General features: G+C 62.2%; 96 protein-coding genes, 4 tRNA genes, 2 pseudogenes and 1 riboswitch (2 of these 103 running past the window's edge). Of the genes and pseudogenes, 48 read left to right on the plus strand and 54 right to left on the minus strand.

Annotation, left to right across the window (positions count from 1 at the left end; genetic code table 11):
- The 3 genes from SA190iCDA_RS05605 to SA190iCDA_RS05615 form a co-directional block, all read left to right on the plus strand.
- On the plus strand, positions 1-823 hold the 3' portion of the coding sequence (locus SA190iCDA_RS05605; RefSeq protein ID WP_070884507.1) for a phenylacyl-CoA dehydrogenase. 983 nt of this gene lie to the left of the window's left edge; only the last 823 of its 1806 coding nucleotides appear in the window; the start codon falls outside the window, past its left edge; the stop codon is at positions 821-823.
- A 139-nt stretch (positions 824-962) separates the two neighbouring features.
- Positions 963-2255 carry a sensor domain-containing diguanylate cyclase gene (locus SA190iCDA_RS05610; RefSeq protein WP_070884506.1) on the plus strand — a complete coding sequence of 431 codons (1293 nt, stop codon included), beginning with the start codon at positions 963-965 and terminating at the stop codon, positions 2253-2255.
- A 94-nt stretch (positions 2256-2349) separates the two neighbouring features.
- The gene (locus SA190iCDA_RS05615) at positions 2350-4125 is read left to right on the plus strand and encodes an acyl-CoA dehydrogenase C-terminal domain-containing protein (protein WP_070884505.1); all 1776 of its coding nucleotides are present in this window, start codon (positions 2350-2352) and stop codon (positions 4123-4125) included.
- 278 nt (positions 4126-4403) lie between these two features.
- Here SA190iCDA_RS05615 and SA190iCDA_RS05620 read toward each other — a convergent pair whose 3' ends face one another.
- The gene (locus tag SA190iCDA_RS05620) at positions 4404-4958 is read right to left on the minus strand and encodes an NADPH-dependent FMN reductase (protein WP_070884504.1); all 555 of its coding nucleotides are present in this window, start codon (positions 4956-4958) and stop codon (positions 4404-4406) included.
- 200 nt (positions 4959-5158) lie between these two features.
- On the opposite strand from SA190iCDA_RS05620, the gene SA190iCDA_RS05625 reads away from it, so the two are divergent.
- The 9 genes from SA190iCDA_RS05625 to SA190iCDA_RS05665 all read left to right on the plus strand — a co-directional run bounded on the left by SA190iCDA_RS05625 (position 5159) and on the right by SA190iCDA_RS05665 (position 14910).
- The gene (locus SA190iCDA_RS05625) at positions 5159-5317 is read left to right on the plus strand and encodes a YqaE/Pmp3 family membrane protein (RefSeq protein WP_070884503.1); all 159 of its coding nucleotides are present in this window, start codon (positions 5159-5161) and stop codon (positions 5315-5317) included.
- Positions 5318-5734: 417 nt separating this feature from the next.
- On the plus strand, positions 5735-6889 hold the full coding sequence (locus tag SA190iCDA_RS05630) for a mandelate racemase family protein (protein ID WP_070884502.1): 1155 nt from the start codon (positions 5735-5737) through the stop codon (positions 6887-6889).
- 68 nt (positions 6890-6957) lie between these two features.
- Complete coding sequence (locus tag SA190iCDA_RS05635) at positions 6958-8583, plus strand: ABC transporter substrate-binding protein (RefSeq protein WP_070884501.1); 1626 nt, start codon at positions 6958-6960, stop codon at positions 8581-8583.
- A 63-nt stretch (positions 8584-8646) separates the two neighbouring features.
- Positions 8647-9684, plus strand: a complete 1038-nt coding sequence (locus SA190iCDA_RS05640; protein WP_070884500.1) for an ABC transporter permease — start codon at positions 8647-8649, stop codon at positions 9682-9684.
- Positions 9685-9742: 58 nt separating this feature from the next.
- Positions 9743-11350 (plus strand): ABC transporter substrate-binding protein, encoded by a 1608-nt coding sequence (locus SA190iCDA_RS05645; RefSeq protein ID WP_070884499.1) that lies wholly within the window; start codon positions 9743-9745, stop codon positions 11348-11350.
- Between the two features lie 57 nt (positions 11351-11407).
- Positions 11408-12322 carry an ABC transporter permease gene (locus SA190iCDA_RS05650; protein ID WP_070884498.1) on the plus strand — a complete coding sequence of 305 codons (915 nt, stop codon included), beginning with the start codon at positions 11408-11410 and terminating at the stop codon, positions 12320-12322.
- A gap of 9 nt (positions 12323-12331) precedes the next feature.
- Positions 12332-13171: an ABC transporter ATP-binding protein gene (locus tag SA190iCDA_RS05655; RefSeq protein WP_070884497.1), complete on the plus strand. Its 840-nt coding sequence runs from the start codon at positions 12332-12334 to the stop codon at positions 13169-13171.
- Between the two features lie 10 nt (positions 13172-13181).
- On the plus strand, positions 13182-13946 hold the full coding sequence (locus SA190iCDA_RS05660) for an ABC transporter ATP-binding protein (RefSeq protein ID WP_070884496.1): 765 nt from the start codon (positions 13182-13184) through the stop codon (positions 13944-13946).
- 229 nt (positions 13947-14175) lie between these two features.
- Positions 14176-14910, plus strand: a complete 735-nt coding sequence (locus tag SA190iCDA_RS05665; RefSeq protein WP_070884495.1) for an oligogalacturonate-specific porin KdgM family protein — start codon at positions 14176-14178, stop codon at positions 14908-14910.
- 475 nt (positions 14911-15385) lie between these two features.
- Here SA190iCDA_RS05665 and SA190iCDA_RS05670 read toward each other — a convergent pair whose 3' ends face one another.
- From SA190iCDA_RS05670 to SA190iCDA_RS05715, 9 genes and pseudogenes are all read right to left on the minus strand, one after another.
- Entirely contained in the window at positions 15386-16129 is a 744-nt protein-coding gene (locus SA190iCDA_RS05670; RefSeq protein ID WP_070884494.1) for a FadR/GntR family transcriptional regulator, read from the minus strand.
- Between the two features lie 192 nt (positions 16130-16321).
- Entirely contained in the window at positions 16322-16726 is a 405-nt protein-coding gene (locus SA190iCDA_RS05675) for a type IV pilin protein (RefSeq protein ID WP_070884493.1), read from the minus strand.
- Between the two features lie 45 nt (positions 16727-16771).
- Positions 16772-17257 (minus strand): hypothetical protein, encoded by a 486-nt coding sequence (locus tag SA190iCDA_RS05680; RefSeq protein ID WP_236101026.1) that lies wholly within the window; start codon positions 17255-17257, stop codon positions 16772-16774.
- Positions 17258-17359: 102 nt separating this feature from the next.
- A pseudogene (locus SA190iCDA_RS05685) lies at positions 17360-21936 on the minus strand (PilC/PilY family type IV pilus protein); the annotation flags it as partial.
- Positions 21890-22453, minus strand: coding sequence for a pilus assembly PilX family protein (locus SA190iCDA_RS05690; protein WP_070884491.1), 564 nt, complete (start codon positions 22451-22453; stop codon positions 21890-21892). The gene SA190iCDA_RS05690 and the pseudogene SA190iCDA_RS05685, both read right to left, overlap by 47 nt.
- Positions 22450-23232 carry a PilW family protein gene (locus SA190iCDA_RS05695; RefSeq protein WP_236101031.1) on the minus strand — a complete coding sequence of 261 codons (783 nt, stop codon included), beginning with the start codon at positions 23230-23232 and terminating at the stop codon, positions 22450-22452. The genes SA190iCDA_RS05690 and SA190iCDA_RS05695 overlap by 4 nt, the downstream gene beginning before the upstream one ends.
- Positions 23233-23241: 9 nt before the next feature.
- On the minus strand, positions 23242-23790 hold the full coding sequence (pilV, locus tag SA190iCDA_RS05700) for a type IV pilus modification protein PilV (protein WP_070884489.1): 549 nt from the start codon (positions 23788-23790) through the stop codon (positions 23242-23244).
- Positions 23787-24278 carry a GspH/FimT family pseudopilin gene (locus SA190iCDA_RS23225; protein ID WP_070884488.1) on the minus strand — a complete coding sequence of 164 codons (492 nt, stop codon included), beginning with the start codon at positions 24276-24278 and terminating at the stop codon, positions 23787-23789. The genes pilV and SA190iCDA_RS23225 overlap by 4 nt, the downstream gene beginning before the upstream one ends.
- A 119-nt stretch (positions 24279-24397) precedes the next feature.
- Positions 24398-24904: a GspH/FimT family pseudopilin gene (locus tag SA190iCDA_RS05715; protein ID WP_083329723.1), complete on the minus strand. Its 507-nt coding sequence runs from the start codon at positions 24902-24904 to the stop codon at positions 24398-24400.
- A 95-nt stretch (positions 24905-24999) separates the two neighbouring features.
- On the opposite strand from SA190iCDA_RS05715, the gene thiO reads away from it, so the two are divergent.
- Complete coding sequence (thiO, locus tag SA190iCDA_RS05720) at positions 25000-26109, plus strand: glycine oxidase ThiO (RefSeq protein WP_070884487.1); 1110 nt, start codon at positions 25000-25002, stop codon at positions 26107-26109.
- Between the two features lie 61 nt (positions 26110-26170).
- On the opposite strand, the gene SA190iCDA_RS05725 is transcribed toward thiO, so the two are convergent.
- The 4 genes from SA190iCDA_RS05725 to SA190iCDA_RS05740 form a co-directional block, all read right to left on the minus strand.
- Positions 26171-27508: a sigma-54-dependent transcriptional regulator gene (locus tag SA190iCDA_RS05725; RefSeq protein WP_070884486.1), complete on the minus strand. Its 1338-nt coding sequence runs from the start codon at positions 27506-27508 to the stop codon at positions 26171-26173.
- An 8-nt stretch (positions 27509-27516) separates the two neighbouring features.
- Complete coding sequence (locus SA190iCDA_RS05730) at positions 27517-29109, minus strand: sensor histidine kinase (RefSeq protein WP_070884485.1); 1593 nt, start codon at positions 29107-29109, stop codon at positions 27517-27519.
- A complete protein-coding gene (locus SA190iCDA_RS05735) occupies positions 29099-29344 on the minus strand; it encodes a PP0621 family protein (RefSeq protein WP_070884484.1) in 246 nt (81 codons plus the stop codon). The genes SA190iCDA_RS05730 and SA190iCDA_RS05735 overlap by 11 nt, the downstream gene beginning before the upstream one ends.
- 145 nt (positions 29345-29489) lie before the next feature.
- Positions 29490-30482, minus strand: coding sequence for an outer membrane protein assembly factor BamD (locus SA190iCDA_RS05740; protein WP_070884483.1), 993 nt, complete (start codon positions 30480-30482; stop codon positions 29490-29492).
- 147 nt (positions 30483-30629) lie between these two features.
- On the opposite strand from SA190iCDA_RS05740, the gene rluD reads away from it, so the two are divergent.
- The 3 genes from rluD (at position 30630) to clpB (ending at position 35127) form a co-directional block, all read left to right on the plus strand.
- The gene (gene rluD / locus SA190iCDA_RS05745) at positions 30630-31604 is read left to right on the plus strand and encodes a 23S rRNA pseudouridine(1911/1915/1917) synthase RluD (protein ID WP_070884482.1); all 975 of its coding nucleotides are present in this window, start codon (positions 30630-30632) and stop codon (positions 31602-31604) included.
- Positions 31601-32341: a peptidoglycan editing factor PgeF gene (gene pgeF, locus SA190iCDA_RS05750; RefSeq protein ID WP_070884481.1), complete on the plus strand. Its 741-nt coding sequence runs from the start codon at positions 31601-31603 to the stop codon at positions 32339-32341. The genes rluD and pgeF overlap by 4 nt, the downstream gene beginning before the upstream one ends.
- A 221-nt stretch (positions 32342-32562) precedes the next feature.
- Positions 32563-35127, plus strand: a complete 2565-nt coding sequence (clpB, locus tag SA190iCDA_RS05755) for an ATP-dependent chaperone ClpB (protein ID WP_070884480.1) — start codon at positions 32563-32565, stop codon at positions 35125-35127.
- A gap of 918 nt (positions 35128-36045) precedes the next feature.
- Here the strand turns inward: clpB and SA190iCDA_RS05760 are convergent.
- From SA190iCDA_RS05760 to SA190iCDA_RS05775, 4 genes are read right to left on the minus strand one after another with little or no spacing between them, the layout of a single operon-like run.
- The gene (locus tag SA190iCDA_RS05760; protein WP_070884479.1) at positions 36046-36675 is read right to left on the minus strand and encodes an ABC-type transport auxiliary lipoprotein family protein; all 630 of its coding nucleotides are present in this window, start codon (positions 36673-36675) and stop codon (positions 36046-36048) included.
- A complete protein-coding gene (locus SA190iCDA_RS05765; protein ID WP_070884478.1) occupies positions 36672-37589 on the minus strand; it encodes an MlaD family protein in 918 nt (305 codons plus the stop codon). The genes SA190iCDA_RS05760 and SA190iCDA_RS05765 overlap by 4 nt, the downstream gene beginning before the upstream one ends.
- Positions 37590-38369, minus strand: coding sequence for an ABC transporter ATP-binding protein (locus tag SA190iCDA_RS05770; protein WP_070884477.1), 780 nt, complete (start codon positions 38367-38369; stop codon positions 37590-37592).
- Complete coding sequence (locus SA190iCDA_RS05775; protein WP_070884476.1) at positions 38366-39496, minus strand: ABC transporter permease; 1131 nt, start codon at positions 39494-39496, stop codon at positions 38366-38368. The genes SA190iCDA_RS05770 and SA190iCDA_RS05775 overlap by 4 nt, the downstream gene beginning before the upstream one ends.
- A 243-nt stretch (positions 39497-39739) precedes the next feature.
- On the opposite strand from SA190iCDA_RS05775, the gene SA190iCDA_RS05780 reads away from it, so the two are divergent.
- Both SA190iCDA_RS05780 and SA190iCDA_RS05785 read left to right on the plus strand, forming a co-directional pair.
- Entirely contained in the window at positions 39740-40342 is a 603-nt protein-coding gene (locus SA190iCDA_RS05780; RefSeq protein WP_070884475.1) for a nitroreductase family protein, read from the plus strand.
- 112 nt (positions 40343-40454) lie between these two features.
- Positions 40455-40877 carry an HPF/RaiA family ribosome-associated protein gene (locus tag SA190iCDA_RS05785; RefSeq protein ID WP_070884474.1) on the plus strand — a complete coding sequence of 141 codons (423 nt, stop codon included), beginning with the start codon at positions 40455-40457 and terminating at the stop codon, positions 40875-40877.
- Between the two features lie 123 nt (positions 40878-41000).
- Here SA190iCDA_RS05785 and SA190iCDA_RS05790 read toward each other — a convergent pair whose 3' ends face one another.
- The gene (locus tag SA190iCDA_RS05790; RefSeq protein WP_070884473.1) at positions 41001-41504 is read right to left on the minus strand and encodes a hypothetical protein; all 504 of its coding nucleotides are present in this window, start codon (positions 41502-41504) and stop codon (positions 41001-41003) included.
- Between the two features lie 407 nt (positions 41505-41911).
- Between SA190iCDA_RS05790 and SA190iCDA_RS05795 the strand changes: the two genes are divergently transcribed.
- Together SA190iCDA_RS05795 and SA190iCDA_RS05800 are read left to right on the plus strand one after the other, a co-directional pair.
- Positions 41912-43075, plus strand: a complete 1164-nt coding sequence (locus SA190iCDA_RS05795; RefSeq protein WP_070884472.1) for an iron-containing alcohol dehydrogenase — start codon at positions 41912-41914, stop codon at positions 43073-43075.
- A 71-nt stretch (positions 43076-43146) separates the two neighbouring features.
- On the plus strand, positions 43147-43581 hold the full coding sequence (locus SA190iCDA_RS05800; protein WP_070884471.1) for an acyl-CoA thioesterase: 435 nt from the start codon (positions 43147-43149) through the stop codon (positions 43579-43581).
- 42 nt (positions 43582-43623) lie between these two features.
- On the opposite strand, the gene SA190iCDA_RS05805 is transcribed toward SA190iCDA_RS05800, so the two are convergent.
- From SA190iCDA_RS05805 to SA190iCDA_RS05830, 6 genes are all read right to left on the minus strand, one after another.
- Positions 43624-44058: a glycine zipper domain-containing protein gene (locus SA190iCDA_RS05805; protein ID WP_070884470.1), complete on the minus strand. Its 435-nt coding sequence runs from the start codon at positions 44056-44058 to the stop codon at positions 43624-43626.
- Between the two features lie 201 nt (positions 44059-44259).
- Complete coding sequence (locus SA190iCDA_RS05810) at positions 44260-44979, minus strand: TorF family putative porin (RefSeq protein WP_070884469.1); 720 nt, start codon at positions 44977-44979, stop codon at positions 44260-44262.
- Positions 44980-45291: 312 nt separating this feature from the next.
- Positions 45292-47613 carry an FdhF/YdeP family oxidoreductase gene (locus SA190iCDA_RS05815; protein WP_070884468.1) on the minus strand — a complete coding sequence of 774 codons (2322 nt, stop codon included), beginning with the start codon at positions 47611-47613 and terminating at the stop codon, positions 45292-45294.
- Positions 47610-48461: a formate dehydrogenase accessory sulfurtransferase FdhD gene (fdhD, locus tag SA190iCDA_RS05820; RefSeq protein ID WP_070884467.1), complete on the minus strand. Its 852-nt coding sequence runs from the start codon at positions 48459-48461 to the stop codon at positions 47610-47612. The genes SA190iCDA_RS05815 and fdhD overlap by 4 nt, the downstream gene beginning before the upstream one ends.
- A gap of 94 nt (positions 48462-48555) precedes the next feature.
- Positions 48556-48942 carry a PilZ domain-containing protein gene (locus SA190iCDA_RS05825; protein WP_083329722.1) on the minus strand — a complete coding sequence of 129 codons (387 nt, stop codon included), beginning with the start codon at positions 48940-48942 and terminating at the stop codon, positions 48556-48558.
- A 9-nt stretch (positions 48943-48951) separates the two neighbouring features.
- Positions 48952-51228, minus strand: a complete 2277-nt coding sequence (locus SA190iCDA_RS05830; RefSeq protein WP_070884466.1) for a DUF1631 domain-containing protein — start codon at positions 51226-51228, stop codon at positions 48952-48954.
- Positions 51229-51418: 190 nt separating this feature from the next.
- Between SA190iCDA_RS05830 and SA190iCDA_RS05835 the strand changes: the two genes are divergently transcribed.
- The 3 genes from SA190iCDA_RS05835 (at position 51419) to SA190iCDA_RS05845 (ending at position 51661) form a co-directional block, all read left to right on the plus strand.
- Positions 51419-51494: transfer RNA gene (locus tag SA190iCDA_RS05835), tRNA-Asn, on the plus strand.
- A 9-nt stretch (positions 51495-51503) separates the two neighbouring features.
- Positions 51504-51580 (plus strand) — tRNA-Pro (locus tag SA190iCDA_RS05840).
- Between the two features lie 5 nt (positions 51581-51585).
- Positions 51586-51661, plus strand: a tRNA-Lys gene (locus SA190iCDA_RS05845).
- A gap of 372 nt (positions 51662-52033) precedes the next feature.
- On the opposite strand, the gene SA190iCDA_RS05850 is transcribed toward SA190iCDA_RS05845, so the two are convergent.
- The 7 genes from SA190iCDA_RS05850 to pilB all read right to left on the minus strand — a co-directional run bounded on the left by SA190iCDA_RS05850 (position 52034) and on the right by pilB (position 58860).
- Positions 52034-53332, minus strand: coding sequence for an NAD(P)/FAD-dependent oxidoreductase (locus SA190iCDA_RS05850; RefSeq protein ID WP_070884465.1), 1299 nt, complete (start codon positions 53330-53332; stop codon positions 52034-52036).
- Between the two features lie 241 nt (positions 53333-53573).
- A complete protein-coding gene (locus SA190iCDA_RS05855) occupies positions 53574-54101 on the minus strand; it encodes an MOSC domain-containing protein (protein ID WP_070884464.1) in 528 nt (175 codons plus the stop codon).
- 39 nt (positions 54102-54140) lie between these two features.
- Positions 54141-54341, minus strand: coding sequence for a DNA gyrase inhibitor YacG (yacG, locus tag SA190iCDA_RS05860; protein WP_070884463.1), 201 nt, complete (start codon positions 54339-54341; stop codon positions 54141-54143).
- Complete coding sequence (coaE, locus tag SA190iCDA_RS05865) at positions 54338-54946, minus strand: dephospho-CoA kinase (protein ID WP_070884681.1); 609 nt, start codon at positions 54944-54946, stop codon at positions 54338-54340. Before coaE ends, yacG begins: the two co-directional genes overlap by 4 nt.
- A 108-nt stretch (positions 54947-55054) precedes the next feature.
- A complete protein-coding gene (locus SA190iCDA_RS05870) occupies positions 55055-55927 on the minus strand; it encodes a prepilin peptidase (protein ID WP_139159445.1) in 873 nt (290 codons plus the stop codon).
- 3 nt (positions 55928-55930) lie between these two features.
- Positions 55931-57154 carry a type II secretion system F family protein gene (locus SA190iCDA_RS05875; RefSeq protein WP_070884462.1) on the minus strand — a complete coding sequence of 408 codons (1224 nt, stop codon included), beginning with the start codon at positions 57152-57154 and terminating at the stop codon, positions 55931-55933.
- A 2-nt stretch (positions 57155-57156) separates the two neighbouring features.
- Complete coding sequence (gene pilB, locus SA190iCDA_RS05880) at positions 57157-58860, minus strand: type IV-A pilus assembly ATPase PilB (protein WP_070884461.1); 1704 nt, start codon at positions 58858-58860, stop codon at positions 57157-57159.
- A gap of 243 nt (positions 58861-59103) precedes the next feature.
- Between pilB and SA190iCDA_RS05885 the strand changes: the two genes are divergently transcribed.
- The 6 genes from SA190iCDA_RS05885 to SA190iCDA_RS23340 all read left to right on the plus strand — a co-directional run bounded on the left by SA190iCDA_RS05885 (position 59104) and on the right by SA190iCDA_RS23340 (position 63935).
- Positions 59104-59529 (plus strand): pilin, encoded by a 426-nt coding sequence (locus SA190iCDA_RS05885; RefSeq protein ID WP_083329721.1) that lies wholly within the window; start codon positions 59104-59106, stop codon positions 59527-59529.
- A gap of 61 nt (positions 59530-59590) precedes the next feature.
- A complete protein-coding gene (locus tag SA190iCDA_RS05890) occupies positions 59591-61531 on the plus strand; it encodes a tetratricopeptide repeat protein (protein ID WP_205881589.1) in 1941 nt (646 codons plus the stop codon).
- Positions 61532-61575: 44 nt separating this feature from the next.
- Positions 61576-62427 (plus strand): glycosyltransferase family 2 protein, encoded by an 852-nt coding sequence (locus SA190iCDA_RS05895; RefSeq protein WP_070884460.1) that lies wholly within the window; start codon positions 61576-61578, stop codon positions 62425-62427.
- A gap of 7 nt (positions 62428-62434) precedes the next feature.
- Entirely contained in the window at positions 62435-62668 is a 234-nt protein-coding gene (locus SA190iCDA_RS05900; protein WP_070884459.1) for a helix-turn-helix domain-containing protein, read from the plus strand.
- A gap of 2 nt (positions 62669-62670) precedes the next feature.
- Positions 62671-63654 carry a lipopolysaccharide biosynthesis protein gene (locus SA190iCDA_RS05905; RefSeq protein ID WP_236101044.1) on the plus strand — a complete coding sequence of 328 codons (984 nt, stop codon included), beginning with the start codon at positions 62671-62673 and terminating at the stop codon, positions 63652-63654.
- Positions 63655-63683: 29 nt separating this feature from the next.
- Positions 63684-63935: a polysaccharide biosynthesis C-terminal domain-containing protein gene (locus SA190iCDA_RS23340; RefSeq protein ID WP_419203829.1), complete on the plus strand. Its 252-nt coding sequence runs from the start codon at positions 63684-63686 to the stop codon at positions 63933-63935.
- Here the strand turns inward: SA190iCDA_RS23340 and SA190iCDA_RS05910 are convergent.
- From SA190iCDA_RS05910 to SA190iCDA_RS05935, 6 genes are all read right to left on the minus strand, one after another.
- Positions 63861-64790 carry a glycosyltransferase gene (locus SA190iCDA_RS05910; RefSeq protein WP_070884457.1) on the minus strand — a complete coding sequence of 310 codons (930 nt, stop codon included), beginning with the start codon at positions 64788-64790 and terminating at the stop codon, positions 63861-63863. The two genes, SA190iCDA_RS23340 and SA190iCDA_RS05910, sit on opposite strands and share 75 nt — an antisense overlap.
- Before the next feature lie 4 nt (positions 64791-64794).
- Positions 64795-65838, minus strand: coding sequence for a class I SAM-dependent methyltransferase (locus SA190iCDA_RS05915; protein WP_083329720.1), 1044 nt, complete (start codon positions 65836-65838; stop codon positions 64795-64797).
- Positions 65839-65926: 88 nt separating this feature from the next.
- Complete coding sequence (wecB, locus tag SA190iCDA_RS05920; protein ID WP_070884455.1) at positions 65927-67021, minus strand: non-hydrolyzing UDP-N-acetylglucosamine 2-epimerase; 1095 nt, start codon at positions 67019-67021, stop codon at positions 65927-65929.
- Positions 67008-68096, minus strand: a complete 1089-nt coding sequence (locus SA190iCDA_RS05925) for a glycosyltransferase (protein WP_070884454.1) — start codon at positions 68094-68096, stop codon at positions 67008-67010. The genes wecB and SA190iCDA_RS05925 overlap by 14 nt, the downstream gene beginning before the upstream one ends.
- Positions 68093-69151 (minus strand): glycosyltransferase family 4 protein, encoded by a 1059-nt coding sequence (locus SA190iCDA_RS05930; protein WP_236101054.1) that lies wholly within the window; start codon positions 69149-69151, stop codon positions 68093-68095. The genes SA190iCDA_RS05925 and SA190iCDA_RS05930 overlap by 4 nt, the downstream gene beginning before the upstream one ends.
- A gap of 85 nt (positions 69152-69236) precedes the next feature.
- Complete coding sequence (locus SA190iCDA_RS05935) at positions 69237-70547, minus strand: nucleotide sugar dehydrogenase (protein WP_070884452.1); 1311 nt, start codon at positions 70545-70547, stop codon at positions 69237-69239.
- 337 nt (positions 70548-70884) lie between these two features.
- Between SA190iCDA_RS05935 and SA190iCDA_RS05940 the strand changes: the two genes are divergently transcribed.
- From SA190iCDA_RS05940 to hepT, 3 genes are all read left to right on the plus strand, one after another.
- Positions 70885-73284 carry a membrane-bound PQQ-dependent dehydrogenase, glucose/quinate/shikimate family gene (locus tag SA190iCDA_RS05940; protein WP_070884451.1) on the plus strand — a complete coding sequence of 800 codons (2400 nt, stop codon included), beginning with the start codon at positions 70885-70887 and terminating at the stop codon, positions 73282-73284.
- Positions 73285-73485: 201 nt separating this feature from the next.
- The gene (gene mntA, locus SA190iCDA_RS05945; protein ID WP_070884450.1) at positions 73486-73881 is read left to right on the plus strand and encodes a type VII toxin-antitoxin system MntA family adenylyltransferase antitoxin; all 396 of its coding nucleotides are present in this window, start codon (positions 73486-73488) and stop codon (positions 73879-73881) included.
- The gene (gene hepT / locus SA190iCDA_RS05950) at positions 73871-74290 is read left to right on the plus strand and encodes a type VII toxin-antitoxin system HepT family RNase toxin (protein ID WP_070884449.1); all 420 of its coding nucleotides are present in this window, start codon (positions 73871-73873) and stop codon (positions 74288-74290) included. The genes mntA and hepT overlap by 11 nt, the downstream gene beginning before the upstream one ends.
- A gap of 233 nt (positions 74291-74523) precedes the next feature.
- Here the strand turns inward: hepT and SA190iCDA_RS05955 are convergent, their stop codons facing one another.
- A complete protein-coding gene (locus SA190iCDA_RS05955; RefSeq protein ID WP_070884448.1) occupies positions 74524-76107 on the minus strand; it encodes a peptide chain release factor 3 in 1584 nt (527 codons plus the stop codon).
- Between the two features lie 165 nt (positions 76108-76272).
- On the opposite strand from SA190iCDA_RS05955, the gene SA190iCDA_RS05960 reads away from it, so the two are divergent.
- The 5 genes from SA190iCDA_RS05960 to SA190iCDA_RS05980 all read left to right on the plus strand — a co-directional run bounded on the left by SA190iCDA_RS05960 (position 76273) and on the right by SA190iCDA_RS05980 (position 79746).
- The gene (locus SA190iCDA_RS05960; protein ID WP_070884447.1) at positions 76273-76725 is read left to right on the plus strand and encodes a DUF192 domain-containing protein; all 453 of its coding nucleotides are present in this window, start codon (positions 76273-76275) and stop codon (positions 76723-76725) included.
- 90 nt (positions 76726-76815) lie between these two features.
- Positions 76816-77433, plus strand: a complete 618-nt coding sequence (ribA, locus tag SA190iCDA_RS05965) for a GTP cyclohydrolase II (RefSeq protein ID WP_070884446.1) — start codon at positions 76816-76818, stop codon at positions 77431-77433.
- Positions 77430-77843, plus strand: coding sequence for an MFS transporter (locus tag SA190iCDA_RS05970; RefSeq protein ID WP_070884445.1), 414 nt, complete (start codon positions 77430-77432; stop codon positions 77841-77843). Before ribA ends, SA190iCDA_RS05970 begins: the two co-directional genes overlap by 4 nt.
- Positions 77843-78640 carry a helical backbone metal receptor gene (locus SA190iCDA_RS05975; RefSeq protein ID WP_070884444.1) on the plus strand — a complete coding sequence of 266 codons (798 nt, stop codon included), beginning with the start codon at positions 77843-77845 and terminating at the stop codon, positions 78638-78640. Before SA190iCDA_RS05970 ends, SA190iCDA_RS05975 begins: the two co-directional genes overlap by 1 nt.
- Positions 78641-78735: 95 nt before the next feature.
- Positions 78736-79746 (plus strand): AI-2E family transporter, encoded by a 1011-nt coding sequence (locus SA190iCDA_RS05980; protein WP_070884443.1) that lies wholly within the window; start codon positions 78736-78738, stop codon positions 79744-79746.
- 319 nt (positions 79747-80065) lie between these two features.
- Here the strand turns inward: SA190iCDA_RS05980 and SA190iCDA_RS05985 are convergent, their stop codons facing one another.
- The 4 genes from SA190iCDA_RS05985 to SA190iCDA_RS06000 form a co-directional block, all read right to left on the minus strand.
- The gene (locus SA190iCDA_RS05985) at positions 80066-81919 is read right to left on the minus strand and encodes a TonB-dependent receptor domain-containing protein (protein WP_070884442.1); all 1854 of its coding nucleotides are present in this window, start codon (positions 81917-81919) and stop codon (positions 80066-80068) included.
- Positions 81920-82022: 103 nt separating this feature from the next.
- Positions 82023-82241, minus strand: a riboswitch (cobalamin riboswitch).
- Positions 82242-82283: 42 nt separating this feature from the next.
- Complete coding sequence (gene dxs / locus SA190iCDA_RS05990) at positions 82284-84185, minus strand: 1-deoxy-D-xylulose-5-phosphate synthase (protein WP_070884441.1); 1902 nt, start codon at positions 84183-84185, stop codon at positions 82284-82286.
- A gap of 118 nt (positions 84186-84303) precedes the next feature.
- A complete protein-coding gene (gene ispA / locus SA190iCDA_RS05995; RefSeq protein WP_070884440.1) occupies positions 84304-85191 on the minus strand; it encodes a (2E,6E)-farnesyl diphosphate synthase in 888 nt (295 codons plus the stop codon).
- On the minus strand, positions 85188-85430 hold the full coding sequence (locus SA190iCDA_RS06000) for an exodeoxyribonuclease VII small subunit (RefSeq protein WP_027903060.1): 243 nt from the start codon (positions 85428-85430) through the stop codon (positions 85188-85190). Before SA190iCDA_RS06000 ends, ispA begins: the two co-directional genes overlap by 4 nt.
- A 137-nt stretch (positions 85431-85567) precedes the next feature.
- On the opposite strand from SA190iCDA_RS06000, the gene SA190iCDA_RS06005 reads away from it, so the two are divergent.
- Entirely contained in the window at positions 85568-87514 is a 1947-nt protein-coding gene (locus SA190iCDA_RS06005; protein ID WP_070884439.1) for a DNA topoisomerase III, read from the plus strand.
- A gap of 445 nt (positions 87515-87959) precedes the next feature.
- Here the strand turns inward: SA190iCDA_RS06005 and SA190iCDA_RS06010 are convergent, their stop codons facing one another.
- Positions 87960-88214, minus strand: a complete 255-nt coding sequence (locus tag SA190iCDA_RS06010; protein WP_139159444.1) for a hypothetical protein — start codon at positions 88212-88214, stop codon at positions 87960-87962.
- A 90-nt stretch (positions 88215-88304) separates the two neighbouring features.
- On the opposite strand from SA190iCDA_RS06010, the gene SA190iCDA_RS06015 reads away from it, so the two are divergent.
- The gene (locus SA190iCDA_RS06015; RefSeq protein WP_070884438.1) at positions 88305-89717 is read left to right on the plus strand and encodes an amino acid permease; all 1413 of its coding nucleotides are present in this window, start codon (positions 88305-88307) and stop codon (positions 89715-89717) included.
- Between the two features lie 469 nt (positions 89718-90186).
- On the opposite strand, the gene SA190iCDA_RS06020 is transcribed toward SA190iCDA_RS06015, so the two are convergent.
- Together SA190iCDA_RS06020 and SA190iCDA_RS06025 are read right to left on the minus strand one after the other, a co-directional pair.
- Positions 90187-91971: an IlvD/Edd family dehydratase gene (locus SA190iCDA_RS06020; RefSeq protein WP_070884437.1), complete on the minus strand. Its 1785-nt coding sequence runs from the start codon at positions 91969-91971 to the stop codon at positions 90187-90189.
- 53 nt (positions 91972-92024) lie between these two features.
- Positions 92025-93203, minus strand: a complete 1179-nt coding sequence (locus SA190iCDA_RS06025) for a fumarylacetoacetate hydrolase family protein (RefSeq protein ID WP_070884436.1) — start codon at positions 93201-93203, stop codon at positions 92025-92027.
- A gap of 115 nt (positions 93204-93318) precedes the next feature.
- On the opposite strand from SA190iCDA_RS06025, the gene SA190iCDA_RS06030 reads away from it, so the two are divergent.
- The 6 genes from SA190iCDA_RS06030 (at position 93319) to SA190iCDA_RS06055 (ending at position 101869) form a co-directional block, all read left to right on the plus strand.
- Positions 93319-94260 (plus strand): LysR family transcriptional regulator, encoded by a 942-nt coding sequence (locus SA190iCDA_RS06030; protein ID WP_070884435.1) that lies wholly within the window; start codon positions 93319-93321, stop codon positions 94258-94260.
- 256 nt (positions 94261-94516) lie between these two features.
- Positions 94517-95911, plus strand: a complete 1395-nt coding sequence (locus tag SA190iCDA_RS06035) for an MFS transporter (RefSeq protein ID WP_070884434.1) — start codon at positions 94517-94519, stop codon at positions 95909-95911.
- Positions 95908-96651: an SDR family oxidoreductase gene (locus tag SA190iCDA_RS06040; RefSeq protein ID WP_070884433.1), complete on the plus strand. Its 744-nt coding sequence runs from the start codon at positions 95908-95910 to the stop codon at positions 96649-96651. Before SA190iCDA_RS06035 ends, SA190iCDA_RS06040 begins: the two co-directional genes overlap by 4 nt.
- A gap of 31 nt (positions 96652-96682) precedes the next feature.
- Positions 96683-97531 (plus strand): ureidoglycolate lyase, encoded by an 849-nt coding sequence (locus tag SA190iCDA_RS06045; protein WP_070884432.1) that lies wholly within the window; start codon positions 96683-96685, stop codon positions 97529-97531.
- A gap of 707 nt (positions 97532-98238) precedes the next feature.
- A complete protein-coding gene (locus SA190iCDA_RS06050) occupies positions 98239-99210 on the plus strand; it encodes a TAXI family TRAP transporter solute-binding subunit (RefSeq protein WP_070884431.1) in 972 nt (323 codons plus the stop codon).
- Positions 99211-99304: 94 nt separating this feature from the next.
- Positions 99305-101869, plus strand: a complete 2565-nt coding sequence (locus SA190iCDA_RS06055; RefSeq protein WP_070884430.1) for a TRAP transporter permease — start codon at positions 99305-99307, stop codon at positions 101867-101869.
- Positions 101870-101956: 87 nt separating this feature from the next.
- On the opposite strand, the gene SA190iCDA_RS06060 is transcribed toward SA190iCDA_RS06055, so the two are convergent.
- Positions 101957-103009, minus strand: a complete 1053-nt coding sequence (locus tag SA190iCDA_RS06060; RefSeq protein ID WP_070884429.1) for an ABC transporter substrate-binding protein — start codon at positions 103007-103009, stop codon at positions 101957-101959.
- 289 nt (positions 103010-103298) lie between these two features.
- On the opposite strand from SA190iCDA_RS06060, the gene SA190iCDA_RS06065 reads away from it, so the two are divergent.
- A complete protein-coding gene (locus SA190iCDA_RS06065) occupies positions 103299-104201 on the plus strand; it encodes a LysR family transcriptional regulator (protein WP_236101064.1) in 903 nt (300 codons plus the stop codon).
- Between the two features lie 455 nt (positions 104202-104656).
- Here SA190iCDA_RS06065 and argE read toward each other — a convergent pair whose 3' ends face one another.
- The 5 genes and pseudogenes from argE to SA190iCDA_RS06090 all read right to left on the minus strand — a co-directional run bounded on the left by argE (position 104657) and on the right by SA190iCDA_RS06090 (position 109882).
- Positions 104657-105820 carry an acetylornithine deacetylase gene (gene argE / locus SA190iCDA_RS06070; RefSeq protein ID WP_070884427.1) on the minus strand — a complete coding sequence of 388 codons (1164 nt, stop codon included), beginning with the start codon at positions 105818-105820 and terminating at the stop codon, positions 104657-104659.
- Positions 105813-106489, minus strand: a pseudogene (locus tag SA190iCDA_RS06075) (DUF1028 domain-containing protein). The gene argE and the pseudogene SA190iCDA_RS06075 overlap by 8 nt, the downstream one beginning before the upstream one ends.
- A 10-nt stretch (positions 106490-106499) precedes the next feature.
- Complete coding sequence (locus SA190iCDA_RS06080) at positions 106500-106925, minus strand: RidA family protein (protein WP_070884426.1); 426 nt, start codon at positions 106923-106925, stop codon at positions 106500-106502.
- Positions 106925-108226: a flavin-containing monooxygenase gene (locus SA190iCDA_RS06085; protein WP_070884425.1), complete on the minus strand. Its 1302-nt coding sequence runs from the start codon at positions 108224-108226 to the stop codon at positions 106925-106927. Before SA190iCDA_RS06085 ends, SA190iCDA_RS06080 begins: the two co-directional genes overlap by 1 nt.
- 168 nt (positions 108227-108394) lie before the next feature.
- Positions 108395-109882 (minus strand): sensor domain-containing diguanylate cyclase, encoded by a 1488-nt coding sequence (locus SA190iCDA_RS06090; RefSeq protein ID WP_070884424.1) that lies wholly within the window; start codon positions 109880-109882, stop codon positions 108395-108397.
- A 285-nt stretch (positions 109883-110167) separates the two neighbouring features.
- Here SA190iCDA_RS06090 and SA190iCDA_RS06095 point away from each other — a divergent pair.
- Positions 110168-110244, plus strand: a tRNA-Ile gene (locus tag SA190iCDA_RS06095).
- Between the two features lie 66 nt (positions 110245-110310).
- On the opposite strand, the gene gspD is transcribed toward SA190iCDA_RS06095, so the two are convergent.
- Entirely contained in the window at positions 110311-112221 is a 1911-nt protein-coding gene (gene gspD / locus SA190iCDA_RS06100; protein WP_070884423.1) for a type II secretion system secretin GspD, read from the minus strand.
- 14 nt (positions 112222-112235) lie between these two features.
- Positions 112236-112934, minus strand: coding sequence for a type II secretion system protein N (locus SA190iCDA_RS06105; RefSeq protein ID WP_170833909.1), 699 nt, complete (start codon positions 112932-112934; stop codon positions 112236-112238).
- Positions 112935-113239: 305 nt separating this feature from the next.
- Between SA190iCDA_RS06105 and SA190iCDA_RS06110 the strand changes: the two genes are divergently transcribed.
- A protein-coding gene (locus SA190iCDA_RS06110; RefSeq protein WP_070884421.1) for an Ig-like domain-containing protein crosses the window boundary here: on the plus strand, positions 113240-113809 show its 5' end (the start). The gene runs 42144 nt beyond the window's last position; 570 of the gene's 42714 nt are visible here — the first part of the coding sequence; its start codon is at positions 113240-113242; its stop codon lies beyond the right edge, outside the window.

Here is a 113809-nt window from a genome sequence, read left to right on the forward strand (position 1 = left end):
CGGCCCGAAAGCACCGGACAAGGCCGCCGACCCGATCATCGTGCACCCGGACGTGCGCCGCATGCTGCTGACCATGAAGGCCTTCGCCGAGGGCAACCGGGCGATGGTCTACTTCACCGCCAAGCAGGTGGACATCGTCAAGTACGCCCAGGACGAGGAGCAGAAGAAAGCGGCCGATGGCCTGCTGGCCTTCCTGACCCCGATCGCCAAGGCGTTCATGACCGAAGTGGGCTTCGAATCCGCTTCCCACGGCATGCAGGTGTACGGTGGTCACGGCTTCATCAGCGAGTGGGGCATGGAGCAGAACCTGCGCGACTGCCGCATCGCCATGATGTACGAAGGCACCACCGGGGTTCAGGCCCTCGACCTGCTGGGCCGCAAGGTGCTGATGACCCAGGGCGAAGCGCTCAAGGGCTTCACCAAGATCGTCCACAAGTTCTGCCAGGCCAACGAAGGTAACGAGGCGCTCAAGGCGTTCGTCGGGCCGCTGGCCGCGCTCAACAAGGAGTGGGGCGAAGTCACCATGAAGATCGGTATGGCCGCCATGAAGGATCGTGAGGAAGTCGGTGCCGCCTCGGTCGACTACCTGATGTATTCCGGTTATGCCTGCCTGGCCTACTTCTGGGCCGACATGGCACGCGTGGCGGCCGAGAAGATCGCCGCCGGTGAAGGTGACCAGGCGTTCTACAAGGCCAAGCTGCAGACCGCGCAGTTCTACTACGCACGCATCCTGCCGCGCACCCGTACCCACGTGGCGGCCATGCTGTCCGGTGCCAGCAACCTGATGGACATGAGCGAAGAGGACTTCGCCCTCAGCTACTGATCGGGCGAGTGGCAATCGAACCGCGGCCTGGTGCCGCGGTTTTTTGTGCCCCTGGGTATACCGGACAGGCGCGGCGTGCGTCGGCAGCCAATTACAGGCAAAATGCCAGTCTCTTTTTTCGGTCACTGCGGAGCTCGCCTTGCCGCGTCTCGTCGCGTTGCGCTTGGGACATTTTCTGCCGGCATTGCTGCTGCTCGGCGGCGGTTTGCTGGCCGCGACCCTGCCGACCCTGACCGAATTCTTCACCTCGCTGTTCAACGTGTTGCCCACCTCGTTGCTGCTGCTCGGCGGCACCTTCTGCATGGTCTACGGCCGTCAGCGCGAGCTGTTCATGTTGCTGGTGCTGTACCTGGGCTACTTCCTGCTCGACGAGCAGGCCGACTACTACCGTGAGTTCGGCCGGGTGCGCGATGACGCGGCGCTGGTGTTTCACCTCAGCAGCCTGTTGCTGCCGGCGCTCTATGGCCTGTTCGCGCTGTGGCGCGAGCGTACCCACCTGATCCAGGACCTGGTCGCCCGGGCGGCCGTCCTGCTGGCGGTCGGCGGTGTGGCAGCGGCGTTGGCGCGGCGTTATCCCCAGGGCCTGGAACAGTGGCTTTCGGTGATCCGCTGGCCGTCCCTGCATGCCGAGTGGATGAGCCTGGTGCAGCTGGCCTACCCGGTGTTCCTGCTGGTGATCATCGCGCTGCTGATCCAGTACCTGCGTACGCCGCGGCCGGTGCATGCCGTGCAGTTGGTCGGTGCGCTGGCACTGTTCTGGATGCTGCCCAATACCTTCATCCAGCCCCATGCGCTGCAGGTGATGTCCAGCGTGGTAATGCTGATGATCGTGGTCGGCGTGGCTCACGAGGCCTATCAGATGGCCTTTCGCGACGAGTTGACCGGGCTGCCCGGGCGCCGTGCGTTGAACGAGCGCCTGCAGCGCCTGGGGCGCAATTACGTGATCGCCATGGCCGACGTCGATCACTTCAAGCGATTCAACGACACCCATGGCCATGACGTCGGCGATCAGGTGCTGCGTGTGGTTGCCGGCCAGCTGCGCAAGGTGGGTGGTGGTGGCAAGGTGTATCGCTACGGCGGCGAGGAATTCACCCTGGTATTCGCCGGCAAGGACATCGAACAGTGCATGCCGCATCTGGAGGCGATACGCCAGGCGGTCGAGGGTTATCAGATCCAGCTACGCGATCGTCAGCAACGCCCGGCCGACGACAAGGTTGGGCGCCAGCGCCGGGCGGGCTCTGGAGCGTCCCAGGTGTCGGTGACGGTGAGCATCGGCGTGGCCCAGCCCAGCGACGCGCATCGCAGCGTGGAGGAGGTGCTCAAGGCCGCCGACAAGGCGCTCTATGGCGCCAAGAGTGCGGGGCGCAACTGCGTGAGCAGCCAGGTGCAGCGCCGCCGCGGGGCGGTCAAGCTGAAGGCCGATCCAGGCTGACCAATCAGTGGCTGATCGGTCACGACACGACCCTATGTGTCTGAAAAGTTGTTGGGCTAGACTCGGCTTCTGACCGTGCTTCCGAGGATTTCCCATGGCCGACTACAAAGCTCCCTTGCGTGATATGCGCTTCGTGCTCAACGAGGTTTTCCAGGTTTCCAGACTCTGGGCGCAGTTGCCTGCCCTGGCCGAAGTGGTCGACGAGGAAACCGCCAACGCGATCCTCGAGGAAGCGGGCAAGATCACTGCCGGCATGATCGCGCCGTTGAACCGCGCCAGCGATGAAGAGGGCTGCACCTGGGCCGATACCGAGGTGCGCACGCCCGCTGGTTTCATCGAAGCCTACAAGGCCTACGCCGAGGGCGGCTGGGTCGGCGTGGGCGGCGACCCGCAGTTCGGCGGCATGGGCATGCCCAAGGTGATTTCCGCCCAGGTCGAGGAGATGGTCAACTCGTCCAGCCTGTCGTTCGGCCTCTATCCGATGCTCACCGCCGGCGCTTGCCTGTCGATCAACGCCCACGCCAGCGAAGAACTCAAGCAGGCCTACCTGCCGAACATGTACGCCGGCACCTGGGCAGGCTCGATGTGCCTGACCGAGCCCCATGCTGGTACTGACCTGGGCATCATTCGCACCAAGGCCGAGCCCCAGGCCGACGGCAGCTACAAGGTCAGCGGCACCAAGATCTTCATCACCGGCGGCGAGCACGACCTGACCGAGAACATCATCCACCTGGTGCTGGCCAAGCTGCCGGACGCACCGGCCGGGCCCAAGGGCATTTCGCTGTTTCTGGTGCCCAAGTTCATGGTCAATGCCGACGGCTCGCTGGGCGAGCGCAACGCGGTGTCCTGCGGCTCGATCGAGCACAAGATGGGCATCAAGGCGTCGAGCACCTGCGTGATGAACTTCGACGGTGCCACCGGCTACATCATCGATGCGCCGAACCGCGGCCTGGCGGCGATGTTCACCATGATGAACTACGAGCGCCTGGGCGTTGGCATTCAGGGCCTGTCCACCGGCGAGCGCTCCTACCAGAGCGCCATCGAGTACGCCCGCGAGCGCATCCAGAGTCGTGCACCGACCGGTGCGGTGGCCAAGGACAAGGCGGCCGACCCGATCATCGTGCACCCGGACGTGCGCCGCATGCTGCTGACCATGAAGGCGCTCAACGAAGGTGGCCGCGCCTTCTCCAGTTACGTGGCCCTGCAGCTCGACACCGCCAAGTTCAGCGAGGAGCCTGCTACCCGCAAGCGCGCCGAAGAGCTGGTGGCGCTGCTGACCCCGGTGGCCAAGGCGTTTCTCACCGACCTCGGGTTGGAAACCACCATCCACGGCCAGCAGGTATTCGGTGGCCACGGCTACGTGCGCGAATGGGGTCAGGAGCAGCTGGTGCGCGACTGCCGCATCACGCAGATCTACGAGGGCACCAACGGCATCCAGGCGCTGGATCTGGTCGGCCGCAAGATCGTCGGCAGCGGTGGCGCGTTCTGCCGGCATTTCACCGAGGAGGTGCGGGCCTTCGCCAGCGATGCCGCGTTGGCCGAGGAATTCCGGGCGCCGCTGCTGGAAGCCGTGGAGATTCTGGAGACCCAGACCGAGGCGTTGCTCGAACGAGCACGGCTCAACCCGAATGAAATCGGCGCCGCCTCCGTGGAGTACCTGCACCTGTTCGGCTACACCGCCTACGCCTACATGTGGGCGATGATGGCCAAGACTGCCCAGGGCAAGGAGGGGCAGGATGATTTCTATGCCGGCAAGCTGGGCACCGCGCGTTTCTACTTCGCCCGCCTGTTGCCGCGCATCCATTCGCTCAACGCGTCGGTGAGCGCGGGCAGCGACAGCCTCTACCTGCTTGCGGCCGAGCAATTCTAGGGTGCGAGGCGCGTGTAGGCGATTGCTTACACGCGGTTCTGCCTTTGCCCACTATTGGCCTTTGAGCGTCAGGCGTAATCTTCACTTCAAGGACTTAGCGCAGGAAGCGCGCTGAAGCAGACAGGGATATGTGGGAAGGTGCCAGGATGGCGCTCTGATCAAGGATGTCAGAATAGAGTCTGTAAACCCCGCCTCGGCGGGGTTTTCTTTTTGCGCGCCGAAAATGCGCGTGCGTCGCGGCGGCAAGAGCCCGGTTGGGCCCTTGCGATGGTCCGGCGTTATGCGGTCTTTTCCACCCAGGCGGCAAAGGTGTCGATGTACTTCTGCAGGAAGGGCCTGATGCTGTCGCTGAGCTGGCCGCTTTCGTCGAAGAAGTTGCCCGCACCGCCCAGGTAGGCTTCCGGCTGCTGCAGCAGCGGCATGTCGAGGAACACCAGCGCCTGGCGCAGCTGGTGGTTGGCGCCGAAGCCACCGATGGCGCCAGGCGAGGCGCTGACCACACCGGCCGGTTTGCCGCTCAGGGCGCTCTGCCCGTAAGGGCGCGAGGCGACGTCCACGGCATTCTTCATCGGCGCGGGAATCGAGCGGTTGTATTCAGGGGTCACGAACAGCACGGCGTCCGCGGCTTTGAGCGCGTTGCGAAAGGTGGTGTAGGCGGCCGGAGCCGGATCGACGTCGATGTCTTCGTTGTAAAGCGGCAGCTCGCCGATTTCGACGATCTGCAGTTTCAGGTTCTGCGGGGCCAGGTCGGCCAGGGCTAGAGCCAGCTTGCGGTTGATCGACGCCTTGCGCAGGCTGCCGACCAGTACGGCCACATTGTAGGTTTTGCTCATCGAAGCTCTCCTGAAAGGGGTGGAGCAGTTATAGACAGGGCCAGCACACTATAGACGCCGCACGGCGATGCGAAAGTAGCCGGGGCCATCTAGCTGGCGTCATGGCGGCGCCGGTCGGGCGATTTTTCTTGAACCGGATGTCGCCAGCGCCAGTCGATTGTGGGGTATCGCCCAGCTGGGCCCACTATAGGACTACCATCATGGATCTGATCCGCATTCTGATCGCCATTCTTCTCCCGCCGCTGGGGGTTTTCCTGCAGGTCGGCTTCGCTGGCGCCTTCTGGTTGAACATCCTGCTGACGTTGCTCGGTTATTTTCCGGGCATCATTCACGCGGTGTATATCATCGCCAAACGCTGAGTTCCCGCTTCCTTGAAACCGCGCTTCGGCGCGGTTTTTTGTTGCCTGAAATTCGCAGGTCTCTTCGCATGCTGTACGACAACTTGCTCGAGTCGTCTTTTTCTGCCGCGCGTTTTGAAGGCTATCTAAGCGGGTAACAGGCTATTTTGTGGCGGATCGATGTGCTGCCCGATGGTCGGCGGTGGAGGGTATCCATCGTTCCGTATTCAAATTAAGGTGATGTTTTATATCGATTTATTTGTGATTTTCGTCCGGCTATGGATGCATCGTAATGGCATTTGCACATGTCATATGGAGGAAATTTTCTTCGTTACCGCTTCTTGACAGCGTTTTGGATTGGCGCAATTATCCGTCCATTCGCTGTATGACAACATACATCGAGCCACTCAAAATAATCACAAGATCCAAGGCGCGTTCATGAAGATCACCCAGGTCAACGTCGAGGTTTTCACCTATCCCACCCGCCGCAGCGTCGATGCGGCCGGCCATGCCCACCCGGGCGAAGAGTCCCTGGCCAGGATGGCCATGCTGCGCATCGCCACCGAAGACGGCGTTGAAGGCTATGCCTTTGGCGCGCCCGAGCTGATTCGCCCGCACGTCATCGACAGCTTCGTGCGCAAGGTGCTGGTCGGCCAGAACGCCCTGGATCGCGAGAAGATCTGGCAGGATCTCGCCCACTGGCAGCGCGGCAGCGCCAGTCAGTTGACCGACCGCGCCCTGGCGCTGGTCGAGCAGGCGCTATGGGATTGGGCAGGGCGCAGGTTCAAGCAGCCGGTGCACAAGCTGATTGGCGGCTACCGCGACAAGGTGCTCGCCTACGGCTCCACCATGTGCGGCGACGACCTGCCAGGCGGCCTGTCGACGCCGGAAGAATACGGCCGCTTCGCCGAGCAACTGGTCGCCCGTGGTTACAAGGCGATCAAGCTGCACACCTGGATGCCGCCGATCTCCTTCGCGCCGGATCCGAAGATGGACGTGCGCGCCTGCGCCGCGGTGCGCGAGGCGGTTGGCCCGGATATCGCCCTGATGCTCGATGGCTACCACTGGTACAGCCGCACCGACGCCCTGTACATCGGGCGTGAGCTGGAGAAACTGGATTTCGCCTGGTTCGAGGAGCCGATGATGGAAGAGTCCGCCGAGTCCTACGCCTGGCTGGCGGCCAACCTCGACATCCCGGTGCTGGGCCCTGAGTCGCTCGGCGGTAAGTACATGAGCCGTGCCAGCTGGGTCGGGCAGGGCGCCTGCGACATCCTGCGCGCCGGCGTGGCCGGGGTCGGTGGTATCGCGCCGTGCCTGAAGGTCGCTCACCTGGCCGAAGCCTATGGCATGCATTGCGAGATCCATGGCAACGGCGCCGCCAATCTGGCGGTGGTCGGGGCGATCAAGAATTGCGACTGGTACGAGCGCGGCCTGCTGCACCCCTTCCTCGAGTACGACGACGTGCCGGCCTACCTGAACAGCATCGTCGACCCGATGGACCGCGACGGCTACGTGCAGCTGCCGGATCGCCCGGGCCTGGGCGAGGACATCAACTTCGCCTACATCGAGACCAACACCGTCGACCGCTACTGATACATCGCTGCGCAGCCGAACGCGGCTGCGCTGTTCTGAGAGTCGAATAACTATAAGAAGGCTATCTCATGATCAAACCACTTCCCCATCTGCTGGCGGGCCTGCTGGCGGGCCTGCTGGCCGCTACCCTGGCTCTGGGCTCCGTGACCACGGCGCAGGCCAAGACACCCGCCGATCAGCTCATCGTCGGCATGAGCATGATCAACCTGTTGTCCCTCGACCCGGCGGCCGCCACCGGCCTGGACGTGTCCGAGGTCAACGCCAACCTGTACGACATGCTGCTGGTGCAGGACGCCGCCGCGCCGGACAACCTGGTGCCGGCCCTGGCCGAACGCTGGGAAATCAGCGATGACCACAAGACCCTGACCTTTCACCTGCGCAGCGGCGTCAAGTTCCATTCCGGCAACGAGCTGACCGCCAGGGACGTGATCTGGTCGCTGCAGCGCGTGCTCAAGCTCAACCTGGCCCTCGCCTCGACCTGGAAGGCCTATGGCTTCACCGCCGATAACGTCGAGCAGCAGATCCGCGCCCCCGATGACCACACCGTGGTGATCGAGCTGGCGCGCCCGACCGACCCCATGCTGCTGCTCAACACCCTGGCCACCTCGCCCAGTGCCTTCATTCTCGACAAGAAAGAAGTGCTCAAGCATGCCAAGAATGGCGACATGGGCGGTGCCTGGCTGACCACCAACGCGGCGGGCAGCGGGCCCTTCGTGCTCAACGCCTGGCGCGCCAACGACGTGATCCTGATGACCCGCTTCGAGGACTACTGGGATGGCCCGGCCAAGCTCAAGCGCGTGGTGATGCGCAACATGACCGAGTCGCAGTCCCTGCGCCTGATGGTCGAGCGCGGTGACCTGGACATCGCCCGCGGCATGTCCGCCCCGGACATCACCGCCCTGAGCAGCTCGGAAAAGGTCAAGACCCAGACCGTGCAGCGCGGTACGCTCTATTACGTGGCGCTGAGCACCAAGCAGCCGATGTTCGCCGACGCCCGCGTGCGCAAGGCGGTTCGCTCGCTGATCGACTACCAGGGCATCAACGATGTGGTGATGCCGCACTACGGCACCCTCAACCAACGCCCGATGCCGCTCGGCCTACCGGCGCGCCTGGATGATCCGGGCTACCGCCTGAACGTCGAGGAGGCCAGGAAGCTGCTCGCCGAAGCCGGTTACCCGGACGGTTTCCAGACCACCATTCGCGTGCTCGCCGAGCCGCCGTTCATCAATATCGCTTCCAGCCTGCAGTCGACCCTGGCCCAGGCCGGGATCAAGGCGCGCATCGTCACCGGGACCGGCACCCAGGTCTATGGCTCCATGCGCGAGCGTACCTTCGGAATCATCGTTGGGCGCGGTGGCGGTGGCGCCGAGCGGCACCCCCATTCCAGCCTGCGCACCCTGGTCTACAACCCGGACAACCGTGACGAAGCCAAGCTGAGCAACTTCCAGGGCTGGCGTACCTCGTTCTACAGCCCCGAGCTGAACGCGTTGATCGAGCAGGCCGAGGTGGAGCCGGACAAGCAGAGGCAGATGGAGCTGTACCACCGGTTCCAGAACCTCTACGACGAGCAGGTCGGCGCCATCATGCCGATCTCGCAAATGACCGACACCGTGGTGATCTACCACGACGTGGTCGGCTACGTCGGCCACAGCGCGGCGACCACGCGCTACAAGGATGTGCACAAGGATCGTTAAGCGGCGGGCGGCCCCGGCCGCCTTTGCTGACACGAACTCGCTGCGATCAATCGGGAGCTCCATATGTTTGCTTCGACTGCGTCTTTCTTCGGCACGCGGATGGGCGGCACCTCACGCCGTTTCGGGGCGGTGCTGATGACCCTGCTGGGCCTCCTGGCCATGACCTTCTTCATCGGCCGGGTGATGCCCCTCGACCCGGTGCTGGCGGTGGTCGGCCCGGATGCCGACAGCTCCACCTACGACCAGGTCTATCAGGCCATGGGCCTCGACCGGCCGCTGCTGGTGCAGTTCGGCTACTACCTGCGCGACCTGGCCCAGGGCAATTTCGGCAATGCGTTGCTCACCGGCCATCCGGTGATCGAGGACATCGCCCGGGTATTCCCGGCGACCATCGAACTGGCCACCCTGGCGATCATCTTCGGTGTGGTGCTCGGCCTGCCGCTGGGTGTTTTCGCTGCCGCCAACCAGGGCCGCATGGGCGATCACCTGGCCCGCGTGGTCACCCTGTTCGGTTACTCCACGCCGATCTTCTGGCTGGGCATGATGGGCCTGCTGGTGTTCTACGCCTGGCTCGGCTGGGCCGGCGGGGCAGGGCGCATCGATCTGGCCTACGACGGCATGGTGCCCTCGGTGACCGGCATGCTGCTGATCGACAGCGCCCTTGCTGGCGACTGGGAGGCCTTCTCCAGCGCGCTCAAGCACATCCTCCTGCCGGCGCTGATCCTGGGCCTCAACTCGGTGGCCTACATCAGCCGCATGACCCGCAGCTTCATGCTCGAGCAGCTGTCCCAGGAGTACATCCTCACCGCCCGGGTCAAGGGCCTGCCGCGGCGCAAGGTGATCTGGGGCCATGCCTTTCGCAACATCCTGGTGCAGCTGCTCACCGTGGTGGCGCTGGCCTACGGCTCGCTGCTCGAAGGTGCGGTGCTGATCGAGACGGTGTTCGCCTGGCCCGGTTTCGGCCAGTACCTGACCAGCAGCCTGCTGCTCGGTGACATGAATGCGGTGATGGGCTGCGTGCTGGTGATCGGCTTCATCTTCGTCGGCCTCAACCTGCTCAGCGATGCGCTGTACAAGGTGTTCGATCCGCGCACCCGTTGACCTGATACCCAATTAATCGATTGCAGCCCTTCAATAATTACAAAATAGGGATATCCGCATGAAATCGTTTCGCTCCACCGTGCTGGGCACGGTGCTCGGTGCGCTGCTGTGCGCCGCTCCACTGCTGGGCCAGGCCAAGACACCAGACGATCAGCTGATCGTCGGCATGAGCATGGCCAACCTGTTTTCCATCGACCCGGCCAACGCCCCGGGGCTGGATGCCTCGGGCATCAACGCCAACCTCTACGACACCCTGATCCTGCGCAAGGACGGCAGCCCGGACGAGCACGTGCCACAACTGGCCGAGCGCTGGGAAGTCAGCGAGGACGGCCGCCAGCTGACGTTCCACCTGCGCGGCGACGCGCGCTTTCATTCCGGCAACCCGGTGACCGCCGAAGACGTGGCCTGGTCGCTGTACCGCGTGCTCAAGCTCAACTACGGCCTGGCCACCACCTGGAAAGCCTACGGCTACACCCTGGACAATATTGGGCAACTGATCCGCGCCGAGAACGATTCGACGCTGATCATCGACCTGCCGCAGCCCACCGACCCGCTGCTGCTGATCGACACCCTGGCCACTTCGCCAAGCGCCGTGGTGCTGGATCGCAAGACCGTGCTCGAGCACGAGAAGAATGGCGACCTGGGCGCGGCCTGGCTGGTGACCAACGAAGCCGGCAGCGGCCCTTTCACGCTCAGTTCCTGGCGTGCCAACGACACCCTGGTGATGAGCGCCTTCGCCGATTACTGGGGTGGCGCCAGCAAGCTCAAGCGCGTGCTGATCCGCCATATCACCGAGTCGCAGTCGCTGCGCCTGATGCTCGAGCGCGGTGATCTGGACATGGGCTACGGCATGGCCGCCTCCGACCTCCAGGCGCTGGCCGCCAAGGGCCAGATGCAGATCCAGACCCTGCCGCGCGGCACCATGTACTACGTGGCGATGAGCATGAAGTCGGCGCCGTTCGAGGACATCCGCGTGCGCAAGGCCGTGCGCTCGCTGATCGACTACCAGGGCCTCGACAAGGTGGTGATGCCCTATTACGGCACGCTCAACCAGCAGCCGATGCAGCTGGGCCTGGAGGCGCGCCTGCCGGACCCGGGCTACCAGCTGGACGTCGAGGCCGCCAAGCGGCTGCTGGCCGAGGCCGGCCACCCGCAGGGCTTCAAGACCACCATCCGCACCCTGGCCGAGCCGCCTTTCGTGAATATCGCCGCCAGCCTGCAATCGACCCTGGCCCAGGCCGGCATCCAGGCGAGCATCATCACCGGTACCGGCAACCAGGTGTACGGCGCCATGCGTGCACGCAACTTCGAGATCATCGTGGCCCGCGGCGCCGAGCGCTATCCGCACCCTTACTTCAGCCTGCGCACCTTCGTCTACAACCCGGACAACCGCGATGACGCCGGTATCGCCAACTTCCAGGGCTGGCGCGCGGCCTTCCAGGACGCCGAGCTCAACGGCCTGATCGACAGGCTCGGCGTGGAGCGTGACGAGGCCGCCAAGCTGAGCATGTACCACCGCGTGCAGCAGCGTTACGACCAGCTGGCGGGGCCGATCATGATGATCTCGCAGATGACCGATCCGGTGGTCAGCGCGGCTGACGTCAAGGGATTCCAGGGGGCCGACGCCGAGGCGACGCGTTACCTGGGTGTGTACAAGCAGCGTTGAACGATCAGGCGCCGCCCGGCGCCCGCTACCGAGCGAACCGAGTCACGGAGGCATACGATGATTGCCAACATCTCTTCATCTTCATCCATCAAGCGGGCGAACGGCCAGGTGCCGGTTTCCGCGTTCCAGGCGTTCTGCCTGAGCAGCGTACGGGTGATGCAGCACCTGCTGCGCAACCCCATGACGCTGATGGGCTCCACGGTGGTCATGCTGCTGATTCTGGTGGCGGCCTTCGCACCGTGGATCGCCACCCACGACCCGATCGTGCAGAACCTCGGCAACGCCCTGCAGGCGCCGAGCGCGGCGCACTGGTTCGGCACCGACGAGTTCGGCCGCGACGTGTTCAGCCGACTGGTGTACGGCTCGCGTATCACCCTGTACATCATTGCCCTGGTGACCATCATCGTCGGCCCGATCGGCCTGCTGGTCGGCACCGTCTCCGGTTACTTCGGCGGCTTCGTCGACGCGCTGTTCATGCGTATCACCGACATCTTCATCTCGTTTCCCAGCCTGGTCCTGGCGCTGGCCTTCATCGCCGCTCTCGGCCCGGGCCTGGAGCATGCGGTGATCGCCATCGCGCTGACCTCCTGGCCGCCCATCGCACGCCTGGCCCGGGCGGAAACCCTGTCGCTGCGCAACGCCGACTTCGTGGTCGCCGTGCAGCTGCAGGGCGCCTCGTCGCCGCGCATCATCCTGCGCCACATCATGCCCATGTGCCTGTCGTCGGTGATCATCCGCCTGACCATGAACATGGCCAGCATCATCCTCACCGCCGCCGCCCTGGGCTTTCTCGGCCTCGGTGCCCAGGCGCCGCTGCCGGAGTGGGGCGCGATGATCTCCACCGGGCGCCGCTACATGCTCGAGTGCTGGTGGCTGGTAGCCGTTCCGGGGGCGACCATCATGCTGGTCAGTCTGGCGTTCAATCTGTTGGGTGACGGTCTGCGCGACGTCCTCGACCCGCGCAGCAATTAAGGAGGCAGCATGTCTGCGATCAAACTCGACGTGCAGGATCTCTGCGTGCGCTTCACCAGTGGCCGCAAGGAGGTCGACGCGGTGCGCAACGTCTCCTTCAGCCTGGGCCGCGAAAAGCTGGCCATCGTCGGCGAGTCCGGCTCGGGCAAGTCCACCGTGGGCCGCAGCCTGCTGCGCCTGCACCCGGCCAGCGCGCGAATCACCGCCAAGGCCATGACCCTGGGCGACGTCGACCTGCTGACCGCCAGCGAGAAACAGGTGCAGGCGGTTCGCGGCAAGCGCATCTCGATGATCATGCAGGACCCCAAGTACTCGCTGAACCCGGTGGTGCGGGTCGGCGAGCAGATCGCCGAGGCCTACCTGGCGCACCACCGCGCCAGCAAGGCCGAGGCCCGCGAGCGGGTGCTGGACATGCTCGACAAGGTGCATATCCGTGATCCGCAACGGGTGTACGGCCTGTATCCGCACGAAGTCTCGGGCGGCATGGCGCAGCGCATCATGATCGCCATGATGGTGATCACCGACCCCGACATCATCGTAGCCGACGAGCCGACTTCGGCGCTCGACGTCTCGGTGCGCCGCCAGGTGCTCAGCGTGCTCGACGAGCTGGTCAGCCAGCGCGACCTGGGGCTGATCCTGATCAGCCACGACCTCAACATGGTGCGCAGCTTCTGCGACCGCGTGCTGGTGATGTACGCCGGCCGTGTGGTCGAGGCGCTGGACGCCGCTGACCTGGACAACGCCAGGCATCCCTACACCCAGGGCCTGCTGGCTGCATTGCCAAGCATCGACCGCCCCCGTCCGCGCCTGCCCAATCTGCAGCGCGATCCCCTCTGGCTGACCCACTGAGGAGCATCCCATGGCCATGATCGAAGTGGATTCACTCAACCTCAGTTTCGGTGACAGCGCCGCGCGCAGTCAGGTGCTCTACGACGTCGCCCTGCGCGTCGAGGAGGGCGAGTCGTTCGGCCTGGTCGGCGAGTCCGGCTCGGGCAAGACCACGGTGCTGCGCTGCCTGGCCGGGCAGTACCGGCACTGGGAAGGGCAACTGCGCATCGCCGGGCGCGGTTTGCGCCACAAGCTGGACCTGGCGCATTTCCGTCAGGTGCAGATGGTCTTCCAGGACCCCTACGGCTCGCTGCACCCGCGGCACACCATCGACTCGGCGCTCAGCGAACCGCTGGCCGTGCATGGCATCGGCAACCGCGCGGATCGGGTCACCACGATTCTCAACAAGGTCGGCCTCAACGACAGCTTCCGCTATCGCTATCCCCATCAGTTGTCCGGTGGCCAGCGCCAGCGCGTGGCCATCGCCCGTGCCTTGATTCTCGAGCCGCGTGTGCTGCTGCTCGACGAGCCGACTTCGGCGCTGGACGTGTCCGTGCAGGCGGAGATCCTCAACCTGCTCTCCGATCTGCGCGAGCAGGAAGGCCTGACCTACCTGATGGTTACCCATGACCTGGGCGTGGTCGCCCACCTCTGCGATCGCGTGGCGGTGATGCAGCACGGGCGCATCGTCGAAACCCTCGACACCGCGCTGCTGGGGCAGAACCGTGCCGAGCACGCCTACACCCAGTTGCTGGTCGATGCCAGCCGCGACATCGGCGCCGTCGCACCGCCCTGATGGGGCAATACCCGAGCGCTCAGGCGAAGGCCTGACGCGCCCCACCGCGTCTTAGCGCGTTTGCTGCAAGACCTCTGAAACGGGCCCTCGGGCTCGCGGCACGGGCTCGCCTGCGCGGTGGTTTTACCTGGAATCCGAACATGCGGGCATGGCGCTGCAGGGCGGCGCTTTGCCAGAAAACCGGGCAACACAAACTCAACCCATAGAAAACAATAAGAAGGTCACCACGATGAACAAGAACACACTCACGCTGCGTCTGCTCGCCTGCCTGCTGTCCACTGCCGCCGCCGGCAGTGCATGGGCCGACAGCGCCTCGATCAACTACCGCCACCAGTACCTGGACGACGACCGCATGCATGCCGACCGGGTCAAGCTGTCATACCGCATGGACAACGGTTGGGGGTTCGAAGGGGAGCTCAAGTACCGCACCGCCGGTGATCGCAAGGACGTCGCCTTCGACAACATGGTGTCGAGCGGCCACGAGCTGACCACCAGCTACCAGTACAAGCCCAACGCGGTATCGACCTGGCAGCCGGCCATCCAGCTGGAAAGCACCGAGAACGGCACCACCTACAAATTCGGCGTGCGCTACACCCACAGGCTCAACGACCAGTTCTACGTCGCCGCCCGCTATCGCTTCGACGCCCTGAAGCTGAACCGCGACCGCATCGACGAAGACGTGCCGGACCGCGGCTCCGACAACCGCAACACCCAGCGATACGAGGGCTGGTTGGGCTACACCCCGGCCGGCAGGCTGTCGTACGAATACCAGTACATCCACTTCAAGACCGACTATATCCGCTACGACAACAAGAAGAGCGACTACGAACAGAACCTGGTGGTGAAGTACAAGTGGGACAAGTCCTGGGCACCGTTCTTCGAGATCGGCGATATCCGCGTCAGCCCCACCGAGGATGACCGTCAGATGCGCTGGCGTGTCGGGGTGCAGTACAACTTCATGTAAACCTGTTCAAGGTCTTAAGCTCAGGTTCGTCGATTTTGGCAGCTGAGTGGCGGGAGCAGCCGCGAGGCGCTCCCACAATGAATCAGGCGTAGGGTGGACGACGCTTCTCCCGTCCACCGCCCTGCGATCCCATGGTGGACAAAAAGAGCGTTGTCCACCCTACATAGGGAACGGCTGCTTTTGCCTTGTAGCAGCTTCTTTCATGTCGTCTAAAAAGATCGTGGACAGGCTCCAAGAAGAAACTGACCACCGCAAACCAACGCCGGGGCTTGGCCATAGCCCCGGCGTTGGTATTTTTGGGATATGCCAGGTGGTCATGGGGGCATGATCGGCGCCGGGTCGGGGCTCCTGTCTGATTGCATGCGCCCCACCCGTAGGCGCGCCGCCCCGGCGCGAAGCAATGGCGGCCATTCAGCGTTACCGGCGTTTGCGGCGCGATTCATTCTGCCGCGAGGGCGACTCGCCCCGCGCCTGCTCAGGCGCGGCGCTGGGCCTTGAGCAGGCGCTCGCGGCTGTTGATCAGGTGCAACTGCATGGCCGCCCGGGCGCAGTCGACGTCGCCGCGGGCAATGGACTCGTAGATCATCTCGTGCTCGAGGCTGAGGTTTTCCTTGTAGGCCTCGCCGTCCTCATGGGCCTTGTAGGCCGAGTTGAACTTGTTGCGCGGGATCTGCTTGGCGCCCAGGTGCTTCATGATATCGAGCAGGTGCGGGTTCTCGGCCGCCTTGGCGATCTTGATATGGAACTGGAAGTCCGCACTGATCGGCAGGCCCGCCGGCAGCTGCACGGCGCCTTGCTGGATGGCATCCAGCGCCACGCGAATCTCCTGCAGCGACTCGGGCGTGCGCCGCTGCGCCGCCAGGCCAACCGCCGCCACCTCCAGGCTCATGCGCAACTCCAGCAGCTCCAGCACGTCCTCGGCGGTACTGATGGTCGCCGGGCCAAGCTTGAGCTCGGGCGCTGCCGGCATGTCGCACACGAAGGTGCCGACACCACGACGCGTTTCCACCAGGCCCGCCACCTGCAAGCGCGACAGCGCATCGCGCACCACGGTACGGCTGACCCCTTCGGCGCGCATGATATCCAGCTCGGCCGGCAGCTTCTCGCCACGCTTGAGCGTGCCGTCGCGCATGTGCTGGGAAATCTTCGCAACCAGGTCTTCAGCCAGGCGGCTGCGCTGCTTGCGCGGGGGGAGCGTCCAAATCGGATTGTCCTGCATCATCGATCCGTTGTTGTTTCGTTATCGGCGTACGACCGCAATGCTGGCGATTTGGTCGCATCGAATGACAGGGGGTGATAGTAGCAGTAGCGAGGGGAGATGCACTTGTTAAGGCTTGATGCTTTCGCCTTCATCAATAAAGTTGAGAGGCGCCTGACTACCTGTTATGGCAGCCAGCACCTGTCTACTGAGTCACTTCCAGCAATCAGCAACCGATGCCGTTCCTGTCTTCGATTTGACTCCCGCCTGGTTCAGACCGAGGTTTGCACATTTGCTATCACGCCTCTGCGCTCCTTTCGCGGTAGCAGTTAGAGTATAGGTCGAGGCAGTCACATCCCCGATAGTCAGCGTGTAAAACCCGCTGGGTGAATCATCTTTCATACCCAACTTTGCTGCTGTATCGGCATATGAGTTGTTCTGAGCAAAGAAGCGCTCCTGGCGAGCAGCCGCATCATTGAGCATTGCCATGCCCTCGGTGCGGTTGCCTCGCAGCACATATTCCTGATAACTCGGGTAAGCGATGGCCGCGAGTATGCCGATGATTGCTACCGTGATCATCAGCTCGATCAGCGTGAAGCCAGTTTCCTGATGTCGCATCTCATGTCCTTCCTATAGGGCCGGTAGCGCCGGCCCCTTGGTTAATCAAGGGCTGGTAGTGGTTTCCGGGATTACACGCCAGGACTGTCTGCCAATCGAGCCAGGCCCTGGGCTGACGCCGAGGCATTTGCCATCCGGACCTATCAAACAGGCGCCTGTACCTTCGTTCCCACCTGGGTTATTCACAATAATGAAGCCACCTGCGCCGCCCGATGTACCGGAAACCACAGAGCCATTATTACTATCCGAAGCGTCCACTTTCCCGTCACCATTAAGGTCGAATACGTTGAATTTCGTACGGCTGCCAGTGGCGGGGTTCAGTCCGTAGTAAAAGCCGTCTACGCCTGATGCGCAGGGGTCACTGTTCGGTGTACGGGTCGCGACAATAAGTGCTTCACCGAAAACGATCATCTTGTCGACGATCCTTTCCCCTCTCAGCGTGTCGCCAACCTTGAGATCCAGAAACCACCCGTACTTTCCGGTGCTTCCCGATGCACCCGTATTCCAGTTGATTGCGGTTTCACTGATCATGCGTACTGTCTGCGATGTAGTAACTCCGGCATTGGTAAAGGTCGCCGTGGTTGACGAAATACTCTGGGCCTGCAGATTCGAGCGAGCGAGAGCAGGCGTGCTGGTTGCGCTTTGTCCAATTGTCTGACGATCCCACACACCATATAGGGTCTGCAACGCCGTGCTTGTCTTGTCAGTACTCTCGTAATACTTGCCTGTGCCGAAAATGATGATGTAGCCCTGTTTGGACGGGTGTCGCACTACAGAAGGAACTGTCGTTATGGGCTGCACTACGCCGTCTGCGCTTTTCGCGGTATACAGCGGGGTTCCCCGAAGGATACTCGCATGTTGGCGGCACTGGCTGTTGTACTCTTGTTCAGATTGCTATTAGTCGAGTCGTACAGATCGAATCGCCACAGGTTGCCGAGTAGGTCTCCGGCGTACGCATAGTCAGCGTTACCGTCACTGTTGTTGTCGACGAGCAAAGGCGTTGAAAGCCCGTTGGCTGTATTGGCAGTGCCTTGTGCATCAAGCCTTCTGATCAGTGCGCCCGTCTGGATGTTCAGTGAGAACAACACCGCTTTTCCACTGGTTGAGTTCGGGCTGTCGTATCCGTTGCCGAAGACCGCTGCCCAGGTACCGTTGTGTAGGCGAGCGATGGTTGGAGTACCTATGCCGTAGCCCATGTCACTGGGGCGACAGGTAGCGATATTTTGCGCCGTACACAGTCCGGTTCCGTCCGCATTCAGCTTGCTGCCGATACTGTCGGTATTGAATTCCCACAGCAGTTTGATTGCATCTGGGTCGGTTACATCGAGAGCAAATATTTCCCGGCCGCCAGCACCTAGTGTCGCGACCAGCACGGTGCGCCATGCTCCACCAAAGTAAACATCGTCGACGACAATGGAACCATCTACATAGAACTTATGGTTATCACTGGTTTTGCTGGCATAGTCAGTGGCCGTATAACTTGGCAATTTTGCAATGATTGCAGTAGGTACGAACGCGAATTTCTCTACGCCAGTAGCCGCATCGAAAGCATGCAGCATGCCGTCGTTGGCACCCACATAAACTTGAGCGCGGCGAGTTTGGGCTTTGAAGGCAGCGTATGTGCCAGCGCTGCCATCATAGGAGTCTGCCACGTAGCTGAGCTTCTGTGGCTGGGCCACGACTACCGGGCTTGAGCCGACAATGTCGCCGAGCTTGGGTGCGTTGCTGCGCAAGGTTGCGCAGCCAGTGAGGCTCGAGCAACTTTCGCCCCGAATGACACTTACTCGAGCTGCGCCATAGTTATCGGTGGTGCCACTGGCGTTTTTGTTGAGCTCTGTCTGCAGATTGACCCCGTTAAACGTTTTATCCGCCAGATTGCTCCAATTGAAGGTCTGCATCTTGGAGGCGGCAGTGCCTCCTGCCAGATTGATATTACGAGAGGCTGGTATTTTCTCGCTGGCTTTCCAGGCAATCGTCCTAACGCCGGTAGCTGAGACATTTTCTTTTATCAGGTCGCCAGACCAGTTCTCGATATCGAAGGTCGTTCTGTAAACTGCCTGTGCCGTGGACGTAGAGCCACTCACTGGCTCACGCCCAGCTGCCGGGCGAGATACCGAAGCATTTCGCTGCGAGAGATCATTGAAGGCCTTGGCCAGTTGATCCTTCAGCGTCAACGCGTTAGTAACCAGGAAATAGTTATCAGGCACACCATCCCCTGTGGTATCCCAGTTGGCGGCAGTAGTGCCATATTTGGCCGCGTACCAAAGTGGATCCTTGAGAATCGTAGCCCCGATACCTGTAGCGGTGAACTGACGATCCGCTGTAGGTGGCAAACCTGTGCACTCGGAGCTGTTTTGGTTGGCGATGCACCAACCTGCCGGTCTGCCGGGTGGAGTGTTAAGGCGATAGGAGGTCTGGCCGTCACAGTCACTTCGTTGGCCGCTATTGCTTATACCGTCGCGCAGGTCACATATTTCCAAGTAAAGGCCGTCAGCGTTTGTGCCTGAAATGGTGTAACCCATATGTTGCTTGGCGCCACCCGCAGCATATTCGGATTTCAGATTTACGTTCAGCTTGCCCGCGTTATCGACCGCCAGAGTATAGAGCGCAATCGCATCCATATCGAAGTCAGCGCCTTGTTCGCTATCCTCCCAATTGATGCGGAACTCTGCATAAGGGTTGCCATTGTTCACTGTAGGATCGGAATTTGTTGGTGAGGTGTTTGCGATCTTCTGAACATAGAAGTCGACCAGTTGGTTGGTAGCCTGGTATTGGTTCGCTGCCGGGTTTTGCACCGACTTCGCAAACGGTACAAGCGTGATTTTATTTTCCCCCACCGGGAATTCGATTTTGGGAAATGGCGAGGCCAACGCGACGGCATAGGTCAGCAACGGCTTAGAGCCGCCAATATTGTTATTGGCTCCAAAACGTGCGACACCTGCCGAGTAATAGGTGCCCTGTTTGCCAGGCTCTTCAGGCGCCAAGCCACGAATGCTGGCTAGTGTGTCGATTGTTTTCTGCGTCGGCGCGCTATCCGCGGTGGTGCCGGACTCGCCAATAAATACCGATGTTCCGTGTAGCCCTTCGGTTGCGCCGATTGCATTCGTTTCAGTGCTGACGTTGAAACTGCTGATAGAGCTGGGATTGCCAGTACCCGTTACCGTGGTAGTCCAATTACTGCCAGGCAATTTCCAGTCATAGTTAGGATTGATGTCGCTGAGCACTGTCATTGCCGGAACAGAACAGCTCGGGCGGCCAGCACCTGTAGGGGCTGCGGCATACGGCGGAACCCAATCGGGTTTGGCAAGACCAAGGCTGGAGTCAGGCGTCGTACCCGAATAGTCATATTCGCTGGTGGGCGCAGTTGCTCCAGCAAAATAGCGCATTGCTTCGTACATCATCTCGGCGGTGGGTGTGCCCCACATATAGCATGGGTCAGCACTGAGATTAGAGGTTGGGTTCATGTTGTAAGTGCAGCGATCAGTATTGTACTCATAACTGTTGTAATTGAAGCCATACGTGCGCAGGCGGTTGATATTGTCGACAATGCCGCTGACGTTGGTGCTGGCTGTCCCGCAGTTTCCGTTCAGGCAAAACTGACCGGTGCTGGTGGTTAATTCACGTGCGAAACTCTGTACGTTCGTTCTGAGAGTGCCACCGTTAAAGTGCTGCTTGTAAGAGCCCGTCAATAGACCGAACAGCATTCTTTCTGTCTGGCCATAGTCGTGAAGAATACCGGTTGGCTTGTAGTTGCCATTGGTATATATAGCGCAGTTTGATTCCCGTAGTGCTGCCCTGGATGTGGTGGTTGATCCTGATCTTGTGTCGTTAGGGCAGGTGAGCACCTGAATGTTGTAGTCTGTACGTGTCGAGGCATCGGCGGTTTCTCCAGGAACTTGCCAGTATAAACCCCAGTTATCGCCGCCATCACCTTCCTCATGGCGGAAGGTGATATCGTAGACTCCTGCGTTCAGTGCAATTGTTTGGGAGCGGGTGTCTGTGCCCGAGCCGTTGCTCCCATGACCACCGTACCAGCCAAAAGTGCTGGTCCCAATTGTTACATCAACAGCATCGTCGCCATCGATGGAAAATTTATAATTTCCATTTTTGGGTATAATTATTTTTCCTTCAATTCGCGTGATGTAAAAATCGTGGGTGCATGTTTGGCCGCCGGTGGTTCTCACTCCTGCGAATGGATTATTATTGGAACCAGTGGTGTAAATTTGATCAATGCTCTTGATTCCGCAGCGGCGCGAGGTTGTCCCGTCATTCGTGAACAAAGAATCCATGCCGGCTTTGTTGTTTGGGTGTGTGCCGTTTGCTTTTGCCCACGTTGTAATCTGCAGGTTTGAGAGGTTAGCAGCAGGAACAAGTGCCCAGCCGTTTTTAGGTCCGGCATTGAGACAGGTAATTCTTGAGCCTCCGGCATTAACGCATTCATCACCAGCCACCGGACGTTCGATAGACACCCAGTTCCATGCTCGAAGCGGCGTGTTAGTCATTACTCGCAGCTTTGGTATAGCGTTATCAGATAAGGAGGCAGCGGCAATAAGATGCCGGTAGCCTGTGCTCGGGGCTGATAAAGGCGCGAAATCACTTATGTTATAGCCATCGACAGCCTGACTCGTGTATTCCTTTCCCCAGGTATGGGCATCCTGAGGAATGAATGCGCCTTGAAGTACAGTCTCGGATGCGCTATCAGTGCTTCGATAGCCACCGTAGAGGACCTTCCGAAGAGCGTCCATACGGGACGTGGCCAAGTAGTTGAGGAAGTCTCCACTCCAAGCGTTGGAGCATTGTTTACCTGTCGCACCGGTGCCTGTTGATACAGGTTCGAATCTGCTGTTCTGATAGGTATAACAGACTTTGGAATTGAAGTAGCCGTAATAGTCTATTACTGAGGTTGTGACGTTGTTGACGGTTTTGGTTCGATAGCCCTTGTAGCCGATGTCGATAACGCCATCACCATCCAGATCCGAACTATCGTTATAGGCTTCATAGTAGAGTTTGTGATCACGTCCCATGACAAGCATGTTAAGCGGTGGTACGGACGCGCTGACGAAAATCGGGCTCTGCGCGGGTGCAGCGAGTATATTCGCTGAAAACAAAGAGACGCCCAGAGCAAGGCTGGCGATAAGTGTGTTGTTCATGGGGTGCTCCGGGTTAGTCGGTATAAAGGCGGACGACAACCGACCGCAGGCAAATGACATCTATCGTGCAGCTTGCGGCTGCACTCGAAGCGCTGGAATTGTAGGCTTGGCTGTTTATTTCATAGTATTTGGCCGTGACCCCGCCGCCGCTTCTGCTCCCGCTTGCTGCGCCATAGGTTGGGTCGATAGCCTGGCTCTCTGCAGCGCCTGCGCCGGTATCTCTGATATACCAGTGCACATTTCTGGACATTGCTGTCGCACCATCCACCCCGCTATAGGCATGTGCAGTGCTGAAGTCAGTGGTGTAAGTAGTCGCTACACCTTTGATACAGGGGATACTGCCGCACGAGTCCAGTGGGCTGGCGGATAGTGCGATGCGCCGCTCACCTTCACGCAGCCCCGCCTCGGCCGCGTTGAACAAGCGTTTGCTTTCGATGGTATTGGCAGTTATGCGTGCCTCCAATGTCGACTCACGCATGCTCGAGATGGCTAAAGCCGTGATGATCAGCAGTAGAATCAAGGCAATGAACAGCGCAGCGCCCCGCTGTTGTCTGGCTTTAAAGTGATAGCGGCTCATGGCATCTGATTCCGTAGCATTACCGTATTCCTGATGATCTGGTACGCACGCCCATTAGTGGGGGTGTTTGCCTCAGAGCCATACCATTCTTTGTAGGTTTTGAACGCTGCATCTTGGCTGATGTTTTCCAGCGATGTATTCATCAATGCCGAGTACCGCACTGTGCGAATGGACTCGCTGGCAGCTGGCTCTGCCTTGTAGCTACTTATTGTTCTGCTGCCTGCGGCGCTAACACCATAGTCAAAGCGAAAATCTTCTATACCTTCGATAAGAGTGCCGCTTTGTGCAGTATCGGATGCACTGCTACTGCAAATTAATTGACGAGCATTATTAATGCTGAGCTTCTCAACGAAAGATACCGCCGGGGTTGTGTAGGGGGTGACGATAACACTCGCGTTTGCAGGGCGACCATTACCTAAACAGTCAACCTCTGCTGGGTCTCTCGGCTGGAATCTAATACAGATGGTTTTTGCGTCAACCCGCTTTATGACTTCTCCAACGTTGAATGCGCATCCGGTAGGCGTGTCCGTCAATGCAGGGAATGCCGTATCCATGCTATCCGTTGGCTCACGGCGATACCCTGTTTTTGCCAAGTGCTGTTCAAGTATCTGCATCGTGAACCGGCCGTTTTCCTGGTTCTCGGCCTGGCCTTGTTGAAACAGGTAGTTTTTCTTGTTATCGATGTAAATCTGGGTCACGCCGAGAATGAGAAAGCTACTGATCGCCATGGCGACCATCAGCTCGATCAAGGACAAACCTGCCTGCTGTTTCTTGTTCATCATCTGCCTCTAGAGCTCGCTGCGCAGCCGGTAACGGCAGATTGTCAGATCGGAGTCGGATGCAGCATTGCTATCGAGGCATTCGCCGCTTTTGACTTTCCAAGCCAGCTGAATCTCTATCGCCGATCCATTCGAGCTGCAGGTGCCAACCGCAGCCGAGCGGCAAACATAGAACTCACTGTTGAGAATATCGCTAGCCCCTGGAAGTCGCCTGGCTGCCTCTCTGGCCCAACAGGCCAGTTGCCGCGATGCGATTGTCGAGGTCGTAGCGCAGTTCGCATCCGTTACTGCACCGAAGTCCGCGCCCTTGGCCTTGTAATAGCCTGAAGTGGACTTGGGCAGGCCGTTGGCGCCAAGGGTCTCATTGAGGTTGGCTCGCATAAGCTCCAGCAGATCATCGGCCAGCATTGCGGCTGTGTTTCTCTGCACGGAGTCTTGCGTATAGCCGATGGCACGCCCCTGCAAGGCAATCATGCCAAGGATGCCGATGGTGATGAGAAGGAAGGTGACCAACACTTCGATCATGCTAAAGCCGGTCTGGCGCCTGCGGTTCTTCATGATGTGCAGCTCGTTAATGCGACTGTGTTATTCGCCGCGGTCTTGCCACGCTGTGAGAGGCGGCTGGAGCCTGTTATGGCGACGGCTACCTCATAACCATTGGCAAAGTCGGTGCCGCTGCAGAGCGTAAACTTCGCCGCAGCCGATGCCGTGCCGTCGGGTCTGAACGCCACGCTCGTCGGGTTCGCCGAAACGTTCACGGTGTTGGCGGTGAACGAGCGCAGCGTCGTCGTGGTATTGCCGCTGGTAATACTTGCTGCCCAGACGCCTTGCGTATTGCTGAACGTTACGATGGTGCGGCGCGTCACCGCTTCGCTACGCGCGTAGGCCAGCAAGCTTTGCAGCTCGGCACTGTCCCCCTGAACACGGTTGTTCTTAATCAGGGATGAAAAACTGGGCAGTGCGATTGCAGCGAAAATACCCAATAGGGCAACCACGACCATGAGCTCAATGAGCGTAAAGCCCAGTTGATGGCGATATTTCGGCATGAAAAGATTCCCGAATCCTGAGCCTGCATTTTCGCTTTGCTGCTGAGGGCTTGTCTTAATCCCGTAGACAGACGGATATCCGAAGTGGATGACCGGTTTATAGAGATAGGGCGGGTCGCTCAGGACGACTCGGCTATGCAGCAGGCATTGCCTTCGCTAGGCCTGGCCTGGCGAACACGGCCCTGACGATTTAGGACTAGGTGCCAGCTCGCTATCCCCCCATCACACAATGCGAAGCGCCCGTTACTGGTCGGACTGGTGCCATTCGGATGATAGGTAATAGATTTATCCTGCCTGCTCCAACAGAGGTTTTTTCTTGTGTTCAGCTGGTGCCAGTGTAGCGGCGCATCGTCTGCACTCTTCAGTACCAGCCAATTGCTGCTCCAATCACCATCGCAAATAATCCCGTCCGAGGAACCGCATAGTATGTAGGGGCGATTATTAGTGACGGCATGCATCCTGGTTTGAGATAGATGCGAAAGAAGCAAATTACGCAGTGCTTCGTCTTGATTTTTTTGAATGATGCTGCGTAATTCCGGAATTGCTAGGCTCACTACAATGCTGAGTACTGTCAGAGTGACCAGCAGATCCACTAACCCTACAGCTTTCTGTTGATCTCTATTCATGATGCACCTCCCTATGCGCGTATCATTAGCGGCCTTCCTGGCTGCTTTTTCTGTTTACACCCTCAGGTGTCACTGTCAAGGCATGCCGTCAGGCGATGGGGTGGGTTGTGCGTACGGATGTAATCGTTATCGGCGGTGGGATCATCGGGTTGTTATCGGCGTATCTGCTGGCGGGCGCGGGCAAGCGGGTCACGCTGGTGGATCGCGGGCCGGTCGGGGGAGAGGCGTCCTGGGCGGGGGGCGGAATTGTTTCGCCGCTTTACCCGTGGCGCTATAGCCAGGCGGTAACGGCCCTGGCGCACTGGTCGCAGGATTACTATCCGGGCTTTGGCGAGCGCCTGCTGGCGACCACTGGCATTGATCCCGAAGTGCATGTCACAGGGCTGTACTGGCTGGATCTGGACGACCAGGCCGAAGCGCTGGCCTGGGCGCAACGAGCGAGGCGGCCGCTGCATGAGGTGCCTGTCGAGTCCGCCTATGCCCAGGTCCCTGTACTGGGTGAAGGATTCGAGCGCGCCATTTATATGCCCGGCGTGGCCAATGTGCGTAACCCGCGGCTGGTCAAGGCGCTGCGAGCCGCCCTGCAGAATTTGCCGAACGTTACGCTGCTTGAACACAGCCCGGTGTTGCAGTTTGTCCGTGATGACGAGCGCATAATCGGGGTTCGTACCGCTGAGGGCGAGATGCTGGCCGAGCAGGTGGTTGTCGCTGCTGGAGCCTGGAGCGGGGAGGTTCTGCAGAGCCTCGGGCTGGCGCTGCCCGTGGAGCCGGTCAAGGGGCAGATGATCCTGTTCAAGTGCGCCGAAGACTTCCTGCCGAGCATGGTACTGGCTGGCGGGCGTTATGCGATTCCGCGGCGCGACGGGCACATCCTGGTGGGCAGTACGCTGGAGCATGCCGGCTTCGACAAGACACCAACCGATGAGGCGTTGGCCAGCCTGCGGGCTTCTGCCGAGACGCTGCTACCGGCGTTGCGCGATGCCGAGGTGGTGGGCCACTGGGCCGGACTGCGCCCCGGCTCCCCCGAGGGCATTCCGTTTATTGGTGAGGTGCCGAAGCATCCGGGCTTGTGGCTGAATTGCGGGCATTACCGCAATGGGCTGGTGCTGGCGCCGGCATCCTGCCAGTTGCTGGCGGATCTGATGTTGGGACGCGAGCCGATCATCGACCCGGCACCGTACTCACCGGCGGGGCGCTTGCAGTAAGGGGCGAACTGCCAGATCGCAAGCACCTGGGTATCGCTTCGCTCAACCGCAGGCTACGGTCTCAGTCGATGCCCAGTTTCTTGAGGCGATAGCGCATCGAGCGGAAGCTCAGGCCCAGGCGCTGCGCTGCTGCCGTGCGGTTCCAGCGGGTTTCTTCCAGGGCCTGCATGATCAGCTTGCGTTCGACGTCTTCCAGGTAATCCTCGATATTGTCGATCTGCGCCAGGCTGGCGTCGCCGTTCTCACCAGCCGGCGCGGCGTCCGCCAGGCGCAGGTCGTTGGCGCAGATCACGTCGCCTTCGCACAGGGTGTAGGCGCGCTCCAGCATGTTTTCCAATTCGCGCACGTTGCCGGGGAAGCGGTAGCTCTTGAGCTTCTCCAGCGCCGGGCCGTCGAGCTTGACCGGTGGCAGGCCGATGCCTTCGTTGAGGCGCTTGAGCATCACGTCGGCCAGCAGGGGAATGTCCTCGCGGCGCTCGCGCAGCGGCGGTACGCGCAGCTCGATGACGTTGAGGCGGTAGTAGAGATCCTGGCGGAAGCGGCCGGCCGCCACTTCGGCGGCCAGGTCCTTGTGGGTGGCGCAGAGGATGCGGGTGTCGACCACCACTTCCTGCTGGCCGCCAACGGCGCGGATGGCCTTTTCCTGAATGGCGCGCAGCAGCTTGACCTGCATGGTCAGCGGCAGGTCGGCCACTTCATCGAGGAACAGGCTGCCGCCATTGGCGGCCTGGAACAGGCCCTGTTTGTCTTCGACGGCGCCGGTGAAGCTGCCCTTCTTGTGGCCGAAGAATTCGCTTTCCATCAGCTCGGAGGGAATCGCGCCGCAGTTGACCGGCACGAAGGCACGCTCGCGGCGCGGGCCCTGTTCGTGGATCAGCCGGGCGACCAGTTCCTTGCCGCTGCCCGACTCCCCGCTGATGTACACCGGCGCCTGGCTGCGCGCGAGCTTCTGGATCTGCCCGCGCAGCGCGCGCATCGGTGGCGACTCGCCCAGCAGGCGGCTGCTGCCCGGTGCTTCGCCTTCCTCGGCGGCATGCAGGCGCAGGGCGGTGTTCACCAGTTCGCGCAGGCGGCCCAGGTCGACCGGCTTGGTCAGGAAGTCGAAGGCGCCGGCCTTGAGGGCGTTGATCGCCGTGTCGACGCTGCCGAACGCGGTGATCATCGCCACCGGCGTTTGCGGATGGCGCTGCTGGATATGCTGCACGATGTCCAGGCCGCTGCCGTCGGGCAGGCGCATGTCGGTCAGGCACAGGTCGAACGGCTCCTTGGCCAGCCACTCGCGTGCTTCCTTGACGTTGCGGGCGCTGCGGGTGTCGAGTTTCATGCGCCCGAGGGTGATCTCCAGCAGTTCGCGGATATCGGGTTCGTCGTCGACAATCAGGGCTCTCTGGCGATTCATCAGGTCGTTCAGCTCAGTTTTCGCGGATGCGCGAAGGTGATACGGAAGCAGGCGCCGCCGCCTTCGCGTGGTTGATAGTGAAGATGAGCCTGGTTGCTTTCGCAAAGCTCGCGGGAAATATACAGGCCCAGGCCGGTGCCTTTGTTCTCCGTGGTATAGAACGGCTCGAAGATGTGATGCAGTTGGTCTGCCGGCACCCCGGCGCCGTCATCGAGTACCTCGAGCACCGGCAGATCGCTGCGCGGGTCGCGAAACAGCTTCAGCCACACCTGGCCCTTGGGGTTGAGCTTGGCGCTGTGGCGCAGGCCGTTCTGTACCAGATTGGTGATGACCTGGTTGAGCTGGTTGGGGTCCATGCGCGTCTGGATGCTGCTGCCTTCGATGGCCAGGTGCAGCACCTTGGAGGCCGGGGCGGTGCTGCGGAACTCGGCGGCGAAACGGTGCAGCCAGTACTTGAGGTCGAGCAGTTGCGGCTCGGCCTGGCGGCGCCGTGACAGCTGCAGCACGTTCTCGATGATCAGGTTCATGCGCCGCGAGTGGTCCTGGATGATCTGCGCCAGGCGCTGATCCGGCCCGTGCAGGTCTTCGGACTCCTGCAGCAGCTGCGCCGCATGGCTGATGGCGCCCAGGGGGTTGCGAATCTCGTGGGCGATGCCGGCGGTCAGTCGGCCGAGGGCCACCAGCTTGAGTTGCTGGGCCTGCTGGGCGATCTGCGAGATGTCGTCGAGCAGGATCAGGATATGCCGCTGGCCGCCGCGCTGCAGCGCGATGAAGCTGGGCTGCAGGGTCGGGCCGTCGCTGAGCGTCTGCAGGCTGGCCGGGCGCAGGCTGCTGTTTTCCTGCCAGTGTTGCAAGCGCTTGACCAGCTCGGTGCAGTGCGGGTCAAGAATCTTGCCCGCCAGGTTCTGCTGGCCCAGCAAGCCCAGCGCCGCCTGGTTGGCCAGCAGCACGCGGCGCTGTTCGTCCACCACCAGAATGCCGGTGCGCATGCGCTGCAGGATCAGGTTGTTGAGGGTTTCCAGGTCCGCGACGTCGGCGGCGCGTTGTTCGGCCAGTCTCTCACTGACCTGCAGGCGCCGGGTCAGGCCCTGTACGAACAGTGCCGCAGCGAAGCACAGCGCGCCCAGTGCACCGACCTGCACATACTGGCTGCTGGCCTGGGGGTGGTTGAGGCTCAGGTAGAAGGTCAGGTAGATCATGCCGATCGCGGCGGCAGCGGCGATCAGTACGCCGAAGCGACCGCGCAGCAGGATGTTGGCGATCGCCACGGAGACGATCAGCAGGTTGCCGATGCCGCTCGGCGTGCCGCCCCCTGCGTAGAACAGCGCCGAGAGCAGCATCACGTCGCCCAGCGCCACGGCGAATACCGGCAGCAGGCGATCGGGCGTATGGATGGTCAGCGCGATCAGGATGTTGAGCGTCAGGTAGACCCAGCTGGCGCCGCGAAACAGCGGCACGTGGGCCAGCTCCAGCAACTCGGAGTCGAGGTTGGCCGACACCAGCAGCACCAGCACCACGCCGATGACCAGGCGGTAGAGGTGGTACAGCCGGAAGATACGATGCCCCTGGGGGCCTCGTACCGCGAGGGCGCTATTGGGCACCGGGCTTGGGGCCTTGTTCCAGGTGGGCCTGGCTGCAGTACCAGCGTTGCGCCAGTTGTACGGCGTGCTGTTGCGGCGTGTGCACGCCGCAGTGGGCGCAGCGCACCATGGGCGCGGGATTATCCGAGGGCGGTGTGGCCTTCTGGCGCTGGCGGGAGGCACTGACATAGCGCCGCCACAGCCAGATGGCGGCAAAGATGATGGCAATCCAGAACAGCAGGCGGAACAGGCCCATGGCGCTCTCTTCGTGTCGAGGGATGGGGCAGTTTAGCTAAGGACGCCCTGGGCGGACAGTTACCCGGTCAGCGTTTTTGCGGGGCCAGAAAGCACGATGCCAGTCGCTTGACTGGCATCGTTGGCAGAACGGCTGAAACTGGGTCTTAGTCGAACAGACCAAAGGTCATGTAGCTGAACCACGAGCGCTTGGGCGCCTGTTGCTCCTCACCCTGCTCGGCGGATTTCAGCTCTGCCGGCATCTGGTCGACCGCTTCCTGATACTGGCGCTGCACGTCCTGGCTGGCCTGGGTCTGGCTCGGTGGCGGCGGCACGTCGCTTTCGATCAGGCCCAGGGTGGCCTTGGCCAGCCACGAGCGCTCGTCGGCAGCTTCTTCACGCGGCACGAACTCGCCGTTTTCCAGGCTCGGGTGATCCGGGTAGTTGAGCTTCAGGGTTTCCAGGCTGGTAGCGGCCAGGTCGTCCAGGGTCAGGCGCTGATAGGCCTCGACCATCACGGCCAGGCCGTCGCCGACCGATGGGGTTTCCTGGAAGTTTTCCACCACGTAGCGGCCGCGGTTGGCAGCGGCCACATAGGCGTGGCGGGTCAGGTAATAGTGGGCCACGTGGACTTCGTAGGCGGCCAGCAGGTTGCGCAGGTAGATCATGCGCTGCTTGGCGTCCGGGGCATAACGGCTGTTGGGGTAACGGTTGGTGAGCTGAGCGAACTCGTTGTAGGAGTCGCGGGCGGCGCCCGGGTCACGCTTGGTCATGTCCAGCGGCAGGAAGCGGGCGACGATGCCGCGGTCCTGGTCGAACGAGGCCAGGCCCTTCAGGTAGTAGGCGTAGTCGACGTTCGGGTGCTGCGGGTGCAGGCGGATGAAGCGCTCGGCAGCGGCACGGGCGGCTTCCGGCTCGGCGTTCTTGTAGTTGGCGTAGATCAGCTCGAGCTGCGACTGCTCGGCATAGCGGCCGAAGGGGTAACGCGATTCGAGGGCCTTGAGCTTGGTCACGGCGCTGGTGTAGCTGCCATTGTCCAGGTCTTGCTGAGCCTGCTGGTAGAGTTCTGCCTCGCTGAGGTTTTCGTCCAGTACTTCCTTGGACGAACAGGCGGCGGTGAGGGCGAGGATGGCGATCAGCAGCAGGTGTTTCACTTGCATGGCGGCTTGCGTCCCTGGGACGGCGGCTGTCTTGGGCAGGGCCGTCCTGTTATGATGAGCGCCCCCGGTACCCCTGGGGCAAAGACGCCGTATTTAACCACAAGCGTGTAGCCGAAACCAAAGGCTATGCCCCCGCCGTTGCCGAGCATGTCATCTATTAATAAGCAGGCCATTGAGTTAACCGCCGAGGTCCCCGCCGATCTGGGCGGTCAGCGCCTCGACCAAGTCGCCGCCCAGCTGTTCGCCGAGCACTCGCGCTCGCGTCTTTCCGGCTGGATCAAGGAGGGCAACCTGACCGTCGACGGCCAGGTGCTGCGTCCGCGCGATATCGTCCACGGCGGCGCCGTGCTGGCGCTGGCCGCCGAGCAGGAAGCCCAGGGCGAGTGGATCGCCCAGGACATCGAGCTCGATATCGTCTACGAGGACGAGCAGATCCTGGTGATCGACAAGCCTGCCGGGCTGGTCGTGCACCCGGCTGCCGGGCATGCCGACGGCACCCTGCTCAATGCCCTGCTGCACCACGTGCCGGACATCGTCAACGTGCCACGCGCCGGCATCGTGCACCGCCTGGACAAGGACACCACCGGCCTGATGGTAGTCGCCAAGACCATCGAGGCGCAGACCCGCCTGGTCGATCAACTGCAGAAGCGCACCGTGAGCCGCATCTACGAATGCATCGTCATCGGGGTGATCACCTCGGGCGGCAAGATCAACGCGCCGATCGGCCGCAGCTCGTCCCAGCGTCAGCGCATGGCCGTGACCGATGGCGGCAAGCCGGCGGTCAGCCATTACCGTGTGCTCGAGCGTTTCCGCTCGCACACCCATGCACGGGTCAAGCTGGAAACCGGGCGCACCCACCAGATCCGCGTGCACATGAGCCATATCGGTTTCCCGCTGGTGGGCGACCCGGTGTATGCCGGGCGCTTCCGCATTCCGCCGGCTGCCAGCCAGACCATGGTGCAGAACCTCAAGGAGTTCCCGCGCCAGGCCCTGCATGCGCGCTTCCTGGAGCTGGATCATCCGATCTCCGGTGAGCGCATGAAGTGGCAATCGCCGCTGCCCGATGACTTCGTCTGGTTGCTGACCCTGCTGCGCCAGGATCGCGAGGCGTTCATCGGATGAGTGACAAGGCCCATGACTGGCTGACGCCTCATTGGCCGGCGCCCGAGTGGGTACGCGCCTGCGTGACCACCCGGGCTGGCGGTGTGAGCGCGGCGCCGTACGACAGCTTCAACCTGGCCGCCCATGTCGAGGACGACCCGGCAGCGGTGGCCAAGAATCGCCAGCGCCTGGTCAGCCAGCTCGGCTGTCGCCCGGCCTGGCTGCAGCAGGTGCACGGCATTGCCGTCGCCCAGGCCGACCCGGAAACGCTGGTCGAGGCCGACGCCAGCTGGACGGCGACACCCGGCATCGCCGCCACGGTGATGACCGCCGATTGCCTGCCCGTGCTGTTCTGCGACCGCGCCGGCAGCCGCGTGGGCGCCGCCCATGCCGGCTGGCGTGGCCTGGCAAGCGGCGTGCTGGAAGCCACCCTGGAGGCACTGGCCATCGACGCTGACGACGTGCTCGTCTGGCTGGGCCCGGCCATCGGCCCCCAGGCCTTCGAGGTCGGCGCCGAGGTGCGCGAGGCCTTCGTCAGCCAGCACGCCCAGGCGGCCGGCGCGTTCATGCCGAGCCAGAATGCCGGGCGCTTCATGGCCGATATCTACCAGCTGGCGCGCATCCGCCTGGCGGCGCGTGGCATCAATGCCGTATACGGCGGCGGCTTCTGCACCGTCAGCGATGCGCGCTTCTATTCCTACCGTCGTGCGGCCCGGACCGGACGCTTCGCCTCGCTGATCTGGCTGGCGGATCGCTGATCGGCTTGCGCCGCGCTCAACCAGGGCTGGTGAGCTATCCGCAGCCTGGCGTTGAGCGCAGCGATACCTAGGGCAACCCGTTCGGCACCGCTGCTGACCGCGATCAAACCGCCTCCCGCTTGAAACCCGCACAATCGGCCTCATCTATGCTGCATCTCGGCAGGTTCTTCAGTTAGGCGCATTCATCGCGCTGGCCTGCCTCCAAGAGGAAGGATGACGCCATGCGAATCGACCGTTTGACCAGCAAGTTGCAACTTGCCCTTTCCGATGCCCAGTCCCTGGCCGTCGGCCACGATCATCCCGCCATCGAGCCGCTGCACCTGATGCAGGCGCTGCTCGACCAGCAGGGCGGTTCCATTCGCCCGCTGCTGATGCAGGTGGGCTTCGATGTGAACAGCCTGCGCCAGGCCTTGAGCAAAGAGCTCGACCAATTGCCCAAGATCCAGAACCCCACCGGCGACGTCAGCCTGTCCCAGGATCTGGCGCGCCTGCTCAACCAGGCCGACCGCCTGTCGCAGCAGAAGGGTGATCAGTTCATCTCCAGCGAACTGCTGCTGCTCGCCGCCATGGACGAGAACACCAGGCTCGGCAAGCTGCTGCTCGCCCAGGGCGTGAGCCGCAAGGCGCTGGAAAACGCGGTGAACAACCTGCGTGGCGGCGATGCGGTCAACGACCCGAACATCGAGGAATCGCGCCAGGCGCTCGACAAGTACACCGTCGACCTGACCAAGCGTGCCGAAGAGGGCAAACTCGACCCGGTGATCGGCCGTGACGACGAGATCCGCCGTACCATCCAGGTGCTGCAGCGCCGCACCAAGAACAACCCGGTACTGATCGGCGAGCCTGGCGTCGGCAAGACCGCCATTGCCGAGGGCCTGGCCCAGCGTATCGTCAACGGCGAAGTGCCGGACGGCCTCAAGGACAAGCGCCTGCTGTCCCTGGATATGGGCGCGCTGATCGCCGGCGCCAAGTTCCGCGGCGAGTTCGAGGAGCGCCTCAAGGCGGTGCTCAACGAGCTGTCCAAGCAGGAAGGCCGGGTGATCCTGTTCATCGACGAGCTGCACACCATGGTCGGCGCCGGCAAGGCCGAGGGCGCCATGGACGCCGGCAACATGCTCAAGCCGTCCCTGGCCCGCGGCGAGCTGCACTGCGTGGGCGCCACCACGCTGAACGAGTACCGCCAGTTCATCGAGAAGGACGCCGCCCTGGAGCGCCGCTTCCAGAAGGTGCTGGTCGACGAGCCGAGCGAGGAAGACACCATCGCCATCCTGCGCGGCCTCAAGGAGCGCTACGAGGTGCACCACAAGGTGGCCATCACCGACGGGGCGATCATCGCCGCGGCCAAGCTCAGCCACCGCTATATCACCGACCGCCAGCTGCCGGACAAGGCCATCGACCTGATCGACGAAGCCGCCAGCCGCATCCGCATGGAGATCGACTCCAAGCCCGAGGTGCTCGATCGCCTGGATCGCCGCCTGATCCAGCTCAAGGTCGAAGCCCAGGCGCTGAAGAAGGAAGAAGACGAAGCGGCCAAGAAGCGCTTCGTCAAACTGCAGGAAGACATCGCCAAGCTGGAGAAGGAATACGCCGATCTGGAAGACATCTGGAAGTCGGAAAAAGCCGAAGTCCAGGGCTCGGCGCAGATCCAGCAGCGTATCGAACAGGCCAAGACCGAGCTCGAAGCGGCCCGCCGCAAGGGCGACCTCAACCGCATGGCCGAGCTGCAGTACGGGGTGATTCCCGATCTGGAGCGCAGCCTGCAGATGGTCGACCAGCACGGCACCACGGAAAACCAGCTGCTGCGCAGCAAGGTTACCGAGGAGGAAATCGCCGAGGTGGTTTCCAAGTGGACCGGTATCCCGGTAGCCAAGATGCTCGAAGGCGAGCGCGACAAGCTGCTGAAGATGGAAGGCCTGCTGCACCAGCGCGTGATCGGCCAGGACGAGGCCGTGGTGGCGGTGGCCAACGCCGTGCGCCGCTCCCGTGCCGGGCTGTCGGATCCGAACCGGCCCAGCGGCTCGTTCCTGTTCCTCGGCCCCACCGGGGTGGGCAAGACCGAGCTGTGCAAGGCGCTGGCCGAGTTCCTGTTCGACACCGAAGACGCCCTGGTGCGCATCGACATGTCCGAGTTCATGGAGAAGCACTCCGTGGCCCGTCTGATCGGTGCGCCGCCGGGCTACGTCGGCTACGAGGAGGGCGGTTACCTGACCGAGGCGGTACGCCGCAAACCCTACTCGGTGGTGCTGATGGACGAGGTGGAAAAGGCCCATCCGGACGTGTTCAACGTGCTGCTGCAGGTGCTAGAAGATGGCCGCCTGACCGACAGCCATGGCCGCACCGTGGACTTCAAGAACACGGTGATCGTGATGACCTCCAACCTGGGCTCGGCGCAGATCCAGGAGCTGGTCGGCGACCGCGAGGCGCAGCGCGCGGCAGTGATGGATGCGGTGGGCAACCACTTCCGGCCTGAGTTCGTGAACCGCATCGACGAGGTGGTGGTGTTCGAGCCCCTGGCCCGCGAGCAGATCGCCGGTATCGCGCGCATCCAGCTCAGCCGCCTGCTGCAGCGCCTGGCCGAACGCGACCTGAGCCTGGAGCTGAGCGACGAGGCGATGGACAAGCTGATTGCCGTGGGCTACGACCCGGTCTACGGCGCGCGACCGCTGAAGCGCGCCATCCAGCGCTGGATCGAGAACCCGCTGGCGCAGATGATTCTGGCCGGCAAGTTCAGCCCCGGCAGCACGGTGACCGGCAAGGTCGAAAACGACGAGATCGTATTCGTCTAAAGCCAGCATTGCAGCAAAAAAGAACGGCCGGTGTGAGTGATCACGCCGGCCGTTTTTAGTGGGCGTACAGGCTAGAGCAGAGTCGTAATGCGATATCAGGCAACTGCGCAATCCTGTGGGAAGGGGCGGGGACGCCTGGTCCATGCCCGTGACTGTTTCGCGGGCATGGCCCGCTCCCACAATGAATTGCAAACGCCGTGATCAGTGGGTAGGGTGGACGACGCTTCATCCGTCCACCAATTGGTAACCGCCGCGGTGGATGAAAACAGCGTCAGCTACGCGCCCCGATCCACCCTAGATGGCTACGAGCAGGAGCACGGCTAGCAAAGCGATGACGGGCCGCTGCATCCCTGCGGGATCAGGCGGGGACGCCTGGTCCAAGCCCAGGCTTTTTCGCGGGCATGGCCCGCTCCCACAATGAATTGCAAGCGCCGTGATCAGTGGGTAGGGTGGACGACGCTTCATCCGTCCACCAATTGGTAACCGCCGCGGTGGATGAAACAGCGTCAGCTACGCGCCCCGATCCACCCTGCATGGCTACGAGCAGGAGCACGGCTAGCAAAGCGATGACGGGGCGCTGCATCCCTGTGGGAACGGGCGGGGACGCCTGGTCCAAGCCCATGGCTTTTTCGCGGGCATGGCCCGCTCCTACAATGAATGGCAAGCGCCGTGATCAGTGGGTAGGGTGGACGACGCTTCATCCGTCCACCAATTGGTAACCGCCGCGGTGGATGAAACAGCGTCAGCTACGCGCCCCGATCCACCCTAGATGGCTACGAGCAGGAGCACGGCTAGCAAAGCGATGACGGGCCGCTGTATCCCTGTGGGAACGGGCGGGACGCCTGGTCCAAGCCCATGGCTTTTTCGCGGGCATGGCCCGCTTCCACCATGGATTGCAAACGCCGTGATCAGTGATGATCAGGGCTTGCTGCTAGCCGGCGCATTGCGCCGGCCTTCCTGCACCACCCAATCCAGCATCTGCCGCGACAGCTGGTCATTGGCGATGCCGAAGGTCTTGACCACCGACTCCACCGCCGTGTCACTAGCGATCTGGCGGACCTCGAAGCGGCGGCTGGCGAGGATGCGCTGGTTTCCGGCCTGCACCAGACGCGCATCGAGCAGGATATGCACTTCGGGTCGGCCGTTGCGGTACTCGCTCTGGAAGGCGCGCAGGTCGCTGCTCAGCTCCAGGTCGGCCTGCAGGCGGCTGTCGTCGCTGCTGACGGCGCCGATGCGGCCGTCGTCGAGAAAGGCGCTGATCAGCCGGTCGCGAAACAGCGCAGGCGCGCGGTCGCTCCAGCGTGCGCCCTGATAGGCGCTGATCCGGTCGCCTTGCGGCAGCACGGCGATGCGCGGGCTGTCCAGCAACTGGCTGCTCTGCGGGCGATTGACCCGTAACGACCAGCTTTCCCGCGGCGCCTCGGCGGCGCGGACCGGCAGGTTGCTCGGCAGCAGGTACACATCGAGCGCCTCGCCCGTGGGAATAATCGAGCAGGCGCTGAGCAGGCCGGTCAGCAGCAGGGCGCCGGCGGTGGCGAGTGCCTTCATGGTTGAAACTCCTTGATGCTGTCGCTGCGCAGCAGATAGCCGGCCGGGTCTTCCTCCAGGCGCCGCGAGAAGGAGCGTAGCGAGCCCAGGGTGTCCCGCAGCTCGTTGATCGCCGGGCCCAGTTCGCCGATGCCCTGCATGCCGCCGTCGAGGGCCGCGCGGTTGTCCTGCAGCAGTTGTTCGATATTGCTGCTGCTGCGCTCCAGCGAGGCGGCCAGGCGCTCGGCGCTCTCCAGGGTGTTCTGCGCCGGGCCGCTGAACACCCGGTTGGCGTTGTTCATCAGGGCGCTGGCCTCGCGTCCCGCGGCGGCCATTTGCGCGAGGGCTTCGCGCAGCTCTTCGCGTTGCTCGGACACACTGGCGGTGATCTGCTCCAGGTTATGCAGGGTCTTGGCGATGTTCTCGGTGTTCTCCCGGGAGAACATGGCGTTGGCGCGGTCGAGCAGGCGGGTCACGCTGATCATCAGGTCCTCGCCGTTGGCCATCAGCCGCGACAGCGGGGAGCGGTCGGCGATGATCACCGGCGTGCGACCATCGCGGGCTTTCAGCGCCGGGCTTTCGGGCGAGCCGCCGTGCAGCTGGATCACCGCACCGCCGGTGATATTGGTGATGGTCAGGCGCGCGCGGGTATCTTCCTTGATCGGCGTGGTGCCGGTGATGCGGATATTGGCGTGTACCTTGCGCGGGTCCTGCGGGTCTAGGGTCAGGCTGGTGACGTCGCCGACGCGGATGCCGCTGTACTGCACCGCGCTACCCTGGGAAAGGCCGCTGACCGCTTCGGTGAAGATCACCTCGTAGTAGTTGAACTGCTTGTCGGCGCTGGTCTTGCCCAGCCACAGGGCGAACACCAGGATGGCGCTGACGATCGCCACCGTGAACATGCCGATCAAGACGTGATGGGCGCGTGGTTCCATTCAGCTAATCCTCGCTGCAGCCTGTTCGGCCGCGCGTCCGCGCGGGCCATGGAAGTAGTCGTGTATCCAGGGATCGTCGGTGGCGGCGACCACGTCCAGCGTGTCGGCCACCAGCACCCGCTTCTGTGACAACACGGCCACGCGGTCGCACAGGGTGTAGAGCGTATCCAGGTCGTGGGTGACCAGAAACACGCTGAGCCCGAGGGCGTCGCGCAGGGTGCGGATCAGCTGGTCGAAGGCCGCCGCGCCGATCGGGTCGAGGCCTGCGGTCGGCTCGTCGAGAAACAGGATGTCCGGCTCCAGCGCCAGGGCGCGGGCCAGGGCGGCGCGCTTGACCATGCCGCCGGACAGCTCGGTCGGGTACTTGTCGCCGGCGTGGGCCGGCAGGCCGACCAGCGCCACCTTGGACTCGGCCAGGCGCTCGGCCTGGGCGCGAGTGAGGCCCGCATGCTCGATCAATGGCAGGGCGATGTTCTCCAGCACGGTGAGCGACGAGAACAGCGCGCCGCGCTGGTAGAGCACGCCGAAGCGGCGCTCCAGCTCGGAGCGGCGCCCTGCGGGCAGGGTCAGCAGGTCTTCGCCGAATACCCGCACGTTTCCGGCATTCGGCTCGCGCAGGCCAACGATGGTGCGCAGCAGTACCGACTTGCCGGTACCCGAGCCACCCACCACGCCGAGTACCTCGCCGCGGTAGAGATCCAGGTCCAGGTGCTGGTGCACCACCTGCGGGCCAAACCGGTTGGTCAGGTCGCGGACCTGGATGATCGCTTCGCCACTCACCAGCCCATCTCCATCAGGAACAGTGCGGCCACCGCATCGACCACGATGACCACGAAGATCGACTGCACCACGCTCGAGGTGGTGCGTTCGCCCACCGACTGCGCGCTGCCGGTGACCTTGAAGCCTTCCAGGCAGCCGATCACCGCGATCAGGAAGGCGAAGATCGGCGCCTTGCCCATGCCGACCAGAAAATGCGTGAGCGGGATGTTTTCCTGCAGCAGGTACAGGAACATCGACGGCGAGATATCCAGCGTGATCAGGCACACCATGGCGCCGCCGAGCATGCCGCAGAGCATGGCGACGAAGGTCAGCAGCGGCAGGGCGATCAGCATGGCGAACACCCGCGGCAGCACCAGCAATTCCATGGGGTCGAGGCCCAGGGTGCGGATCGCGTCGATCTCCTCGTTGGCCTTCATCGAGCCAATCTGCGCGGTGAAGGCGCTCGCGGTACGGCCGGCCATGAGGATGGCGGTCAGCAGCACGCCGAACTCGCGCAGAAAGGAAAACGCCACCAGGTCGACCGTGTAGATGGTCGCGCCGAAGTCCCGCAGGATGGTGGCGCCGAGAAAGGCCACCACGGCGCCGACCAGAAAGGTCAGCAGGGCGATGATCGGCACGGCGTTGAGGCCGATCTGCTCGAGGTGCGAGGCCAGCGACGTCAGGCGCCAGCGGCGCGGGTTGAGCAGGATCAGCAGCATGCTGCTGAGGGTCAGGCCGACGAAGCCCAGAAGGCCCACGGCCTTGTGCCAGACGCCTTCGACCACCTCGCCGATATGCCCGAAGAACTCGCGCCAACTGGAACGGCGCACGTGCTCGACCAGCTGCTGATTCTGCAGCATGGCCGTGGCGACGGTGTGCAACAGGGCGCGGCGCTCGTCACTGAGCGCACCCTCGGGCAGCAGCCCGATCAGCCGCTCGGCGCCCAGCAACTCGACCAGCAGGCTGGCACCGGCGGTGTCCAGGGCGTCGAGTTCGCTGAGGTCGATACGGCAGTGTTCATCCAGCGCCGGCCGAGCCCCGTCGACCTGAGGCAGCAGCGCGGCATAGTGGGCGAGCGTCCAGTCGCCACCTGGCTTCAGCGCATCGGCGTCGGCAGTGGGCAGGCTGATGTAGGGCGATTGGGTCATGGGCGACAGCTTAGCGCTCGAGGCTTGCGTTGGAACAGTCGTGAATGGGGCATGGCGGCGTTGCCTCGGGCAGCCCTGGGCAGGGCGGGTTAGCTCCGATCGGCTCTGGGTAATCGACTCACCCGTGGCGGCAGCGGTTCGGATAAATCGTTACAGGCGATGAATTCCATCGGAATACCCCAGTGGCGCTGGCGCTTCGGCTTGCCTAGCATGGGGCGGTTTTCCATTCCTCTGGAGTTTGTCATGCATATCGATGAAGCCATCCGCAGCCGCCGCGCCGTGAAGGGTTACGACGCCGGGTTTACCCTGAGCGCTGAAGAAAAGAACGAATTGCTGCAGCTGGCGCTGCTCGCGCCAACCGCCTTCAACCTGCAGCACGTGCGCCTGGTGGAGGTCAGCGACCCGGCCTTGCGTCAGCAGATCCGCGAGGTCGGCTGGGGCCAGGCGCAGATGACCGATGCCTCGATGCTGGTGGTGGTGTGCGCCCAGCTCGACAGTTGGGAAAAGAACGTCAGCCGTGTGTGGGACGGCGCGCCGGTCGAGGTGCAGCAGTTCATGGCCGGGGCCATCGACAACTATTACCGCGACAAGCCCCAGGTGCAGCGCGACGAGACCATGCGCAGCTGCGGCCTGGTGGCCCAGACCCTGATGCTCGCCGCGCGCGGCAAGGGTCTGGACTCCTGTCCCATGGACGGCTTCGATTTCGACGCCGTGGCCAAGCTGATCAACCTGCCGGACAACCATGTGATCGGTTTGATGGTCGCCGTGGGCAAGAAGGCCATCGACGCCAAGCCGCGTATCGGCAAACTGCCGTTCGACGAGGTGGTGATCCGCGATCGCTTCTGAGCACGCCCGGGCGCGCCGCTGCCGTACCCGCCGGTAGCGGCGGCAATCAGCAGGAACCTAGTCATGATCGGCTGCCTCCAAGCCTGTAGACCCGTCAGAAGCGAGGAATACCATGCAAGTTCATGTGAACAGCAACCATATCGAAGGCAGTGCGCGTCTCCAGGAATGGGTGGGCGCATCGGTGGCGGATCGACTGGAACGCTTTGAAGAATTCCTGTCGCGGGTAGAAGTACATATTGGTGACGAGAATGGCAGCAAGAGCGGCGCCGATGACAAGCGCTGCCAGATCGAGGTGCGCCCCAAGGGCCATCAGCCGTTGTCCGTGACCCACAAGGCCGAGTCGCTGGAGCAGGCCATCGAAGGCGCGGCCGAGAAGATGCGCCATGCTCTCGAGCATCTGGTGGGCAAACTGGAAAGCAAGCCGGTCGGTACCGGTCATCTGCAGCAACAACTCGAAAGCGGGGAAGCGGAAAACGCCGATGCGCTGCTGCAGGAAGAGTTTCTGCAGCGCCAGGAAGCACTGGGTAAGGAGTGAAATGATGGGCGTCCACTCCAGCGAGTAAACGCCCTTTCCCGATGCGGGACGTAAAAACAACCGGGCCCTCAGCTGTACCGTGATCCACGATACAGTTGAGGACCCAATTTTTTTTGGGTGCTGTCAGGCAACCAGACTGCGACCGATAAAGTCCGGGGATTCGGTCTGGCGATAGGTGGAAATCGCCTCGGCAGCGAACCGCGGGCTGATTTGCGGATTGTTTACCGCCTGCGGGGTTATCTCCGTTTGCACCCGTTGCCTGGCGAGGCTTTCGGCGGACAGTGGATCGAGCACTTCCCGGCGTTGCTCTTGAAGTGTCTCAAGCCGCTGCTCGCGTAATTGCTCATCCAGGGCACGAGCCGCCTCCTGGCGTTCCTGGCGCACTTGCAGAGCCCGTTCTTCCTCCAGCTCCTGCTGAGCGATGCGCTCTTCACGCGCTTCACGCAGCTGATCCTGGCGCTCCTGATCGAGACGCCGACGTTCGAGCAACTGCGTCTGCTCATCGTTCAGCCGTTGTGCCGGGGACGTTACGCGATCCAGAGCGTTGGTTTGCTGCTCGCTGTTGATATTGCCAACTGGCCGATAGCTGTACTGGCCGATATTCATGCCGTCGATGGAAAGGGGCATGATTCACCTCCGTCTTTCACTTCGATGGTTTCAGTCTAAGCCGGGTGAACGGCAGGCTTTAGGCAGTTATGTCATAACCCCAAGAACAGGATGGACTAGCACTTTTTCTGGGGCAATTGTCGCCTTCAGCCGCGATCTTCGTGATTATGGCTGAAGGCCGCGTAGTTATTGGCCTGGGCAAGTCCGCCTGGATCAGATGTCCAGCCACGGGGCAGAAGGTGGCGATGCAGCCGGCGCGATGGCGGTCGCCAGGCAATCGACGAACGGCGGTCATCTCGCGCTTTTCCAGGCAGATATGGGGCCACGGCCTACTATGAACAGAGGCCTTGCCAGGACGCTGCGATCCGAGGGTGAAAGAGGCACGGTCTCTCGCGCGATTTCGCGCCGCATCAGAAGAGGAACGCGCCATGCAGCCATTCAGTTTTGCGACAGCCGCCCATCTTATCTGCGAGCCCGGGGCCGTTCAGCGCCTGGTGCCCTTGTGCCAGGCCTGGGGGGCTCGCTCCGTGGCACTGGTTACCGATGCCGGCATCGCCCGCCAGGATTTCTTCGAGGCGGTGCGCAGCGCCTTTGCCAACAGTGGCGTGGCGCTGCATGTTTTCGATGGCGTGCTCGCCGGCGCGCCGGAGAACGTGATCAACCGCGCTGCGCAGTTCGCCAGAGAGGTTCAGGCGAGCCTGGTCATCGGCTTTGGTGGCGGCAGCTCACTGGATGTGGCCAAGCTGACTGCGCAGCTGGCCCATCCCGATTGTCGACAGCAGCTGGGTGACCTCTACGGTATCGACAAGGCGGTGGGGCAGCGTCTGCCGCTGATTCAGGTCCCGACCACGGCCGGCAGCGGGTCCGAGGTGACGCCCATTGCCGTGGTGACGACGGGGCAGGCGACTCGGGTCGCGGTGGTCTCGGCACGGCTGTTGCCGGATCTGGCATTGCTCGATGCCGAGCTCACCCTGCAATTGCCGGCGCCGGTGACCGCCGCCGGCGGCATGTTGGCCATGGGGCACGCGGTGGAGGCCTACACCGGTGCGCGGCGCAAGAATCCGCTCTCCGACATGTTCGCTCGTGAAGCCTTGACCCTGCTCGGTGCCAACCTGGACGAAGCCGTGCACAACGGTACCAATCGCGAGGCCCGGCAAGCCATGCTGCTGGGCGCCTGCCTGGCCGGGCAGGCCTATGCCAACGCACCGCTGGCGGCGGTGCATGCACTGGCCTATCCGCTGGGCGGCCACTGCCAGGTGCCCCATGGGGTCAGCACAGCGGTGCTGCTGCCCCATGTGCTTGGCTTCAACGCCTCGGTGGCTGCGCCGCTCTACGAGGAGTTGGCGCCGCTGCTGTTGGGCGAGCGCCTGCGCAGTGGCGATGCGACCGATCACACCGAGCAGTTCATCATCGAACTGGCGGATCTCAGCGAGCGCAGCGGTCTGCCGGCGCGTCTGCGTGATGTGGGCGTCGAGCAATCGCTGTTACCGCGCCTGGCCACCGACGCCATGCTGCATGAGCGCCTGCTGGCCAACAATCCGCGGGAGATGACCCAGGCCCATGCGCTGGCCATCTATCAAGTCGCGTACTAGGTCAGGCAGGTTGTCACCGGACGATGAGGCCGGCACCATGCCGGCTCTTGTCCTTTGCGAGGTGGCAGCCCATGCAACAGCCGCAGCATTTGCGCGAGCACTACCGGCATTTCCAGCCGATCACCACGCGCTGGCACGACAACGACCTGTATGGTCACGTCAATAACGTCACCTACTACGGCTATTTCGACACGGCGGTGAACAGCTACCTGATCGAAATGGGCGGCCTGGATATCCATCGCGGTGAAGTCGTCGGTTTCGTGGTCAGCTCGAGCTGCGACTATTTCGAGTCGATCGCTTTTCCGGAGCGCATCGAAGTCGGCCTGCGTATCGGCAAGCTGGGCAATAGCTCGGTGCAGTACGAACTGGCGGTGTTTCGGGAAGGAGAGATGCAGGCCTGTGCGGCGGGGCGCTTCGTCCACGTGTTCGTGGAGCGGCAGAGCAACCAGCCGGTTTCGATTCCGCAGCCACTGCGCCAGGCAATGGAGTTGCTGCTGCCGGCCTGAACGACCAAGGGCGCCGAAGCGCCCTTGATGGTGAAATGATGGTTAGCGGTGACGATGCTTGTGGTGACGTTTGTGGTGCTTCTTGCCATGGCGATGGCCGTTGTCGCGATAGCGGGATTCATGGCGGTTGCTGTCGGCCACCTCGTTGGCCAGCGCACCACCGGCGGCACCACCCAGGCCGGCGCCAATGGTCGAGCCGGTGCTGCCGCCGAACTGGTTACCCAGTACCGAGCCACCTGCTGCGCCCAGGCCGCCGCCCAGGGCCGCTTCGGTCTTGTTGCGGGAGCTGATGGCGCCGCCTGCTGCGCCGCCCAGGCCGGCGCCGATGGTAGCGCCCGTGCTGCCGCCCAGGTGCTGGCCGACGATATTGCCCAGCGCGCCGCCCACCCCGCTGCCGATGGCAGTCTTGGTGGTATCGGCATAAGCCAGGGGGGAAACCATTGCACTGAAGGCCAGTGCAGTAAGGAATGTACGCATCGCGCAACCCTCGAAAATGACCCTTGCGGGCGTAGCCATAGCGCTGCCATGGTTCCAGCGGTCATCGTGCTGTGCCGATGACATCTCCTTAGAGGGCGCAAGCGGGCGAAATTCCCGAAGCGGGGATTAAAGATACATTTATGAATGTATCAAGATGTGTTTATGTTTCAGAGGCGCCGCGTTTTTGTCTTGAAGCTATAGCTAGAACAGCGATCTCGAGGCTTTGATGGAGAACCAGCCCTCGCACTCGGTGTTATGGCCCGAGTAGGCCGAGCAGGCATCGCCGCTGAGGCTCGAATCCGAGTAGGAAAAGTCGAAATCGATACCCTTCCACGGCCGTGAAAGGCTCAGTGACCAGTCATTGAACGAGCTGACCTGGCCGCCGCTGGAAATCTGCTTGGGGTTGTCGAGCAGGTGGTTACCATAGCGTACGACGACCGCCATACCCAGTACGCTGACGCGGCCCAGGTCGGCCAGCACCGTACTGTTGAAGCGGTTCGGGTCATTGCTGAAGGAAAACCCGAAACGCCGCGCGTCGTAGGTCAGGCCGGCATAGACGTCCTGGCTGTCGAGGTAGGTGTAGCCCGGATGGCTATAGCGGATGGTGCCAACTTCGTAGCCCAGCGAGTCGACGAACTGCTGGCGATAGCCGACGTAGCTGTTGAGCTCCATGCGACTGCCCGGGCTGATGCCCAGGTTGGGCGACCACTGGCCCAGGTACCAGCCGCTCGGGTGGCTCAGGTCGAGCCCGCCGTGAAAGTCACCGCCGCTCTGGGGTTTGACCAGCCCCTGGGCCATGCTGCGGCTCGGCGTGGTGCCCAGATTGAGTTCGTAGTCGCCCAGCTCGCGCTCCATGATCGCTGCCTGGGCATGGACGCCGAGCAGCGCCGCCCCAAGCAGGACGGCAGATGAAAACCGCATGGTATCCCCTCCCGTTGCAGGCCAATGACATCGGTACCAGGCGGCTTTTCAGAAGCCTGGTAGTCAGTGGCACGGTTGTCGCTCGTCTGGCAGAAACCCGAAAGGCCACATCGTGGCTTGGGCTGGAACTACGCGCTTCGCTCGAGCGCTTGGTGGGCACGTTAACCGACATAGGTGACGGCAAGGGGACATCAGAGGCGATTTTCGGCGATCAGCGCCACAGTTTCCGACGAACTGCAGGCTGATGTAGCAGGAGAGGGCAGTAGTCCCACCTCGGGCCAGCGGCCCGACGTGGGAGGCGATGCGCAGCCCTTACAGGATGCGCGCGGTTTCCTGGGCTGCGTGCAGGCGGATGGCGACGAACTTCGAGGTCGGCGTGTGGCTGCCGATGCCAACGCTCTGCAACGGCACCAGCGGGTTGGCTTCCGGGTAGTAGGCGGCTGCCTGGCCGGCCGGGATATCGAAAGCCAGCAGTGTGAAGCCCACCACCTTGCGCTCGACACCATCGTCCCACAGCGAGGTGATATCCACCTTCTGCCCCGGCTTGTAGCCCAGGCGAGCGATATCGGCTTCGTTGACGAACAGCACGTCACGCTGGCCGCGAACGCCACGGTAGCGGTCGTCGAGGCCATAGATGGTGGTGTTGTACTGATCGTGGGAGCGCATGGTCTGCAGGATCAGGTCCGGCGTCTGGCCGCTGTTGCGCACCTGGGGTGGCAGCAGGTCGGCGAGCAGCGCGTTGGACTTGAAATTGGCCTTGCCGGTGGTGGTTTTCCACTGGCGCGCGCCAGCCGAGTTGCCCAGGTAGAAACCGCCCGGGTGCTGCACGCGGGTGTTGAAGTCCTGGAAACCGGGGATGGTGTCGGCAATCAGCTCGCGGATGCGGCTGTAGTCGGCAATCATCGCGTCCCAGTCGACCGGGTGATTACCCAGAGTCGCCTTGGCGATACCGGCGACGATGGCCGGCTCGGAACGCATCTCCCTGGACAGCGGCTCCAGCTGACCGTTGGAGGCGTGGATCATGCTGAACGAATCTTCCACGGTGATCGCTTGCGGGCCGGTGGCCTGGATGTCGATATCGGTACGGCCCAGGCACGGCAGGATCAGCGCGTCCTTGCCGGTGGTCAGGTGGCTGCGGTTGAGCTTGGTGCTGATCTGCACGGTCAGGTCGCAGTTCTGCAGGGCCTGGTGCGTGCGCGGGCTGTCCGGCGTGGCCTGGGCGAAGTTGCCGCCCAGGGCGATGAATACCTTGGCCTGGCCGTCGACCATGGCATTGATCGCCTCCACGGTGTTGTGGCCATGGTCGCGCGGTACCTTGAACTGAAAGCGCTTCTCGAGGTTGTCGAGCAGCAGCACCGGCGGGCGGTCGTTGATGCCCATGGTGCGGTCGCCCTGCACGTTGCTGTGGCCACGCACCGGGCACAGGCCGGCGCCGGGGCGGCCGAGGTTGCCGCGCAGCAGTTGCAGGTTGACGATTTCCTGGATGGTGGCCACCGAGTGCACGTGCTGGGTGATGCCCATCGCCCAGCACATGATCACCTTCTCGGCGCGGCGATACATCAGCGCGGCCTGCTCGATTTCCTCGAGGCTCAGACCGGACTGCTCGACCAGCGATTCCCAGGTGGTGGCGTCGAGCACGGCGAGGTACGCATCCACACCGTCGGTGTGCTCGGCGATGAAGGCATGGTCGAAGACCGGCTTCTCGCCCTTGGCGACGGCCTCGCGTTCCCATTGCAGCAGGAACTTGGCGATACCACGTAGCGCGGCCATGTCGCCGCCCAACGCTGGGCGGAAGAACGCGGTGTTGAGTGGCTCGGAGCCGTTGGTGAGCATTTCCAGGGCGTGCTGCGGGTGCTGGAAGCGCTCCAGGCCACGCTCCTTGAGTGGGTTGAAAGCAACCACCTGGGCGCCACGCTTGACCGCCTCACGCAGCGGCTCGAGCATGCGCGGGTGGTTGGTGCCCGGGTTCTGGCCCAGTACGAAAATGGCGTCAGCGTGCTCGAAGTCATCGAAGGTCACGCTGCCCTTGCCGATACCCACGCTCTGGATCAGCGCCACACCGCTGGCCTCGTGGCACATGTTCGAGCAGTCGGGGAAGTTGTTGGTACCAAAGGCGCGTACGAACAGCTGGTAGAGAAATGCCGCTTCGTTGCTGGCGCGCCCCGAGGTGTAGAACTCGGCCTGGTTGGGGCTTGCGAGGTTCTTCAGGTGCTTGGCGATCAGGCTGAAAGCGTCGTCCCAGGAAGTCGGCACGTAGCGATCGGTGGCCGCGTCGTAGCGCATCGGCTCGGTCAGGCGGCCCTGGTACTCCAGCCAGTAGTCGCTCTGCTCGCGCAGCTGGCTGACGGTGTATTTGGCGAAGAACTTGGCGTCGACCCGGCGTTTGGTGGCTTCCCAGTTGACCGCCTTGGCGCCGTTCTCGCAGAACTTGATACGGCCGTCTTCCGGCGAGTCGCCCCAGGCGCAGCCCGGGCAGTCGAAGCCGCCGTTCTGGTTGGTCTTGAGCAGCGCGCGCAGGTTCTTGAAGGGCTGTTTGCTGTCCAGCCAGAACTGGGTGACGCTGATCAGCGCACCCCAACCGGCGGCAGCGCCTTTGTAGGGTTTGTAACGCGGGTTCACGGGTTGCAGGCTCATGGCTGTTCTTCTCTTGCAGGCGGTGCGGGGCTGTATACCCGCGGCGCGCTGTGGTGGGGCAAATGGATCAGGTTGAGATTGTGCCGGCGCGCCCATTGCACGGTCAGGGCGGTCGGAGCCGACAGGCTGACCAGGTTGCCGATACCGGCCCTGACCGCCTTGTGAATCAGTTCCAGGCTGCAGCGGCTGGTGACCACTGCAAAGCCCTGGCGCACATCGTATTTCTCGCGCAGCAGGGCGCCGATCAGCTTGTCCAGCGCGTTGTGCCGGCCGATGTCTTCGCGGCAGGCGCGAATCGCTCCGCAGGCGTCGACATACAGCGCGGCGTGCAGGGCGCCGCTGCGGCGGGCCAGGTCCTGTACGGCGGCGATGCGTTCGCGCAGGTCGACCAGGTGCGCAGCTTGCGGCAGCTGGGTTGGGACCAGGGTCGTCAGCTGAGGCAGCGCCTGGTCGAGCGCTTCTACACCGCATAGGCCACAACCACTGGTGCCGGCCAGTTGCCTGCGCTGCTGTTTCATCGCCCAGAAGGCGCGGCTGCTGATCTCGACCTCGGCGCTGATGGCCGGGCCAAGGTGGTGCAGGCGAATGTCATAAATATCGTCGATGGAATCGACGACCGCGCTACTGAGGCTGAACCCGGTGATGAAGTCTTCCACGGCAGTGGGCGACACCATCATCACGGCATGGCTGATGCCGTTGTAGGCGATGGCCAGGGCGCTCTCCTGGGCCAGCACGGCTGAACCCTCGGCTACAGCGTTGCCCAGCTCGGCATAGGCATAGCCTTCGGCCTGCCCGGCGGCAGGTTCGGTAGGGCTGGCAATGGCGGAAATCTCGGCTGACCGGGGCACGGCAAGCTCCCCTGCGACGGATTGACACAGAGAAGCCTAGGCGTTTGCCGGGCAAGCGTCTAATCGCTGTTGCCGATGCCTTGATCGATACTGTCTATCGGTTGGGTGGGAAACGCTCTAAGACAAGGCCTGAGCTGCAGATGTCGGCCTGGTTTATGGCCTGCAAATACTCGAGAATCCCTTGCAATTTCCGGGTATTGAGCGCGTCTATGTCAATGATGTGATAGCCCGCCCAGGACTGCTGGCCAATGGCGCCCCCGCGGCTCCATAAACAGTCGGCGGTGAAACGCACCTCGTCCATGCCGTCTCCCACCAGCCGGCACTCCACCAGCGTATCGGCCGCGTGGGGCGTCGTGCTGCACAGCATGAAGCCTTCACTGGACAGGTCGGCGATCCGGCCCAGATAGGTTTCGCTGTGCTGCTCGTAGACTTCGAGCAGCGAGGCGGCCCGATAGCGCGGATGCTGGCGACGATCATCCATGGGCGATCCTCAGGTGGTTCGTCCGGTCAGTTGCTGAAGCACACGATAGACGGCGTGCAGTGCACGGTCGACCATCGGCGCCGAGCGCTCGGGGCTGCTGTGCCGTGCGGTGCCCTGCTGCATCTCTTCGGCCAGTTGATCCACCGACTTGACCGCGGCGCGCTGGCCGTTACGGTCGACGAACAGGTAGTTGTGGGTCGTGGGGCTGTACCAGGACAGCTTCAGGGTTTGTCGTTTGCCGCCCAGGATGAAGTCGAACCAGGTGCCGAACTCGAGTTTCTCCAGCTCGCGAAGCAGGCTCCTGTCGGTCGACTGGCGCTGACCTTTGCGTGATGTGGCGAGAAGTGCCGACTCATCGTCCAGCATGGCGCCTAGCGGGTTGGGGCTCGGCGGCAGGCTCAGCTTCGCGGCGAGTTGAGGCTGGCCTGCCTGGACAGCGTGCTGGCAGGCAACCAGGTCCTGCAGCAGGCGGCGTATATCGTCCTGGTGGTAACCACCCAGCAACATCAGGCCGTTGCGCAGTTCGCCGAGCATGTCGACGCGCAGGCCCTGCAGGCGATCGCGCTGCGCGGCATCAAGGGCGGTTCCACTCCAGGCCAGGTGCTCGGCCGCTTCGCAGGCGCGCTGCCATTGCTGGCTGGCAGCACCGTGGCGCAACTGGATGAACACCAGCACGTCGATCCAGGTGCGCTCGAGGAACTGCCGGATGAGCGGCGGTGGCGAGCGCTTGGCCAGCGATTGGGCGATCGCCTGCGCGGCATCTTGACGGGCGGCGAGCAGCTTGTCGCGCCCCTTGGCCGTTTCCACGGCGCGGCGCTCCTGAAGCTCCACCCGCTGCCTAATCCCGCGGGTGAACTCCTCGAACTCGCCGAGCAGCAGCTCGAACAGGCGCAGGTCGCCACTGAAATGCTGCACCACCTTGCGCACCACCCACTGCACCTTGGCCAGTAAGCCGTAGGTATCCTCCTGGGCGCCGTACAGCACGCCGGCCTGGGCCATGGCATCGATCAGCCGGCGCGTCGGGTGATGAGGCTGGCTGAACAGGGCACGATCGAGCAGCGCCACTTTCAAGCAGGGCGTATGCAGGTGGGAGAGGGCGACCTTATAGGGTTGCGGCAGGTTCTCGTCATCGAGAATGAAGTCGAAGATCATCCCCACCAGATCGATGGCATCGGTTTCCTGGTTGCCCACGCGGTGCTGCTGGGGCGCGTCGCTATGGCCGGCCAACTGGCGGTGCAGGTCGCTCTTCAGATCGTTCACACGCAGCGGACGATCAGGGTGCTGCGTCAGTTCGGCGGCGGAGGCTTGTTGCAGCCGATCGAGGGCTTCGAGCAGTTCGCCTGCCTCATAGGTGCGCCTGGCGCCCGGCGGCGCGAAGCTGGCCATGCTCGGCGAGCCGTTGAGCAGGCCGATGGCGTGCTGCTGTTTACGGTATTCGGCCAGCAATCTGTCGAGTCCGGCGGCCAGGTGTTCGGCATCGGCAGGTGGGCTTGCGGCCAGGTCGACAGGTGAAGACGCGTGGCGGGTTTCTGTGCTGTTGGCCGAAGAGCTACTGGCGGCAGGTGATGAAGTATCCTGAGTGCGTGCCGCGGAGAACTTCAGATTGGGCAGCACCCCCGCTTCGATCAGGCGGGCGTTGAGGGCCTCATAGAGTGCGTCCAGCCCCTGCATCAATTGCTTGTCGAACAGGCCGTAAAGCACCAGCTTGATTCGCAGTGGTAGCTCGCTCGGTTGCATCGCCGTCAGCAGGGCGTGGGCAATGTTTTTCGGGGAAAACGGGTTGGCCTCGGCAGGCACCGGCTGGCCGTTATTGAGCAGGGCCAGGCGCTTGTCCAGCGCAAACAGGGCCTGCGCACAGCGCGTCTGCACCTGCTGGGCCATGTTGGTGACCTGCAGCGCTTCCTCGTACGCCTCGTTATCGACCAGCGCCAGGTCTTCGGCCGGAGCCTCCAACGCCTGACTGGCAACCAGCTTGCCGTCGAGGAAATCGGCGATGCCTCGGGAGACGCTCAGGTGATAGCGGCGTTCGATCTGCGGCCGCAATCGGCGCACTTCGCGCATGCTGTCGAAGAACATGGCCTGGACCTGGTTGTTCTCCGCCTGCTCGGCGCATTGAAAGAGGGTGTCGTCGACCTGGGCAAAGGTGCGCGTCAAGTGATCGGCCAGGTGGTTGAGCACCAGCTTGCGGCAGCTCTGCCCCAGCGCGCTGAAGCGCGGCTGGATGCCTCTGCTGGCCAGCGTGCTGGAGCTGCTGGCGGATGACGGCGGCGTGCCCTGAGTGCTCATCGGTGATCCTGATTAAGGCCTGGAGCGGTGCGCCAGGCTGTGCAGGTATGCCTCGAAGTTAAATCAAATGGCTACCCGTTCGCAAAGCATTGTCATAAAAGCAATTTAGGGGGTTGACAGCTGTTTGCGAAACCGTAAAATGGCGCGCCTCTGCAGCGGCAACGCAAACAGAGAAAAGAAAGAGCATAGTTCCGCGATAGCTCAGTCGGTAGAGCAAATGACTGTTAATCATTGGGTCCCTGGTTCGAGTCCAGGTCGCGGAGCCAATCTTTCCTCGGGGTGTAGCGCAGTCCGGTAGCGCGCCTGCTTTGGGAGCAGGATGTCAGGAGTTCGAATCCCCTCACCCCGACCATATTTGGGTCGTTAGCTCAGTTGGTAGAGCAGTTGGCTTTTAACCAATTGGTCGTAGGTTCGAATCCTACACGACCCACCATTTCAAGCACTGCTTGAGTAAAGAACCCGCCAAAAGGCGGGTTTTTTGCTTTCTGGGCCTAGCCGGCGTAGCCCGCTCCACCGGGCATGGCGCGGCAGGCGCCGTGGGCTTCACCCACCCCAGGGGGTTCAATGAAAGGGGCGCGCTTTCCGTGGGAGCGCGCCATGCGCGCGAAATGGCGGGCGTGGCGCGGATCCAGCCGTAGGGTGGACAACGCTCTTTTTGTCCACCATTGCGATCGCAAAGGGAAGTAAGAGAATCGGCTCGAGCAGCCGATGCTTTCTTCATCCACCAATGCGTTTGCAGAGTGGTGGACGGATAAAAGCGTCGGCTACGCGCCCCGATCCAACCTACGACAGGCTGCCCTTGGGATCAGTGCAGCTTCAGGCGCGGGTCGGTACTGCGCCCAATGCGATCGCTGAGCATCAACAGCAGCGTGCGGAAGGCGCCGTACAGCGCCATCTGGTGCATGCGATACAGCGAGATATAGAACATCCGCGCCAGCCAGCCTTCCAGCTTTACACTGCCCATTAGGTTGCCCATCAGATTGCCGACAGCGCTGAAGCTCGACAGCGAAATCAGCGAGCCGTAATCCTTGTAGGTGTAGCTCGGCAGCGGCTGGTTCTGCAGGCGCAGGGCGAGCGACTTGACCAGCAGCGAAGCCTGCTGGTGGGCTGCCTGGGCGCGCGGCGGAACGTTACGCTCGCTGCCATCACCCATCGGGCAGGCCGCGCAGTCACCAAAGGCGAAGATATTTTCGTCGCGCGTCGTCTGCAGCGTACTGGTGACGACCAACTGGTTGATGCGGTTGCTTTCCAAGCCATCCAGGTCTTTCAGAAAGGCTGGCGCACGGATGCCGGCGGCCCACACCTTGATGCTGGCCAGGATGGTTTCGCCATTGGCGAGCACCAAGCCTTCGCTAGTCACTTCCTGCACTGCAGCGCCGGTCATCACATTGACGCCGAGCTTCTGCAGGGTCTTGTGGACAGGGGCGCTGATGCGCTCCGGCAGGGCCGGCAGCACGCGCGGCCCGGCTTCGACGAGGCTGATGCGCATGTTCTCCGGGCGAATGCGGTCCAGCCCGTAGGCCGCCAGTTCCCGTGCGGCATGGTGCAGCTCGGCGGCCAGCTCGACCCCGGTGGCGCCAGCGCCGACGATGGCGACACTGACCTGATCGTTGTCACCGGTGCCCGCGTGGGCGCGCAGGTAGTGGCTGAGCAACTTGCGGTGGAAGCGCTCGGCCTGCTCACGGGTATCGAGGAAAATGCAGTGGTTGGCCGCGCCTTCGGTGCCGAAATCATTGGTGGTGCTGCCGACTGCAATCACCAGGGTGTCGTAAGACAGTTCGCGGGCGGGCACCAGCTCGCGGTTGTCTTCGTCCAGGGTGGCGGCCAGCTGAATGGTCTTGCGTTCGCGGTCCAGCCCGCTCATGCGGCCGAGCTGGAATTCGAAGTGGTTCCACTTGGCCTGGGCCACGTAGTTCAGCTCGTTCTCCGTGGAGTTAAGCGAGCCGGCGGCCACTTCGTGCAGTAGCGGCTTCCAGATATGGGTGAGGTTGGCGTCGGCGAGGGTGACGTGCGCCTTGCCGCGCTTGCCGAGTTTCTGGCCCAGGCGGGTAGCCAACTCCAGGCCGCCGGCGCCGCCGCCGACAATAACGATTCGATGGGTCATGGTGAGTCTCACAAGGCTAGGAAAAAGGTGGCGAGTCCGGGCGAGCCAAGCTCCAGCGCCGGGCGACTCATATGCCAATCCGCGCAGGCAGTGCCTGCGCGTTATAAATCAGATGTTGCTGCGTCAAGGCAGCCTGTCTTACGCCAACTCATCGACAGAAGGCGGGGCGCCTGGGTTCAATTGGTCGGCGATGCGTCCGCACATTCTAACAGCGTGGCGCGCACCGGGAGCGAGGGCGTGGCTATTGCAGCTGCTCCAGCGGCTCGACCTCGAGCGAGTCGCCCAGGCGAATGATGCCGCTGTGGATCACCCGCGCGGTAATCCCGCCATGGCCACGAACGGCCTGGAACGTGCCAAGGCCCAGGCGCTGTTCGAGCTTGGCACAGGGCTGGCACCAGCCGGTGGTTTCCAGGATCGCCTGGCCGATACGAAAGCGCCGGCCCTTGAGGCTGAACAGATTGATGCCGCTGATGGCGATATTGCGCCTGAGATCTTCGGGCGTTATCCCATGCTGAGCATCGCGGCCGAGCAGCGCACTGATCACGGCCAGGTGCTCCCACTGGATCAGCGTGACCTGGCGTGCATTGCGCGGGCCGGGGCGAGCATGGTCGCCGGTCAGGCCCGCTTCACGGCGAGCCTCGACCGCATCGAGGATTAGCATGTCGCCAAGCCTTTCAGGTCGCACGCCGATCCAGCGCACTTGGCCCTGCTGCGGCACAGCGGCGATAAGTGCCTGGAACGGGCTGGCCGGGTAGGTGTCAGGCCTCAAGGCGTGGTTCCGCCGTCACGCTGGACAAGGAGCGTTGGCTCAGTGCCGGCTGGGCGGCAGGTCGTCGGAGAACAGATCGTCCTCGAGCGGATTGCCCGGGATCGCATGTTCTTCCGAGGCCCAGGCACCCAGGTCGATCAGCTTGCAGCGCTCGGAGCAGAAGGGCCGGCTCGGGCTCTGCGGGCCCCATTCCACGGGCGCTGCGCAGGTCGGGCAGGCGACGAGAGTAGGTGTGGTCATGGTTGGCCTCCGTTCAAGGTCAGGTAAAAGGCATGCAGGCGTTCGACCTCCTGTTTGACCCAGGCCAGGTCACGGTCGTTTATCAGTACGTCATCGGCATGGTTCAGGCGGGCCTCGCGGGTGGCCTGGGCGGCCATGATCGCGTGCACCTGCCCGGCAGACAACCGATCACGTTGCATGGTGCGTTCGATCTGCAATTGCTCGGGTACATCGACCACCAGGATGCGCTGGGCCAGCTTGTACTGGCCGGACTCGATCAGCAGTGGCGAGACCGTGATGGCGTAGGGCGATTTGGCGTTGGCCAGAAATTGCGCCACCTCTTTGGCAATCAGTGGATGCAGCAGACGCTCCAGCCAGCCCCGCTCGGCGGGTGATTCGAAGATCAGCTCACGCAGTGCGGCCCGGTTCAGCTGGCCATTGGCCTGCAGCACTTGGTCGCCAAAGTGCTCGGCTATCGCTGCCAGTGCCGGCCGACCCGGCTCGACAACCCAGCGAGCGGCCTGGTCCGAGTCGACCACGTCGACGCCCAGCGCGGCGAATTGCGCAGCCACGGCACTTTTGCCGCTGCCGATACCGCCGGTAAGCCCGAGCGTCCAGGGTTTCATGGTCAACTGCCCCTCAGAAAATCAGGGGCGGATTGTAAGGGAGTCGGGCGTATGTGGCGAATCAGGGCGACCGTAGACAGGATTAAAGCGTCAGGGCCACTGGGCGTGTCAGTTGAAACCCGCGAACCGCAGATAACCTTCGGTAATCTGCTTGCCCCAGAGCAGCGCGATAAAGCCTGCAATGGCCAGGTACGGGCCAAACGGAATCGGCGTGCTGGTGCTCGCATCACGCAGGCGCAGCATGATCACCCCGAGCACGGCACCGACCACCGAAGACAGCAGAATGGTCAGCGGCAGAATCTGCCACCCGCCCCAGGCGCCGAGCATGGCGAGCAGCTTGAAGTCGCCATAGCCCATGCCTTCCTTGCCGGTTACCAGCTTGAACAGCCAGAAGACCGACCACAGGCTCAGGTAGCCTGCCACAGCGCCCCATAGGGCATCTTCCAGGCTGGTAAAGAGCCCGAAGTTATTGGCAATCAAGCCCAGCCACAACAGCGGCAGTACCAGAGTGTCCGGCAGCAACTGGTGATCGGCATCGATCAGGCTCATCGCCAACAAGCCCCAGGCCAGCACCAGCATGCCTGCCGCTTGCCAGCCAAAGCCGAAATGCCAGGCGATATAGGCCGAGAGCAGGCCGCAGCTCAACTCGACCAGCGGATAGCGCAGGCTGATCGTCGCCTTGCAGCCGGCGCATTTGCCGCGCAGAAACAGATAGCTGATGACCGGGATATTTTCCCAAGGGCGGATTTCATGCTGGCAATGGGGACAGCTGGAATGGGGGAGCACCAGATTGTAGGTTTCCCCGGTAGGCTCAGCGGGTAATTCCAGTACTTCCCGCGCCTGGATGCGCCAGTCGCGCAGCATCATCTTCGGCAGGCGATGGATGACCACATTGAGAAAGCTGCCGACCAGCAGGCCGACGATAAGTGTGCAGAAAACGAAGGCCGGCGTATTGTCGGCCAGGAAGTCGTATATGGTCATGGACTAGACAACGGAGCCGAGCTGGAAGATCGGAAGGTACATCGCGATGATCAGTCCGCCGACGAGTACGCCAAGTACCGACATGATCAGCGGTTCCATCAGCGAAGTGAGGCCGTCAACAGCATTGTCCACTTCTGCCTCGTAATAGCTGGCAACCTTGTCGAGCATGGTGTCCAGGGCGCCGGACTCTTCGCCGATAGCGGTCATTTGTACGGCCATGGCTGGGAAGGCATTGGTGGAGCGCATGGAGAAGTTCAGCTGCATGCCGCTGGTGACATCCTGCTTGACCTTGGCTACGGCGTTGCGGAAAACCACGTTGCCGGTCGCGCCGGCAACGGAGTCCAGTGCTTCGACAAGGGGTACGCCTGCGGCGAAGGTTGTCGATAGGGTGCGTGCGTAACGCGCTACTGCAGCCTTGTAAACGATATTGCCCACGATAGGCGCCTTGAGAATGGTGCGATCAAGGGCATCACGGAATTTCTCCGAGCGTTGTTTGGCCTGCATGAATGCGTAGCCTGCTCCGATCAGGGCAATCAGGAAAATGAACCACCACTCCTGCAGTCCCTCGGATATGCCGATAACAAAAAGCGTAAAGGCTGGTAGCTCGGCGCCAAAGCTGGAAAAGACTTCTTTGAACTGCGGCACTACTTTGATAAGCAGGATGCACGAGACAATGATTGCGACTGCAATGACCGCAATCGGATAGTTCATTGCCTTCTTGATCTTGGCCTTGAGTGCTTCGGTTTTTTCTTTATATGTAGCCACTCGGTCAAGGAGGCTCTCCAGTGCGCCGGATTGCTCACCTGCATCAACTAGGTTGCAGAACAGGTCGTCGAAATACTGAGGCTTGGTGCGTAGCGCGGCAGCAAAGCTGTTACCTGCAGCTACATGCTGTTTGAGCTCGTCTACCAGCTTGCGCATACTTGGCTTTTCAACACCATCGGCAATGATGTCGAACGACTGCAGCAAGGGCACGCCTGCTTTCATCATGGTTGCCATCTGCCGAGCAAACAGGGCGATATCCAGCGGCTTGATCTTCTTGCCGGCACCGCCCAGGCTCATGCCTTTCTTGCGAACCTTTGTTGGATTAATGCCTTGTTTGCGCAACTGCGCCTTGACCAGAGCCGGGTTCTGGCCGCTGAGCTCGCCCTTGACGATGCTGCCCTTGCGATCCTTGCCTTCCCAGACGAACGTGCTGGTCTTGGGCGCTTTTGCTGCTGCTGCCATGGTTAATCCTTGGTCACGCGGTTGACTTCCTCAAGGCTGGTCACGCCTTGCATGGCCTTTACAAGGGCCGAGGTGCGCAGGTCGTTAAAGCCGTCTTTGCGCATTTGCGCGGCAATATCGATGGAGTTGCCTTCCTCCATGATAATCCGCTGCAGGCTCGGCGTGTTTTTAACCACTTCATAAATACCGACACGACCTTTATAGCCGCCCTTGCAGTTTTCGCAGCCAACCGGGCCGTAGATCTTGAAGCTACCTATCTTGTCTTCCGGGAAGCCTTCCTCCAGCAATGCTTCGCGCGGGATATCGACTTCCTTTTTGCAGGACGAACACAGCTTGCGCGCCAGGCGCTGGGCAATGATCAGGTTGACCGAGGTGGCAATGTTGAACGAGGGCACACCCATATTACGTAGGCGAGTTAGCGTCTCCGCAGCGCTATTGGTGTGCAGGGTCGACATCACCATATGGCCGGTCTGCGCGGCCTTGATGGCGATGGAGGCGGTGTCCAGGTCACGAATCTCACCGACCATGATGATATCCGGATCCTGACGCAGGAAGGCGCGCAGTGCCTGGGTAAAGTCCATCCCCTGTTTGGGGTTGACGTTGACTTGGTTGATGCCTTCCAGGTTGATTTCCACAGGGTCTTCAGCCGTGGAAATATTCACATCTGGGGTATTGAGAATATTGAGGCCGGTATACAGAGATACCGTCTTGCCCGAGCCGGTCGGGCCGGTCACCAGGATCATGCCTTGCGGCTGCTTGAGGGCGTTGAGGTACAGTTCCTTCTGGTCTTCCTCGTAACCCAGGGCGTCGATACCCATCTGTGCGCTGGCAGAATCGAGAATCCGCATCACGATCTTCTCGCCCCACAGCGTCGGCAAGGTGTTGACGCGGAAGTCGATGGATTTGCTCTTGGAAATCTTCATCTTGATACGGCCGTCCTGCGGCTTGCGCCGCTCGGAGATATCAAGGCCGGCCATGACCTTCAGGCGCGCGGAAATGCGCGGTGCCAGCTGGATAGGCGGGCGCGCCGTCTCGTGCAGGATGCCGTCAGTACGAAAACGCACGCGGTAAGCGCGCTCATAGGGCTCGAAGTGCAGATCCGAGGAGCCACCTTTGATGGCATCGAGCAGCATCTTGTTGACGAAACGAACCACCGGGGCATCATCGGCGTCCTGGCCACCACCGTCGCTCTTTTTGTCGTCATCGACCGACTCGGTTTCCAGGCCATCGAGATCAACGTCGGCCATGTCTTCCAGCCCCGTATGGCCGGTATCGAAAAACTTATCGATGGCGTCGCCCAGCTTGTCGTCCTCAACCAGCAACGCTTCTGTAGAGAGTCCTGTGCTGAACTGGATATCGGTAACGACTTGGTGATTGGAGGGATCCGAGATGCCTACGAACAGCTTGTTGCCACGGCGCCATAAGGGCAGCGCGCGATGCTGGCGCACCAGCTTTTCACTGACCAGATCCTTGGGCTGACTTTCCTTGTCTAGCGCGCTGAGGTCGAAATAAGCGATGCCAAATTGATCCGCAGTCAGCTCTGCCAGTGCGCGACTTTTCACCAGCTTGTTCTGAGCCAGGTAATGAACCAGAGACAGTTTGTTTCGCTTAGCTTGTACTTGGGCCTGTTGAGCGGCCTTCTCGTCCAGCAGCTCAGCTAGCACTACCTGCTTGGCCAGGCCGGAAAGGGGGATGCTCTCGCTCATGGGAACCTCACTTATTTAGTGGGTGCGTTATAGCGCAGATGCCAAAAGCTGCCAAACTTCAAAATCGATGCCGACAAAAAGTGTCACTTGATGCTCATGCAGGCCACTCGGCAGGTGGCATATTGATCGGCTGGACGAGCCTAGGATGCGAAATAGGCTTTGGAAGGGTGCAGTCCAGGGTTGGCACAGTTTATGCCTTTTTTTTGCAGGCTTGTCTGCCTGATTTCAATATTGGAGAACGTAATGAAAGCTCAAAAAGGTTTTACTCTCATCGAGCTGATGATCGTGGTTGCGATCATTGGGATCCTCGCCGCCATCGCACTGCCTGCTTATCAGGATTACACCACTCGGACCAAAGTTTCTGAAGGGTTAACGCTGGCCTCGGCTGCGCGTACTGCTGTTTCTGAGCATCGTCTTTCGATGAATGCATGGCCGGCAACCAGTGCTGCCGCTGGTTACACCAGCCCCAATACTAAATATGTAAATAATATCACCATCGGTAGCGGTGTAATTACTATTCAGTATAAGGCCGCAGCAGGCGTGGCGGCTAACTCCACGCTTGTTCTTTCTCCGATTTCTGCGACCGGTGGCGCAATCGATTGGAAGTGTAAGCCTGGCACCACTACTGCCGTAGAAGCCAAGTATCTGCCTTCTAACTGCCGCACTTAATAAGGTGGCTGTCGCCCCGGCCTCTTTAGGCCGGGGTTTTTTTTGGGGGGGGATGTGCTCAATGGTTTTCAGTGTTTTAGGCAAAACTCAAGAGCGCTGGCAATGCCTCTTTTTATTTGGTCTTCTGATTATTTCTTATATGGTGTACGTCCCTGGTCTATCTGGGGATTTTATTTTCGACGACTTCCCTAATTTGGCTCCACTTGCGCAATCGGGTGCTGGTGGAGGTTGGGATGCATTTCTAAATTTTGTATCTGGCGGCTTTTCCGGCCCAACTGGTAGACCTGTCGCGCTGGCAAGTTTTTTTATTGATGACAACGCATGGCCCAGCCAGGCAATTTATTTTAAAGAAACCAATCTCTATATACACCTGTTGTGCGGATTGACTTTAGCTTGGTCTACTTTACTGCTGATGCGCTTATGGGGAGTGTCGGAGCATCAGGCAGTCTGGATCGCGTTGTTGAATATGGGAATATGGCTTCTGCATCCCATGATGGTCTCGACCACTTTATATGTGGTTCAGCGTATGGCCCAGTTGGCAGCCCTGTTTATGTTCGCTGGCCTGGCTGGGTATCTGTATGGGCGGTTGCTCTTGCAGCGGCGCCCTCGAGCTGCCTATCTATGGATGTCGTTTTCATTGTTGCTTGGCACTCTGCTAGCTACCTTGAGTAAGGAAAATGGCGCCTTGCTTCCATTGCTGGTTTGTATTGTTGAATTTTGTACATTATCCCCTCTTGAACGGTCGGTACCTGATCGTCGCTGGTCGCTGGTTTTTATTTGGTTACCTGCGCTGGCCGTATTCTTCTATCTACTTACGCGGATTGATTTTTCACCGACGCTATGGCCTGAGCGCCCGTTCAATCAGCCAGAGCGTTTGATGACGGAAGCACGTATCCTCTGGGATTATCTGTTCCAGCTATGGGTGCCTCGAATAGAGGGCTACGGACTATTTCAGGATGGTTATCCCATCTCAAGGGATCTGCTGTCGCCTGCGACGACATGGATATCAATATTTTCTCTGGCAGTGCTACTGGCTGTAGCTGTTCTGGTGCGTACTAGATATCCTGCTTTCAGCCTGGCTGTATTGTTCTTCCTAGCGGCGCACTTGATTGAGTCCAGCGTGATTGGTCTCGAATTATACTTCGAGCACCGAAATTATGTGGCGGCTGCTTTTATGTTTATGCCATTGGTCGTTGGTTTACTGAGTTTAAAAAAGTATTTGAGTGGCTTTGCCATGTTCTTGTTGTGTGGGGCTCTGCTTTCTTTGCTTGCGGCATTTGCTTGGCAGCGCGCTACCTTGTGGGGCGATACAAACCGACTTCAGAGTTATTGGGCAGCTACGACCAGCGAGTCGGCACGGGCGCAAAATTACCTAGCCATTCAACTTTTCGAGCAGGGGAAGGTTGAAGAGGGATTTTGGTTTCTTGAGCAAGCTAGCCAGCGTCTGCCGGAAAGCTCGTTGCTTAGTATGCAGTGGCTACTGCAGCGCCTTAGATTCAATGTTGCTTCGAGCGCAGATTTCGAGCATGTGGCCCAGCAGCTAGCCAGGCAGCGTTTTGATGCTCAGACTGTCGCCGGAATGCGAGCAATTACCGAGTTTTTGATTCAGCGCGATGGCCGCTCTGACTACAGGCAAGCAATGTTAGGCTTGTTGGAAAAGCTGAATGATTATCCTCGTTTTCAGCAGGCTTCAGTATATGCTCGTTTTTCGCCTTATTTCGAGGGGTTGTTGCTACTGGCTGAGCGGGATCTAGGGCGCGCTATGCCGGCCCTCTCGGAGGCGATTAAATTGCATACCGATGCGGATGTTGCATTTTCAATAGTTGCACATGTAGGAAGCGCAGGATATCCAGCCGAAGCATTGCAGTTGCTGGGGCAAATGGAAAGTATCTACATGTCGAGTTCAAGGAATGGCATTGGTTCGGTGTCTGCAAGCCGTGAGGTTGAAATGGCACGATTGAAACAGGTGCTTCGTGACGATGTATCGGTTAATAAGTTTTAATTAGTGGCGTAGTTGGATTTATCTGGCAGCTCTAAGGGGTACAGATGTTGTTAACGATTGTTTTGCCTGCAAAGAATGAATCTGGAGCAATAGGACGCACCTTAATGCGTTTGCGTGATTTGCTGCCTCAGGCAGAGCTCCTTGTCGTTAATGATGGGTCGAGCGATGGTACTGCTGAAATTGCAAGGGAGGCTGGCGCTCAGGTGATCAATCATCCTTATTCCAAAGGGAATGGCGCTGCGATTAAAACCGGTGCGCGTGCTGCTCGTGGTGATGTAATTATATTTATGGATGCCGACGGTCAGCATGATCCAGCGGACATTTCCGTCATGCTGGCTCTGATAGAGCAGGGGCATGATATGGCTGTAGGAGCCCGTCAGGAAGGATCGCAAGCTAGCCTGGTACGTGGCTTGGCCAATAAGTTTTACAATCGTCTGGCAAGCTGGATGACTGGGCATAAAGTGGAGGATCTGACCTCTGGTTTTCGTGCCGTGCGCGCGGATAAATTTCGCGAGTTTCTTTATTTATTGCCCAATGGGTTCTCCTACCCTACTACCAGTACAATGGCATTTTTCAGAGCAGGTTACTCTGTTGCATATACCCCAATTCACGCAGCTAAACGTGTCGGCAAAAGTCACATACGTCTTCTGCGTGATGGGTCGCGCTTCTTGTTGATCATTTTCAAGATCGGCACATTATTCTCACCGTTGAAGGTCTTTGCGCCGGTCGCTCTGCTCATGTTTATGCTGGCCTCGGTTTGGTATGGCTATACGCTATACAATTTTGGTCGCTTCACCAATATGAGTGCGTTGCTTTATAGTGGATCGGTAATGGTCTTCTTGATGGGGCTTATCTCTGAGCAGATCACGGCACTGATGTATAGGGACAAGGACTGAGAGGCCCATGCCGATTGAAAGCCAGGCCCTGAAGTGCAAGCAACTCTGGGAAGATGATTACCTGAGAATCATCTGCTCCTTTGCCAATGGCGAAGGGGGGCGCCTGCTGCTTGGTCCGGATGATGACGGTGAGGTCGTTGGCCTGAACTGCAAGACCTTGCTTGAAACCCTGCGCGAGCAACAGAAAGTAGAGTTTCAGGGTGCGCCTATCGCGGGTTGCTACGTCGTAAAAGATAAATGACCATGTTCAAAGGTCCCATTGCTTCAGCCACTCTACGCACCAGTGCGGTACTGGGACTGCGCCTGGTCGTACAGGCCGGCACCTTGTTGTTGGTGGCGCGAATGCTTGGCCCCGAGCAATTTGGCGGCTTTGTCGGTGTTGCTGCGTTGGGGGTGATGCTGGGCACGCTATCTACCTTTGGCACGCATCTGGTGTTGTTGGGTGCTATGTCCAAGGATCCGGCCAATCGGGCACAAATACTACCTTATGCCTTGCCTACCACCATGCTGTGCGGTGGTGCGCTGCTGATCGCTTTTATGCTGATTTGTACTCAGCTACTACATGCCAGTGGTGTGAGTTGGGGTGTGCTGTTGGCGCTTGGGGTTGCAGAGGTGTTATTGATGCCGCTGTCGGTCCTGGCGGTGGTGGAAATGCTGGCGGCCGAGCATACGGCGCGCTCCCAGTTGTTGCAGACGCTACCGTTGGTGTTGCGTCTGTTGGCTGCCACCTTGGTGGCTTGGTTGGCGCCGGCAGATCCGCTGACGATTTATGCCTATGGCTACTGTATGGCGACGGCGATTGGCTTAATGGCGGTGCTGGGGTGTCTCCCGCAGCGTTGGCCACATCCGCGTGTGTGGTGCCGACCAAGCAGGCAGGAACTGCGTGAGGCGGCCAGTTATGCCGCGCTCAATATCTCGGCGATTGGCCCGGCGGAGTTGGACAAGACGCTGGCTATCAGGTTACTGCCCTTGCCTGTAGCGGGTTTGTACGCGGCGGGGGCGAGGGTGGTGGGTGCGATCACACTACCGGTGATTGCCTTGATGCTATCGGCATTGCCCCGCTTGTTCCGCGAAGGACAGGAGCAGCCGCAGCGCACCGCGCGCCTGTTGAGGTGGATCTTTGGCGCCACTGCTCTTTATGGCGTGGGCTTGGCAGTGGGACTGTGGTTGTGTACGCCGCTATTCGCCTGGCTACTGGGGGAAAGTATACGGGGGTGGGTGAGGTGATCCGCTGGTTGTGCCTTGCGGTGCCCGGCATGGCCTTGCGCATTGCGGCTGGCAATGTGCTGATGGCATTGGGTAGGCCCTGGATGCGGGCAGGGTTCGAGGTGGTTGGCTTGGTGACGCTGAGCGTGGCGGCTATCCTGCTGACAGTGTATTGGGGCATGCATGGCATGGCTTTGGCGCTGGTGTGCTCCGAATGGGTAATGGCGTTATTGGGTGGTTGGTTGGTGGTGCGGGTTCGCCGTAGCCGCCGGTGGTGTAAGGCTTCGGTATCTTCCACGTAAGATATCGAAGGTCGCCATTAGCAAGCCTTTCCACGCTATCAGTGAGCGAAAGCGCAAGCTACGTATCAGGGCGCGTAAAGGTAGCGTCATGCACCGGGCTGTGATGAACGCGCACAGCTCCAGCCGGTTGCGAGCCAGCTTGCAGGCCAGCAACCAGTGTGACCGGTTGATGTGGTATTCGTAGAACAGCGAGCCGTTCCTGGCGCTGGACGAAGTGGCGTGTGAGGCACTGGCTTGCAGGCATTCCTGTTCGGCGATCTGGTTTTGCTCTGTAGTAAAGCCAAGCATGACGTCCTCACCATAGAAGAAGAAATCCTGATCAAACAACGGTGTATGCGCTTGATCGACATGAACCAAGAGGCAGCAGCCGCTGGCATAGCGCAATGGCATGGCGTAGGGCTTGCGCGTGATTAGACCTAGTAAGCGGTCGTAGTAGGCGAAGGGTGATGTATGCGCTTCATTGCCTTGCGTAATGCGCGGCGCAACGATGGCGGCGGTTTGCAGCGCACGGCGCATGTGGCTGAGTGCGCTGGGGGTCAGTTGTGCATCTGAGTTGATTAGCAGTACGTGGCTGGCTTGTCTGGCGGCAATATGTGCAAGCCCCATATTGACGCCTGCTGCAAAGCCAAGGTTGCGCCCAGGATTCAATACCTCAGTATCAAACCCGGTGTTGTGCAGCGCATCCAGATCGCCCTGCATGGCTGCGATGGATTGGCCATCATCTTCTGAGTTGTCTACGACGATGACCTTGCGGATCCCTTCTTGTTGAAGAGATCGCAGGCAGGCTAGTGTTTTTTCTGGTGTGCGAAAGTGCAGAACAAGTCCGATGATTGGTGTAGTGGTATCCGTCCTCATCAGATCACTCCGGTTTCCGCGCTAGTATTACTGTTTCTTCAGCCCAGTACGGACTGATGGTTGCTAAGGCGTCGGCGAGCAAACGCCAAGCGAACAAGGGGGCAGAAGACGGCGCGGTAATGACTTCTCGTTGGGCAATGGCTTTGGAGGTTCGCCATATCTGGCGAACATGTGCGCCACGTCTCAAGAGTTTTATCTCGGAGAAACCTTGTTCTTTGAGCCAGTTTGTCAGAATGAGTCGGCTAGGGATGCATAGGTGATAGGGTGGATGCAAGGCATGCCAAGCTGAGTTGGATATGAATAGCCCAATGCTCTGGGGGTTGGGGGCTGCCAACCAGAGCCAGCCGCCGGGAAGCAGTAGATCGTGAGCGCGCTGCAGCAGGGCGGGCTGGTCATGTACGTGTTCGATCACATGACTCATGGTGATGACGTCGAACGATTGCCCGGCCAGTTCCGGCGCAAAGGCATCACCTTCGATCACATCGATGCCAACGCTGCGGCATGCAGTAACTGCTTTGGGGTCGATCTCGCAGCCGTAAACGCGCCACCCCATCTCTTTGGCGCGTTTCAGAAAGGCGCCGTTACCGCAGCCAATATCAAGCAAGCTCCCGGGGCTGCCGACGCGCTTGTGCGTCAAGTGCCTGCCGTAGTAGTCGAGCTTGAGCCGCCAAGGTTCGATGAGCGAAAAGACTGCGTAGCCCCAACTGGACGCAGGCTTGCGGTGCATGCCAAAGCGCCGGTTGAGGTAGCCGTTGATCAGCCTCCAGGCAAGGCCCCTGCCGCCGTTTTGTGGCACATCGTCGGCCTCGGTGTTGTGCGTGTAGTAATCGTCATAGGCACGCGGCAACGATTGCGCGTCCGGACGCGGGTCAAGCCAGATGGACTGGCAATCGATGCACTGCACCATGCTCCATAGGTCGGGCATAGCACCTTCGTTATCACGGCGCGTAAAGCTGACCATAGCACGCTTGCTACTGCTACAGGCAGGACACTCCACTACCGCTTCCAGCTGGCCACGTGACCAATGAGGATTCGAATCAGTGTTCATTTTTCTGAGATCCTTGTCGCAGCCACGTACATCTTCGTAATTTGCTCAATGCCACCAGCGACCATGCGGGGTGGGATGAAGAGCAGCTTCATTGGTCTGCGCTCAATGCATTGCTTATGGCTACTGCCGCATGCCCATTTCCAAACGGAGATTGTTTGATTTGCATGCTACGGTAATGGGCTTCATCTTCAAGTAGGCGGTTGACCTCTTGCGTGATGACGGCGATGTTTGATCCCACCAATTTGCTTGCGCCTGCTTCTAAGGCTTCTGGTCTTTCTGTAGTTTCACGCAAAACCAAAACGGGTTTTTTCAAGGACGGAGCTTCTTCTTGTACGCCGCCGCTATCGGTGAGGATGATGTGGGCGTTTTGCATGGCGACAACGAAGTCAAAGTAATCCAGCGGCTCGCACAGGGTGATGCGCTCGTGCTGGCCAAGTACGTGGCGTGCCAGTTCTTGCACATTGGGGTTAGGGTGTACAGGGTAGAGCACTTGTACCTGTGGGTGCTGCGCCAAGATGTGCAGTACGGCGGTGAAAATGTCGGCCAAGGGCTGACCGAAGTTCTCGCGCCGGTGGGCAGTGAGCAAAATGGTTTTTGTGGCATTTGTTTTTTGCTGGGGTAGTTCGGCCACGGTTTGAAAGAGGGTGTCAATGCAGGTGTTGCCTGTTATGAAAATCCTGCTGGGGTTTATGCCTTCGCTTTTTAGGTTTTCTGCCGCTTGTGGCGTGGGGGCAAAGTGCCAGTGGGTGATGCGTGAGGCCATTTGGCGATAGCCCTCTTCAGGGAACGGGTGAGCCAGGTTGTGCGTTCTTAGGCCCGCCTCGACATGGCCAAAAGGCACCTGGGCATGAAAGGCGGCTAGGGCCGAGCCGAATACGGTGGCGGTGTCTCCTTGGGCAATGAGAGCCGCAGGGCGCTCTTGCTCAATGATGGGCTCTAGCTTGGGCAGCATACGGGCCAAGAGCTGGCTCAGACTTTGGTTGGGCTGCATGAGATCAAGGTCGTAATCAACGGCAATGCCAAAGCGGCCCAGCATTTGATCGAGCATCTCACGGTGTTGGGCCGTGGCGACGACCACGCAGCGGGCCCAGTTGCTGGTTTTGAGCGCCCTAATGACAGGAACCATTTTGATAGCCTCAGGGCGGGTACCAATGGTGCAAATAATGGTTTTAAGTTTTGTCATGGGTGAGCCGCTCTAAGAAATGAAAAGAGGCTTGGGCGATTTCAGGCCAGTAAATGCCTTCAATGTCTTCAACGATAAAGTTGTGTTCAAACTGCTGTTTGATAGCCCTAGCCAAATCCTCCGCTTGACCAGGTTCGGCCATAAAAGGGGTCAATGATTGGGCCTGTTTGGGGTAATTGGCCATGAGGTTGGGGCTGCGTGTGGCCACAATAGGCCGGCGGCAAGCTACGGCTTCGGCAATTTTGTTGGAGGCGCCTGCATCCATAAAGGGCGAGCGGCGGTAGGGTATGGCTAACAAATTGCATGAAGCCAGTGCATAGGGCATTTGGTCGAAAGGCAAGTTACCCAAGTAATGCACGGCTTCTGTTTGTAAATTCACATGTTCAGATGCTCTGCCGGCAATCAGGGTTTTGATGGCTATGCCTTCGGCCCTCAGCTGGGTGACGGCATCGACCAGGTCTTGCACGCCACGGTCTGGCTCCATACTGCCAAAGTAGCCGATAAATGCTTCTTCTGTATTGAGTTTAAGTTGCTGCCTTGCCAGCTCGCGGTCAATTGCTTTGAAGCGGCTGGCGTCAACACCGTTGAGGGCAATGTGATCCCGACCGACTTGCCCCATTTGTCGCATCAAATGGCTGCTGGCAAAAAAGCAGTTATCGGCTTTTTTGAGGAGGAAGCCAAAAAGATCAAAGCCCAGTGGTTTGATGTAGCCGCCAAATTCATCGTATTTGTCATATACATCAAAAATAAATCTGGCCCCATGCGCTTGGGCCAAGCGATAGCCTAGGTAAGCAATATAGGCATCGCCACTAGCAATGATGAGGTCAGGTTTTTTACTTTTTTTGAAATGAAGGTAGTCTTTCAGCACACGGCCTGTTTTGACGGGACTGTTGAGGGTATGCAGCTTTTCGTCTTGGCTTTGGCTGCTTGCCTTGCTGTGGTAATCAATGAGCCAAAGCTGCACATAGGCTCCTAGGCGTGACCAATGCAAAGGCAATTGATAAATGCGTCCATACCGCTCTGTAAGCGCATCGCGATTGGTATAAAAGCGTTTGCCGATAAATAGGATGTTCATTGCGGGTTCAGTGCTTTTGCCACAGTTTGCCCAAATTTGGCCCATTCAAACCTTTGTGCAAAGCGGCGTATGTTTTCGTCCAGTAGGGGGTGTTGCAGTAATTCGATGGTGCGTGCACTAAGATCTTGGTAATTATTTTTTTTCGCTAGATACCCGGATTGCCCCTCTGCAACTGCATCGACCACACCACCCGTGGCAAAAGCCACGGTCGGCAACCCGTGCGCGGCAGCTTCGATGGCCACCATGCCAAAACCTTCCGGGTCATTGAGGATATGGCGTACAGGGAACACGTGTACATCGGCAGCCTCGTAGGCGGTGGTCAGTAAGGCCTTGTCGGTGATTACACCCAGGAACCTGATCTGCTCACGTACGCCGGAGTGTTCTGCCTGGACTTGGATGCTTTCGACAGTCTGGATGCTGGCCCCCAGAGAATTCTTCGGCGCTTCGCCAATTACAACCAGCATGGCATCAGGCTCAGCTTTTACGATGGTGGGCAGGGCCTGCTCGACAAACTCCCTTAATCCCTTACGGGTGGTCAGACGCCCCACGGACAGCAGGATTTTTTTGCCGGTTAGCCCGTACTTTTCTTTAAACGCAGCGATGCTTTCTGCCGGCTGTGATGCTTTTGGCAAGCTCACACCGGGATAGACAATGCTGATATTGTTTTGGCTGACACCGGCAGCTATAGCCAATGCTTGCGTGGGTGTGCTGTTGACGATGACCCGATCCAGCTTCTTGAAGGTTGGTCGCCAGAGCCTGCGATACGCGCTGTGATTGACGGTGATGTCTAATCCATGCAAGTAGGCTGCCGAGCGAGCGCCACACAATTTGCTCAACAGCCAGGCGATAGGGGCGGTCAGGCCGCTGCCAGCAAGGATAACATCGGGTTTCCAGCGTAGGGCAATCCATAATCCTTTGAGAAAACTCAGCAGCAGGAACAGCGGCAGGGGTTTGAGTGGTACCACGTCCAAGGTTACTGTCTCGGGTTTCAGTGCTGCAGCCTCGGAGGGGCCAACCACGCGAACACTAGCCTGCTTGCTGAGCTCATCAGCCATATGCCAATTTAGTCGCTCCATACCGCCCACTAAGGGCGGTAGATTGCGGGTAACGATCAGAATGTTTGGCTTGCGAGTGTGTGTCTCAGGCTGGGATGACATTTGCAGCCCCCGTCAGTCTACCCCGGGTGTCGATCAGAAGTCTGGCGTGACTCTGCAGCAGGGGGTAATCAAAGGCATCATGATCCGTTGCTAGAACGATACAGTCGTAACTGGCAATGCGTTCGGCATCCAGCGTTACTGAGTTAAGATCAAAATGGTGGCCGCGCTTTTTCGGGAAGTTCGGCACATGTGGATCACAATATTCGATTAATGCTCCTTTTTCCTGTAGCAGTTCCATGATTTCAACGGCCGGAGACTCACGACTGTCGTCGATATTTTTCTTGTATGCGAGTCCTAAGATCAGGATACGGCTGCCTTTAACCGATTTGCCATGATCATTGAGGGCATCTGCTACCTTTTGTACTACCCATCGTGGCATGTAGTGGTTGATTTCACCCGCAAGCTCGATAAATCTTGTGTTGATTCCATATTCCTTTGCCTTCCAAGTAAGGTAGAAGGGATCAATGGGAATGCAGTGCCCGCCAAGGCCTGGCCCTGGGTAATAAGGTGTGAAGCCAAAGGGCTTAGTGGCCGCTGCACGGATGACTTCGTGTATATCGATGTTCATCTTGTCGGCCACGATTTTCATCTCATTGACCAGTCCGATATTCACTGCTCTATGGATGTTTTCCAGCAGTTTAGTCATCTCAGCAGTGCGGGTATTGCTCACGGGAACTAGCGTCCGAATGGCATGCTGATAGAGTGCTTGACCGATCTCAAGGCAGCTTGCACTCATGCCCCCTATTATCTTGGGGATGTCCTGAGTGCCATAGTGCGGATTTCCGGGATCTTCACGCTCTGGTGAAAACACCAGCGCGCAATTTTCGCCAGGAATGAAACCGCTTGCCAAGAGCCTGGGCGCCAGTTCTTCGTCGGTTGTTCCGGGCCAAGTAGTACTTTCTAAAGAAAGCAATTTACCTTTTCGGAAGTGAGGAAGTATCGCCTCTACCGTCTTTATGACATAGCTTAGATCGGGCTCTCTGTGATTGTTCAGTGGTGTGGGCACGCAAATTATAAGTGCGTCAGCCTCGGTAGTTCTGGAGAAGTCGACGGTTGCGTCGAATCCTTGTCTGAGGGCTTCTTTGATCCGGTCAGGCGTTAGTCTTTCTATATAGCTTTCCCCAGCCAGAAGGGTGTCCACCTTAGTTTGATCGATGTCAAAGCCTATAACTTTGATACCTACTTCAGAAAAGCGTAACGCTAGTGGCAACCCTACATAGCCTAGGCCATAGATACCTACGATGGCTGTGCCCGAGGTTACCCGCTCGCGCAAGGTGCTGAGGAATTCGCTCACTTGGATTGCTCGGCTCTATAGTGGTATTGGTTCCGCATAATGCCAGAAGATCATTGGTAACCGCAGTGTGCTCAGTCACGCTTCCTAGGGGATACAAAATCTAGGTCATCATGGAGCTCGCGCTAGCATGCCAAACCCAACCTTTGGCTTTCAGCCCAGTTTGAAGATTTCGCATGTTGGATGGTGACCCGCCAGGGATGCCAGCTCCATTGACTGCCTGCTTTTCCCCGAAAACCTGAACCAACTACGCCGCCCTTGCCTCCACTGCTCTCTGACCTAGCCTTTGTTGCCAAAGATTTCGCTATGTCACGTGTAATAAGTCGCAGGGGAGTGCGCCATGAGTATCGAATACCGTCGCCCATTGTGGGTCACCCTTACCGCCTTGGCAGTTTTGCTGCTGGGTGCAGTCATGACCGCTGGTGGAGGTTACCTGGTGAGTTTGGATGGCTCCTGGTATTACCTCATTGCCGGTTTAGGGCTGTTGATCGTGGCTGGTTTGCTATTCGCCCGCCGCCGCTCCGCAATCATGCTCTATGGCTTGCTGCTCCTAGGCACCCTAGCCTGGACCCTCTACGAAGTCCGCTTCGACTGGTGGCAACTGGCGCCACGGATTGACCTGTGGTGCATTCTCGGTCTCTGGCTATTTCTACCTTTCGTTAATCGGCATGTCGGGCGCAATGGCGTCTGGCGGGATGGCGCGACCGGCGTTCTGGGCGTAGGGCTCTTGGCTGGTGCGGTGATGGCCGGTTATTCGCTGACCCAGGATTACCATTCCATCGAAGGCGAATTCAGCGATGCGCAGATGCAGGGTGAGGCGGCTAGTGGCGTTGCGCAGCGCTCGGCGACTGAGTGGCCGACTTATGGTGGTTCGAAGCACAGCGATCGTTATTCGACGGCCGATCTGATTACTCCCGAGAATGCCGGCAAGCTGGAAAAGGCCTGGGAGTTTCATACCGGGGACTTGCCGGGCGCGGGGGATCCCCATGAGCTGACCAATCAGGTCACCCCGCTGAAGGTTGGCAATTCCCTGTTTATCTGCACGCCCCATAGCGTGGCGATTGCCCTGGATGCGGACACTGGCGAGGAGCGCTGGCGCTTCGACCCGAGCATCAACCGGGATGCCGAGTACTACCAGCATATGACCTGCCGTGGGCTGGCCTATCACGATGGCAGCGCTGCGGCGGCCACCGCCAATGTAGCCGAGCAGCCCAACCAGCCTGCTGCGCGTTGTGAAAAGCGCCTGTTCCTGCCGACCAATGACGGCACCCTGATGGCGCTGGATGTCGAGGACGGTCAGCCGTGCGAGGACTTTGGCGATGCCGGCACGGTCGATCTCAAGGCCGGGTTGGGGGAGGGGGCGCTGGGCGTCTACTTGCCGACCTCGCCGCCCGTGGTGACCGGCAAGCTGGTGATCCAGGGCGGTTCGATTACCGATAACGGCTCGGTGGATTCTCCCGGCGGCGTGATTCGCGCCTATGACGTGAAGACCGGCGAGCTGGTGTGGAATTTCGATCCGGGCAATCCCGACGCCACCGAGCCGCTGGCACCGGGCGAAACCTACGTACGCAGCACGCCCAACGTCTGGACGATTCCCACCGCCGACGAGGCGCTGGGGCTGGTGTATCTGCCGATGGGCAACCAGACCCCGGATCAGTGGTCGATTCCGCGTAACGAGTTGGCCGAGCGGTTTACCGACACCTTGGTCGCGCTCGACCTGGAAACCGGCAAGGTGCGCTGGGAGTTCCAGACGGTGCACCACGATCTCTGGGACCGCGATCTGCCATCGCAGCCGACCCTGGTGGATATCGATGGTGCCCAAGGCAAGGTACCGGCCATCATCCAGGCGACCAAGCGCGGTGATCTGTATGTGCTCGACCGCCGTACCGGCGAGCCCATCGTGCCGGTCAACGAGATGCCGGTGCCCCAGGGCACCGACTACGGCGACACCACCGCCGCTACCCAACCCACATCGGCGCTCAGCTATGCGCCTGACGAACCGTTGCGCGAGCGCGACATGTGGGGCGGTACGCCAATCGACCAGATGCTCTGCCGTATCCAGTTCCGCAAGCTGCGTTACGAGGGTGACTTTACCCCGCCGTCGCAGCAGGGCTCGTTGATCTATCCGGGCAATGTCGGCACCTTCAACTGGCCGTCGGTGGCGGTGGATCCGAACCGGCAGTTGCTGTTCGGCGCGCCTAACTACCTGGCGTTCATCTCGCAGATGGTCAAGCGCAGCGAGGTCGATCCCGACGAGCAAATGGGCGGTGGGGAAACCGGCCTGCAGCCCAATCTGGGGGCGCCTTATATGGTGCGCTTGCAGCCGTTCCTGTCTGTGCTCGGTCTGCCGTGCCAGTCGCCGCCCTGGGGCTATGTGACCGCCGTGGACCTGCGCACCATGAAGAAGGTGTGGATGCACAAGAACGGCACCAGTCGTGACAGCGCTCCGCTGGGCCTGCCGTTCCCGGTGGGTACGCCGGCGCTCGGTGGGCCGATCGTCACCGCCGGTGGCGTGGCCTTTATGAGCGGTACGCTGGATTACTACCTGCGCGCCTATGACCTGAAGACCGGCAAGGAGCTGTGGAAAGGGCGTCTGCCGGCGGGCGGCCAGGCAACGCCGATGACCTACGTGTCGGAAAAGACCGGCAAGCAGTACGTGGTGCAGATGGCCGGCGGGCATGGCTCGTTCGGCACCAAGATCGGCGATTCGGTGACCGCCTGGGCGTTACCGGAAGAGTAGATGGCAGCGTGCGCTCGGCCTTAGGGTTGGGCCACGCCAGCATCCCACTTCACGCTGCCTCTGGACGCCTCGCACCTGTGTGGGGCGTTTTGCTGCCGTGGCGCCGTATGGCAGGTCCCTCGGCGCATTCGCCCTGCGGTTTCGGACTGACGCGGTTCAACCACGCCCTGGGGTACACTTGCCTGCTCAGCAGGAGGGCATATGAACCGACAGGCCGTGATTGATTTACTGTGCGCCCGGCTCGAGGGCGTACTGGGCATCTATGCGTTCGGCAGTCGCGTTCAGGGTGGGGCGAATGCGCATAGCGACCTGGATCTTGCTGTGTTGGTAGAAGGCTATGCAGAGCCCGTGGCGTTATGGAGGGTGGCCGGAGAACTCGAGGACATAGTGGGCTGTCCCGTGGATCTGCTGGATTTGCGCAACGCCTCGACGGTGATGCAGCAGCAGGTGATCGTGCACGGCGAGCGCTGGTGGGCCAGGGACGAGCGGGCGGGTTTGTTCGAGTGTGCCATGCTCAGCGAGAAGCTGGCGTTGGATGCAGCCAGGGCGCCGCTGCTGCGTATTATCGAACAGGAGGGGCGGGTGTATGGCCGATGATGTGCTGCTCAACAAGGCGGCGAGTATCGAGCGCTGCGTTCGCCGTGCGCGTGAAGAGTACCACCGTGACCCGGCGACCTTCGGTGAAGACTTCACTCGCCAGGATGCGGCCATCCTGAATATTCAGCGTGCCTGTGAGGCTGCGCTGGACATGGGCCAGCATCTGATTCGCCGAGAGCGGCTGGGCATACCGCAAAGCGCCCGGGATGTATTCGCCTTGTTGGCCGAGCACGGCTGGATCGAAAAGCAGCTAGCCGAGGCGCTCAAACGGATGGTTGGCTACCGCAATATTGCGGTGCATGAGTATCAGGCCTTGCAACTGCCAATCACCATCGCGGTAATCACCGGCCATCTCGACGAGTTCCTGGCGTACTCCAAGGCAATCCTGTTGCGGGATGCCGCCCGCTGACCTGAAACCTTGTTATCGCGGCATGCCTCACTTCTAGCCTGATCAAGGTATGACGGATAACCCGTAGGATGGATTAGCCGAAGGCGTAATCCGTCGTTTACCGCGAACCACGATACCCGCTGCGGTACTGAACGCCCTGCCTCGCGCGGGGCGTTTTGATTTTCAGGGGGCTGGCCATCGTGCGGCGCATTACGCCTTCGGCTAATGCGCCCTACAGTCTGCTGAGCGCCTGATCAGTGGTGCTCGCGGGTGGCGCGGAATTTCACGTCCGGCCAGCGTTCTTCCATCAGGCTCAGGTTGACGCGGGTCGGCGCCAGGTAGGTGAGGTGGCCACCGCCGTCGAGGGCAAGGTTCTCCACGGCCTTGTTGGAGAATTCCTCGAGCTTCTTCTTGTCGTCGCACTCGATCCAGCGCGCCGACCAGACGGTGATCGGCTCGTAGCCGCACTCGACCTTGTATTCCTCTTTCAGGCGACTGGCGACCACGTCGAACTGCAGCACACCGACGGCGCCGAGGATGATGTCGTTGCTGCGCTCCGGGAAGAACACCTGGGTGGCCCCTTCCTCGGCGAGCTGCTGCAGGCCCTGGCGCAGCTGCTTGGATTTCAGCGGGTCCTTCAGACGCACGCGACGGAACAGCTCCGGGGCGAAGTGCGGGATACCGGTGAAGCCCAGGGCTTCGCCTTCGGTGAAGGTGTCGCCGATCTGGATGGTGCCGTGGTTGTGCAGGCCGATGATGTCGCCCGCCCAGGCTTCCTCGAGCATCTCGCGCTCGCTGGAGAAGAAGGTCAGGGCGTCGCCGATGCGTACGTCCTTGCCGGTGCGCACGTGGCGCATCTTCATGCCTTTCTCGTACTTGCCCGAGCAGATGCGCATGAAGGCCACGCGGTCGCGGTGCTTGGGGTCCATGTTCGCCTGGATCTTGAACACGAAGCCCGAGAACTTCTCCTCGGTCGGCTCCACCGGGCGCTCGTGGGCCACGCGGGCCAGGGGGCGCGGCGCCCAGTCGACCACGGCGTCGAGCACATGGTCGACGCCGAAGTTGCCCAATGCAGTGCCGAAGAACACCGGGGTCAGCTGGCCGTTGTCGAATTCGTCCTGGTCGAACGGATGGCAGGCGACCTGAACCAGCTCCAGCTGCTCGACGAAGCGCTCGTACTCGTCGCCCAGGTGGGCGCGGGCTTCGTCGGAGTCCAGTTTCTCGATGATCTTGGTTTCGGTTCGCTCGTGGCCGTGGCCGGCGGTGTAGACGATGATGTAGTCGCCTGCCAGGTGATACACGCCCTTGAAGTCGCGGTAGCAGCCGATCGGCCAGGTGATCGGTGCGGCCTTGATCTTCAGCACCGCCTCGATTTCGTCGAGCAGTTCGATGGGGTCGCGGATGTCGCGGTCGAGCTTGTTGACGAAGCTGACGATGGGCGTGTCGCGCAGGCGGCACACGTCCATCAGGGCGATGGTGCGTGGCTCGACGCCTTTACCGCCGTCGAGCACCATCAGCGCGCTGTCCACCGCGGTCAGGGTGCGGTAGGTGTCTTCCGAGAAGTCTTCGTGGCCAGGGGTGTCGAGCAGGTTGATCATGTGCTCGCGGTAGGGGAACTGCATCACCGAGGTGGTGATGGAGATGCCGCGCTGCTTCTCCATTTCCATCCAGTCGCTCGTGGCGTGTCGGTCGGATTTACGCGACTTCACCGTGCCGGCCACTTCGATCGCCTTGCCCATCAGCAGGAGCTTTTCGGTGATGGTGGTCTTACCGGCGTCGGGGTGGGAAATGATCGCGAAGGTACGGCGCTTGGCGACTTCGGCGGCCTGAGTGGTCATGGATGCGTGCCTGCTTGAAAGCGTGAGCGGGCCAGGACGGCCCGGAAAAATGCGCGATTATAGCGGTAAATGCGGGTGCGCTGGGGCATCCGCTGCGCACGTCCGTCGCGTTGCGGGTGCGGCAAATGGCGTAGGATCGGCACCTCGTTCACGCTGGGGATCGTCATGAAGCATTGCGCTCTTTTGTGCGTCGCCCTGGGGCTTGCCTCGAACGCTGCGCTGGCACAGCTGCCTGAATGCCGGGTTGGCTTCCCGGCGGGGCAGGCTCGCGACCTGCCGCTTGCCGCCAGCCCCGAGGCGCGCACCCTGGGGCTGTCCGGTCGTGACGAGGCAGGCGGCGGCATGCTCTTCGCCTGGCCCCAGGAGGGGCTGCGCGAGCTGTGGATGAAGGACACTCGCGTCGCGCTGTCGGCGGCCTTCATCGACAGCGCCGGCAGGGTGCGCAAGGTGGTCGACATGCGTCCTTTCAGCCTGCAGCGTCATGGCTCCGATGAGCCGGTGCGCTATATCATCGAGGTCGCTCAGGGCGAGTTCGCGGACCTTGGGGTGGTGGTTGGCAGCCGCGTGAGGATCGACTGCGAGCCCGCCGACGGCCGAGCCGGTCCTCGATCCTTTTGATCGGTAATTCGGCTGACGCGGCTCCTGACGCTGCTGTTACACTATCACCCCTCGCAAATTCGCATCCCTTTCCGCTACCAGGAGCATCCGGTGCCTGTCGTGTTCGTCGCCGCCTCCCAACTGCCGACGCCGTTCGGTGTGTTCACCATGCATGGCTTTCTCGAAGAGGCCACGGGCAAGGAGCATGTCGCGCTGACCTTCGGCAATGTCGCCGACGGTGAGCCGGTGCTGGGGCGCCTGCATTCCGAGTGCCTGACCGGTGACGCGCTGTTCAGCCTGCGCTGCGATTGTGGCTTCCAGCTCGAGGGCGCCCTGCGTGCCATCGCCGAGGAGGGCCGCGGCGTGCTGCTGTACCTGCGTCAGGAAGGCCGTGGCATCGGCCTGCTCAACAAGATCCGCGCCTACGAGCTGCAGGATAGCGGCGCCGACACAGTCGAGGCCAACGAGCGCCTGGGCTTCGGTGCCGACATGCGTGACTACGCGATCTGCCTGCCGATGCTGGAGCACCTGGGCATCTCCTCGCTCAAGCTGATGACCAACAACCCGCGCAAGGTCAAGGCGCTTGGCGACATGGGCATTCCAGTCGCCAACCGCGTGCCGCTGCAATTGGGCCACAACCCGCACAACAGCAAGTACCTGGCCACCAAGGCCGGCAAGCTCGGGCACATGCTCGGCAAGCTGCACCAGGGTGAGGTCGAGCGGCCTTGACCCGCGCCGCGGTCAAGCGCCGGCTGGCCCTGCTCTGGTGGCGGCAACTGGCACTGACCCTGGCTCCACTGCTGCTGATCAATCTGCTGTTCGGTGCCGGGCGCCAACCGGGCGTGTTGGCCATGCCGTTGTTCATCGCTGGGTTGGCTTCGCTGTTCGTCAGTCTGCCGCTGTTCAGTGGCTACAAGCGCGCCCTGTTCGCCATCGTGAAAGCCCTGAATACCGCTGACGAACCTGCCGCCTGGCTGACCCTGGCCGCGCGCCGCGGCCCGGCATTGCTGGGCGCCGGGCTGCCGGCCTGGATCGCCGCCCTGGCGGTGTTCGCCGGGCTGGAGGCGGTGCCGCAGATTCTGCTGGCGCTGGCCAGCGTCGTGGTGCTCTACCTCTACCGCCTTCCTCGGCAGCTCTGATGCGCGGCGTGCTGCTCGTGCTGCTTTGGCTGCAGGCGACCTCGCTGCTGGCTGCCGAGCGGGTGGTCAGCCTGGCGCCGTCGCTGAGCGAAATCGTCCTCGAACTGGGGGCCGGCGACACGCTGGTCGGCGTGCTCGATGGCGGTGAGCGCCCGGCAGCATTGGCTCACTTGCCCTCCGTGGGGCGCTACGGGAATCTGGAAATGGAAACCCTGCTGGCCCTGCAGCCGGATCTGCTGCTGGTGTGGCCGGGCAGTGTCAGCGCTGCCCAGCGCGAGCAATTGCAGGCCTTCGATATTCCCATGCTGGTGCTCGAGCCCCATTCGCTGGACGAGCTGGCCAGGCAGTTCCTGCTGGTCGGCGAGCGGCTCGGTCGGCCGCAGGCGGCGCGGCGCCTGCATGATCGCTTCGTCGCAGGGCTCGAAGCGTTACGGGCGCGTTATCGACGTGACGAGCCCTTGCCGGTGTTCTATCAGGTGTGGGATGCACCGCTGTATACCGTCGGCGGCGAGCAGATCATCAGCGATGCCCTGCAGGTATGCGGGGCGCGCAACGTGTTTGCCGACCTCAGGCTGCCCGCGCCGCAGGTCAGCGTGGAGGCTGTGCTGCAGCGTGACCCGGCGTTGATCATCGCCGGGGATGCGCGCCAGTTGCAGTCTTGGCTGCGCTGGCCGCAACTCAGGGCGGTAAGGAGCGAGCAGTTGGTGGTGTTGCCTGATAAAGGCCTCGAGCGACCCAGCTTTCAAATGCTCGCTGCCACGGCCAGGCTCTGTGCGTTGCTCGCGCCGGCCAGGTGATCGCCGTCAAGGCTTGCGCTCGGGGCGTGCGATGACGCTGGTAAAGCGCGCCGCCAACTGGCAGATTGAACGCCTTCCGGTTCACTGCAGACGTTATGAAAGCCCCCGTATCCCCCTGGTTTTCCCCTGCCAGCGCCTTGATCGTTGGTGCCGCGCTCCTGCTGGTCTTTCCCCTGAAATTGCTGCCCAGCCTGCTGGCCGGCCTGCTGGTGTTCGAACTGGTCAACCGCCTGGCGCAGCCGATGCAGCGCCTGCTGGCGGGGCACATGGGCCGGGTGCTGGCGGTCGGCGTGCTCAGCGTGCTGGTGATCGCCGTGCTCGGGCTGCTCTTCGCCGGCGCCTTCTCATTGCTGATGCACGAGCTCAACAACCCGGGGCGGATGATGGGCAAGCTGCTCGGTGTGATCGACCGCGCCCGCGAGCAGTTGCCCGAAGCCTTGGTGGCCTACCTGCCGGCCAACGTCGACGATATCCGCGTCGCGCTGCACGACTGGCTGCGCGGGCACATCAGCGAGCTGCAGCTGCTTGGCAAGGGCGCCGTGCACATGTTCGTCACCGTGTTGATCGGCATGATCCTCGGCGCGGTGATCGCCCTGCAGAGCGTGCCCGAGCCGGATCAGCTCAAGCCCCTGGCCGGCGCCCTGCTGACCCGCGTGCAGCGTTTCGTCGAGGCGTTTCGCAATATCGTCTTCGCGCAGATCAAGATTTCCCTGCTCAACACCACCTTCACCGGCATCTTCCTGATGGGCGTACTGCCGCTGTTCGACGTGCACCTGCCGCTGACCAAGACGCTGATCGTGATCACCTTCGTGGCCGGCCTGCTGCCGGTGGTCGGCAACCTGATCTCCAACACCGCGATCTTCGTGGTCGGCCTGTCGCTGTCGATCTGGGTGGCGCTGGGCGCACTGGCCTACCTGATCGTTATCCACAAGGTCGAATACTTCCTCAACGCGCGCATCGTCGGCGGGCAGATCAAGGCGCGGGCCTGGGAGCTGCTCTTGGTGATGCTGGTGTTCGAGGCCGCCTTCGGCATCGCCGGGCTGGTGGCGGCGCCGGTCTACTACGCCTATGTGAAGAGCGAACTCAAGGCCCAGGGCTGGGTGTGATCATGTCGGCTGGATCGCCCCCGCAGCGTTTAAACGGATCGGGGAGATCCATCGACCGGGTAGGTGCCGCTTGCGGGCCATTTCCTGACTCAGGCCTCTTCATGCTCTCTCGACGAGGCGCCACGAGCAGTGATGACAGAAAGGCAGAAGCGAATATTGAGCTTCAAGCCGCAAGCCTCAAGCGGCAAGAAGAAGCTAGAGCACTGCGGGCTGCTTTGAACTTGTAGCTTGCAGCTTGCAGCTGCTTCCGCCACTTCGCCGCCAATCCACAGGAATACGGATTCGGGGTTTCCGAATGAACAAGGTCGTGACCGGGCTCTCAGAACGCCGGGGTCCAGGTCAGTGACAGCAGGGCAGTACGGCCTTCTTCCCGGTATTCCCGGTAATTCGTCACGGGCCAGCTTCCATCGCCGTACTGGGCGCGGCTGTAACCCTTGTCCAGCACGTTATCCACTTTCAGCCCCAGCGCCAGCTCCGCTGTCGCCTGCCAGTTGCCGCGCAGGCCAAGCAGCCCGTGGCCGGCGATCTCGCGCTGATTGTCGACGTCGTCGTAGGTACGGCTGACCGCCTGCCAGGTGGCGCCGAATGACCAGTCGCCGAACTGGCGATCCACATCCAGGCTCAGGGTGCGCTTGGCGCGGCGATTCAATTGCCTGCCGGTGCTGCGGTCGCGCGGATCGATCAGGCTCAGGCCAAGGGCGGCCTGCCAGCCCAGCAGTTCCTGCTGCAGGCTGCCTTCGAAGCCGTTGATACGCGCCTTGTCGAGGTTCTCGGCGGGCCAGCCGTTGATCGCATCACGCAGGTCGGTGCGGTACACCGAGGCCTGCAGCGCCGTGCGCTCGGCCACTTGGCTGCGCCACTGCAACTCGTAGGATTTCGAGGTCTCCGGCTGCAGGTCCGGGTTGCCGCCGCCTGGCCAGTAGAGGTCGTTGAAGGTCGGCGCGCGGAAGCCCTCGGCGTAGGAGAAGATCAGCTCGTTGCGCGCATCGAGCTGGTAACCCAGGGCCGCGCTGAACGTGTTGGCGCTGCCGAACTGCTGGTTCTTCTCGTGGCGCAGGCCCAGCTCGGTACTGAAGCGCTCGCCGCGGTAACGGTGCTGCGTCAGCAGGGCGTGGTTCCAGCGGCTGTCCTCGGCGTAGGCGGTATCGCTGTTGAGCTGTTCCTGGTAGCCATCGGCGCCGAGCAGCAGGCTGTGGCCGTCGCCCAGGTCGAGGGTGTTGAGCCAGGCCAGGCTGTTGCGGTAGGTGTTGAAGGGGCTGCTGGCGGGCACGTCATCGAAGCGCTCGACGGAGCGGTTCTCGCTGTGGCCGACTTCCAGGCGGCTTTTCCAGTCAGGCAGCAGCTGGGCGTCGAGGAACCCGGAGTAACTGGTCAGTTGATAGTCGGCGTACGGGTAGGCACCTTCCCAGCCACCGTCGTATTCGCTCTCGCCGCGCTGGTCGAGCACGCTGAAGCCGGCTGCCAGCGCTTCGCTGAAACGGTGACTGAGGGTGGCGCTGAAGGCGTTGATGCGGTAGGCGTCGCGATCGCTGTCCGGCGCCACGCGGGCATGGGTGCGATTGATGCCGCGGGTGTCGTCGGCGCTCAGGCCGAGGTTGAAACGAGTGTCGGCATCGCCACCGGACAGGCCCAGGCTGCGTTCCCAGCTGTGGTTCGACCCATAGCCGACGCGCAGGCGCGGGTTGAGCCCTTCGCCCGTAGCCCGACGGGTGAAAATCTGCACCACGCCGCCAATCGCATCGGCACCATGGATGGCCGAGCGTGAGCCGCGCAGCACTTCGACACGTTCGATCTGCTCGACATTCAGGTATTCCAGCGGCGCGCCACCAGCAGATGCCGAGCCGATGCGCTGACCGTCGACCAGCACCAGGCTCTGTGCGGTCTTGGTGCCGCGAATGTACAGGCCGCTGGTGCTGCCGCGGCCACCGGCGCGGGTGACCTGCACCCCTGGCACCCGGCTCAGCAGGTCGAGCACGCTGCCGGGCTGCAGGCGCTCGATGTCGGCGCGGGTGAATACCGTGGTGGGGGTGCTGCTCCGTTCGCGCGGCTGCACGTCACGGTTGCCCGTCACCACGGTCTCCGAGAGCTTCAGTGCATCCTCGTAGTTCGTCGGGGAGGCTAGTGCCAGGCCGGGGGCCAGCGACGTCGCCAGAAGCAGGCGGGATAATTTCATTCTGTGAATTCCTCAAAGGTCGGCAGACGTTCGAGGAGGGCAGGAGCAAGCCCAGCCGGGGCAATGAGCCCATGCAGCGCTTGACGGTGGTGCCCTCCGCAACACACGTCTCGTCCTGCAAGGGCGGTATCCGGGCTTTCGACCTGCAACCGCTGGCCTTCCCGGTAGACCCAGTGGCGGTTGAGCGGTTGTGCAATCGGCTGATTGCGGTCGATTACCGTTGCGGGGGCAGCGTCGGCTTGGCGCGCGGAGCGAGCGCACCGACTTCCCGTTTAACGCGCGGCGTGGCAGCGCCGCGCGCACCTGGCAGGAGGTGAACGAGGCGTACCTTAGAAGGTGACTGCATGAAACACAAGCAAGTCGGTCAGGCTTTGCTTGAGCCTTTTTCAAGACGCTGACGCACGGCCGCTTCGATGCCCGCTTCGTCCAGGCCACATTCGGCGAGCATCTGGTCGGGGCGGGCGTGCTCCACATAGCTGTCGGGCAGGCCCAGGTGCAGCATTGGCTTGAGGGTGCCCTGGGCGGCAAGGAATTCGCTGACCGCGCTGCCGGCCCCGCCCATCACGCTGTTTTCCTCGATGGTCACCAGCAGCTCGTGGCCTGCAGCCAGTTCGCTGACCAGCGCTTCGTCGAGGGGTTTGACGAAGCGCATGTCGACCACCGTGGCGTCCAGGGTTTCGCCGACGCGCAGGGCCTCATTCAGCTGCACGCCGAACACCAGCAGGGCGACACCCTTGCCCTGGCGGCGCACCACGCCCTTGCCGATCGGCAGTGGCGTCAGCTCACGGTCGATGGTTGCGTTCGGGCCGCTGCCGCGCGGGTAGCGCACTGCCGCCGGGCCAGTGAACTGGTAGCCGGTGGTGAGCATGTGGTGCAGCTCGTTTTCATCGCTCGGCGTCATGATCAGCATGCCGGGGATGCAGCGCAGGTAGGAGAGGTCGAAGCTGCCCGCGTGGGTCGGGCCGTCTTCGCCGACCAGGCCGGCGCGGTCGATGGCGAACAGCACGTCGAGGTTCTGCACAGCGACGTCGTGGATCAGCTGATCGTAGGCGCGCTGCAGGAAGGTCGAGTAGATCGCCACCACCGGCTTGGCGCCTTCGCAGGCCATGCCGGCGGCCAGCGTCACCGCATGCTGCTCGGCGATGGCCACGTCGAAGTAGCGATCCGGGTGACGCTCGCTGAACGCCACCAGGTCGGAGCCTTCCTTCATGGCCGGGGTGACCGCCATCAGGCGTTCGTCATGGGCGGCCATCTCGCACAGCCATTGGCCGAACACGCTGGAGTATTTCGGGCCGGACGGCTTCTTCACCTCGGCCGGCGCGTTGATCGGCTCCAGCTTGGTGATGGCGTGGTAGACGATCGGATCGACCTCGGCCGGCGCGAAGCCCTTGCCCTTCTTGGTGACCACATGGAGGAACTGCAGGCCCTCCAGGTCGCGCATGTTGCGCAGGGTGGCCAGCAGGGTCGGCAAGTCGTGGCCGTCGATGGGGCCGATGTAGTTCCAGCCCAGCTCTTCGAACAGGGTGCCGGAGACCAGCATGCCCTTGGCGTGCTCTTCGGTCTTGCGGGCGATTTCCCAGGCGCCGGGCAGCTTGGACAGCACTTTCTTGCTGCCTTCGCGCACGTTGGCGTAGGTGCGGCTGGAGAGGATCTTGGCCAGGTAGTTGGACAGGCCGCCGACGTTCTTGGAGATCGACATGTCGTTGTCGTTGAGCACCACCAGCATGTTGGCCTTCACGTCGGCAGCGTGGTTGAGCGCTTCGAAGGCCATGCCGGCGGTCAGCGCGCCGTCGCCGATCACCGCCACCGACTTGCGCTTGCTGCCCTGGCGCTGGGCGGCGATGGCCATGCCCAGTGCGGCGCTGATCGAGGTGCTGGAATGGCCAACGCCAAAGGTGTCGTATTCGCTCTCCGAGCGACGCGGGAAGGCGGCGATGCCGTCTTTCTGGCGCAGACTGCCCATGCGCTCGCGGCGGCCGGTAAGAATCTTGTGGGGGTAGGCCTGATGGCCGACGTCCCACACCAGGCGGTCGTCTGGCGTATCGAAGACGTAGTGCAGGGCGACGGTCAGTTCGATCACCCCGAGGCCGGCGCCAAAATGCCCGCCGGTCTGGCCGACCGTGTAGAGCAGGTACTGGCGCAGTTCATCCGCCAGGGTTTCCAGCTCGGCCTCGCCAAGGCGGCGCAACTCATCCGGCGTATTGGCACGGTCGAGCAGCGGCGTCAGCGGGCGTTCGCGGGGAATCTCGTGGAAAGTCGTCGGCATCAGGTGAGTCGTTATAGGAATTCGAAAATAGTGGGGCAGTCTACCTGATGCGATGACCCTAGCCCAAGGGAGGGCTTGGGCGTGTTTGCCGCAGCAGCGATGTCAGATAGACAGCGGTTCAGTTGCGCCGTTCGACGATATAACGCGCCAGCTCGCGCAGCGGCTCGGCGGCCTCGCCGAACGGCCGCAGGGCGTGCAACGCCTGGTCGCGCAGCTCCAGGGCATAGGCCTTGGCCGCGTCCATGCCGAGCAGGGCGGGGTAGGTCGGCTTGTCGTTCGCCTGGTCCTTGCCCTGGGTCTTGCCCAGGGTCGCGGTATCGCTTTCCACGTCGAGGATGTCGTCCTGCACCTGGAAGGCCAGGCCGACGGCGCGGGCGTAGGTGCTCAGCGCTGCCAGGCTGTACGTGTCGGCGCGGCCGCTGGCCAGGGCACCGAGGCGCACGCTGGCTTCGATCAGCGCACCGGTCTTGTGCCGATGCATGGTTTCCAGTGCCGGTTGCTGCAATTGCTGGCCCACCGAGCCGAGGTCGATGGCCTGGCCACCGACCATGCCGGCCGGGCCTGCCGCATCGGCCAGGGCCTGGAACATGCTCAGGCGAATCTCGGCGCTCTGCGGGTTGTGCGCTGTGCTGGCAAGCACGGCGAAGGCCAGGCTCTGCAGGCCATCGCCGGCAAGAATCGCGGTGGCTTCGTCGAAGGCCTTGTGGGTGGTCGGCTGACCGCGACGCAGGTCGTCGTCGTCCATGGCCGGCAGGTCGTCGTGCACCAGGGAATAGGCATGGATCAGTTCCACCGCGCAGGCCGCGCCATCGGCCTGCTGCGCGCTGCCGCCGAGGGCTTCGCAGGCGGCATAGGCAAGCAGCGGGCGCACCCGCTTGCCACCGTTGAACACGCTGTAGCGCATGGCCGCATACAGGCGCTCGAGCTCGGCGCGTGGTGCCGCGAACAGCGGCTCAAGGGCCGCGTCGACCTGTTTCTGGCAGCGCGCCTGGTAGGCGGCGATCATAGCGGCTCGTCCGTTTCGAAGGGCGCCGCTTCCAGGGCGCCGTCGCGCTCCAGGAGGATCTGTACCTTCTGCTCGGCCTGGGTCAGGGCGGCCTGGCATTCGCGGGTCAGGCCGATGCCTTGCTCGAAGGCGCTCAGTGACTCTTCCAGCGACAGCTCGCCGTTTTCCAGGCGCTCGACCAGGGTTTGCAGCTCGGTGAGGGATTGCTCGAAATCGAGCGCGGCTTTCTTGCGGGCCATGTCAGCAGTCTCAGGCGGGGTTCGCGGTCGCCGCGACACTAGCAGAGGGCTCTGTCGCGAGCAAATCGACCCAGGTGAGCGATTTGTATGGATATACAGTATTCTAGCGGGTGTTCCTCTTATGGTGGCCATACCTGATGCGCCTGTTTCTCTGCGAAAAGCCGTCCCAAGCCAAGGACATCGCCAGCGTGCTCGGGGCCACGCGGCGCGGTGACGGCTGCTGGCTGGGCAACGGCGTGACGGTGACCTGGTGCATCGGCCATCTGCTCGAGACGGCGCCGCCGGATGCCTACGATGCGCGCTACAAACGCTGGGTGCTGGACGACCTGCCCATCGTCCCGCAGCAGTGGAAGATGCGCATCAAGCCCAAGACCGCCGCGCAGTTCAAAGCGGTCAAGCGCCTGCTTGGCGAAGCCAGCGAACTGGTGATCGCCACGGACGCCGACCGTGAAGGCGAGATGATCGCCCGCGAGCTGCTCGACCATTGCCGCTACCGCGGGCCGATCCAGCGCCTGTGGCTGTCAGCGCTGGACGACGCCTCGATCCGCAAGGCCCTGGCCGCGCTCAAGCCGGGCGCCAGCACCTACAACCTCTATCAATCGGCGCTTGGCCGCTCGCGGGCCGACTGGCTGATCGGCATGAACATGAGCCGTCTGTTCACCCTGCTCGGGCGCAAGTCCGGTTATCAGGGCGTGCTGCCGGTCGGCCGCGTGCAGACGCCGACCCTGCGCCTGGTGGTGGACCGGGATCGCAGCATCGCCGACTTCGTGCCGGTGCCGTTCTGGGCCATCGACGTCATCCTCGACGGCAACGGCACGCCGTTCGCCGCTCAGTGGCGCGCGCCCCAGGACGATTGCGACGAGCAGGGCCGCTGCCTCAAGCGAGCGGTCGCGCAGCGCGCCGCCGAGGCCATGCAGGGCGCCGAGCATGCCGTGCTCGAACGGTTGAGGACCGAGCGCATGCGCGAGGCGCCGCCGTTGCTGTTCGATCTCGGCACGTTGCAGCAGGTGTGCTCGAAGAAGCTCGGCCTGGGCGCCCAGGAAACCCTGGACATCGCCCAGAAACTCTACGAGACCGACAAGCTGATCACCTACCCGCGTAGTGACTGTGGCTACCTGCCACTGAGCCAGCATGCCGAGGCGCCGGCCATTCTGGCGGCGCTGGGGCAGGCCGACCCAGGTTTGCGCGAGGTGCTGGCGCATACCCAGGCCGGGCGCCGTTCGCGGGCCTGGAACGACGCCAGGGTCAGCGCCCACCATGGCATCATCCCGACCCTGGCAGCTAGTGGCCTGGCCCGGCTGAGCGGCCGGCCACGTGCCGTCTACGAGCTGATCCGCGCCCGCTACCTGGCGCAGTTCCTGCCCAACCACGAATACGAGCGCACCCAGGCGGATTTCGATTGCGCCGGCCATAGCCTGCGCGCGGTCGGCAAGCAGATCGTCGAGCCCGGCTGGAAGCGCGCATTGCCCGAAGCCCTGGCCCCGAGCAAGGGCCGTGAGGCGCCTGCACCCCAGGCGTTGCCCACGTTGCACGAAGGACAGCAGTGCGCGGTACGCGAGGTGACGCTCAAGGACCAGTTCACCCAGCCGCCCAAGCCGTTCACCGAAGGCGACCTGATCCAGGCCATGAAGAACGTGGCGCGGCTGGTCGAGGATCCGCGCCTGAAGCAGAAGCTCAAGGACACCACCGGCATCGGCACCGAAGCCACCCGCGCCGGGATCATCCAGGGGCTGATCGACCGCGGTTACCTGAGCAAGCAGGGCAAGACCCTGGCGGCCACCTCGGCAGCCTTCGGCCTGATCGATGCGGTGCCCCGCGCCATCGCCGACCCTGGCACCACGGCGATCTGGGAGCAGGCACTGGACATGGTGCAGAGCGGTGAGATGCCGCTGGAGGAGTTCGTCGCCAAGCAGTCGGCCTGGATGGGCCGGCAGATCGAGCGCTGCCGTGAGCTGCAGCTGACCATCAGTGGCCCGCCGCCGGGTGGCAAGCCTGCCTGGAAGGGCAAGCGCAAGGCTGCTCCACGCAAAGGCGCGCCGGCCCGGCGTGCTGGTGCTGGAGCCAGAAAGGCCAAATCGAAGTAGGTGATTGCTTCTGGTTGCTGGCGTTTCCACGCAGCCTGGTAGGGCGAGCGGGTCGCGCAGCGTGGATGCTCTTCTCATCTACCGTAGGCATCGGCAGGCGGTGGCGGATGTGGGAGCGGGCGGGACGCCTAGTCCATGCCCGCGATTCGCGCGCATGGCGCTCTCCCACAAGGCAGGCCCCGGCCCTTCCTACGACTCGGTCGCCGTTGGCGTAGCCGCGGCGGATAACGCGCCGGCTACGCGCCCCGATCCACGCTACGACTCTGTCCAGGTCTGGCGACTGCAACAGCCCGTTCGCGATGCCACCTATCTGCTCGTTGCACGCGCGGAGTATTCCCAAATGGAAATTTTCCGTTACCATCCGGCGCGTTGAATTTAACGAACGGGTCTTATTTGCCTGTTCGGTTACCCGTGAAAGCCGGTTACTGGCTTGTTTTTAAAGGCTTTAACGGCGCATTTCGGCTATCGGGTTGATGGCGCGTACACGGCCGGAGCGGCTGTGGGTTGCGCGGATTTGTGGAGTAAAACGAACATTCAAAACGGTGTGCCGGTGATTTCCAGGTAGCACCCCTGCGGTAATCGGCTTGGCTGTCACGGTGGTGACGGGGCCTTTCTCTGCTTTAACCGGATGGATTTCGGCAAGGAACTGTTGCCCGAGACCGGCTCGCCGGATCCGGAAACGCTCATGGAAAGCGATCACGCAGCGAAGCCTGCTGGCGCGCCGCATGGCGGCATGCGCAGCGGCCTGGCTTCAACTGTTTCAGCAAAATCAATAAGAGGGAGTCCTTCTATGGATGCGGTATCAGCCGAACAGGCTAAGCAGGAGCCTGAGAGCAAGCTCAGTGCGTCATTGAAGCCCCGGCACCTCACCATGATGTCCATCGCCGGGGTGATCGGCGGGGCATTGTTCGTCGGCTCCGGCAGCGTGATCCACAGCGCCGGGCCGGCAGCGGTACTGGCCTACCTGGCGGGCGGCATCCTGGTGGTGCTGATCATGCGCATGCTCGGTGAGATGGCCACCTCCTCGCCGGACACCGGCTCGTTCTCCACCTACGCCGAGCGCGCCATCGGCCGCTGGGCCGGTTTCACCATCGGCTGGTTGTACTGGTGGTTCTGGGTCATCCTCATGGCCTGGGAAGCCTACGTGGCGGGCACCATCCTCAATGGCTGGTTCCCGGAGGTCAGCGTCAACGTCTTCGTGCTGGCCGCCACCCTGGTGCTGATCAGCATCAACTTCTTCAACGTCAAGCACTACGGCGAGTTCGAGTTCTGGTTCGCGCTGATCAAGGTGGTGGCGATCATCTGCTTCCTGGCGGTCTGCAGCCTGGCCGTGCTCAGCCTGTGGCCGACCGGCGAGACGCGCGGCTTCAGCAACCTGACCGCCCAGGGCTTCATGCCCAACGGTATCGAGTCCGTGGTGGTGGCCATTCTCGGGGTGATGTTCGCTTTCCTCGGTGCCGAGATCGTCACCATCGCCGCCTCGGAAGCCAAGGACCCGGCCAACCAGATCGTCAAGGCCACCAACTCGGTGGTCTGGCGCGTGTGCCTGTTCTATATCGGCTCGATCTTCCTGATCGTCTGCCTGGTGCCTTGGAACGACCCGCTGATGGCCCAGTCCGGCTACGGTTCCTACCGCCGTACCCTGGAGCTGCTGGGCATTCCCTACGCCGAGCTGGTGATGAACTTCGTGGTGCTGACCTCGGTGAGCAGTTGCATGATCTCGGCGCACTACACCGCCTCGCGCATGCTGTTCTCGCTGTCCACCCGGGGTGACGCGCCGCGCTTCCTGAAAATCACCCGTACCGGAACCGGCGTGCCGGTGTTCGCGATCATTGCCTCCTGCTCGGTGGCCATCTTCGTGGCGCTGATCAACTTCAGCGAAACCCTGCGCCCCAAGGACGTGCTCGACACCCTGATGAACACCACCGGCATGATCGCCCTGCTGGTGTATCTGGTGATCGCCTTCTCGCAACTGAAGATGCGCCGCAAGCTGGAAGCCGAGGGCAAGGACATCCGCCTGAAAATGTGGCTGTTCCCCTGGCTGACCTACCTGGTGATCCTGTTCATCGTCGGCTCCCTGGTGACCATGGCATTCGTCGAGGAATACCAGGTGCTGGTCATCTCCACCGGCGCGGCGGCAGCCTTGGTGGTGGCGCTCGGTGTGCTGGTGCACAAGCGCGCGGCGAAGAAGCTCGCACGCTGATCGTAAGCCGGTGATCGACACGAGGGGCGCACCTGTGAAGGTGCGCCCCTTTTTAATGGTTCTTCGCGGAGGCGGGAAGGTCAGTCTTGACACCGGACTGGCAACTTAATGTGTTGGCTCGCTTGATGTTGTAGACGCCGCTGCGGTGTGTGCAGATGCTCCCTGTTTCGCCCCCTCGGGCGACTCACTTTTCTTTGAAGTGCGCAAAGAAAAGTAAGCAAAAGAAAGCGCACCCCATCATCCGGCCCCGGCGTAGCCGGGGCCGGATGATGGGGCGGAGGGTTTTGGTTACTTTTGCCCGCAAAAGTGACTCGCCCGACAGGGCGAAACCGGAGACGTCAGTAGAACGCCGATAAACAACTTGAGCGCCGAGAACACCCGCGCGCTCACACAAAATTGCCAGTCCGGTGTCAACCAAACATTCCCCCTACAATGGGAACAAGCTTTTTAATGCCTGACGACAGGCCCCTCAGTGGGAGTGCCGCGGCATACCGCCGCTGCGCGCGATTATGCGCATGTGCAGGGTGGCCGGTTCCAGGCAGCCGCCGGTGGAGAGCTGGCCGACCAGCTGGCGATACAGCTCCTGCCAGGGTGTTTGCGAGGCGGGATAGCTCGGCTTCCAGGCGGCGCGACGGCGCTGCATCTCCTCGTCGTCGATCAGCAGGTTCACCGAACGGGCGTTGAGGTCGACGCGCAGCACGTCGTTGGTCTGCAGCAGCGCCAGGCCGCCGCCCACCGCTGCTTCCGGCGACATGTTGAGGATCGACGGGCTGGCCGAGGTGCCGCTCTGCCGGCCATCGCCCAGGCAGGGCAGGGAGGTCACGCCCTGTTTGATCAGCGCCGCCGGCGGGTCCATGTTGACCACCTCGGCGCTGCCCGGATAACCGACCGGGCCGGCGCCACGTACCACCAGGATGCAGCGCTCGTCGATATCCAACGACGGGTCGTTGATGCGCGCGTGGTAGTCCTCGGGGCCCTCGAAGACGATGGCCCGCGCTTCGAAGCAGTTCTCCTTGCCGGGCTCGGCCAGGTAGGTCTTGCGGAAGGCTTCGCCGACCACCGACATCTTCATGATCGCGCTGTCGAAGAAGTTGCCGCTGAGCACGATGAAGCCGGCGCTGTGCTTGAGCGGCTCGTCGTAGGGCAGGATCACCTCGCGGTTGCCGGTCACCGTGCCTGCGACGATCTCGCCGATACGCCGGCCGCTGACCGTCATGCAGTCTTCGTGCAGGCGCCCGGCCTTCTGCAGCTCGTGCATTACCGCTGGCACGCCGCCGGCGTGGTGGAAGCCTTCGCCCAGGTATTTGCCGGCCGGCATGCAGTTGACCAGCAGCGGCACGCTCTCGCCGATGCGTTGCCAGTCCTCGAGGCTCAGCTCGATGCCCATGTGCCGGGCGATGGCGATCAGGTGCGGCGGGCAGTTGCTCGACGCGCCGAGGGCCGAGGCCACCGCGATGGCGTTCTCGAAGGCTTCGCGGGTCATGATCTGCGAGGGGCGCACGTCCTGCATCACCAGTTCGCAGATGCGCTTGCCGGTGGCGTAGGCCATCTGCCCGCGCTCGCGGTAGGGCGCGGGAATGCTGGCGCAGCCGGTCAGCGACATGCCCAGTGCTTCGGCCAGGGCGTTCATCGACAGGGCCGTGCCCATGGTGTTGCAGTGGCCCACCGACGGCGAGGCGGCGGTGGTCATTTCCATGAAGCCTTCGTAGTCGATTTCGCCCGCGGCCATCAACTTGCGCGCGTGCCAGAGCACGGTGCCCGAGCCGATCAGCTCGCCCTTGTGGTGGCCGTCGAGCATCGGCCCGCCGGACAGTACGATGGCCGGCAGGTCGGTGGTGGCCGCGGCCATCAGGCAGGCCGGCGTGGTCTTGTCGCAGCCGGTGGTCAGCACCACGCCGTCCAGCGGGTAGCCGTGGAGGATTTCCACCAGGCCCAGGTAGGCCAGGTTGCGGTCCAGCGCGGCAGTGGGACGACGGCTCTGCTCGGCGATGGGGTGCACCGGAAATTCCATGGGAATGCCGCCGGCATCGCGGATGCCGGCCTTGACCCGCTGGGCCAGCTCCAGGTGGTGGCGGTTGCAGGGCGTCAGGTCGCTGCCGGTCTGGGCGATGCCGATGATCGGCCGGCCTGACTGCAGCTCGGCGCGGGTCAGCCCGTAGTTCATGTAGCGCTCGACGTAGATGGCGGTCATGTCGGCGTGGTCGGGATCGTCGAACCACTGCTGGCTGCGCAGCGGGCGTTTGGGGTCGGTCATGATTCGTTTCTCTTGTTCTTGAATGAATCGCTTGGCGCTGGATACAGCGATGATCAGTCCAGCAGGCCGCGGGCGCTGAGGTTCTTGATCAGCGCGGTGATGCCGAAGGTCCAGGGTGCGGCCTTGTCGCTGGTGGTCACCTGGTTGTGCAGGGCGCCAAGGCGCGGGCTGCTGATGCTCACGCGGTCGCCGATTTTATGGGTAAAGCCACTGCCGGGGTGGTCGCGGTCCTCGGTGGGCGCGAACAGGGTGCCGAGAAACAGCAGGAAGCCGTCCGGATACTGGTGCGAGGCGTTGAGGGTCTGGCTCGCCAGGTTCTGCGGGTCGCGGCTGATCTGGTCCATGGAGCTGGAGCCGGTGAGCCGGTAACCGTCGGTGCCTTCAACCTCGAGCTCTACCACGCAGTTGCGCACTGTATCGAGGTCGAAGTGTTCGTCGAACAGGCGGATGAACGGGCCGATGGCGCAGGAGGCGTTGTTGTCCTTGGCCTTGCTGAGCAAGAGGGCGCTACGGCCTTCCACGTCGCGCAGGTTGACGTCGTTGCCCAGGGTCGCACCGTGGATCTGCCCGCGGCTGTTGACCGCCAGCACCACTTCCGGCTCCGGGTTGTTCCACTGGGAAATCGGGTGGATGCCGATCTCGCTGGCGCTGCCCACGGCGGCCAGAATCGGTGCCTTGGTGAAGATCTCCGCGTCCGGGCCGATGCCGACTTCCAGGTACTGCGACCACATGTTCTGCTCGATCAGCAGCTCCTTGAGGCGCATCGCCTGGGGCGAGCCGGGCTGTACCGCGCGCAGGTTGTCGCCGATGGCTTCGCGCACGATGGCCCGCACGCTCTGCGCCTTGGCGGCGTCGCCGGCGGCTTTCTCCTCGATCACCCGCTCGATCATGCTGGCGGCGAAGGTCACCCCGGCGGCCTTGATCACCTGCAGGTCGGCTGGCGCCAGCAGATACGCCTGGCTCGGGTCGGCGTGGGCGCCGGTGTTGGCCAGCAGCGCCTCGATGCTGCCGACGAAGGTGCCGGGCGTTTCGCGCACCGCCTGCAGCGGATCATCGAGTTCCAGCAACTGGCTGAGGGTGGCGAAGCGAGCCGACAGATCGAACACGCCGTCGGCGCGCAGCACGATGGGTGAAGGGCCGGCGATGGCGCCGGGAACCCAGGCGCGGCCGATCAGCGTGGCCGTGGCCGCGTCGGCGGGCAGGGTGTTTTCAGGGGTCAGGCGGATCGACATGGCGATGGATTCCGGGGTGCATGAAAGCTGCAAGCTAGGCGCCGATGTGGATAAACTCCAATGGCATATTTTCAATTATCAATAACCTGGCGTTATTGAATGCCTGGAGCTGCCCATGTCGGATCTGTCGTTCTCGAGCTTCTGCAACTGGCTGAAATTCCGTCACCTGACGCTCCTCGACACCCTGGGCCGCACCCGCAACATGCACCTGGCGGCGCAGCAGATGAACCTCAGCCAGCCGGCGTTGAGCAAGATGCTCAAGGAGATCGAGAGCCTGCTCGGCTTCGCCGTGTTCGAGCGCCTGCCGCGCAGCATGCAACCCACGCCGCTGGGCGCCCAGGTGCTGCGCTATGCGCACCTGGCGCTCAACGACGCGCGCACCTTCGTCGAGCAGATCAACAACCTCAGCGCCGGCGGCCATGGTCACCTCAAGGTCGGCGGCATCTTCGCCGCCACGGCGGTGGCGCTGCCCGAGGCCATCGTGCAGATCAAGCAGCGCTGGCCGCTGCTGGCCATCGAAGTGGTCGAGCAGACCAGCGACCACCTGATGGAAATGCTCGAGGAGCGCAACCTGGATCTGGCCATCGGCCGTTTCACCGAGCAGAGCCAGCAGCAGCGCTATGACTTCCAGCCTCTGGCGCCGGAGCCGTTCTGCATCGTGGTCAACAGCCGTCACCCGCTGTGCGAGGCCGGGCCCATGACCCTGGAGCAACTGGTGACCTGGCCGTGGATTCTCTATCCCAAGGGCACGCCGATCCGTGGGCGCATGGAAGAGGTGTTCGCCAAGGCCAGGGTGGAGGTGCCGCGCAACACCATCGACACCATCTCCATGCAGACCTTTCTCAAGGTGCTGCAGGGCGGCCCGATGATCGGCATGCTGCCCGAAGCCATGGTGCTTGAGCACCTGGAAAGCGGCCTGTTGAAGAAGCTCGACACACCGTTCTACCTGCTGCCCCAGGACTACGGGATTCTCACCCGTAAGGGCGATCAGCTGCTGGGGCCGGCCCGGGAGTTCGCCGACATCCTGCTCGCCAATGCGCAGCGCGAGCGTGACTGATTCGATAACGCAACGTTATCGATTAATCAGCAAATGCCATTGGGATTGAATCGATCCGCGGCATAGATTACCGGCCATCGCCACTGCGGTCGGGCACGCGCCCGGCGTCGAGCCCGGCACCCCAAGCTGCCGGGTGGCCCATTCACCGTCAGGGAGCCTCACCGCTGTAACCACTGCTGTATCGCCAGGCGCCGCCCGGCGAAGCCCATTTCAATAAAAACAATCAGGCATGCGCGCATGCCCAAGGGTCACCACCATGCAACCACGTACCGAGCCATCGGCCGCGCCGGCGCGCGACCACGACAGCACCTTCGAGGACCGCACCTACCGCAAGGTGATCCTGCGCATCCTGCCCATCCTGCTGCTGTGCTACATGGCGGCCTATCTGGACCGCGTCAACATCGGCTTCGCCAAGCTGGATATGCTCGAAGACCTGCAGTTCAGCAACACCGTCTACGCCCTGGGCGCGAGCATGTTCTTCTGGGGCTACTTCCTGTTCGAGGTGCCGAGCAACCTGTTGCTGCACCGCCTCGGCGCGCGCTTCTGGATCGCCCGCATCATGTTCACCTGGGCGCTGGTGTCGATGGCCGTGGCGTTCACCGTGCCGCTGGCGCAGTTCTTCGGCATCCAGTCGAGCACCATGTTCTACACCCTGCGTTTCCTGCTCGGCATCTGTGAAGCCGGCTTCTTTCCGGGCGTGATCCTGTACCTCAACTACTGGTTCCCGACCCACCGGCAGAGCCGCGTGATGTCCGGCTTCCTGCTGGCGCTGCCGATCAGCCTGGTCATCGGCGGCATGCTCTCGGGCTGGTTGATGACCGCCATGCAGGGCGTGCACGGGCTGTCCGGCTGGCAGTGGATGCTGCTGATCGAAGGCCTGCCGTCGATCGTCATGGCGGTCGTGGTGATCGTCTGCCTGTGCGACAACATCGACAAGGCCAAGTGGCTGTCCGCCGCCGAGAAGACCCTGCTCAAGGCCAACCTGCAGCAGGACAACAGCGGCAAGGCCTCGCGCCTGAGCGAAGCCTTCCTGAATCCACGCGTATGGCTGCTGGTATTGATTCTGCTGACCTTCAACACCGGTTTCTACGGCCTGGCGTTCTGGATGCCATCAATCATCAAGAGCGCGGGTATCACCAGCAGCCTGCACATCGGCCTGCTGACCGCCATTCCCTACGGCGTGGCCGCCGTGGCGATGCTGCTCAACGCCCGCCATTCCAACCGCACCGGCGAGCGTCGCCTGCATGCCGCGATTCCGGCCTTTATCGGCGGCGTCGGGCTGATGCTCAGCGCCTACTTCGCCCACAACATTGTGCTCTCGGTACTGTTCCTGAGTGTCGCCGCCTCCGGCATCCTCAGCCTGATGCCGATCTACTGGACGCTGCCCGGCACCGTGCTGTCCGGCATCGCCGCAGCGGCCGGCATCGGCATCATCAACTCGTTCGGCAACCTGTCCGGCTTCACCGGCTCGATGATCACCGCCATGGCGGAAACCATGACCGGCGACATCAACAACGGCACCTACGTGCTGGCCGCCTGCCTGTTCGTCAGCGGCGCGCTGATCATGGCCATCCCGCGCAGCATGCTCGGCACGCCCAGCCGCACGCCGGTCGCCACGCCTACCGGCAGCCTGACCCTGGAGAAAGCATGAGCGAGTTGCGCGGCAAACGTGTGCTGATCACCGCCGCCGGCCAGGGCATCGGCCTGGCCAGCGCCCGGGCCTTCGCGGCCGCGGGTGCCGAGGTGATCGCCACCGATATCGCGATTGGCGCATTGCAGGATGAGCCGGGCCTCACCGCCCTGCAGCTGGACGTCACCTCGGCCCAGGCCATCGCCGCGCTCAGCGAGCAGGTCGGTGCGGTGGACGTGCTGTTCAACTGCGCGGGCTACGTGCACGCCGGCAGCATTCTGGACTGCGACGAGGCCGCCTGGGAGCGCTCCCTGCAGCTCAACGTCACCGCCATGTACCGGATGATTCGCGCCACGCTGCCGGGCATGCTCGCTCGCGGTGGCGGCTCGATCATCAACATGGCCTCGGTGGCGTCGAGCATCAAGGGCGTGCCCAACCGCTGCGCCTACACCGCCAGCAAGGCGGCGGTGGTCGGCCTGACCAAGGCGGTGGCCGCCGACTACATCGGCCAGGGCATTCGCTGCAACGCGATCTGCCCGGGCACCGTCGACTCGCCCTCGCTGCGCGCGCGCATCGCCGAACAGGCGGCGCAGCAGGGCGTGGCCGAGGAGCAGGTGTACGGCCAGTTCGTTGCCCGTCAGCCCATGGGCCGCCTCGGCAGCGCCGAGGAAATTGCCCGGCTGGTGCTTTACCTCGGTTCCGATGCGTCTTCCTATACCACCGGTGCGCTGCATGTGATCGATGGCGGCATGAGCATCTGAGCCACGTCTTGAACCTGAACAAGGACCCCACATGAAACTGCTACGTTACGGCGCCAAGGGCGCGGAAAAGCCAGGCCTGCTGGATGCCGACAACAGGATTCGTGACCTCTCCGGGCATGTGGCCGACATCGCCGGCGACGTGCTGACGCCCGCGGGCCTCGCCGCGCTGGCGCAGCTCGACCCGGCCAGCCTGCCGGTCGTGGCCGGCAACCCGCGCATCGGCGCCTGCGTCGGCCAGGTCGGCAAGTTCGTGTGCATCGGCCTCAACTACGCCGACCACGCTGCCGAATCGGGAATGGACGTGCCAGAGGAGCCGATCATCTTCAACAAATGGACCAGCGCCATCTGCGGCCCCAACGACGCCGTGGAGATTCCCCGCGGCTCGACCAAGACCGATTGGGAAGTGGAACTGGGCGTGGTGATCGGCAAGGGCGGGCGCTACATCGACGAAGCCACCGCCATGGACCATGTCGCCGGCTATTGCGTGATCAACGACGTGTCCGAGCGTGAGTGGCAGCTCGAACGCGGCGGCAGTTGGGACAAGGGCAAGGGCTTCGACACCTTCGGCCCGCTCGGCCCCTGGCTGGTAACCCGCGACGAAATCGCCGACCCGCACAATCTGGACATGTGGCTGGAGGTCGACGGCCACCGCTACCAGCAGGGCAACACGCGCACGCTTATCTTCAACGTGCCGCAACTGATCGCCTACCTGAGCCGCTGCATGAGCCTGCAGCCGGGCGACGTGATCTCCACCGGCACGCCGCCAGGCGTGGGCCTGGGCATCAAGCCCAACCCGGTATTCCTGCGTGCCGGGCAGACCGTCAAACTGGGTATCGCCGGGCTGGGCGAACAGCAGCAGGTCACCGTGCAGGCCGACTGAGCGGGGCTCACGTGGGCAAAAGGGGCCATGCGGCCAGTGCTGGCCAACGCAACGCTTTGCCGTGAACGTGGTGTTGCCGTGGCGCGTTAGTCGACGCGGCCCGCGGCGACTGACGATGCGCCGCAGATGCCTGAAGGACACCGGGCACATCGCGACTCGGTCGAAACTCCCTTTCGGGCGGATGCCTGACGACCATCGATGGCCGCTGCTGCGCCAGCCTACAAACCCATCGGATCGACTCGGGCAGATGGCCAACGTAGAGCCATGTGCCTCTGCCAGTCGCTTGTCCTGGCAACCGCTGGGCAGAAAAAAGCCTCGCGATCCCGCATCGCCGCCCAGGGGCAGGTGCCATCTGGCCAGCCATGCTGAAAGCCTGCCGCGCGATTGCCTCTCTGTCGCAAACCGCCATGCCTGATGCGCCGCGGCGAGGTGCCTGAATCTCGCCGAAAACCAGGGTCATCCGGCTGCCGCGATTACGGATTCACAACGCTTAACGGTACAGCGCCTGTGGTTGTGTGATGAACTTCGCCGCTTTGATTGTTGGCACTGGAGTGATGTGCGGTGGTCTGCTTGCTTTGCCAACGCTTACAATTCTGGCATTGGCCCATGCCCAATCGGCATGGAATGCAGCGGCGCGACTCCGGTAAGGTACGCGCCTCGCTAAGGCGACCCGGCTTCATTCGAATAAATAACAAAGGGAGCAACACATGAAAGCACTTCCATTGGCTTTGGCCCTCTCTGCTGGCCTCTCTCTCGTTGCCATGGGCGGCGTCGCCCAGGCGCAGGATCAATTCGTGACCATCGGCACCGGCGGCCAGACGGGCGTCTACTACGTGGCCGGGCAGTCGATCTGCCGCTTCGTCAATCGTGACTCATCGAAAACCGGCATCAAGTGCAACGCACCAGCCAGCGGCGGTGGCGTGGCCAACGTCAACGGCCTGCGTTCGGGCGAGTACAACTTCGGCATCATGCAGTCCGACCACCAGTACAAGGCCATGAAGGGCGAGGCGCCGTTCGAGGCCCAAGGCGCGATGCAAGACCTGCGTGCGGTGTTCTCCCTGCAGAGCGAGGTATTCACCGTGCTGGCCCGCAAGGATGCCAACATCAAGGGCCTCGATGACCTCAAGGGCAAGCGCGTGAACATCGGCAACCCCGGCTCCGGCCAGCGCGATACGCTGGAAGAGATCATGCGCATCAAGGGCTGGGACAAGTCGGCTTTCAAACTCGCCTCCGAGCTCAAGCCGGCCGAGCAGGCCAGCGCCCTGAGCGACAACAACATCGACGCCATGACCTATTTCGTCGGCCATCCCAATGGCGCCATCCAGGAAGCCACCACTACCGTCGACGCCGTGCTGGTGCCGATCACCGGCCCGGACATCGACAAGCTGCTGAGCGAGAAGAGCTACTACACCAAGGCCGAGATTCCGGGTGGCCTGTACAAGGGTAGCGACGCGGCGACCCAGTCGATCGGTGGCAAGGCGGTGCTGTCGGTCACTTCCAAGACCGATGCCGAGGTGGTGTACCAGCTGGTCAAGTCGGTGTTCGAGAATCTCGATCGCTTCCGCAAGCTGCACCCGGCCTTCGCCGACCTGAAAGAACAAGACATGATCAAGGTCGGCCTCACCGCCCCGCTGCATGAAGGTGCCGAGCGTTACTACAAGGAGCGTGGCTGGCTGTAAGGCGCAGCGCGCATCCGTTTAACCGCTCCGTCAACCCGCGCACCGCAAGGGCGCGGGTTTTCTGTGATCCGCATGGCTGAATTCAGGCAAATCCATGACCATTCATAATGTATCTTCCGAAGAACTGGTGGCGCAGGAAGTAGGCGCGCGCAGCCCCCAGGGCGCGATGGCCAAGGTGATCGCCGGGCTGGCCCTGGCCTGGTCCCTGTTCCAGTTATGGATAGCATCGCCGCTGCCCTTCATGGTGGGCATCGGGGTTTTCAACGACACGCAGACGCGCGCCATTCACCTGGCCTTCGCGCTGCTCCTGGCGTTTCTCGCCTACCCGGCTTTCCAGCGCTCCCCTCGTGAGCGCGTACCGCTTTTCGACGTGGCCCTGGGCCTCGTCAGCGCCGCCACGGCGGCCTACCTGTTCGTGTTCTACGAGCAACTGGCGCAACGGCCGGGCAACCTGACCACGGCGGATCTGGTCACCGCCTGCATCGGCATCCCCCTGCTACTCGAAGCCACGCGTCGCGCCCTGGGCCCGGCCCTGGCGGTGATCGCGGCGATCTTCCTGGTCTACAGCCTGGCGGGCCCCTACATGCCGGCCATGCTGGCGCACCGCGGCGTCAGCCTGAACGCCCTGGCCAACCACCAGTGGATCACCACCGAAGGCGTGTTCGGCATCGCCCTGGGCGTGTCGACCAGTTTCGTGTTCCTGTTCGTGCTGTTTGGCGCCCTGCTCGAACGCGCCGGCGCCGGCCACTATTTCATCCAGCTGGCCTTCAGCCTGCTCGGCCACATGCGCGGCGGTCCGGCCAAGGCCGCCGTGGTGTCGTCGGGCCTGACCGGCCTGATCTCCGGTTCGTCGATCGCCAACGTGGTCACCACCGGCACCTTCACCATTCCGATGATGAAGCGCACCGGGTTCAGTGCCGAAAAGGCCGGCGCCGTGGAAGTGGCCTCGTCGGTCAACGGCCAGATCATGCCGCCGGTGATGGGGGCTGCGGCCTTCCTGATGGTCGAATACATCGGCATGCCCTACATCGAAGTGGTCAAGCATGCGTTCCTGCCAGCGCTGATTTCCTACATCGCGCTGTTCTACATCGTGCACCTGGAGTCGTTGAAGCTCGGCCTCAAGGCGCTGCCGCGCAACAGCGCGCCCAAGCCCTGGCTGACCCGGCTGCTCGGGCTGGCCTTTGGTGCGGCGCTGATCAGCGGCATTTCCCTGGCGGTGTATTACGGCCTCGGCTGGATGAAACCGGCTCTCGGCGATGCCGCCAGCTGGGTCATCGGTGCGCTGCTGCTGATCGCTTACGTGGCGCTGCTCAAGGTTGCGGCCAGTAATCCGCCACTGCCGCCGGAAGACCCCAACACGCCGCTGGAAAAACTGCCGGAAACCCGCCCCGTGCTGCTCTCGGGCCTGCATTTCCTGCTGCCGGTGGTGGTGCTGGTGTGGTGCCTGATGGTCGAGCGCCTGTCGCCGGGGCTCTCGGCGTTCTGGGGCAGCATGATCCTGGTGTTCATCCTGGTGACCCAGCGCCCGCTGCTCAATCGCCTGCGCCGTGACGGCAGCCACGATCATGGCTCGTTCATGGACGGCCTGGTGGACCTGCGCGAAGGCCTGATCGCCGGCGCCCGCAACATGATCGGCATCGGCATCGCCACCGCGGCGGCGGGCATCATCGTCGGCGCGGTGTCGCAGACCGGCGTCGGCCTGGTGCTGGCCGACGTGGTCGAGCTGCTGTCGATGGGCAACCTGCTGCTGATGCTCATCCTCACCGCGATTCTCAGCCTGATCCTCGGCATGGGCCTGCCGACCACCGCGAACTACATCGTGGTGTCCAGCTTGCTGGCGCCGGTGATCGTCTCCCTGGGCCAGCAGAACGGCCTGATCGTGCCGCTGATCGCCGTGCACCTGTTCGTCTTCTACTTTGGCATCATGGCCGACGTCACGCCGCCGGTCGGCCTGGCGTCGTTCGCCGCCGCGGCAGTATCCAAGGGCGACCCGATCCGCACCGGCATCACCGCCTTCTACTACAGCTTGCGCACCGCGGTGCTGCCGTTCCTGTTCATCTTCAACACCGACCTGTTGCTGATCGACGTGGACTTCTGGCATGGCGTGTTGATCTTCGTGATCGCCACGGTGGCGATGTTGCTGTTCGCGGCCGGCACCCAGGGCTACTTCCTGGTGCGCAACCGCTGGTACGAAAACATCGCGCTATTGCTGCTGGCCTTCTCGCTGTTCCGCCCGGGCTTCTGGATGGACATGCTGGTCGACCCCTACCGCGACATCCCGCCGGCACAAATGGCCCAGGCGCTGGAGCAGGTCGAGGAGCAGAGCGAGTTGCGCCTGCGCGTGCACGGCGAGGATGCGGTCGGCGAAGCGCGTACCTTCACCGTGGTGCTGCCGATTCCGGAAAAAGGCACGGGTCAGGAGCGCCTCGAAGCGCTGGGCCTGTCGCTCTACGAAGAAGATGGCAAGACGCTGATCGACACCGTGGCCTTCAGCAGCCCAGCCGAAGCCGCCGGGCTGGCGTTCGACCAGGAGATCCTCAGCGTGCGGGCACCCACCGAGCGCGCGCCGAAAGAGCTGATCTGGATTCCGTCGCTGTTGCTGATGGGGCTGTTGATCTGGAACCAGCGTCGGCGCCTGAAGGCTCAGGCTGCGCTCTAGGCACCAGGCTGGCGCGCCGCGGCGCGTCAGCCCTGACCGATCACTGGGGCCGGTAACCGGCCCCAGCGTTCTCTTCGCATCTGCTTGTCAGCGCGCCGCCCAGCCATTGAAGCGCTCTTCCAATTCCTCGCCGTGGTCGATCCAGAACTCGGCGTTGACCAGTTGCGCGCCGGCCATGTTGGCCTCGGCGGTCGGCAACTGCGCCTGTATGTCGGCGGGCAGTTGCGGCAGCGTCTGCTTGTGCACCGGGCCGTAGGGGATCTGACTGGAGAACACCTTCTGGGTGTCCGCCTGGCTGGCGAATTTGATGAAGCGTTCCGCCAGGGCCTTGTTCGGGCTGCCCTTGACGATGGCCCAGTGCTCCGGGTCGTACAGGCTGCCGCTCCAGGAGATCTTCAGGTTGGCGCCTTCCTTCTGGGCCACACCGATACGGCCGTTGTAGGCGGCGGACAGGGTCACGTCACCGGCCAGCAGCCACTGCGGCGGCTGGGCGCCGGCTTCCCACCACTGGATGGAGGGCTTGATGGCGTCCAGTTTCTTGAAGGCGCGGTCGACCCCTTCCGGCGTGCCGAGCACCTTGTACAGCTCCTCGCGGCTTACGCCATCAGCCAGCAGGGCGGCTTCCAGGCTGTACTTGGCGCTCTTGCGCAGGCCACGTTTGCCGGGGAATTTCTCCAGGTCCCAGAAATCGGCCCAGGAGGTGGGGGCGGTCTTCAGCTTGTCGCCGTTGTAGGCCATCACCATCGACCATACGTAGGTGGCCACGCCGCATTCACTGATGGTGCCGGGAATGTACTGGTCGGCATCGCCAAGAATGGCCGGGTCGATACGCTCGAACAGCCCTTCCTCGCAGCCGCGCTGCAGCTCCGGGCTTTCCACCTCGACCACGTCCCAGGTCACCTGGCCGACATCGACCATGGCTTTGACCTTGGACAGCTCGCCGTTGTACTCGCCGGCGACCACCCGGCCGGCACCGCTCTGCTCGAAGGGTTTGAAGTAGGCGGCGGTCTGGGCGACCTTGGTGGCGCCGCCGAAGGAGATTACCGTGAGGCTGTCGTCGGCCAATGCAGCGCTGCTGGCGCCGGCCAGCAGGGACAGGCCGATGGCGGCGCGGATGGATGGACGCAAGTGCTTGAACATGGAAACTCCCTCGCTGTTTTTTCGTTGTAGTGAGAACAGGGGCAGTAGGGCCGAAGCGGCGAAGCGGCGCGTTGTGCCACGCGTCAGCAGAATTTTTGTTGTTGTGTGGCCCGGTATGCGTGCCGGGCGGGAACTGTCGTTCAGGTGAGGGCCATGGTGCGTCAGTCGGGCAAGAACGAAAATTAGTAAAAATATGCTCGGGACTTACGAAAAACCTTTGCAAGGCAACGCCCCGCCAGAGCGCTGTGTTGGAGTAAGGTGCAGGTAACCAACATGCTGAGATCAACACGTGGCTTCCTACACTCTCAGGCAACTCAAGTACTTCGTTACCACGGTGGAAGCGGGCAGCGTGGCCGAGGCTTCGCGCCAGCTGTATATCGCCCAGCCATCCATCTCCACGGCAATCAAGGGGCTGGAGGAAAGCTTTGGCGTTCAGCTGTTTATCCGCCACCACGCCCAGGGCGTGTCGCTGACCCCCAGTGGCGCGCGCTTCTACGAGAAGGCCCAGCAATTGCTGCGCATGGCCCGCGAGTTCGAGCAGAACGCCCTGGCCGACAACGACATCGTCGCCGGGCAGATCGATATCGGCTGCTTCGAAACCGTGGCGCCGCTGTACCTGCCGCAGCTGATCGCCGGCTTTCGCGAGCGCTATCCAGGCGTGGACATCCGCATCCGCGATGGTGAGCAGCAGGAGCTGGTACAGGGCCTGACCGCCGGCGCATTCGACCTGGCGTTTCTCTACGAGCATGACCTCGACGGCACCATCGCCACCGAACCCTTGATGCCGCCGCAGAAGCCCTACGTGCTGTTGCCCGAGCATCATCGCTTCGCCGGCCAGGCCCAGGTGTCGCTGCGCGACCTGTGCCTGGAGCCGATGATCCTGCTCGACGTGCCACCGAGCCGTACCTACTTCGTCAGCCTGTTCCACGAACTGGGGCTGACCCCCAATATCGTCTTCAGCTCACCGTCCATCGAGATGGTGCGCGGCATGGTCGGCCAGGGCTTCGGCTTCTCCCTGCTGGTCACCAAACCGCATTCGGAATGCACCTATGACGGCAAGCGTGTGGTGACCCTGGATATCACCGACCCGGTGGCCACCTCGGGGCTGGTGGCCGCTCGCCTGAAACGCGGTCAGCTGACCAAGCCGGCGCAGCTGTTCGTGGATTTCTGCCGGGAGCGGTTGGGGAATTGAGTGAGCCGGGCGCTGAGTAGAAGTGAAGGTAGGTGAGGCCACTGTCAGCGCAATTTCTGTGGGACGGGCCATGCCCGCATTTTTTCGCGCGCATGGCGCGCTCCCACATTATTGATCGGAGTCCGGGGCGAGCGCAGCTCGTAGGGCGGACCGGGACGCCGGCCGCTCGTAGCGAAGCGAGCAGTCCGCCAAACCATGGCAAACCTGGCAGAACGCAAAGGCGTACTGCTTCGCGAGTACGCCCTACCGCGCTGCTGCACTGCGTGGCCAGCGCCCGCAAGGATCAGCTCAAGGAACGCCTTGGCGCCTACCGGGCGCGGGTGGAGAGCCTCAAACTGTACCGCAGCTGAGGCGCACGACCGTTCAGCCATTGAAGGTAGCCCGGGTCGAGCGCAGCGACACCCGGGAAAACTGCCCTGGGTATCGCATTGCTCAACCCAGGCTACGGTTGGCGTTCAGCTCGGATCGCACAGGTAATCCGCTAACCGCTGGAGCAGCGCATCACAGCCCTGCAGCTGCTCGACGCTGACGAACTCGTCGGGCTTGTGGCCCTGCTCCATGCTGCCGGGACCGCAGACCACCGTGGGGATGCCGGCGCCGTCGAACAGGCCGCCTTCGGTGCCGAAGGCCACGGTGGCGAAGTCACTCGAGCCGCAGAGCCTGGCCAGCAGCCGTGCGGCCTCGCTGTCGGGCGGCGTGGCAAGACCCGGGTAGGCACTCAGGGGTTGCAGGCGGATATCGCTGGCGGCGCTCACCGCCTGCATTTTCGGCAGCAGCTGCTCGGCGGCGTAGCGCTGCAATTCATCCGCCACGCTTTGCGCGTCGAAGCCCGGCAAGGCGCGCACCTCGAAATCGAACTCGCATTCGGCCGGCACGATGTTCAGGGCGCGGCCGCCCTTGACCAGGCCGGTCTGCACGGTGGAGCAGGGCGGGTCGAAGCGTGGGTCGTGATGCTCGGGGCGGGCCAGCCGTGTGCCGATATCACCGAGGTGGCCGATCAGCCGCGCCGCATATTCGATGGCATTCACGCCGTAGGGCGCATAGGCCGAGTGACAGGCCGCGCCGTGCACTTCGCAGCGCATCGCCAGCTTGCCCTTGTGGCCGAGCACGGGCTTGAGTTCGGTGGGCTCGCCGATCAGGCACAGGGTCGGTTTGTGCGGGCGTTTTTCCAGTTCGGCGAGCATCGAGCGCACGCCCAGGCAGCCGACTTCCTCGTCATAGGAAAACGCCAGGTGCACCGGCATCTGCAGCGGGCGTTGCACCAGTTTCGGTACCGCCGCCAGCACGCAGGCGATAAAGCCCTTCATGTCTGCCGTGCCACGGCCGTACAGGCGCCCGTCCCGCTCGCTGAGCCTGAACGGCTCGACCGTCCAGGCCTGGCCGTCCACCGGCACCACGTCGGTGTGGCCGGACAGCACCACGCCGCCGCGATCCGTCGGGCCGATGGTGGCGAACAGGTTGGCCTTGGTGCCCTCGGCGTTATGGAACAGCTCGCTGTCGACGCCGAACCCGGCCAGATACTTGCGGATGAATTCGATCAGCTCCAGGTTCGAATCACGGCTGACCGTGGCAAAGCCGATCAGCCGCTCAAGCAGGACGCGGCTGGTGGGCTCATTCATCGCCCGGCACTCCGTAGCTTGGCGCGGCCGTGGGGTCGAGGGCGCGGGTCAGGTAATCCTGCATCTGCGGGCGGTAGGCCTGCCACAGGCCGTCGAGCTGGGCGATGGGGTTGTCATCCGCCCAGTCGACCCGCAGGTCGATGATCGGCCAGACCAGATCACCCACCACCTTGAGCGCCGCCGAGTGCACCGGGCCGGCCTCACCGCCAGCGGCCATCGCCCGTGCATGGCGGCGAGCAGGCGGTCGGCCAGTTGCCCGCTGGCGTTCTCGAAGGCCTCGACCATGGCCTGGATCACCGCCTCGCTCGCCAGCAGATTGCCGGCTGCCACGCACTGCTCGCCGGCCACCGCGTTGTACAGCCCCAGCGCTTCCTTGCCGCTGAACAGGGCGGTGCGGCCCTGGCTGTCGATCACCGTCACCTGTCGATATTGGCTCCAGCCATTGGCGCCGAGGGCGCGCTGCAAGGCGTCGCCTGGTTCCAGCGCCTGCTGCTCGAGCAGGTCGAGAATCTGCGGGCCGAGGGCGGGCAGGGTCACGTTCTGGGTGGCCACCGCGCCGACGCCGGCACGCAGCCAGGGGCAACGGGCGCCGACGGCGATGCTCGACGAGCTGATGGCGATGCCCAGCTGGCCGGTTTCCGGGCAGCGCCCGACGATGGAAAAGGTCATGCACGCCTCCTTATTGGGCTGGCCAGTCGTCCGGGATCACCGCGATCACGTCGATCTCCATCAGCCACTGCGGCTGGCCGAGGGCCGATACCACCAGCCCGGTGGAAATCGGGAACACGCCCTTGAGCCATTTGCCGACCTCCTTGTACACCGGCTCGCGGTAGCGCGGGTCGATGATGTAGGTGGTGGTCTTGACGATATGGGACAGGTCGCTGCCGGCTTCTTCGAGCAGTTGCTTGAGGTTCTTCATCGCCTGCTCGGTCTGCGCCTGGGGGTCGCCAAGGCCGACCAGGTTGCCGTCGAAGTCGGTGCCGACTTGGCCGCGTACGTACACCGTGTTGCCGGCGCGCACGGCCTGGCAGAGGTCGTTGTCCAGGGCCTGGTTGGGGTAGGTGTCCTTGGTGTTGAACATGCGGATGCGGGTATGGGTGGGCATCACTTGACTCCCTGCAGGCGGGTGACGGGGGCGGCAGCCTGGCGCTGCTCGGCATCGCGGTAGGCGGTGTATTTGCGCTGGGTGGCGATATGGTCGGCGACATGCTTGGCGTCGTGCCACACGCCCCAGATGAACGACGAGCCGCGGCGCGACAGCCAAGGCAGGCCGAGGAAATAGATGCCCGGCTCGCGGGACACGCCGCGCTGATGCTGGGGCTTGCCGTTGGCATCGAAGGTATCGACTTCCAGCCAGCTGAAGTCGGTGGCGAAACCGGTCGCCCAGATGATCGACGTCACCCCGGCCGCGATCAGGTCCAGCTCGCCCAGCGGCTCGCTCATGCACGCAGGATCGGCCGGGATGATGCGTGCCTCGGGCTCTTCCGGCAGATCCAGGCCGTTGCGTTTCACATAGGCATCCGCCGCATCGAGCAGCGCCAGGTAGTTCTCGTCGCCACGGCGGATGTTGTCGGCCAGGTCGTCGGCGAACCGCACCACGCCGTTGGCGAACGAGCGGGTCAGGCCGACCAGGGTCATGCCCTGGTGGGCCAGGCGGCGGAAGTCGATGGTCTTGCCGCCATAGGCGCCGCTGACCGCGATGGTCACGTGCTCGCGGCCGGCCTTCGGCGTCTCCTGGTCCCACTCGCCGAGCACGCCCAGCCACCAGCAGAAGTCCCGGTTGCGGTAGCTGCGCGGCGGCCGGTCATGGGCGCCGACCGACAGGTACACCTGGCGGCCGGACTGCATCAGCTCATCGGCGATCTGCGTGCCGGAGGAGCCGGCGCCCACCACCAGCACGGCACCGGCGGGCAGTTGCTGCGGGTTGCGGTAGGCGGCGGAGTGGATCTGCGTGAGGCGCGCATCCTGCGGGGCGATGGCCGGAATCACCGGGTGCTGGAAGGGGCCGGTGGCGGCCACCACGCGGTTGGCCTCGATCACTCCCTCGGAGGTTTCCACGGTAAAGCCGGGGCGGTTGGCGTTGCGGCGGACCTTGTGCACTTCCACGCCGGTACGGATCGGCGCATCGAAGCTGCGCGCATAGGCTTCGAAATAGGCGGCCACCTGCTCCTTGCCCGGAAAGGCATCGTCGTCGATGTCGAAGGCCAGGCCGGGAAAGCGGTCATGCCAGGCCGGGCCGTTGGCGACCAGCGAGTCCCAGCGCATGCTGCGCCAGCGCTCGGCGATGCGTTCACGCTCCAGCACCAGGTGCGGCACGCCCAGCTTGGTCAGGTGCTCGCTCATCGCCACGCCGGCCTGGCCGGCGCCCACCACCAGGGTATCTGTTCGGGTTGTTTCGACAGCCATCGTTGCGTCCCTCTGAAGGAGGCCGGGCGCCCTTGCCCAGGGATGGCCCTGGCCCGGGCGCACCAGCCGTTCGTGCGTTGCGGCCATTGTGTTCAGAGGCGGGGGATAGGGAAATTAGCGTTTTTGTAGTCGTTACCCAGTAAAAAGCTGGGCACCGCCAGGGGCGGTTCAGGCCGGCTGTTCGCTCGATATCACGCGGTTGCGGCCTTCGCTCTTGGCAGCGTACAGGGCGACGTCGGCAGCGGCGACCAGATCGGCGGACGTCTGCATCGTCTGCCCAGGCATGCACGAGGCAACGCCGATGCTCAGGGTCAGCCTGGCGTAGGGCGAGCCCTGATTGACGATCGCCAGGGCCTCGACATCGGCGCGGATGCGTTCGGCGACCGCCATGGCCGAGGCGCTTTCGGCGCCCGGCAGAATCAATGCCAGCTCCTCGCCGCCGTAGCGCGCAGTGGTGTCCGCGCTGCGCCGGGCATGGCGTTTGAGCACCGCGGCCACCTGCCTGAGCGCCTCGTCGCCGGCCGGGTGGCCGTAGTGGTCGTTGAAGCGCTTGAAATAGTCGACGTCCAGCAGCACGAAGGACAACGGCTGGCCCTGGGCCGCGGCGGACTGGAAGGCCGCACGCAGCGCTTCGTCCAGACGGCGGCGATTGGCCAGGCCGGTCAGGGCATCCTCGCCGGCGATGATCTGCAGCGCGTGGTTGGCCAGCGCCAGGTCGCGGTGCATGCCTTGCAGGCGTGCCTCCATGCGGCCCTGGCGACCCAGGGCGCGCCAGATCAGCCAGCCCATGGAGAGCAGGATCACCAGCACGCCACCGCTCAGCGAGCAGGTCTGCAGCGCGCGGGTGCGCCAGGCGGCCATCGCCTGCTCTTCACCCAGCGAGGCGCCCACCAGAATCGGGTATTCGGCGCTGGTATCGAAGCCGTAGATGCGTTTCACGCCGTCGATCATCGCCGTGAGCACCATGCTGCCGCGCTTTACGCCGTCCTCATTGATCGCGCGCAGCACCGGGCTCCTGGACATGTCCAGGCCAGCGTTCTGGGCGGACTCCCGCGACCGGACCAGCAGGGTGCCGTCACGCTTGGCCATGCCGATCACGCCCTGGCTGCCGACATCGATGCTGCGGTAGAAGTCCACGAAGTGCTGAACCAGCAGCGTGGCCAGCACCACACCGCGAAACTCGCCGTTGGCGTCGCTCAGGCGCAGGGTCAGGGCAATCACCCAGTCACCACTCAGGCGGCTCTGGATGGGCGCGCCGATGTACAGGCCGGTCACCTGATCGGTGCTGTGTACCCTGAAGTAGTCGCGGTCCTGCGCCGTAAAACGGAGGGTGGCGTTGGGCACCGTGGTGAGCAGCGGGCGACCGCCGGCATCGAGTACGGTAAAGCCCTCCACATCGGCCAGGATCGCCGACTGGGCGCGTGCCACCTCGAGCACTTCGCGCAGGTTCTCGGCGCCGTAACCGGAGATCTGCAGCTTGCGCTGGATGCCGATCAGCACCGTATGGGCATCACGGATGGTCGACTCCGCCTGCCGGGTCAGCGCCGCCGACAGGTTCTCCATATCGGCCACGTTCTGGCGCAGCGCCTCGCGCCTGTCCCACTCCACCTGCAGGTAGGTGAGCAGCAACACGGCCACGCCCACCACGCTGGTCATGATCGCGACCAGGCGTCTTAAGTGAGCAATCTTGGAGGTCTGACTCGTCAAGGTACGGGCCCGGCTAGGCTGGTTGGGCTCGTATCCTCAGCCTGAGCGGGCACGGCGGGATAGGAACGTCGTGCAAATTATGAACAAAGCGGCGGGGGGATTGCACGTGGTTTTGCTGCGCGCGGGCACGCAATCGTTTGCCACCGGCAGGCTCCTTTGCGGTCCGCGAACAAGCTGCGGCGCATCGGATTGGCACTCGGCAGAGTGCATCGGTATACTCCGCCAGCCTTCTGGGGGCCTATAGCTCAGTTGGTTAGAGCAGAGGACTCATAATCCTTTGGTCCACGGTTCGAGTCCGTGTGGGCCCACCACCTTCAAAGCCGCGCACTGCGCGGCTTTTGCTTATCAAGAACGCCCGAGCGACATCGGTTTCAGCCCTATTGACGGAGGGCGGGAAGTGACGCCGGCGCTACATTCAACTCTTTTTCAGGCGCGCTTACACGTTCCGGCAAGGTCGGAACTGCCCTGCTGAGATCCTGCTCGGCGTAGCGCAATTGACGCTCGCGGATGAAGTTGTATTTGCCTTCGGTCAGTTGGTTGGCGTGGTCGAAGTCGTTGATGATCGTTGGTTTGATGAAGACCATCAGGTTCTTCTTGGAAACTTCCTTACGATCACTGCGAAACAGGCGACCGATCACCGGGACCTTGGAGAAAAAAGGCACCCTGTCACCGGCGTCGCGAACCTCGTCGGAAATCAAACCACCCAGTACCAGGGTCATGTTGTCCTTGATTAGTACGCGAGTTTCGACGGAGCGTTTGTTGGTCACGATATCGGCTGCACTCGTGTCGCTGCTAACGCTAGAAATCTCTTGGTAGACATTGAGCGTTACCGAGTCACCCTCGTTGATTTGGGGCTTGATCTTGAGGGTGATACCGACGTCCTGGCGTTCGATGGTCTGAAATGGGTTGGTGGACGGGTTTGACGCGCTGGTTGAGCTGCCAGTGACAAACGGAACGTTCTGACCGACCACAATCTTGCCTTCTTCGTTGTCGAGAGTGACCAGGTTGGGGGTGGACAAAATGTTCATCGAGTCATCGGTGGAAAGTGCACGTACCAGGGCCTGCAGCGATCCATTGGTATAGAAGCCCAGGCTCAGTCCCGCATCGAGTTTGAGTGGGTTGGTGGGCAGGCTATCGATAGCGTTACCCTTCAGGGATGACTTGAAGCCCGCGAACGTCTTGCTGCCATCGGAGGTTTTCCACTGCACGCCCAGCTCGTTGACCTTGTTATCCGAGACTTCCACGATCACGGCCTCGACCAGCACCTGTGCACGGCGAATGTCCAGCCGTTTAACCACGCCGTTGACGGTGTCCATGATGGCAGGTGGTGCGCTGATGATCAGGGCATTGGTGGTGTCGTTGGCCTGGATGGAAATGTCGGCGCTACTGATGCCAACATCCTTGTCTTGTTTCTGCAGACTGGTGGCGACGTTTTGTAGAATTTGCGCCAGCTCTGAAGCCTTCAAGTAGTGCAGGTAGATAACCTGGGTGTCGCGGATGATGTTGCCTGGTCGGTCGAGATTGGCAAGAACGTCACGTAGCTGCTGGCGTTTGCTCGGGTCTCCAGAGATGAGGATGCTATTCGTACGCTCATCCACCGAAACACTCATCTTGCTCCCACCCTCGGGCCCTGCGGCTTGCGGTACCAGTGTGCCGAGCATGGCCGACAATTCTTTGGCGTTGGCGAACTTCAGCGGAATGACGTCGATCTCGAATTGGCCTGCACGATCGATTTCCGCCACCAGTTTGAGCAGTTGGTTGATGTTGGAGGCGCGGTCGGAAATGATCAGCGCGTTGCTGTCCGGGTAGGCTGCCAGGTGACCGACCTGAGGCACCATCGGCCGCAGAATGTTCACCAGTTGAGTGGCCGGTACGTGATCGGTGCGGATGACCCGTACCACGAGCTGGTCGTCATTGAGCGCGTTGTCCTCCACCAGGGGCACGCCAGTCTGCTTGGCATTGGCGTCGGGGATGACCTTGACCGCATCTGCCGACTCGATCGCTGAAAAACCATGTACCTGAAGCACCGAAAGAAAAACGCGGTACGCTTCTTCCGGGGCCATGGATTCATTGGAAATGACCGTCACCTTGCCGGTCACACGCGGATCGATAATGAAGTTCTTTCCGGTGGCTTTGGCAATCCACTCAATAAAGGAACGAATATTGGTGTCTTGCATGTTGATGCGCACTTCGTCGCCGGGTTGTGGCTCGGCTTCTTGAGCCCAGCTAACCGGGGTGAGGCAGATAACGGTCAGCAACAACAGTTTCAAAACGGCTTGGATCGACACGGCGGGGCACTCTACTACTTGTTTTGCGCGAGTTTGCGCTGGATGTACTGTTGGTAAGCAGTGGGCAAGTTCTGGTCGACGGCCGTTGATGCCGCAGGCGGATTGCCTGCCGGGGCTTGTGCGATAACTTCGTTGTCATTGTTTTTGTTCATTATCGGAGCGGCGTCCGCTTGTTGCACTGTTGGAAGTGGGCTGCCAAGCGAATTCCCGCCAGGCATTTCTCCAAATCCTTTAAAGCTGATCTGTTCAAGTTTTCCGTTACGTTTCAGCGTGATGCGATGACTCTCGATGCTCTGTACGACAATGCCGGGACGCGCTTCCTCACCGGCTTTGAGCATCATGGTGCGGTCCCCGTCTTCCAGAATTACGGAGCTTTGCGCAGCGTGGGCCACGAAAAAGATCGCAGAGACTTGCAGATTGAGATTACTTTCCGGAAGTTTTTCAACCGGTTGCGCGTCCACATCGGCGTCATTACTTCTCGCGCCAAATAAACCTAATAACGAACTACTAGGTTTGCTGCTTTCTGCCGAGGGAATTGTTGGCGCGCCTGAGGCAACGCTGGAAAGGGGGAGCTGGTTTTCAAACCCACGGAAGAACTCCATGGCCTGCCAGGTTAGCGACGCCAGCATGGCAACTAACAGCAGCGCGAGTACGCACAGTCGAACGCCACGTATCGTAAGGATTTGGGTCGCGCGCGTTATTAATACGGCCATTGTCATTCGTCCCTGTGATGGCGCGGCAATACTATCTGTCGCCGATCTCAAGCGCAAAGAGCGCGTTGCGGTTGGCGGGCGGTTCGCTGATTTACACGCACTGCATCACGTTTTTTTCGAATAATGTCATTTTGGCATTTGTAATGGCTTGAAATGGTTTGAGGGCCTGTATAGCATCTCGCCATCGTAAAGGCTGAGTCTATCAGCAGCCTTGTGAGCGATGCACAAATTAAATGGAACTTAACGCGAACATGGTGCACGGATGCTGCTCTCTCGGGTTTCGCCGCACGCTTGCTGCACTTTTTGTGCTGGCTTCGCCGGGCGCGTTCGCCGAGGCGGAGTTCGATATTCGCAGTGCCGCCGCTCTGGGTTCCGCCGGTAGCGCCAGCGATTATGTTCTGGCGGTCACCGATTGCCGGCAGCTCGCCGAAGTCACCATCGTCGCCACTTCCCAGCGCTTGCTGCCGATCGACGCTGCCCGTGACAGCAATGCACCGAACAGCTGCTCCTTCACCTTCCGCATCGACGGCGCCACTGCACTGCAACCGGCGGTAAAGCTGAAGTTTGCCGATGGCACGCAGCAGGATTACAGCGAAACCTTCCAGCAGGAGCGTCAGGCGCCGGAGTTGCAACTGACCCAGCTGGCCATCGAATCCAGTGATAGCGAGCAGTTCCTGGTAGCCAGCTTCGATGCCGCCGACGACGTCGACCTCAGCTACGTCAGTTTCACCCTCACCGGCCTGCGCGCTTCCGACCTGCGTGCGGCGGGCGGTGTGGTCAGCCGCGCCGAACAGACCGCGTTCCTGCGTATGCCGCAGGGCGTCCGCGTGTTTCCGCGCACCGATGGCCAACGTTCCTACACCCTGCGTCAGCGC

It is taken from the genome of Pseudomonas argentinensis, assembly GCF_001839655.2.
GTDB classification, from domain to species: Bacteria; Pseudomonadota; Gammaproteobacteria; order Pseudomonadales; family Pseudomonadaceae; genus Aquipseudomonas; species Aquipseudomonas argentinensis_B.

Excerpts from the sequence above, each read along its gene's own strand:
- SA190iCDA_RS05675 (WP_070884493.1), bottom strand. The coding sequence starts at position 16,726 with ATGCGACATCAGGAAACTGGCTTCACGCTGATCGAGCTGATGATCACG.
- SA190iCDA_RS05805 (WP_070884470.1), bottom strand. The coding sequence starts at position 44,058 with ATGCGTACATTCCTTACTGCACTGGCCTTCAGTGCAATGGTTTCCCCC.
- SA190iCDA_RS06000 (WP_027903060.1), bottom strand. The coding sequence starts at position 85,430 with ATGGCCCGCAAGAAAGCCGCGCTCGATTTCGAGCAATCCCTCACCGAG.
- SA190iCDA_RS05925 (WP_070884454.1), bottom strand. The coding sequence starts at position 68,096 with ATGAACATCCTATTTATCGGCAAACGCTTTTATACCAATCGCGATGCG.
- SA190iCDA_RS06080 (WP_070884426.1), bottom strand. The coding sequence starts at position 106,925 with ATGCCCACCCATACCCGCATCCGCATGTTCAACACCAAGGACACCTAC.
- SA190iCDA_RS06020 (WP_070884437.1), bottom strand. The coding sequence starts at position 91,971 with ATGACCGACCCCAAACGCCCGCTGCGCAGCCAGCAGTGGTTCGACGAT.
- SA190iCDA_RS06015 (WP_070884438.1), top strand. The coding sequence starts at position 88,305 with ATGGATGCGGTATCAGCCGAACAGGCTAAGCAGGAGCCTGAGAGCAAG.
- SA190iCDA_RS05735 (WP_070884484.1), bottom strand. The coding sequence starts at position 29,344 with ATGGGCCTGTTCCGCCTGCTGTTCTGGATTGCCATCATCTTTGCCGCC.
- SA190iCDA_RS05650 (WP_070884498.1), top strand. The coding sequence starts at position 11,408 with ATGATTGCCAACATCTCTTCATCTTCATCCATCAAGCGGGCGAACGGC.
- SA190iCDA_RS05765 (WP_070884478.1), bottom strand. The coding sequence starts at position 37,589 with ATGGAACCACGCGCCCATCACGTCTTGATCGGCATGTTCACGGTGGCG.
- SA190iCDA_RS05795 (WP_070884472.1), top strand. The coding sequence starts at position 41,912 with ATGCAGCCATTCAGTTTTGCGACAGCCGCCCATCTTATCTGCGAGCCC.
- SA190iCDA_RS05905 (WP_236101044.1), top strand. The coding sequence starts at position 62,671 with ATGTTCAAAGGTCCCATTGCTTCAGCCACTCTACGCACCAGTGCGGTA.
- SA190iCDA_RS23340 (WP_419203829.1), top strand. The coding sequence starts at position 63,684 with ATGGCCTTGCGCATTGCGGCTGGCAATGTGCTGATGGCATTGGGTAGG.
- SA190iCDA_RS05695 (WP_236101031.1), bottom strand. The coding sequence starts at position 23,232 with ATGAACAAGAAACAGCAGGCAGGTTTGTCCTTGATCGAGCTGATGGTC.
- yacG (WP_070884463.1), bottom strand. The coding sequence starts at position 54,341 with ATGACCACACCTACTCTCGTCGCCTGCCCGACCTGCGCAGCGCCCGTG.
- SA190iCDA_RS05725 (WP_070884486.1), bottom strand. The coding sequence starts at position 27,508 with ATGAATCGCCAGAGAGCCCTGATTGTCGACGACGAACCCGATATCCGC.
- pilB (WP_070884461.1), bottom strand. The coding sequence starts at position 58,860 with ATGAGCGAGAGCATCCCCCTTTCCGGCCTGGCCAAGCAGGTAGTGCTA.
- SA190iCDA_RS06060 (WP_070884429.1), bottom strand. The coding sequence starts at position 103,009 with ATGTTCAAGCACTTGCGTCCATCCATCCGCGCCGCCATCGGCCTGTCC.
- SA190iCDA_RS05930 (WP_236101054.1), bottom strand. The coding sequence starts at position 69,151 with ATGGCTGATGAGCTCAGCAAGCAGGCTAGTGTTCGCGTGGTTGGCCCC.
- wecB (WP_070884455.1), bottom strand. The coding sequence starts at position 67,021 with ATGACAAAACTTAAAACCATTATTTGCACCATTGGTACCCGCCCTGAG.
- SA190iCDA_RS05655 (WP_070884497.1), top strand. The coding sequence starts at position 12,332 with ATGTCTGCGATCAAACTCGACGTGCAGGATCTCTGCGTGCGCTTCACC.
- SA190iCDA_RS05620 (WP_070884504.1), bottom strand. The coding sequence starts at position 4,958 with ATGAGCAAAACCTACAATGTGGCCGTACTGGTCGGCAGCCTGCGCAAG.
- SA190iCDA_RS05680 (WP_236101026.1), bottom strand. The coding sequence starts at position 17,257 with ATGATCAGTGAAACCGCAATCAACTGGAATACGGGTGCATCGGGAAGC.
- clpB (WP_070884480.1), top strand. The coding sequence starts at position 32,563 with ATGCGAATCGACCGTTTGACCAGCAAGTTGCAACTTGCCCTTTCCGAT.
- SA190iCDA_RS05715 (WP_083329723.1), bottom strand. The coding sequence starts at position 24,904 with ATGAATAGAGATCAACAGAAAGCTGTAGGGTTAGTGGATCTGCTGGTC.
- SA190iCDA_RS06090 (WP_070884424.1), bottom strand. The coding sequence starts at position 109,882 with ATGACCAGCGTGGTGGGCGTGGCCGTGTTGCTGCTCACCTACCTGCAG.
- SA190iCDA_RS05975 (WP_070884444.1), top strand. The coding sequence starts at position 77,843 with ATGCGCGGCGTGCTGCTCGTGCTGCTTTGGCTGCAGGCGACCTCGCTG.
- SA190iCDA_RS06025 (WP_070884436.1), bottom strand. The coding sequence starts at position 93,203 with ATGTCGATCCGCCTGACCCCTGAAAACACCCTGCCCGCCGACGCGGCC.
- SA190iCDA_RS06030 (WP_070884435.1), top strand. The coding sequence starts at position 93,319 with ATGTCGGATCTGTCGTTCTCGAGCTTCTGCAACTGGCTGAAATTCCGT.
- SA190iCDA_RS23225 (WP_070884488.1), bottom strand. The coding sequence starts at position 24,278 with ATGCCGAAATATCGCCATCAACTGGGCTTTACGCTCATTGAGCTCATG.
- SA190iCDA_RS05790 (WP_070884473.1), bottom strand. The coding sequence starts at position 41,504 with ATGCCCCTTTCCATCGACGGCATGAATATCGGCCAGTACAGCTATCGG.
- SA190iCDA_RS05915 (WP_083329720.1), bottom strand. The coding sequence starts at position 65,838 with ATGAACACTGATTCGAATCCTCATTGGTCACGTGGCCAGCTGGAAGCG.
- mntA (WP_070884450.1), top strand. The coding sequence starts at position 73,486 with ATGAACCGACAGGCCGTGATTGATTTACTGTGCGCCCGGCTCGAGGGC.
- SA190iCDA_RS06035 (WP_070884434.1), top strand. The coding sequence starts at position 94,517 with ATGCAACCACGTACCGAGCCATCGGCCGCGCCGGCGCGCGACCACGAC.
- SA190iCDA_RS05760 (WP_070884479.1), bottom strand. The coding sequence starts at position 36,675 with ATGAAGGCACTCGCCACCGCCGGCGCCCTGCTGCTGACCGGCCTGCTC.
- SA190iCDA_RS06085 (WP_070884425.1), bottom strand. The coding sequence starts at position 108,226 with ATGGCTGTCGAAACAACCCGAACAGATACCCTGGTGGTGGGCGCCGGC.
- SA190iCDA_RS05815 (WP_070884468.1), bottom strand. The coding sequence starts at position 47,613 with ATGAGCCTGCAACCCGTGAACCCGCGTTACAAACCCTACAAAGGCGCT.
- thiO (WP_070884487.1), top strand. The coding sequence starts at position 25,000 with ATGGGGTGGGTTGTGCGTACGGATGTAATCGTTATCGGCGGTGGGATC.
- hepT (WP_070884449.1), top strand. The coding sequence starts at position 73,871 with ATGGCCGATGATGTGCTGCTCAACAAGGCGGCGAGTATCGAGCGCTGC.
- SA190iCDA_RS06045 (WP_070884432.1), top strand. The coding sequence starts at position 96,683 with ATGAAACTGCTACGTTACGGCGCCAAGGGCGCGGAAAAGCCAGGCCTG.
- SA190iCDA_RS05895 (WP_070884460.1), top strand. The coding sequence starts at position 61,576 with ATGTTGTTAACGATTGTTTTGCCTGCAAAGAATGAATCTGGAGCAATA.
- rluD (WP_070884482.1), top strand. The coding sequence starts at position 30,630 with ATGTCATCTATTAATAAGCAGGCCATTGAGTTAACCGCCGAGGTCCCC.
- SA190iCDA_RS05625 (WP_070884503.1), top strand. The coding sequence starts at position 5,159 with ATGGATCTGATCCGCATTCTGATCGCCATTCTTCTCCCGCCGCTGGGG.
- ispA (WP_070884440.1), bottom strand. The coding sequence starts at position 85,191 with ATGATCGCCGCCTACCAGGCGCGCTGCCAGAAACAGGTCGACGCGGCC.
- SA190iCDA_RS05885 (WP_083329721.1), top strand. The coding sequence starts at position 59,104 with ATGAAAGCTCAAAAAGGTTTTACTCTCATCGAGCTGATGATCGTGGTT.
- argE (WP_070884427.1), bottom strand. The coding sequence starts at position 105,820 with ATGAATGAGCCCACCAGCCGCGTCCTGCTTGAGCGGCTGATCGGCTTT.
- coaE (WP_070884681.1), bottom strand. The coding sequence starts at position 54,946 with ATGAAACCCTGGACGCTCGGGCTTACCGGCGGTATCGGCAGCGGCAAA.
- SA190iCDA_RS05640 (WP_070884500.1), top strand. The coding sequence starts at position 8,647 with ATGTTTGCTTCGACTGCGTCTTTCTTCGGCACGCGGATGGGCGGCACC.
- SA190iCDA_RS05775 (WP_070884476.1), bottom strand. The coding sequence starts at position 39,496 with ATGACCCAATCGCCCTACATCAGCCTGCCCACTGCCGACGCCGATGCG.
- SA190iCDA_RS05785 (WP_070884474.1), top strand. The coding sequence starts at position 40,455 with ATGCAAGTTCATGTGAACAGCAACCATATCGAAGGCAGTGCGCGTCTC.
- SA190iCDA_RS05800 (WP_070884471.1), top strand. The coding sequence starts at position 43,147 with ATGCAACAGCCGCAGCATTTGCGCGAGCACTACCGGCATTTCCAGCCG.
- SA190iCDA_RS05870 (WP_139159445.1), bottom strand. The coding sequence starts at position 55,927 with ATGACCATATACGACTTCCTGGCCGACAATACGCCGGCCTTCGTTTTC.
- SA190iCDA_RS05740 (WP_070884483.1), bottom strand. The coding sequence starts at position 30,482 with ATGCAAGTGAAACACCTGCTGCTGATCGCCATCCTCGCCCTCACCGCC.
- SA190iCDA_RS05630 (WP_070884502.1), top strand. The coding sequence starts at position 5,735 with ATGAAGATCACCCAGGTCAACGTCGAGGTTTTCACCTATCCCACCCGC.
- SA190iCDA_RS06005 (WP_070884439.1), top strand. The coding sequence starts at position 85,568 with ATGCGCCTGTTTCTCTGCGAAAAGCCGTCCCAAGCCAAGGACATCGCC.
- pilV (WP_070884489.1), bottom strand. The coding sequence starts at position 23,790 with ATGAAGAACCGCAGGCGCCAGACCGGCTTTAGCATGATCGAAGTGTTG.
- SA190iCDA_RS06050 (WP_070884431.1), top strand. The coding sequence starts at position 98,239 with ATGAAAGCACTTCCATTGGCTTTGGCCCTCTCTGCTGGCCTCTCTCTC.
- SA190iCDA_RS05635 (WP_070884501.1), top strand. The coding sequence starts at position 6,958 with ATGATCAAACCACTTCCCCATCTGCTGGCGGGCCTGCTGGCGGGCCTG.
- SA190iCDA_RS05830 (WP_070884466.1), bottom strand. The coding sequence starts at position 51,228 with ATGAGCACTCAGGGCACGCCGCCGTCATCCGCCAGCAGCTCCAGCACG.
- SA190iCDA_RS05645 (WP_070884499.1), top strand. The coding sequence starts at position 9,743 with ATGAAATCGTTTCGCTCCACCGTGCTGGGCACGGTGCTCGGTGCGCTG.
- SA190iCDA_RS06105 (WP_170833909.1), bottom strand. The coding sequence starts at position 112,934 with ATGGCCGTATTAATAACGCGCGCGACCCAAATCCTTACGATACGTGGC.
- SA190iCDA_RS06040 (WP_070884433.1), top strand. The coding sequence starts at position 95,908 with ATGAGCGAGTTGCGCGGCAAACGTGTGCTGATCACCGCCGCCGGCCAG.
- SA190iCDA_RS05890 (WP_205881589.1), top strand. The coding sequence starts at position 59,591 with ATGGTTTTCAGTGTTTTAGGCAAAACTCAAGAGCGCTGGCAATGCCTC.
- SA190iCDA_RS05910 (WP_070884457.1), bottom strand. The coding sequence starts at position 64,790 with ATGAGGACGGATACCACTACACCAATCATCGGACTTGTTCTGCACTTT.
- SA190iCDA_RS05780 (WP_070884475.1), top strand. The coding sequence starts at position 39,740 with ATGCATATCGATGAAGCCATCCGCAGCCGCCGCGCCGTGAAGGGTTAC.
- SA190iCDA_RS05670 (WP_070884494.1), bottom strand. The coding sequence starts at position 16,129 with ATGCAGGACAATCCGATTTGGACGCTCCCCCCGCGCAAGCAGCGCAGC.
- SA190iCDA_RS05690 (WP_070884491.1), bottom strand. The coding sequence starts at position 22,453 with ATGAGCCGCTATCACTTTAAAGCCAGACAACAGCGGGGCGCTGCGCTG.
- SA190iCDA_RS05875 (WP_070884462.1), bottom strand. The coding sequence starts at position 57,154 with ATGGCAGCAGCAGCAAAAGCGCCCAAGACCAGCACGTTCGTCTGGGAA.
- SA190iCDA_RS05615 (WP_070884505.1), top strand. The coding sequence starts at position 2,350 with ATGGCCGACTACAAAGCTCCCTTGCGTGATATGCGCTTCGTGCTCAAC.
- SA190iCDA_RS05850 (WP_070884465.1), bottom strand. The coding sequence starts at position 53,332 with ATGACCCATCGAATCGTTATTGTCGGCGGCGGCGCCGGCGGCCTGGAG.
- SA190iCDA_RS05660 (WP_070884496.1), top strand. The coding sequence starts at position 13,182 with ATGGCCATGATCGAAGTGGATTCACTCAACCTCAGTTTCGGTGACAGC.
- dxs (WP_070884441.1), bottom strand. The coding sequence starts at position 84,185 with ATGCCGACGACTTTCCACGAGATTCCCCGCGAACGCCCGCTGACGCCG.
- SA190iCDA_RS05980 (WP_070884443.1), top strand. The coding sequence starts at position 78,736 with ATGAAAGCCCCCGTATCCCCCTGGTTTTCCCCTGCCAGCGCCTTGATC.
- SA190iCDA_RS05825 (WP_083329722.1), bottom strand. The coding sequence starts at position 48,942 with ATGGATGATCGTCGCCAGCATCCGCGCTATCGGGCCGCCTCGCTGCTC.
- SA190iCDA_RS05900 (WP_070884459.1), top strand. The coding sequence starts at position 62,435 with ATGCCGATTGAAAGCCAGGCCCTGAAGTGCAAGCAACTCTGGGAAGAT.
- SA190iCDA_RS05665 (WP_070884495.1), top strand. The coding sequence starts at position 14,176 with ATGAACAAGAACACACTCACGCTGCGTCTGCTCGCCTGCCTGCTGTCC.
- SA190iCDA_RS06055 (WP_070884430.1), top strand. The coding sequence starts at position 99,305 with ATGACCATTCATAATGTATCTTCCGAAGAACTGGTGGCGCAGGAAGTA.
- SA190iCDA_RS05960 (WP_070884447.1), top strand. The coding sequence starts at position 76,273 with ATGAAGCATTGCGCTCTTTTGTGCGTCGCCCTGGGGCTTGCCTCGAAC.
- pgeF (WP_070884481.1), top strand. The coding sequence starts at position 31,601 with ATGAGTGACAAGGCCCATGACTGGCTGACGCCTCATTGGCCGGCGCCC.
- SA190iCDA_RS05985 (WP_070884442.1), bottom strand. The coding sequence starts at position 81,919 with ATGAAATTATCCCGCCTGCTTCTGGCGACGTCGCTGGCCCCCGGCCTG.
- SA190iCDA_RS05810 (WP_070884469.1), bottom strand. The coding sequence starts at position 44,979 with ATGCGGTTTTCATCTGCCGTCCTGCTTGGGGCGGCGCTGCTCGGCGTC.
- SA190iCDA_RS05940 (WP_070884451.1), top strand. The coding sequence starts at position 70,885 with ATGAGTATCGAATACCGTCGCCCATTGTGGGTCACCCTTACCGCCTTG.
- SA190iCDA_RS05955 (WP_070884448.1), bottom strand. The coding sequence starts at position 76,107 with ATGACCACTCAGGCCGCCGAAGTCGCCAAGCGCCGTACCTTCGCGATC.